The organism is Micromonospora sp. DT227, assembly GCF_049841835.1.
Classification (GTDB): domain Bacteria; phylum Actinomycetota; class Actinomycetes; order Mycobacteriales; family Micromonosporaceae; genus Micromonospora.
On the sequence record NZ_JBNCLA010000006.1, the window covers coordinates 1 to 115,343 of the forward strand.

The following is a 115,343-nucleotide window of genomic DNA, read 5'->3' on the forward strand; positions in this document are numbered from 1 at the left end:
AGGCGTTGCCGGCCGGTGGCGGGATGCTGGCGGTCGCCGCCCCCGAGGCCGAGGTGGCCGCGTCGATCGCGGACCACCCGGAGGTCGGGATCGCGGCGGTCAACGGACCGACGGCGGTCGTGGTGTCGGGACCGCTCGACGCGCTCGACGCGCTCACGCGCCACTGGCAGGAGCGCGGCGTACGCACCCGGCGGCTGACCGTCAGCCACGCGTTCCACAGCCCGCTGATGGAACCCATGCTGGCCGAGTTCCGCTCGGTCCTCGACGGGTTGACGTTCGCCGCGCCGCTGCTGCCGGTCGTGTCCAACGTGACAGGCGCGCTGGCGGCGGGCGACGACCTGCGCACGCCGGACTACTGGGTGCGGCACGTGCGGGAGGCGGTGCGGTTCGCCGACGGCGTGACCGCGCTGCGCGACGCCGGAACGGACACGTTCCTGGAGATCGGCCCGCGCAGTGTGCTCACCGCGCTGATCCCCGACCAGACCGACGGCGTACGGGCGGTCGCCGCCCACCGCCACGACCGCGACGAGCGGGACGCGCTGCTGGCCGCGCTTGCCGAACTGCACGTGCACGGGGTGCCCGTCGACTGGACGCCCTGGTTCGCCGGCACCGGCGCGACCCGCGTCGACCTGCCCACGTACGCGTTCCAACGGCAACGGTTCTGGCCCGACACGCCCGCCCGGACCGACGGGCCGGACGCCGAGTTCTGGGCCGCCGTCGAGCACGGCGACCCGGCCGCGCTCGCCGCGCACCTCGGCGACGACACCGCCGCCGACGCGCTCAGCGCCGCGCTGCCGGTCCTGGCCGACTGGCGTCGGGCGCGGACCCGGGGCACCGGCTCGGCGTACCGGATCGGGTGGGAGCCGGTGCGCCCCGCCGCCGCGTCCGGACTGACCGGCCGGTGGCTGGTCACCACCGTCGGCGGCGGCGCCGACGCGGGCGTCGCGAAGACGCTCGCCGCGGCCGGCGCCCAGGTGGACACGCTCACCGTCCCCGCCGGCATCGACCGGCCCGAGCTGGGGGAGCGGCTGCGGCGGCTCAGCGACCAGGGCTGGACCGGCGTGCTCTGCGTCCTGCCCCGCCAGGACCGGCCGACCCCCGACCAGCCGGCCGTCCCGACCGGCACCGCCGCGCTGCTCACGCTCGTCCAGGCGCTCACCGACACCGGCCTGCCCGGCCGGGTGTGGGCGCTCAGCCGGGCCGCGCTGCCCGTGACCCCCGGTGACCGGGGTGGCGACGTCCGCGCCGCAGCCGCCTGGGGCCTCGGCCGGGTCGTGGCGCTGGAACGGCCCGACCGGTGGGGCGGCCTGATCGACCTGCCCGGCCGCGCCGACCGCACCACCCGCGCCGCGCTCGTCGCGGTGCTCGCCGACGGCGGCCACGACCAGGTGGCCGTACGCCGCACCGGCGTCCTCGCCCGACGCCTCCTCCCGGCGGCGCCACCGGCCGGCGGCGGCTGGCAGCCGCGCGGCACCGTGCTGGTCACCGGCGGCACCGGCGCACTCGGCCGGCACGTCGCCCGATGGCTGCTGGCCAACGGCGCCGACGAGGTGGTGCTGGCCTCCCGGCGCGGCCCGGACGCCCCGGGCGCCGCCGACCTGGCCGCCACGCTCGGCGCGGTACGGGTGGTCGCCTGCGACGTCAGCGACCCGGTCGCCGTCACCGACCTGGTCGACGACCTGCCGGAACTGACCGCCGTCGTGCACACCGCCGGCGTCGCCGGCGACCCCGCCGCCGTGACCGACCTGACCACCGACGCCCTGGCCGGCACCCTGTCCGGCAAGGCGCTCGGCGCGATCCACCTGGACGCCGCCTGCCAGGGCCGCGACCTGGACGCGTTCGTGGTGTTCTCCTCCGTCGCCGGCGTGTGGGGCGGCGGCGGGCAGGCCGGCTACGCCGCCGGCAACGCCCTGCTCGACGCGCTGGTCGCGGCCCGCCGCGCCGCCGGCCGGCCGGCCACCGCGCTCGCCTACGGGCCGTGGGCCGCCGACGGCATGGCCGCCGGCGAGACCGCGGACGGGCTGCGCCGGCGCGGACTCGACCCGCTGCCGCCCGCCGCCGCCGTCGCCGCGCTGGGCCGCTGGGTCAACGCCGCCGAGCCGGCCCCGGTGATCGCCGGCGTGGACTGGTCCCGGTTCGTCGCCGCGTACACCGCGGCGCGGCCCAGCCACCTGTTCGACCGGGTCGCCCCGGCCGTCGCCGTCGACCGGACGCAGCCGGAAACCGCCGACGGCGGCCTCCGCGCCCGGCTGGCCACGCTGCCGGCCGCCGGGCAGGAGACGCTCCTGCTCGACCTGGTACGCGCCGAGGCCGCCGCGGTGCTCGGGCACACCTCCACCGACCAGGTGCCCGCCGGTCGGGCGTTCCGCGAACTCGGCTTCGACTCGCTGGCCGCCGTGCAACTGCGCGACCGGCTGGGCCGGGCCACCGGCGCCACGCTGCCCTCGACAGTGGTCTTCGACCACCCGTCGGCGGCCGAGCTGGCGCGCTTCCTGCGTACCGAGATGGTGGCCGGCGCGGACGCCCCGGCCGAGGCCGCCCGGGTGATCCGGCCGGCCGCCGACGAACCGATCGCCATCGTCTCGATGGCCTGCCGCTTCCCCGGCGGGGTGTCCTCCCCGCAGGAACTGTGGCGGCTGCTCGCCGACGGCGGGGACGCGGTCACGCCGATGCCCACCGACCGGGGCTGGGACCTCGACGGGCTGTTCGACAGCGACCCGGAACGCGTCGGCACCAGCTACACCCGCAGCGGCGGCTTCCTGGCCGACGTGGCCGGCTTCGACGCCGCGTTCTTCGGCATCAACCCGCGCGAGGCGCTCGCCATGGACCCGCAGCAGCGGCTGCTGCTGCACACCACCTGGGAGGCGTTCGAGCACGCCGGCCTGGACCCGCAGCGGGTACGCGGCTCCGCCACCGGCGTGTTCATGGGCACCAACGGGCAGGACTACGCCACGTTGCTGCTCGGCGCCCGGTCCGAGGTGGAGGGCTACCAGGCCACCGGCAACGGCGCGTCAGTGGTCTCCGGCCGGCTGGCGTACGCGTTCGGCCTGCACGGACCCGCCGTCACCGTCGACACGGCCTGCTCGTCGTCGCTGGTGGCGCTGCACCTGGCCGCGCAGGCGCTGCGCTCCGGCGAGTGCGACCTGGCCCTGGCCGGCGGCGTCACCGTGATGTCCACGCCCGGCGCGTTCCTGGAGTTCTCCCGGCAGCGTGGGCTCGCCGAGGACGGCCGGGTCAAGGCGTTCGCCGCCGCCGCGGACGGCACCGGCTGGGGCGAGGGCGTCGGCGTGCTGCTGCTGCAACGTCTCTCCGACGCCGAACGCGACGGCCGGCGGATCCTCGCCGTGGTCCGCGGCAGCGCGGTCAACCAGGACGGCGCGTCCAACGGACTGACCGCCCCGAACGGGCCGGCCCAGCAGCGCGTCATCCGGGCCGCCCTGGCCAACGCCGGTCTGGCCCCGGCCGACATCGACGCGATCGAGGCGCACGGCACCGGCACCACGCTCGGCGACCCGATCGAGGCGCAGGCGCTCGCCGCCGCGTACGGGCCGGGCCGGCCGGCCGACCGGCCGCTCTGGCTCGGCTCGGTCAAGTCGAACCTGGGCCACACCCAGGCCGCCGCCGGCGCGGCCAGCCTGATCAAGATGGTGCTGGCGCTGCGCCACGCGACGCTCCCGGCCACGCTGCACGTCGACGCGCCCACCCCGCACGTGGACTGGGCGTCCGGCCCGCTGGCGCTGCTCACCGAGGCCCGCCCGTGGACGCCCGGTGACGCGCCGCGCCGGGCCGGCGTCTCGTCGTTCGGCATCAGCGGCACCAACGCCCACGTGATCCTGGAGGAGGCGCCGACCACCGGCGCCGCCGACGGCACGGAACCGGTCGACGACCGCCCCGCCACCGTGGCGGCGGGCCACGCCACCGGCGACACCGGGCCGGAGCGGGTGGACGTGGCGCTGCCGTGGCCGGTCAGCGCCGCGACCAGCGCCGGCCTGCGGGACCAGGCCGACCGGCTGGCCCGGCGGCTCGCCGACCCGACCGACCCGCTGGTCGCGGCCCACCCGGGCACGACCGCGTGGGCGCTGGTGGAGGGCCGGGCGCACCTGGCCCACCGGGCCGTCGTGGTCGCCGCCGACCCGGCGACCCGGCTGGCCGCGCTGACCGCGCTCGCCGCCGGCGACACCCACCCGGCGCTCGTCCCGGCCGCGCCCGCACGGACCGGCCGGACCGCGATCCTCTTCTCCGGGCAGGGCGCGCAACGCGCCGGCACGGGCCGGGAGCTGTACGCGGCGTTCCCGGAGTTCGCCGCCGCGCTGGACGAGGTGTGCGCGCACCTCGACCCGCTGCTGCCGCAGCCGCTCAAGCCGGTGCTGTTCGACGCCGGTGACCTGCTGGACCAGACCCGGTTCACCCAGGCCGGCCTGTTCGCCGTCGAGGTGGCGCTGTTCCGCCTCGTCGAGTCGTTCGGGATCGTGCCGGACGCCGTCGGTGGCCACTCGGTCGGCGAGATCGTCGCCGCCCACGTGGCGGGTGTGCTGTCCCTGACCGACGCGTGCACGCTCGTCGCCGCGCGCGGCCGGCTCATGCAGGCGCTGCCGGCCGGCGGCGGGATGCTGGCGGTCGCCGCCCCCGAGGCCGAGGTGGCCGCGTCGGTCGCCGGGCACCCGGAGGTCGGGATCGCGGCGGTCAACGGCCCGTCGTCGGTGGTGGTGTCCGGCCCGACCGACGCGCTGGACGAGATCGAGCGCGCCTGGCGGGACCGGGGTGTCCGCACCCGCCGGCTCACCGTGAGCCACGCGTTCCACAGCCCGCTGATGGCGCCGATGCTGGCCGAGTTCCGGACCGTGCTCGACGGGTTGAGCTTCGCCGCGCCGCTGCTGCCGGTGGTGTCCAACCTGACCGGCGCGCTCGCCGCGGGCGACGACCTGCGGACGCCTGACTACTGGGTACGGCACGTACGCGAGGCGGTCCGGTACGCCGACGGGATCGCCGCGCTGCGGGACACCGGCGTGGACACGTTCCTGGAACTCGGGCCCGCCGCGGTGCTGACCCCGATGAACGCCGACCTGCTGCCCGACGACACCTCCGCGGTCGCCGCGCTGCGCGCCGGCGTACCGGAGGTCACCAGCCTGCTCACCGCGGTCGCCACCGGCTACGCGGCCGGGCGGGACCCGCACTGGCCGGCGTTGCTGACGCCGCTGGCCGGCCCCCGCCCCGCCGCCCGGGACCTGCCCGAGCTGCCCACGTACGCGTTCCAGCCGCAGCGGTACTGGCCCACGCTGACCACCCCGGTCGGCGGCGCGGCGGCGGACGACGGCGAGTTCTGGCGGGCGGTCGGCGACGGCGACCTCGACCGGCTCGGCATCGACACCGGGCAGCCGCTGCGCGACGTGCTGCCACAGCTCGACGCGTGGCGACGCCGGCGCCGCCAGGACGGCGTGCTGGCCGGCTGGCGCTACCGGGTCACCTGGCACCGGCGCCCGTTGACCGGCGGCGAGCCGGGCCGCTGGCTGCTTGTCGCGCCGCCCCGCGAAACCGCCGACACGGTCGCCGACGCGCTGCGGGCCGGCGGCGCCGACGTACGGCTGCTCACCGTCGACCCGGCCACCGTGGACCGGGACGGCCTCGCCGACGCCCTGGCCCGGGCCGAGGCCGACCACCGGCCCACCGCGCTGCTGTCGCTGCTCGCGCTCGACGAGGCCCCGCACCCCGGGCAGGACGCCCTGCCGGCCGGGCTCGCGGCCAACCTGCTGCTGCTCCAGGCGCACGTCGCCCGCGACGGCGGCGCACCGCTGTGGCTCGCCACCGCCGGGGCCGCCGCCACCGACGACGAACCCGCCACCCGGCCGTGGCAGGCCACCACCTGGGGCCTCGGTCTGGCCGCCGCGCTGGAACACCCCCGGCACGTCGGCGGGCTCGTCGACCTGCCCGGCACGGTGACCGCCGACGCCGCCGCCGGGCTGCTGGCCGCGCTGACCAACCGGGAGGGGGAGGACCAGGTCGCGGTGCGCGGGTCCGGTCCACTGGTCCGCCGGCTGGTCCGGGCCACCGGCCCGGGCACGGGTACGGGCGGCGGCTGGACGCCGCAGGGCAGCGTCCTGCTCACCGGCGGCGCCGGACCGGTCGCCCGGCACACCACCGCCTGGCTCGACCGGGCCGGCGCGTCGGTGGTGCCGCTGGACGAGACGGCCGGCGGCAAGCTGGCCGACCGGATGGCGCAGCTCGCCGCCGACGGGCGGCCGGTGACCGGGCTGGTGCACGTGCCGGCCGACACCGGCACCGCGCCACTTGTCGACCTCACCCTGGCCGACCTCGCCGCCGACCTGACCGCCACCGTCGGTGACCTGCCCCGGTACGCCGACGAGGTGGAACAGCGCGCGCTCGGCGCGCTGGTGGTCTGCTCGTCCACCTCCGGCGTGTGGGGCTCCGGCGGGCGCTACGGGCAGGCGGCCGGCGACGCGCTGCTGCACGTCCTCGCCGCCGGTTGGCAGCACGCCGGGCTGCCGGTGACGTCGGTGGCGTTCGGGCCCTGGGCGGACGGCCTCACCGACACCGACCTGGCCCACCTGGGCCGCAGCGGTCTGCCCGGCATGGACCCGGAGTTGGCCGTCGCCGCGCTCCGTCAGGCGGTCGTCGACGGTGACCGACTGGTCGTCGCCGACGTGCGGTGGGACCGGTTCGTGCCGGCCGTCGCGGCGGTCCGGGACCGGCCGCTCCTCGCCGACCTGCCCGAGGCCGCCGAGGCGCTGCACGGCCTGCACGCCGAGCAGCCCGCGGACGACGCCGCCGCGGCGGCGCTGCGGGAACGGCTCCGTCCGCTCGGTGACGCGGAACGGGACGCGATCCTGGTCGACCTCGTCGCCGGCCAGGCCGCGGCGGTGCTCGGTCTCCCGGACGCCGCCGACCTCGGCCCCGGCCGGGCGTTCCGCGAGGTCGGATTCGACTCGATGACCGCGGTCGAGCTGCGGAACCGGCTGCGCGCCGCGACCGGGGCCACGCTGCCGGGCAGTGTGGTCTTCGACTATCCGACCCCGCTGGCGCTCGCCCGGCACCTGCGGACGCTGCTGGCGCCCGACGGCGCCGCCGCCACCACCGGCCTGCTCGCCGAACTGGAGAAGGTGGACGACCTGTTCACCGCCGGCACGCCGGACCCGCTGACCCGGCAGAAGCTGCTGGTGCAGATGCAGGCGTTCATCGCCCGCTGGGGCGACGAGCGCGCGGGCACGCCGGAGGCGCCGGTGACCGACACGCTCGACGCGGCCAGCGACGCCGAACTGTTCGATTTCATCCACCGCGAGCTGGGCGGGCCGGGCGGCGAATTCTGAACGAATTCGCGCACCATTGTGGGCGCCCCGGCCCCGCCGGTCGCGGAGGCTTTGCGGACGCCGCCGCGACCGGTCCGGCCGGGTCGGTCGCGGCGGCGTACCGGCCCAGCCTGCGCACCTCGCGGCGGCGTCCCTGCTAGGGGCGACCCTAGGGGCGGGCTAGGGGTTGTGACGCGTCTGGCCAGGCAATTACCTTCCTCACCGTAAGTGAGACCTGGTGGGCGCCGGTCAACGCAATTCGTGATCGCGCCGAACGGTATTGGGTCGCCTGTTGTTCCGGCCCGAAAAGGTGGCGCTGATGGCGACTGAGGACACCCTCCGGGAATATCTGAAATGGATGACCGCCGACCTGCACCAGACGCGGCGGAAGCTCGGCGAGCTGGAGGCCGCGAACCGCGAGCCCATCGCCGTCGTCGGCATCGGCTGCCGGTTCCCCGGCGGGGTGCGCTCCCCGGAGGACCTGTGGCGGTTGGTCGACAGCGGCACCGACGCGGTCTCGGCGTTCCCCACCGACCGTGGCTGGGACCTGGAGCGGCTCATCCACCCGGACCCCGACCACCCCGGCACCTCCTACGTCGGTGAGGGCGGCTTCCTGGACTCGGCCACCGAGTTCGACGCCGGCTTCTTCGGCATCTCACCCCGCGAGGCGCTGGGCATGGACCCGCAGCAGCGGCTGCTGCTGGAGACGTCGTGGGAGGCGTTCGAGCACGCCGGCATCGACCCGGCGACGCTGCGCGGCCACCAGGTCGGCGTGTTCGCCAGCACCACCGGCCAGGACTACGCGGCGCTGCTCCAGACACCCCCGCCCGGCGTCGAGGGGTACGTGCTCACCGGCACCGCCGCCAGCGTCGTCTCCGGCCGCATCTCGTACGTGCTGGGCATCGAGGGACCGGCCGTCTCCGTCGACACCGCGTGTTCGTCGTCGCTTGTCGCGATGCACCTCGCCGGCCAGGCGCTGCGCCAGGGCGAGTGCACGCTCGCGCTCGCCGGTGGCGCCACCGTCATGTCCACCCCGGCCGCGTTCGTCGGGTTCAGCCGCCAGCGCGGGCTGGCCGCCGACGGCCGGGTCAAGGCGTTCGCCGCCGCCGCCGACGGGACCGCCTGGGGCGAGGGCGTCGGCGTGCTGCTGCTGGAGCGGCTCTCCGACGCCCGCCGCAACGGCCATCCCGTCCTCGCCGTGATCCGGGGCAGCGCGGTCAACCAGGACGGCGCGTCCAACGGGCTCACCGCCCCCAACGGCCCGTCCCAGCAGCGGGTGGTGCTCCAGGCGCTGGCCAGCGCCCGGCTCGCCCCGGAGCAGGTCGACGCCGTGGAGGCGCACGGCACCGGCACCAACCTCGGTGACCCGATCGAGGCCACCGCGCTGCTCGCCACGTACGGGCAGGGCCGGCCGGCCGACCGGCCGCTGCGGCTCGGGTCGGTGAAGTCGAACATCGGCCACACCCAGGCCGCCGCCGGCGTCGCCGGTGTGATCAAGATGGTCATGGCGCTGCGGCACGACCGGCTGCCGGCCACGCTGCACGTGGACGCGCCCACCCCGCACGTCGACTGGTCCGCCGGCGCGGTGTCGCTGCTGAGCGAGCCGCTGCCCTGGCCGCCGGGGGAGCAGCCCCGCCGGGCCGGTGTCTCCTCGTTCGGGATGAGCGGCACCAACGCCCACGTGATCGTCGAGGAGGCCCCACCGCCGCCGGCACCGGCCACCGCCACCCCGGCGACCCCGGACCCCGAGCCCGCCGCCGCCACGCCGCACGCCGCCGCCACCTCCACGGACGTCGCACTGGTGACCGGCCCCGCGCCGGTGGTGGCCGCCGGCCTGGTGCCGGTGCTGCTCTCCGCGCGCGACGCCGCCGGACTGGCCGCCCAGGCCGCCCGCTGGGCCGACTGGCTCGCCACCGACGACGCCCCCGTCACCGACATCGGCTGGTCGTCGGTCACCACCCGGGGCGCGCTCGACCACCGGGCCGTGGTCCTCGCGCCGGACCGCGACGCGCTGCGCGACGCGCTGCGTGCCCTGGCCGCCGGTGACACCGCGTCCGGCCTGGTCACCGGCACCGGCCCGCGCGGCGGGCAGGTGGCGTTCCTGTTCAGCGGGCAGGGCGCGCAGCGCGCCGGGATGGGCCGGGAACTGGCCGCCGCGTTCCCCGCCTACGCCGACGCGCTCACCGAGGTCTGCCGCGAACTCGACAGGCACCTGCCCCGCCCGCTCGGGCCGATCCTCGCCGCCGAACCCGGCACCGCCGACGCCGCGCTGCTCGACCGGACCGAGTACACCCAGGCCGCGCTCTTCGCCGTCGAGGTGGCGCTGTGCCGGCTGCTGGACTCCTGGGGCGTACGGCCGGACCTGCTCGCCGGCCACTCCATCGGCGAGGTGGTCGCCGCGCACGTGGCCGGCGTGTTCAGCCTCGCCGACGCCGCCACGCTGGTCGCCGCGCGCGGCCGGCTCATGCAGGAGCTGCCGGCCGGCGGCGCGATGCTCTCCGTGGCCGCCGCGCCCGCCGACGTCGAGGCGCTCCTCACCGACCTCGACGGGCCGATCGGCGTCGCCGCCGTCAACGGACCCGCCGCCGTCGTGGTCTCCGGCGCCGCCGACGCGATCGCCGACGTCGAGCGCCGCGCCGCCACCCAGGGCGTACGCACCAAGCGCCTCACCGTCAGCCACGCGTTCCACAGCCCGCTGATGGAGCCGATGCTCGCCGCGTTCGCCGCCGTGGTCGAACGGCTGGAGCGGCACGCGCCGACGCTGCCGATCGTGTCCAACCTGACCGGCGAGCCGGTCGACCCGGACGAGATCCGCACCCCCGCGTACTGGGTGCGGCACGTCCGGGAGACGGTCCGCTTCGCCGACGGCGTGACCCGGCTGCGCGCGCTCGGCGCCGGCACGTTCCTGGAGGTCGGGCCGAGCGGCGTGCTGACCGCGCTGACCCGGGAGCTGACCGGCCCGGACGCCACCGCCGTGGCGCTGCTGCGCCGCGACCGCCCGGAACCGGAGGCACTGCTCACCGCGCTCGCCGAACTGCACGTCGCCGGCGTCCCGGTCGGCTGGCGGGCGCTGTTCGCCGGGACCGACCCGCACCGGGTCCGGCTGCCCGGGTACGCGTTCCACCGCCAGCGGTTCTGGCCCGAGCCACCGGCCGCCGCGCCCGCCGTCGAGGAAAGCGGCGCGGACGCCGAGTTCTGGGCCGCCGTGGAACGCGCCGACGTCGACGCGCTGCGCGACCAGCTCGGCGCCGCCGCCGGCCCCGACCCGGTGGAGACGCTGCGACCCGCGCTGCCGGTGCTCTCCGCCTGGCGTCGCGGCCGGCACGACCGGTCCGTGGTGGACGGCTGGTCGTACCAGGTGCGGTGGCAACCGGTAGCGGTCGCCGAGGGGGACCGGCCGACGGGCCGCTGGCTGGTGCTGCTGCCCGCGGACGCCCGGGAGCGCGAGGAGAGCAGCGCAGCGGAGCCCCGCAGTCGCGACCAGAAGGGCGGCACCGCTCCCGGCTGGGCCGACGACCTGCCCGCGCTCGTCGACGACGCGACAGTGCTGCGCCTCGGCGCCGACGACCTGGACCGCCCGGCGCTCGCCGCCCGGCTGCGCGCCGCGCTCGGTGACGCGCCGGTGGCCGGCGTGCTGCACCTGGTCGCCGGCCAGGACCGGCTGCTGCCCGAGCACCCCGGCGTCAGCGTCGCCGCCGCCACCACGCTGGTGCTGCTCCAGGCGCTGACCGACCTCGACCTTCCCGCGCCCGTCTGGTGCCTGACCAGCGGCGCGGTCAAGGCCGGACCCGCCGATCGGCTCACCGACCCGGTGCAGAACCTGGTCTGGGGCCTCGGCCGGGCCGCCGCCGTGGAACAGCCGCACCGGTGGGGCGGCCTGATCGACCTGCCGGCCACGCCCGACGACGCGGTCCGCCGCCGCCTCGCCGCCGTGCTCGCCGGCGGCAGCGGCGAGGACCAGGTCGCGGTCCGCGCCGGTGGCGTCTGGGGCCGGCGGCTCGTCCCCGCCCCCGCGCCGGAGCAGCCGACCGGCGACCGCTGGACCGACGCGACCGTCCTGGTCACCGGCGGCACCGGCGCGCTCGGCGGACACGTCACCCGCTGGCTGCTGGAGCGCGGCGCCCGGCGGGTCGTGCTGGCCGGCCGGCGCGGCGCCGACACCCCCGGCCTGGCCCCGCTGCTCGCCGAGCACGGCGCCGACGGCCGGGTCACCGCCGCCGCCTGCGACATGACCGACCGTACGGCGGTCGCCGCGCTGCTCGACTCGCTGCCCGACCTGACCGCGGTGGTGCACGCCGCCGGCACCGACCAGCTCACCCCGCTGACCGGCACCACGCTCGACGAGTTCGCGCACGTCGTCGCCGGCAAGGTGCTCGGCGCGCTGCACCTCGACGAGTGCCTCGCTGACCGGCCGCTGGCCGCGTTCCTGCTCTTCTCCTCCGTCTCCGGCACCTGGGGCAGCGCCGGCCAGTGCGCGTACGGCGCGGGCAACTCGCTACTCGACGCGCTCGCCGTGCACCGCCGCGACCGAGGGCTCACCGCCACCGCCGTCGCGTGGACCGCGTGGGGCGGCGCCGACGGCATGGCCGCGAAGAACACCGCCACCGAGCAGCTGCACCGGATGGGCCTGCCCACCATCGACCCGGCGCGGGCCCTGGTGGCGCTGGACCGGGCGCTGGACCGGCCCACCGCCGGCGTCACGGTCGCCGACGTCGACTGGAGCCGCTTCCACCCGGCGTTCACGCTCACCCGGCCCAGCCCGCTGCTGTCCGACCTGCCGCAGGTCCGCGCGTTGGCCGAGGCCGAGGCGGCCCGGGACGCCGCCGCACCGGCCGGCGTCACCGAGGCGCTGCGCCACCTGGCCGGCCGGCCCGAGGCCGAGCAGGAGCGGGAGCTGCTGCGGCTGGTCGACGAGCAGACCGCCCGGGTCCTCGGCCACGCCACCGCCGACGACCTGCGCGGCCGACCGTTCAAGGACCTCGGCTTCGACTCGCTGACCGCGGTGGACCTGCGGACCCGGCTGAACGAGGCCACCGGCCTGCGGCTGCCGTCCACGCTGGTCTTCGACCATCCCACCCCGGCCGAGCTGGCCCGGCACCTGCGGGTCACCGCGTTCGGCGCGGACGCCACCGCGCCGGCCGCGCCGACCGTCACCGCCGGCACGGACGAGCCGATCGCAGTGGTCGGCATGGCCTGCCGTTACCCGGGCGGCGTGGACGGCCCGGAGGAGCTGTGGCGCCTCGTCGCCGACGGCGTCGACGCGATCGGCGGCTTCCCCACCGACCGGGGCTGGGCGGTGCCGGCGCCGGACAGCGGCTACACGCCGGCCGGCGGGTTCCTGCCCGAGGCGACCGGCTTCGACCCGGCGTTCTTCGGCATCTCGCCCCGCGAGGCGCTCGCCATGGATCCGCAGCAGCGGCTCACCCTGGAGGCCGCCTGGGAGGTGCTGGAACGGGCCGGCGTGGACCCGACCGGCCTGTCCGGCAGCCGTACCGGGGTGTTCGTCGGCGCGTCCACCTCCGGCTACGGCACCGGGCTGACCGAGGTGCCGGAGGGCACCGAGGGCTACCTGATGACCGGTGGGGCGCACAGCGTCATCTCCGGGCGGGTCGCGTACACGCTCGGCCTGGAAGGGCCGGCCGTCACCGTGGACACCGCCTGCTCGTCGTCGCTTGTCGCGCTGCACCTGGCCGGGGAGTCGCTGCGCCGGGGCGAGTGCGACCTGGCGCTGGCCGGCGGCGTCGCCGTGATGGCCACCCCGGACACGTTCGCCGAGTTCTCCCGCCAGGGCGGGCTGGCCGGCGACGGGCGGTGCAAGTCGTTCGCCGCCGCCGCCGACGGCACCGGCTGGTCCGAGGGTGTCGGCATGCTGCTCGTGGAACGGCTCTCCGACGCCCGCCAGCACGGCCACCGGGTGCTCGCGCTGGTCCGCGGCTCGGCCGTCAACTCCGACGGCGCGTCGAACGGGCTGACCGCGCCGAACGGCCCGTCGCAGCAGCGGGTCATCCGGGCGGCGTTGGCGGACGCGGGTCTGTCCACGTCGGACGTGGATGTGGTGGAGGCGCACGGCACCGGCACCACGCTGGGTGACCCGATCGAGGCGCAGGCGCTGCTGGCCACGTACGGGCAGGACCGCGAGCAGCCGCTGCTGCTCGGCTCGATCAAGTCGAACATGGGGCACGCGCAGGCCGCCGCCGGCGTCGCCGGCGTGATCAAGATGATCCTCGCGATGCGCCATGCGACCGTGCCGGCCACGCTGCACGTGGACGAGCCGTCGCCGCACATCGACTGGTCGGCCGGCGCGGTGGACCTCGTCACGTCGGCGCGTCCCTGGCCGGTCGTGGACCGGCCGCGTCGGGCGGCGGTGTCGTCGTTCGGTATCTCCGGCACCAACGCCCACGTGGTCATCGAGGCGCCCGACGCGCACGTGGTCACCGGGCAACCAGACGCGCCCGCGTCGGGGCTGGTCCGGACCGACGCGGTGCTCTGGCCGCTGTCCGCCCGCTCGACCGCCGCACTGACCAGCCAGGCGGAACGCCTCGCCCGGCACGTCCGCGCACACCCGGACCAGCCGCCCGCGGCGGTGGCCTGGTCCCTCGCGACCACCCGCGCCGCGCTCGACCAGCGCGCCGCGATCGTGGGCGCCGACCGCGACGACCTGCTGGCCGGCCTGGACGCCCTCGCCTCCGGTGCGCCGGCGGCGAATGTCGTGACCGGCGCCAGCGTCGATCACGGTCCGGGTCCGGTGTTCGTGTTTCCGGGTCAGGGTGGTCAGTCGGTGCGGATGGTGGCCGGTCTGGTGGGCCGGTGTGCGCCGTTCGACGCGCGGTTGGCGGAGTGTCAGCGGGCGTTCGCGCCGTTCCTGGACGTGGACCTGGTGTCGGTGCTGACCGGTGACGACGACGCCTGGCTCGACCGGGTGGAGATCCTGCAACCGGTCCTGTTCGCGGTGGGTGTGTCTCTCGCGGAGGTGTGGCGGGCTGCCGGGGTTGAGCCGTCGTTGGTGATCGGGCATTCGCAGGGCGAGATGGCCGCCGCCTGTGTGGCCGGGGTGTTGTCGCTCGACGACGCGGCGAAGGCCGTCATTCTGCGGGCGCGGTCGCTGGCCACTCTCGCGGGTTCCGGCGGGATGTTGGCGGTGGATCTGCCCGCCGATGAGGTGGAGGCGCGGATCGAGGGCGTGCCCGGCACGGTGGTGGCGGTGCTCAACGGTCCCGGTCACGTGGTGGTGTCCGGGCCGCCCGAGACTCTTGCCGAGTTGCGCCAGCGGTGGCAGGCCGAGGGGGTGCGGGCGAAGCCGGTGCCGTTCAACTACGCCTCGCACAACCCGGGCGTGGAGCAGATCCGCGAGCGGATGCTGACCGACCTGGCCGGCCTGTCGCCGCAGCCGGGTCAGGTCCGGATGGTGTCGACGGTGACCGGGGACTGGGCCGTTCCGGAGAGCATGGACGGCGGCTACTGGTACACGAACCTGCGGCAGCCGGTGCGCTTCGAGCAGGCGGTACGCACCGCGCTCGCCGCCGGGCACACCACGTTCGTGGAAGTGTCGGCGCATCCGGTGTTGACCATGCCGGTGACGGCGATCCTCGACGAGGCCGACACCACCGGCCACACCCTGTCCACCCTGCGCCGTGGTGACGACGACCCGACCCGGCTGCTGACCAGCCTGGCCACCGCCCACACCGTCGGCCTGCCCGTCGACCTGAGCGCCGTCCTCACCCGAACCGACACCGTCGACCTGCCCACCTACCCGTTCGCGCGGGACCGGTACTGGCTGGCGCGCGGCGGCTCCGGACCGGTCGGGCTGCCCGCCGCCGGCCTCGACGCGGTCGACCACCCGCTGCTGCACGCCGTGGCCGACCTGCCCGGCGACGAGGGCCTGCTGTTCACCGGCCGGCTCACCCTGGCCACCCACCCCTGGCTGGCCGACCACGCCGTGCTCGGCACCGTCCTGCTCCCCGGCACCGCAGTGGTCGAGCTGGCGTCCTGGAGCGGACGCGCCGTCGACACCGCCCACGTCACCGAACTGGTCCTGGAAGCGCCGCTCGTCGTCCCGCCCACCGGCGGCGTCGACCTGCGGGTCCGCGTCGGCGCCGTCGACGACGACGGCTGCCGGCCGGTCACCATCCACTCCCACCTCGACGACGACACCCCGGGCGCCGGCCGCACCTGGCAGCGGCACGCCACCGGCCTGCTCGCCCCCACCCGCCCGGTCACCGTCGCCGCCGGCGGTGCCTGGCCGCCCGCCGACGCCGAACCGATCCCCCTCGACGCGCTCTACCCGCACCTCACCACGCAGGGCTACGGCTACGGCCCGACGTTCCAGGCGCTGCGCGCCGCCTGGCGCAGCGGCGACGACCTCCTCGCCGAGGTGGCACTCGACACCGACGCCCCCGCCGACCCGTTCACGCTGCACCCGGCGCTGCTAGACGCCGCGCTGCACACCATCGGCGCCGACGCGCTGCACCGCGCCACCACGACCGCGCCGGCCGGAGACGCCGCGACCACGCCGACCGCGGCGCCCGGGTTGCCGTTCTCCTGGACCGGGCTCGCGATCCAGCCCACCCGGGCCCGGGAACTGCGGGTCCGGCTCACCCCCACCGACGGCGCGGTCGCCGCCACCGTCACCGACACCGGCGGCGTGCCGGTCGCCTCCCTCGACGCGCTCGTGCTGCGCCCGATCAGCGCCGACCAGCTCGACACCGCCCGCCGCGCGGCCGCCCGGTCCCTGCACCGCCTCGACTGGATCAGCCCCGAACCGGGCGACCGCCGGCCGTCCCGCCTCGCCGTGCTCGGCGACGCCGACGAGTGGCCCGGCGTCGAGGCGTACCCGGACCTGGACGGGCTGGTCGCGGCCGTGACCGGCGGCGCGGCCCGGCCCGACGCGGTCGTCGCCACCGTCACCGGGCAGCGCGCCGACGAACCCGACCCGGCCCGTGCCGCGCACCTGCTCACCCACGAGACGCTGGCGCTGGCGCAGGACTGGCTCACCCGCGAACCGCTCGCCGACATCCCGCTGGTCGTGGTCACCCGCAACGCGGTCCGCGCCGAGTCCGGCGACCGCCCGACCGACCTGCCGGCCGCCGCCGCGTGGGGCCTGATCCGCTCCGCGCAGTCCGAGAACCCGGGCCGGTTCGTGCTGCTCGACCTCGACGACGACCCCCGTTCCCCGGTGGCGCTGCCGGCCGCGCTCGGCACCGGCGAACCGCAGCTCGCGCTGCGCGCCGGCCAGATCCGGGTACCCCGGCTGGTTCGCCTCGGCCCGCCGCCGGAGCGGCCCGAACCGGAGCTGTCCGCCGGCACCGTGCTGGTCACCGGCGCCACCGGCGCGCTCGGCCGCCTCGTCGCCCGGCACCTGGTCACCCGGCACGGCGTGCCGCGCCTGCTGCTGGCCAGCCGCAGCGGCCCGGACGCGCCCGGCGCGGCCGACCTGGTCGCCGAGCTGACCGCGCTCGGCGCCGCCGCGCAGGTCGTCGCCGTCGACGTCAGCGACCGGGACGCGCTCGCCGTGCTGCTCGACGAGATCCCCGCCGACCGGCCGCTGGTCGGCGTGGTGCACGCCGCCGGCATCCTCGACGACGGCGTGCTGCCCGCGCTCACGCCGGCCCGGTTCGACACCGTCCTCACGCCCAAGGTGGACGCCGCCTGGCACCTGCACGAGCTGACCGAGAAGCTGGACCTCGCCGCGTTCGTGCTGTTCTCCTCCTCCGCCGGCCTGTTCGGCGGGCCCGGCCAGGCCAACCACGCTGCCGCGAACGCCTTCCTCGACGGGCTCGCCCACCACCGCCGGGCGCGCGGCCTCGCCGTCACGTCCATGGCCTGGGGGCCGTGGGCCAACCCGGCCGAGCCCGGCGGCCCGCAGGGCCACGTCGACGAGCAGCGGATGAGCCGGGCCGGCTTCCGGCCGCTCGGCCCGGACGAGGGCATGGCGCTGTTCAGCGAGGGACTGCGCCACGACGAACCGGCGATCGCACCGGTCAGCCTGGACCACGCGGTGCTCGGCCGGCTCGGCCCGGCGCTGCCCCGGCTGCTGCACGGCCTGGTCCGTACCACCGCCGGCGCCGGACCGGCCGCGGCCCCGGCCGGCGACGCGGCGGCGGCGCTGCGCGACACGCTCGCGGCCACCGCCGAGGCGGACCGCGACCGGGTGCTCTCCGACCTGGTCCGTACGCACGCGGCGGCGGTGCTCGGCTACGCCTCGATCCGCGACGTGGACGAGGAGAAGGGCTTCGTCGAGCTGGGCTTCGACTCGCTGACCGCGGTCGAGTTCCGCAACCGGCTCAGCGCCGCCACCGGGCTGCGTCTGCCGTCCACGCTGATCTACGACCGGCCCACCACCGCCGCGATGGTCACGCACCTGCGCGGCGCGCTGCTCGCCGAGCGGAGCACCTCCGCGCTGACCGTGCTCGGCGAGCTGAACAAGCTGGAGACCGCGATGCGTGCCATCGCCGACGACGACACCGACCGCGCCGCCGTCGCCGTCCGGCTGCGCGAACTGCTGTCGCTCTGGACGTACGCCGACGGCGGCGCCGACGACCCCGCCGCGGGTGACGGCAACCTCAGCTCCGCCAGCGCCGAGGAACTGTTCCACCTCCTCGACGACGAACTCGGAACCGCCTGAGATGCCCCGGACCTCTGATCCCGATACGGAGCGCCCCGATGCCCACTGAGGCAGAGTTCCTCGACTACCTCCGCCGCGCCACCACCGACCTGCGCGAGGCGCGGCGGCGCGTCCGCGAGGTGGAGGCCAAGGACCGCGAGCCGATGGCCATCGTGGGCATGGCCTGCCGCTACCCGGGCGGCGTGCACGGCCCGGACGAGCTGTGGCAGCTCGTCGCCGACGGCCGCGACGGGGTGGGTGACTTCCCGACCGACCGGGGCTGGGACCTGGAGCGGCTCTTCTCCGTCGACCCGGACAACCCGGGCACGTCGTACACCGACAAGGGTGGCTTCCTCTACGAGGCCACCGAGTTCGACCCGGCGTTCTTCGGCATCTCGCCGCGCGAGGCGCTCGCCATGGACCCGCAGCAGCGGCTGCTGCTGGAGAGCACCTGGGAGGCGTTCGAGTCCGCCGGGCTGGACGCGCACCGGCTGCGCGGCAGCCGGACCGGCGTGTTCGCCGGCGTGATGTACCACGACTACGCGTCCCGGGTGCTGGACCTGCCGGAGGGCGTGGAGGGCTACCTCGGCACCGGCAACTCCGGCAGCGTGGTGTCCGGGCGGGTCGCGTACACGTTCGGGCTGGAGGGCCCGGCCGTCACCATCGACACCGCGTGCTCGTCGTCGCTGGTCGCGGTGCACCTCGCCGTGCAGGCGCTGCGTCAGCGCGACTGCGACCTGGCCCTCGCCGGTGGCGTCACCGTGCTCTCCACCCCCGGCGTGTTCGCCGAGTTCTCCCGCCAGCGCGGTCTGGCCGCCGACGGGCGGTGCAAGTCGTTCGCCGCCGCCGCCGACGGCACCGGCTGGGCCGAGGGCGTCGGCATGCTGCTGCTGCAACGCCTCTCCGACGCGCAACGCGACGGCCGCCGCATCCACGGCATCATCCGGGGCAGCGCGGTCAACCAGGACGGCGCCAGCAGCGGCCTCACCACCCCCAACGGCCCCAGCCAGGAACGCGTCATCCGGCAGGCCCTCGCCAACGCGCGGCTGTCCCCGGCCGACGTGGACGTGGTCGAGGCGCACGGCACCGGCACCACGCTCGGCGACCCGATCGAGGCGCAGGCGCTGCTCGCCACGTACGGGCAGGACCGCGACGGGCGCGACCCGCTCTGGCTCGGCTCGGTCAAGTCGAACCTGGGCCACACCCAGGCCGCGGCCGGCGCCGCCGGCATCATCAAGATGGTCCAGGCGATGCGGCACGGCGTGCTGCCCCGCACACTGCACGTGGACGAGCCGTCCCCGCACATCGACTGGTCGGCCGGCGCGGTCACCCTGCTCACCGAGGCGCGGCCCTGGCCGGAGTCGGACCGGCCGCGCCGGGCGGCGGTGTCGTCGTTCGGCATCAGCGGCACCAACGCGCACGTCATCGTCGAGCAGCCGCCGGCCGTCGACGAGCCCGAGCCCACCCCCGGCACGCCGCCGCCGCTGGCGCCGGTGCTGCTCTCCGCCCGCGACCCCGAGGCGCTCGCCGCGCAGGCCCGCCGCTGGGCCGACCACGTGACCGCCGACGCCCGGCCGGTCGACTGGGCCGCCGCCGCCCGCCGTCGCGCCAACCTGGACGCGCGGGCCGTCGTGCTCGCCGCCGACCGCGACGAGCTGCTCGACGGGCTGCGCGCGCTGGCCGACGGTGAACCCACGCCGACCGTGGTCACCGGCGCCGCCGCGCCACGCGGCCGGGTCGCGTTCCTCTTCTCCGGGCAGGGCGCGCAACGCGCCGGCATGGGCCGCGACCTGTACGACGCGTTCCCGGTCTTCGCCGCCGCGCTGGACGAGGTGTGCGCGCAGCTCGACCCGCTGCTGCCGCAGCCGCTCAAGCCGGTGCTGTTCGACGACGGCGACCTGCTGGACCAGACCCAGTTCACCCAGGCCGGCCTGTTCGCCGTCGAGGTGGCGCTGCACCGCCTGGCCCGCTCGTTCGGCCTCACCCCGGACTACCTCGTCGGCCACTCGATCGGTGAGCTGGCCGCCGCGCACGTCGCCGGCGTGCTGTCGCTGGCCCACGCCGCCCGGCTGGTCGCCGCGCGCGGCCGGCTCATGCAGGCGCTGCCTGCCGGCGGCGCGATGCTCGCCGTGGCCGCCGGCGAGGCCGACGTGACCGCGTCGCTGGCCGACGTGACCGGACGGGCCGGCATCGCCGCCGTCAACGGGCCCGCGGCGGTGGTGGTCTCCGGCGACGTCGAGGCGATCGACGCGCTCGCCGCGCACTGGGCCGACCGGGGTACGCCCACCCACCGGCTGCGGGTCAGCCACGCGTTCCACAGTGCCCTGATGGAACCGATGCTCGCCGAGTTCGCCTCGGTCGCCGCCGGCCTCGACTACGCCCCGCCGACCGTGCCGATCGTGTCGAACCTGACCGGCCGCATCGCCGAAGTCGACGAGATCACCACCGCCGACTACTGGGTGCGGCACGTCCGCGAGGCGGTTCGCTTCGCCGACGCGGTGGACCGGCTCGCCGAGGCCGGCGTCGGCACGTACGTCGAACTCGGGCCCAGCGGTGTGCTCACCGCGATGGCCGAGGGCGCCCTCGCCGACCCGGCGGCCGTGCTGGTGCCGCTGGTGCGCAAGGACCGCGCCGAACCCCGCGCCGTGCTGGAGGCGCTGGCCCGGCTGCACACCGCCGGCCTGACCGTCGACTGGGACGCCCTGCTCGCCGACGCCGGCGCCCGCCCGGTCGACCTGCCCACGTACGCGTTCCACCACGAGCGGTACTGGCTGGAGCCGGTCGGCCGGCTCGCCGACGTCTCCGGCGCCGGTCTCGGCGCGGCCGGGCATCCGCTGCTCGGCGCCGCCGTCTCCGTGGCCGGCGAGGACATGGTGCTGCTCACCGGCCGGCTCTCCGCCGGCACCCACAGCTGGCTGGTCGACCACCAGGTCGGCGACGTGGTGGTGCTGCCCGGCGCGGCGCTCGTCGAGCTGGTGGTCCGGGCCGGTGACGAGGTCGGCGTGTCCCGGCTGCGTGAGCTGGCCATCGCCGCGCCGCTGGTGCTGCCCGCCGCCGGTGGCGTCCGGGTGCAGGTGCGGGTCGGCCCGGCCGACGAGGCGGGCGCCCGCGCGGTGACCGTGCACGCCCAGGCCGAGGACGACCCGGAGGCCGGCTGGGTGCGGCACGCCGAGGGCGTGCTCGAACCGGCCGTCACCGACGAGCCCGGCCTGCCGGCCTGGCCGCCGACCACCGCCACCGAGGTCGACCTGACCGGTTGGTACGACACGCTGGCCGAACACGGCCTGGCGTACGGGCCGGCGTTCCGGGGCCTGCGCCGGGCCTGGACCGGCGACGGCGAGGTGTACGCCGAGGTCGCGCTCCCCGAGGACGTCACCGGCACCGGCTTCGCGGTGCACCCGGCGCTGCTGGACGCCGCGCTGCACCCGATCGGCCTGCTGCTCGTCGCCGACGGCGGGGGGCCCCGGGTGCCGTTCGCGTTCGAGGGCGTGCAGGTGCACGCCGTCGGCGCCACCGCGCTGCGGGTGCGGCTCGCCCGCGACGGCGCTGCGGTGCGCCTGGTCGCCGCCGACGACGCCGGTGCGCCGGTCGTGTCGGTGGACTCCCTGGTCCTGCGCGAGATGACCGGCCTGACCGCGCCCGGCGCGGCGGCCCGCTCCCTGTTCGAGGTGTCCTGGCAGCCGGAGCCGGTGCCGGCCGGCGACGACCTCGCCGGCTGGGCGGTGCTCGGCGCGTCCGTCGACGGGCTGTCGTCGTATCCGGATGTGTCGTCGGTGGTCGACGCGGGGGAGGGGTTGCCGCGCACGCTGGTGTTGCCGGTGGCGGGGTCGTCCGACGTGGATGTGCCCGATGCGGTGCGGGTGGTGGCGTCGGATGTGTTGGCGGTGGTGCAGGCGTGGTTGGCGGCGGAGTCGTTGGCCGAGTCGCGGTTGGTGGTGGTGACCCGGGGTGCGGTGGTGGCTGCGGGTGGGGATCGGGTGACCGATCTGGCGGGCGCGGCGGTGTGGGGGTTGTTGCGGTCGGCGCAGTCGGAGCATCCGGAGCGGATCGTGGTGGCCGATCTGGATCGGGACGTCGACGGCGAGGCGCTGTCGGTGCTGGCCGGTGTGCTGGATGACCTGCCGGCGACGGGTGGGCAGGTGGCGGTACGCGGCGACGTCGTGTTGACGCCGCGCCTGGTCCGGGCCGCGCTCCCGGCGACGGAGACGGCGTCCGCCCCGGTGGCCGGCGCCGCGACGGCCGGTGACCCCGACCGTGGCCGGGGTGTCGGTGCCGGGACGGTGCTGGTGATCGGCGGCACCGGCTCGCTCGGTGCTCTGGTGGCGACGCATCTGGTCACCGGGCACGGGGTGCGGTCGCTGGTGCTGGTGTCGCGGCAGGGTCCGGCCGCGTCGGGTGCGGACGCGCTTGTCGAGCGGTTGACCGGGCTGGGTGCGTCGGTGTCGGTGGTGGCGTGTGATGTGACCGATCGGGATCAGGTCGTGCGTCTGGTGGCGGGTGTGGCGGGTCGGCTCGCCGGGGTGGTGCACACCGCGGGGGTGCTGGACGACGGGGTGGTGTCGTCGATCAGCGCGGAGCGGTTGGCGAACGTGCTCGCGCCGAAGGCCACGGCGGCGTGGTGGCTGCACGAGGCCACCCGGCATCTCGACCTGGACCTGTTCGTGCTGTTCTCGTCCGTCGCCGGGGTGCTCGGCTCACCCGGCCAGGCCGCGTACGCCGCCGCGAACGGGGTGCTCGACGCGCTCGCCACGCAGCGCCGGCAGGACGGACTTCCGGCGGTCAGCCTGGCCTGGGGCATGTGGGACACCGACGGCATGGCCGCCGCCCAGTCCGACGTCGACCGGGCCCGCTCCACCCGCGCCGGCCTCGGCGCGATGAGCCCCGAGGTCGGCCTGGAACTGTTCGACACCGCGCTCACCGCCGGGCGGGCCACTCTCGTGCCGGCCGTCATCGACGTACCCGCGATGCGGGCCCAGATCGTCGGCGGCCGGGTGCCGTCGCTGCTGCGGGCGCTGCTCGGCCCGGTCACCACCCGCCGCCAGGCCGGCCGGGGCAACTGGGCCGACCGCCTCGCCGGCCTCGACCCGCAGGACGCCCGCGACCAGATCGACGCGCTGATCCGTGGCCTGGTGGCCCAGGTGCTCGGGCACGGCGGCGCGGACGCGGTGCCGACCGACCGGGCGTTCCGGGAACTGGGCTTCGACTCGCTGACCGCGGTGGACCTGCGCAACCGGGTCAACGCGGCCACCGGACTGCGGCTGCCGTCCACGCTGGTGTTCGACTACCCGACGCCGCAGATCCTGGCCGGCCAGGTGTACGCCGAACTGGCCGGCGCCCGCACCGACACCACCGGCGCCCCGGAGGCGGCCACCACCACCGGCCTGGACGAGCCGGTGGCGATCGTCGGCATGGCGTGCCGCTATCCCGGTGGGGTGGAGAACCCGGAGCAGCTCTGGGAGTTGCTGGCCGCCGGTGGCGACGGCATCTCCGAGTTCCCCGCCGACCGGGGCTGGGACCTGGAGTCGCTGTTCGACAGCGACCCGGACCACAGCGGCACCTCCTACACCCGACACGGCGGCTTCCTCTACGGCGCGCCCGATTTCGACCCCGGCTTCTTCGGCATCAGCCCGCGTGAGGCCCTGGCCATGGACCCGCAGCAGCGGCTGCTGCTGGAGACGTCGTGGGAGGCGTTCGAGTCCGCCGGCCTCGACCCGGCCGGGCTGCGCGGCTCCCGTACCGGCGTGTTCGCCGGCGTCATGTACCACGACTACGCGTCCCGCCTGATGGAGCTGCCCGCCGAGGTCGAGGGCTACATCGGCACCGGCACCTCGGCCAGCGTGCTCTCCGGCCGCGTCGCCTACTCGTTCGGCCTGGAAGGCCCCGCCGTCACCGTGGACACCGCGTGTTCGTCGTCGCTGGTGGCGTTGCACCTGGCGGTGCAGGCGCTGCGGTCCGGGGAGTGTGACCTGGCCCTGGCCGGCGGCGTGACGGTGATGGCCACACCGGGCACGTTCATCGAGTTCTCCCGCCAGCGTGGCCTGTCCCCGGACGGCCGCTGCAAGTCGTTCGCCGCGTCCGCCGACGGCACCGGCTGGGGCGAGGGCACCGGCGTGCTGCTGGTGCAACGACTCGCCGACGCGCAACGCGAGGGCCGCCGCGTCCTGGCCGTCGTGCGGGGCAGCGCGGTGAACCAGGACGGCGCGTCGAACGGCCTGACCGCGCCGAACGGTCCGTCGCAGCAGCGGGTGATCCGGCAGGCTCTCGCGAACGCGCGGCTTACCACGTCGGACGTGGACGCCGTCGAGGCGCACGGCACCGGCACCACGCTGGGTGATCCGATCGAGGCGCAGGCGCTGCTGGCCACGTACGGGCAGGACCGGGAGACGCCGTTGCTGCTCGGCTCGGTGAAGTCGAACATCGGGCACACGCAGGCGGCGGCCGGGGTCGCCGGGATCATCAAGATGGTCCTCGCGATGCGGCACGGCATCGTCCCGCCGACGCTGCACGTGGACGAACCGTCGCCGCACGTCGACTGGACCGCCGGCGCGATCACCCTGGCCACCGCCCCGACGCCGTGGCCCGACCGGGACCGGCCCCGCCGCGCGGCGGTGTCGTCGTTCGGGATCTCCGGCACCAACGCCCACGTCATCCTGGAACACGCCCCCGCGACCGCCGCCCCGGCCGAGTTCCGGCCCGGCGCCGCCGTCGACGCCGGCGTGATCCCGTTCGCGCTCTCCGCCGCCGACCGGGCCGCGCTGCCCGACCAGGCGGTCCGGCTGCGCGCCCACCTCGCCGCGTACCCCGAGTTCGCGCCCGCCGAGGTGGCCCACGCGCTGACCAGCAGCCGGGCGACCTTCCCGCACCGCGCCGTCGTGCTCGGCCGGGACGCCGACGAACTGACCCGCGGCCTCACCGCGCTGGCCGACGGCGAAACCGTGCCCACCGTGGTCACCGGCACCGCGCTACGCAACCCGGCGCCCGTCTTCGTCTTCTCCGGCCACGGCGGCCACTGGCCCGGCATGGCCGTCGACCTGCTGGACACCTCGCCCGTCTTCGCCGCGTCCATCGCCGAGTGCGAAGCCGTCCTCACGCCCTGGGTCGACTGGTCGCTGACCGACGTGCTGCGCGGCGCCGACGGCGCGCCCCCGCTTGTCGCCTCCGGCGTCGTCCAGCCCGCGCTCTGGGCCGTCATGGTCTCGCTGGCCCGCCTCTGGCGCTCCCTCGGCGTCCGGCCCGGCGCCGTGGTCGGGCACTCCCAGGGCGAGATCGCCGCCGCCTGCGTGGCCGGCGCGCTCTCCCTCGAGGACGCCGCCCGGATCGTGGCGCTGCGCAGCCAGGTGCTCGCCGACATCGCCGGCAAGGGCGGCATGGCCTCCGTCGGCCTGCCCGCCGAGCGGGTCGAACGGATGCTCGACCGCTGGCCCGGCCGGCTCTGCCTGGCGGTGGTCAACGGACCCGGCTCGGTGGTGGTCGCCGGTGACCCGGACGCGCTCGCCGAGCTGGTCGCCGCCTGCGCCGCCGACGACGTGCGGGTCCGCCCGCTCGACGTCGACTACGCCTCCCACTCGCCGCACGTCGAGCCGGTCGCCGACCGGCTCCTGGCCAGCCTGGCCGGGATCACCGCCCGCCCGGCCGAGGTGCCGTTCTACTCCGCGCTCACCGGCCAGCCCACCGACACCACCACGCTCGACGCCGACTACTGGTACCGCAACCTGCGCCAGACGGTGAACTTCGAGCAGGCCGTGCGGACCCTGCTCGCCGACGGGCACCAGGTGTTCCTGGAGGTCGGCCCGCACCCGGTGCTCAGCTTCGGGATGCAGGAGACCATCGACGCCGCCGAGCACGACGCCGCCGTGGTGAACACGCTGCGCCGCGACGCCGGCGGCTGGCCGCGCGTGCTCACCGCGCTCGCCGAGCTGCACACCCACGGCGTCGGCGTGGACTGGGCCGCGGTCTGCGGCGTCAGCGCCGCCGCGCCCGTGCCGCTGCCCACGTACGCGTTCCACCGGCAGCGCTACTGGCCCGAGTCGCCGGTCCGCATCGGCCCGGTCGCGACCGTCGAGGACCAGGCCGACCGGCAGTTCTGGGACGCCGTCGAACGCGCCGACGCGGACGCGCTCGCCGCCACCCTCGACGTCGACGGCGGTGCTGCCCGGGCGCTCGGCGAGGCGCTGCCGCTGCTCACCGAGTGGCGGCAACGCCGCCGCGACGAGTCCACCGTGGACGCCTGGCGGTACCGGGTGCGCTGGACGCCGCTCACCGCCGCGACATCGGCCCGGCTCACCGGCACCTGGCTGCTCGTCGCCCCCGCCGCGTACGCCGGTGACCCGCTCGTCGGTCAGGTCGTCGCCGCCCTCGGCGAGGCCGGGGCCGGCGTCGTGCCGGTCACCGTCGACGACCCGGACCGGGCGGCCCTCGCCGGGCAGCTCGCCGGGCTCGACACCGACGCGCTCACCGGCGTGCTGTCCCTGCTCGCGCTGGACGAGACCGGCCACCCGGACCGCCCGGTCGTGCCCGCCGGGCTCGCCGGCACGCTCGCGCTCGTACAGGCGCTCGGCGACGTCGGCTGCGCCGCGCCGCTGTGGTGCGCCACCCGGGGCGCGGTCACCACCGGCCGCGCCGACCCGCTCGACCACCCCGCGCAGGCCCTGGTCTGGGGCCTCGGCCGGGTCGCCGCGCTGGAACACCCGGACCGCTGGGGCGGCCTGGTCGACCTGCCGGCCGTCCTGGACCGCCGCGCCCGGGGCCGGCTCGCCGTCGTGCTGGCCGGCGTCGGACACGAGGACCAGCTCGCGGTCCGCCCCTCCGGGCTGTTCGGCCGCCGGCTCGCCCGCGCCGGCGGCGACACCCCGCCCGGGACCACCGGCTGGCGACCCGCCGGCACGGTCCTGGTCACCGGCGGCCTCGGCTCGCTCGGCGCACACGTGGCCCGCTGGCTGGCCACCGACGGCGCGGACCATCTCGTGCTCACCGGCCGGCAGGGCCCGGCCACCCCCGGCGCCGCCGAGCTGGAGGCGGAGCTGACCGCGCTCGGCGCCCGCGTCACGGTGGCCGCCTGCGACGTCGCCGACCCCGACTCGCTGCGCGACCTCGTCGACCGGCTCGCCGGGCAGGACGTCCGCGTCGACGCGGTCTTCCACGCCGCCGGCGTCGCCCACGCCGGCCCGCTCGACGGCACCGACCTGGCCGCGCTCGCCGACGGCCTGCACGCCAAGGTGGCCGGCGCGGTCAACCTCGACCGGACGTTCGGCGACGACGTCGCCGCGTTCGTGCTCTTCTCCTCCGGCGCGGGCGTCTGGGGCGGCGGCCTCCAGGGCGGCTACGCCGCCGGCAACGCGTTCCTCGACGCGCTCGCCGAGGACCGCCGCCGACGCGGCCGGCCCGCCACGGCCGTCGCCTGGGGCGCCTGGGACGGCGGCGGCATGATGGACACCGAGGGCACCGCCGACCAGATGTTCCGCTCCGGCGTCCGGCCGATGCGCCCCGACCTGGCCGTCGCCGTGCTCGCCCGGGCGCTCGCCACCGACGAGATCACCCTCGCCGTCGCGGACATCGCCTGGGACCGGTTCCACCAGACGTACGCGCTGGCCCGCCCGCGCCCGCTGATCGAGGACCTGCCCGAGGTGGCCCGCCTGCTCGCCGCCACCCGCGGCGACGACGAGCCGGCCGAGGCGTCCCCGCTGCGCGGCCGGCTCGCCGGCCTGGCCGAACCGGACCGCCGTCGCGCCCTGCTCGAACTGGTGCGGAGCAACGCCGCCGCCGTGCTCGGCCACGCCTCCGCCGAGGCGGTCGGCGCGGACCGGCCGTTCCGCGACATCGGCTTCGACTCGCTCAGCGCGGTCGAGATGCGCAACCGGATCGCCGAGGCGGTCGGGCTGCGGCTGCCCGCCACGCTGGTCTTCGACCGGCCCACCCCGGCGCTGCTCGCCGGCTGGCTCGCCGACCGGATCCTCGGCGTCACCGACGCGGCACCCGCGCCCACCCGGGCCGTCGCCGCACTCGACGAACCGATCGCCGTGGTGGCGATGAGCTGCCGCTACCCGGGCGGCGTGGACAGCCCCGAGGAGTTCTGGCGGCTGGTCGCCGAAGGCCGCGACGCGATCGGCCCGTTCCCCGCCGACCGGGGCTGGGACCTCGACGCCATCTACGACCCCGACCCGGACACGCCCGGCACCTCGTACGCCCGGGAGGGCGGCTTCGTCACCGACGTCGGCGGCTTCGACGCCGGCCTGTTCGGCATCTCGCCCCGCGAGGCGCTGGTGATGGACCCGCAACAGCGGCTGCTGCTGGAAACCGGCTGGGAGCTGTTCGAACGCGCCGGCCTGGCCCCGGCCGACATGCGGGAGAGCAGCACCGGCGTGTTCGTCGGCACCAACGGGCAGGACTACGCCACGCTGCTGATGGCCGCCCGCGCCGACACCGAGGGCTACCAGGCCACCGGCAACGCCGCCGCCGTGGTCTCCGGCCGGCTGTCCTACACGTTCGGGTTGCAGGGCCCCGCCGTCACCGTGGACACCGCCTGCTCGTCGTCGCTCGTCGCGCTACACCTCGCGGTGCAGGCGCTGCGCGCCGGCGAGTGCGACCTCGCGATGGCCGGCGGCGTCACCGTGATGGCCACCCCCGGGCCGTTCCTGGAGTTCGCCCGGCAACGCGGCCTCGCCGCCGACGGCCGGTGCAAGTCGTTCGCCGGCTCGGCCGACGGCACCGGCTGGGGCGAGGGTGCCGGCCTGGTGCTGCTGCAACGACTCTCCGACGCCCGCCGCGACGGCCGCCGGGTGCTGGCCGTGGTGCGCGGCTCCGCCGTCAACCAGGACGGCGCGAGCAACGGCCTGACCGCCCCGAACGGTCCCGCCCAGCAGCGGGTCATCCGGCAGGCCCTGGCGAACGCCGGGCTCACCCCGGCCGACGTGGACGCGGTCGACGGGCACGGCACCGGCACCCGCCTCGGCGACCCGATCGAGGCGCAGGCGCTGCTCGCCACGTACGGGCAGGACCGCCCCGCCGACCGTCCGCTGCTGCTCGGCTCCGTCAAGTCGAACATCGGCCACACCCAGGCCGCGGCCGGCGTCTCCGGCGTGATCAAGATGGTGCTGGCGCTCCAGCACGGCCAGCTCCCGCCCACGCTGCACGTGGACGAGCCCACCCCGCACGTCGACTGGTCCGACGGCGGCGTGGCGCTGCTCACCGAGGCCCGGCCCTGGCCGGAGACGGACCGGCCGCGCCGCGCGGCGGTGTCCGCGTTCGGCGTCAGCGGCACCAACGCCCACGTCGTCCTGGAAGCGGCCCCGCCCGCCGACGACACCCCGACCGAGCCGGACCACGCCGCGCCCCGGCCGGCGCTGCCGCTGCTGCCCTGGCCGCTCTCCGCCGCCGACGACGAGAGCCTGCGCGCGCAGGCCGCCCGCCTGGCCGCGACGGACCTCGACGACGAGGCCGCCGCGGTGGCGCGGACACTCGCCACCGCCCGCTCCCACCTGCGGCACCGCGCGGTGCTGCTGGCCGCCGACCCGGACACCCGGTCGGCCGCGCTGCGCGCGTTGGCGGCGGGGGAGAGCCACCCCGCCGTGCGGCGGGACGTGGCCACCCCCGGCACGCTCGCCATGCTCTTCTCCGGTCAGGGCGCGCAGCACGCCGGCATGGGCCGCGAGCTGTACCAGGCGTTGCCCGCGTTCGCCGAGACGCTCGACGAGGTCTGCCAGCACCTCGACGCGTACCTGCCCCGCCCGCTGAAGAGCGTGCTGTTCGCGCCCGACGGCAGCGCCGAGGCCGCGCTGCTCGACCAGACCGCGTTCACCCAGGCCGGGCTGTTCGCCGTCGAGGTGGCGCTGCACCGGCAGCTCGCCGACTGGGGCGTCCGCCCCGACCTGGTCGCCGGGCACTCCGTCGGTGAGATCACCGCCGCGCACGTCGCCGGCGTGCTGTCGCTGCCGGCCGCCTGCACGCTCGTCGGCCAGCGCGGCCGGCTCATGCAGGCGCTGCCGGCCGGCGGCGGGATGCTCGCCGTCGCCGCCGGGGAGGCCGAGGTGACCGACGCGCTCGCCGGGCACGCCGACCGGGCCGCCGTCGCCGCCGTCAACGGACCGGCCGCCGTCGTGGTCGCCGGCGCCGACGAGGCGCTGTCCGCGCTCGCCGACCACTTCACCACCCTCGGCGTACGCACCAAGCGGCTCACCGTCAGCCACGCGTTCCACAGCCCGCTGATGGAGCCGATGCTGGCCGAGTTCGCCACCGTCGCCGCCGGCCTGGACTACGCCGCGCCGGTCGTGCCGCTGGTGTCCAACCTGACCGGTCGCGTCGTCGACGCCGACCTGATCCGTACCCCCGACTACTGGGTGCGGCACGTGCGGGAGGCGGTGCGCTTCGGCGACACCGTCACCCACCTGCGCGACCTCGGCGTCGGCACGCTGCTGGAGGTGGGCCCGGACACGGTGCTCACCGCGCTCGCCGCCGACCTGCTGCCGGACGGCGGGCCGCTGGTCACCGGCGTGCAACGTCCCGGCCGGGACGAGGTCGCCACGCTGCTCGGCGCGCTGGCCCGGCTGCACTGCCACGGCACGCCGGTGGACTGGGCGGCGCTGCTGCCCGACGCCGACCCGGTCGCGCTGCCCACCTACCCGTTCCGCCACCAGCGCTTCTGGCCGGTCGCCGACGGCGAGCTGGTCGGCGTCGCCGCCCCGGCCGCCGCCGACCCCACCGACGACGCGTTCTGGCAGGTCGTCACCGCCGGCGACGGCGACGCCCTGGCGGCCCGCTTCGGCGTGGACCCGGACCGGCCGCTGCGCGACCAGCTCCCCACGCTCGCCGACTGGCACCAGCGGCGTCGCGCCGACGCGGTCGCCGACGGCTGGCGCTACCGGATCACCTGGCCCCGGCGGCAGCTCACCGCCGGCCCCGCCACCGGGGACTGGCTGCTCGTCGTGCCCGCCGACGCCACGGACAGCCCGGCGGAGCGGATCGCCGAGCTGCTCGCGGCGCACGGCGGCACGGTGCGCACGCTCACCGTCGACCCGGCCACCGTCACCCGCGCCGACCTGGCCGGTGACCTGCCGGACGGGCCCGGCCGGATCGTGTCGCTGCTGGCGCTGGACGAGCGCCCGCACCCGGCGTACCCGGGGGTGCCGGCCGGTCTCACCGGCAACCTCGCGCTGGTCCAGGCCGTCACCGACGTCGCGCCGACCGGGCCGCTGTGGCTGCTCACCCGGCAGGCGGTCAGCACCGGCACCGGTGACCCGCTCGCCCGGCCGGAGCAGGCCACCACCTGGGGCCTCGGGCTGGTCACCGCGCTGGAACACCCGGCGCACGCCGGTGGCCTGCTCGACCTGCCGGCCGACCTCGACGCCGCCACCGGGGAGCACCTGCTGCGGGCGCTGACCAACACCGACGGCGAGGACCAGCTCGCGGTCCGCCCGGCCGGCGTGCACCTGCGCCGACTCGTCCGGGCGCCCCGCCCGGCCCGGCCGGACGCCCCGACCTGGACGGCACCGGACACCGTGCTCATCACCGGCGGCACCGGCGCCATCGGCCGGTACGCCGCCGGCTGGCTCGCCCGGCACGGCGCCCGCACGCTGATCCTGGTCAGCCGGCGCGGCCCGGACGCGCCCGGCGTCGCCGAGACGGTGGCCGAGCTGGCCGCCCTCGGCGCGCAGGCCCGGGTGCTCGCCTGCGACCTGGCCGACCGCGCCGCCGTCGCCGCGCTCGTCGACGGGCTGCGCGCCGACGGCGAGACGGTCCGCGCGGTGGTGCACGCCGCCGGCGTCGGCCGCCTCAACCCGGTGCGCGCGGTCACCACCGACGAACTCGCCGACGTGGTCTCCGGCAAGACCGCCGGCGCGCGCCACCTCGACGAGCTGCTCGACCCGGCGGCGCTGGAACTGGTCGTCTACTTCTCCTCCATCGCCGCCGCGTGGGGCGTCGGCGACCACGGCGCGTACGCCGCCGCCAACGCGTTCCTGGACGCCTGGGCGCAGTCCCGCCCGGCCGGGCCGGCGCGGGTGGTGTCGGTCAACTGGGGACCGTGGGCCGGCGGCGGCATGGTCGACGCCGACCACGCCACCGCGATGAGTCGGCGCGGCGTCACGCTGCTCGACCGGGAACCGGCGATGGCCGCGCTGCGCGCCGCGATCTCCGGCGACGACCCGGTGCTCACCGTCGCCGACGTGGACTGGGCGCGCTTCGCCCCGGTCTTCGCCGCCGCCCGGCCCCGACCGCTGATCGGCGACCTGCCCGAGGTGGCGGCCCCGTCCGCCGGCGCCGACCCGGCCGACACCGGCGGCGCGGAGACGCTCGCGGAGCTGCGCAAGCGCCTCGCCGACCTGACCGCCGCCGAGCAGAACCGGCTGCTGGTCGACCTGATCCGCACCGCCGCCGCCGAGGTGATCGGCCACGACAGCCCGTACGCCCTGGAGGCCGATCGGCCGTTCCGGGACCTCGGGTTCGACTCGCTGACCGCGGTGGAGCTGCGCGGCCGGCTGGCCCGGCTCACCGGCCTCGCGCCGGCCAGCTCGGTGGTGTTCGACTACCCCACCCCGCAGGCGCTCGCCGAGCACCTGCGCGCCCAGCTCGTCGACGAGTCCTCGGAGCGGGAACTGCCCACCGTGGAGGAACTGGACCGGCTGGAGGAGGCGCTCACCCTGCGGGAGCGCGACGACCTCGGCCGGGTGCGGATCACCATGCGGCTGCACCGGCTGCTGGAGCGGCTCGGCGCCGACGAGCCGGCGGAACCGGGCGAGGACGTGGCCGACCGGCTGCGGACGGCCAGCAACCAGGAGCTCTTCGACCTTCTCGACCGCGATCTCGGGTTGTCCTGAGGCACGCGTGGCACACCAGGGAGCGGAATCGACCATGGCGGACACGGCAGTGGGCACCACCGGACCGGCCGGGGACGAGGCACGGCTCCGGGAGTATCTGACCCGGGTCGTCACCGAGTTGCACCAGACCCGCCAGCGGCTGCGCGAGGTCACCGCCGAGGAGTCCGAGCCGGTGGCGGTGGTGGCGATGAGCTGCCGCTACCCCGGCGGGATCAGCTCGCCGGAGGAGCTGTGGCGGTTCGTCGCGGACGGCGGCGACGCCATCGGCGACTTCCCCGCCGACCGGGGCTGGAACCTCGACCTGCTGCACCACCCCGACCCGGAGAACGCCGGCACCTCCTACACCGCGGCCGGCGGCTTCCTGGCCGACGCCGGGCAGTTCGACGCCGCGCTGTTCGGCGTCTCGCCCCGCGAGGCGGTCGCCATGGACCCGCAGCAGCGGCTGCTGCTGGAGGTCACCTGGGAGCTGTTCGAACGCGCCGGCCTGGCCCCGCTGTCGCTGCGCGGCAGCCGCACCGGCGTCTTCGTCGGCACGTCCGGCCAGGACTACGCCGCCGTGCTGCACCGCGCGCCGAACGCCGAGGGGTACGTGCTCACCGGCACCGCCGCCAGCGTGGTCTCCGGCCGGCTCGCCTACACGTTCGGGCTGGAGGGCCCGGCGATCACGGTGGACACCGCCTGCTCGTCCTCGTCCGTCGCGGTGCACCTCGCCTGTCAGGCGCTGCGGGAACGCGAGTGCGGGCTCGCGGTGGCCGGCGGCGCCACCGTGATGGCCACGCCCGGCCCGTTCGTGGAGTTCTCCCGGCAGCGCGGGCTGGCCGCCGACGGCCGGTGCAAGTCGTTCGCCGCCGCCGCCGACGGCACCGGCTGGGCCGAGGGCGTCGGCGTGCTGCTGCTGGAACGGCTCAGCGACGCCCGCCGCAACGGCCACCCGGTGCTGGCCGTCATCCGCAGCTCGGCGGTCAACCAGGACGGCGCGAGCAACGGCCTCACCGCCCCCAACGGCCCGTCCCAGCAGCGCGTCATCCGGGCCGCGCTGGCCGGCGCGAAGCTCACCCCCGACCTGGTCGACGTGGTGGAGGCGCACGGCACCGGCACCACGCTGGGTGACCCGATCGAGGCGCAGGCGCTGCTCGCCACGTACGGGCAGGACCGGCCCGCCGACCGGCCGCTGCTGCTCGGCTCGATCAAGTCGAACCTCGGGCACGCGCAGGCCGCCGCCGGCATCGCCGGGATCATCAAGATGATCCACGCCATGCGGCACGGGATCGTCCCGGCCACGCTGCACGTCGACGAACCCACCCCGCACGTCGACTGGACCGCCGGCGCGGTCCGGCTGGTCACCGAGCCGACGCCGTGGCCGGCCGTGGACCGGCCCCGCCGGGCCGCCGTCTCCTCGTTCGGCATGAGCGGCACCAACACCCACATCGTGCTGGAACAACCCGCCGAGGAACCGGCGGCCCCGGCCACGCCGGCCGACCGGACCGGACCGGTGCTGCTCACCGGCCGCACCCGTACCGCGCTGCGCCAGCAGGCCGAACGCTGGTCCCGGCGGCTCGCCGCCGAGCCGGGCCTCGCGCCCGCCGACGTGGCCTGGACGTCGGTGGTGTCCCGCTCGCCGCTGGAGCACCGCGCCGTGGTGCTCGCCGCCGACCGGGACGAGCTGACCGCCGCGCTGGACGCGCTCGCCGACGACCGGTCCGCCCCGCCGCTGGTCACCGGCGCCGCCGGCCAGCCCGGCGAGGTCGCGTTCGTCTTCCCCGGCCAGGGCTCGCAGTGGATCGGCATGGCCGCCGGGCTGCTCGACACCGCGCCGGTGTTCGCGGCGAAGCTCACCGCCTGCGCCGAGGCGCTGCGCCCGTACGTCGACTGGTCGCTGCTCGACGTGCTGCGCGGCGCGCCGGACGCGCCGTCGCTGGACCGGGTGGACGTGGTGCAGCCGGCGCTGTTCGCGGTCGGCGTGTCCCTGGCCGCGCTGTGGCAGTCCTACGGCGTGCAGCCGTCCGCGGTGATCGGCCACTCGCAGGGCGAGATCGCCGCCGCGTACGTCGCCGGCGGCCTGACCCTGGACGACGCCGCCGCCGTGGTGGCGCTGCGCAGCCGGGTCATCGCGGAGCTGGCCGGCGACGGCGGCATGGTGTCCGTGGCGACCACCGCCGACGAGGCGACCGAGACGATCACCCGCTGGGCCGGGCGGATCTCCCTCGCGGCGGTCAACGGCCCGACCGCGGTGGTGGTCTCCGGCGACGTCGCCGCGCTGGACGAGCTGGTCGCCCACTACGAGGCCCGGGACGTCCGGGTACGCCGGGTGCCGGTGGACTACGCCTCGCACTCCGCGCACGTCGAGCCACTCCGCGACCAGCTCCTGGCCCGGCTCGCCGAGGTGACCCCGCGCAGTGGCACGGTCCGGTTCCGCTCCACCGTCACCGGCGACTGGCTGGACACCGCCGGCCTCGACGCCGACTACTGGTACCGCAACCTGCGCCAGACGGTCCACTTCGACGACGCGGTCCGCCGCCTCGTCGACGCCGGCTACCGCACGTTCGTCGAGGTCAGCGCGCACCCGGTGCTCACCATGGCGGTGCAGGACAGCGCCGAGGCCGCCGGCGGTCCGGACGCCGCCACCGTCACCGGCACGCTGCGCCGGGACGAGGGCGGCCTGGACCGGTTCCACCGGTCCGTCGCGGCGCTGCACGTCGCCGGCACGACGGTGGACTGGCAGCCCGCGTTCGCCGGCCGGCCCGGTCGCCTGGTCGACCTGCCCACCTACCCGTTCCAGCGGCAGCACTACTGGGTGCCCGCCGACGAGCCGGCCGTCCCGGCCGCCGGCGCCGCCCTGCTCGACCACCGGTTCTGGGACGCCGTCGACCGCGCCGACCTGGACGCGCTGCGCGACACCCTGGCCGTCGACGACGCCGAGGCGGCCGAGTCGCTGCGGACGCTGCTGCCCGTGCTCGCCGGCTGGCGACGCCGGCAGCAACAGCACGACCAGCTCGACGGCTGGCGCTACCGGATCGAGTGGCAGGCCGCGCCCGAACCGGCCACCGCCGCGCTCGGCGGCACCTGGCTGCTGGCGGTGCCGACCGGCCTCGATGACGACCCGGCGGTGGCCGCCGTCCGCGCCGCGCTCACCGCCGCCGGCGCCGACGTGCGCCCGCTGACCGTGGCACCCGACGCCGACCGGCCCGCGCTCGCCGCCGCGCTCACCGACGCCGCGCGGGTCGACGCCACGGATGCCGACGCCACGGATGCCGACGCCACGGATGCCGACGCCACGGATGTCGACCTCACCGACGCCGACGCCGACGCCGGCCGCGACGGCCGCGTCGACGTCGGCGGGGTGGTCTCGCTGCTGTCCTGGGCACCCGGCATCGACCCGGACCCGCTCCTGCCCGGCCTGGCCGCCACGCTCGCGCTCACCCAGGCGCTCGGCGACACCGGCCTGGCCGCGCCGCTGTGGCTGGTGACCCGCAACGCGGTGGCCGCCACCGCGTACGACCGGGGCACCGACCCGGCCCAGGGCGCGGTCTGGGGGCTGGGCCGGGTGGCCGGCGTGGAGGCCCCGCACCGCTGGGGCGGCCTCGTCGACCTGCCCGCCGAGCCCGACGCGCGCGCCGCCGGCCGGCTCGCCGCACTGCTCGCCGAGCCGGCCGGCGAGGACCAGCTCGCCGTGCGCGGCCCCGGCGTCCTGCGCCGCCGCCTGGTCCGCGCGCCGATCGGCGACCGCCCCCCGGTACGCCACTTCACGCCCACCGGAACCGTGCTGGTCACCGGCGGCACCGGCGGGCTCGGCGCGCGCGCCGCCCGCTGGCTCGCCGACGCCGGCACCGCACACGTGGTGCTGGTCAGCCGGCGCGGCCCGGACGCGCCCGGTGCGGCCGAGCTGGCCGCCGAGCTGCGCGAGCGGGGCGCCCGCGTCACGGTCGCCGCCTGCGACCTCGCCGACCGGGCCGCCGTCGCCGCGCTTGTCGACCGGCTGCGCGCCGAGGGTCCACCGATCCGCGCCGTCCTGCACACCGCCGGCCTGCCGCAGACCACCCCGCTGGACGCCGTCACCGCCGCCGAGCTGGCCGAGGTGACCGCCGGCAAGGTGGCCGGCGCGGCCCACCTGCACGACCTGCTCGCCGACGACGAGCTGGACGCGTTCGTCGTCTACTCGTCCATCGCCGCCACCTGGGGCAGCGCCGGGCAGGCCGGCTACGCGGCCGGCAACGCCTACCTGGACACGCTGGCGCAGCGGCGACGCGCCGACGGGCTGGCCGGCACCGCCATCGCCTGGGGTTCGTGGGGCGAGGGCGGCATGCACGTGGCCGACTCCGACCGGGCGCTGCGCCGCCGGGGCGTACCGCCGATGGACGCCGACGTCGCGATGAGCGCGCTGCGGCAGGCCCTCGACCACGACGACGTGACGCTCACGGTCGCCGACGTGGACTGGTCCCGGTTCGCGCCCGCGTACGCGTCCGCCCGGCGTCGGCCGCTGCTGGAGGGCGTACCGGAGGCGAAGGCCGCGCTCGACGGCGGCGCGCCGGCCGACGGCGACGCCGACGACGGACCGGCGGCGACGCTGCGGGCCCGGCTCGCCGGCCTGGACCCCGCCCGCCGCGAGGAGGCGCTGGCCGACCTGGTCCGGGAACTCGCCGCCGACGTGCTCGGCCACGCCGACGCCGCCGCGATTCCGGCCACCACCGCGTTCCGGGACCTCGGCTTCGACTCGCTGACCGCGGTGGAGCTGCGCAACCGGCTGGTCACCGCCACCGGCCAGCCGCTGCCCACCACGCTTGTCTTCGACCATCCCACGCCGGTGGCGCTGGCCCGGCTGCTGCGGGACACGCTGCTCGGCGCCGATCCGGCGCCCGCCGGGACCCCGGTCACCACCGTCGCGTCCGGCGAGGAGCCGGTGGCCGTGGTGGCGATGGCCTGCCGCTTCCCCGGCGGGGTCAGCGACCCGGACGCGTTGTGGCGGATCGTCGCCGACGGCGTGGACACGGTCGGCGACTTCCCCACCGACCGGGGTTGGGACCCGGACACGCTCGTCGACCCGGCGGCGGCGTCGGCCGGCACCACCTACACCGACCAGGGCGCGTTCGTGGCCGACGCCGGCCACTTCGACCCGGTGTTCTTCGGTATCTCGCCGCGCGAGGCCGCCGCCATGGACCCGCAGCAGCGGCTGCTGCTGGAGGCGAGCTGGGAGGCGATCGAGCGGGCCGGCGTGGTGCCGGAATCGCTGCGCGGCTCCCGGACCGGCGTGTTCGCCGGCACCAACGGGCAGGACTACCGCGCGTTGGTGCTGGTCGCCCCGGACGAGAGCTTCGGCGGCACCGACAACGCGGCAAGCGTGGTGTCCGGCCGGGTGTCGTACGCGCTGGGCCTGGAAGGACCGGCCGTGTCAGTGGACACCGGCTGCTCGTCGTCGCTCGTCGCGTTCCACCTGGCCGTGCAGGCGCTGCGCCGCGGCGAGTGCGACCTGGCGCTCACCGGCGGCGTGACAGTGATGGCGACACCCGGACTGTTCGTCGAGTTCTCCCGCCAGCGTGGACTGGCCGCCGACGGCCGGGTCAAGGCGTTCGCCGCCGGCGCCGACGGCACCGGCTGGGGCGAGGGCGTCGGCGTGCTGCTGCTGGAACGGCTCTCCGAGGCCCGCCGCAACGGTCACCCGGTGCTCGCCGTGGTGCGCGGCAGCGCGATCAACCAGGACGGCGCGTCGAACGGCCTGACCGCGCCGAACGGCCCGTCGCAGCAGCGGGTCATCCGGGCGGCGTTGGCGGACGCGGGACTGTCCACGTCGGACGTGGACGTGGTGGAGGCGCACGGCACCGGCACCACGCTGGGTGACCCGATCGAGGCGCAGGCGCTGCTCGCCACGTACGGGCAGGACCGGGCCGAGCCGCTGCTGCTCGGGTCGATCAAGTCGAACATCGGGCACACCCAGGCCGCGGCCGGCGTCGCCGGGATCATCAAGATGATCCTCGCGATGCGGCACGGCGTGGTGCCGCCGACGCTGCACGTGGACGAGCCGTCGCCGCACATCGACTGGTCGGCCGGCGCGGTGGAGCTGGTGACCGAGGCACGGGAGTGGCCGGCGGTGGACCGGCCGCGTCGGGCGGCGGTGTCGTCGTTCGGCATCTCCGGCACCAACGCCCACGTCGTCATCGAACAGGCCGACGAGCCCGACGCGCGGCCGGCGCCCGCCGCCCCGGGCCTGGTGGACGCCGACGTCCGGCTGTGGCCGGTGTCGGCCCGTACCCGGGCCGGCGTCGCCGCGCAGGCCGCCCGGCTCGCCGCCCACCTGCGCGCCGGCGGGCAGCTCGACCCGGCGGCGGTGGCCTGGTCCCTCGCCACCACCCGCTCGACGTTCGAGCACCGCGCCGCCGTGGTCGGCGCCACCGGCGACGAGCTGCTGACGGCGCTGGACGCGCTCGCGTCGGGCGCCCCGACGGGAAACGTGGTGTCGGGTTCGGTCGTCGAGCACGGTCCGGGTCCGGTGTTCGTGTTTCCGGGTCAGGGTGGTCAGTCGGTGCGGATGGCGGCCGGTCTGGTGGGCCGGTGTGCGCCGTTCGACGCGCGTCTTGCCGAGTGTCAGCGGGCGTTCGCGCCGTTCCTGGACGTGGATCTCGTGTCGGTGTTGACCGGTGACGACGACGCCTGGCTGGACCGGGTCGAGGTCTTGCAGCCGGTCCTGTTCGCGGTCGGTGTGTGTCTGGCCGAGGTGTGGCGGGCCGCCGGGGTTGAGCCGTCGTTGGTGATCGGTCATTCGCAGGGCGAGATGGCCGCCGCCTGTGTGGCCGGGGTGTTGTCGCTCGACGACGCGGCGAAGGCGGTGATCCTGCGGGCGCGGGCCCTGTCCACTCTCGCGGGTTCCGGCGGGATGTTGGCGGTGGACCTGCCCGCCGATGAGGTGCAGGCGCGGATCGAGGGTGTCGCGGGCACGGTGGTGGCGGTGCTCAACGGGCCGGGGCATGTGGTGGTGTCCGGGCCGCCCGAGACGCTCGCCGAGCTGCGTCAGCGCTGGGAGGGCGAGGGGGTGCGGGCGAAGCCGGTGCCGTTCAACTACGCCTCCCACAACCCGGCCGTGGAGCAGATCCGCGAGCGGATGCTCACCGACCTGGCGGGGCTGGACCCGCAGCCGGGTCAGGTCCGGATGGTGTCGACGGTGACCGGGGACTGGGCCGACCCCGAGAGCATGGACGGCGACTACTGGTACACGAATCTGCGGCAGCCGGTGCGGTTCGAGCAGGCGGTGCGGACCGCGCTCGGGGCTGGGCATCGCACGTTCGTGGAGGTGTCGGCGCATCCGGTGTTGAGCATGCCGGTGACCGCGATCCTCGACGACGCCGACACGGCGGGGCACACGTTGTCCACGCTGCGCCGGGGTGACGACGATCCGACCCGGCTGCTGACCAGCCTCGCGGTCGCGCACACCCTCGGCCTGCCCGTCGACCTGACCCGCGTCCTCGCCCCCGCGACCACCGTCGACCTGCCCACGTACGCGTTCGACCGGAAGCGGTACTGGCTCACCACCACCGCCCGACCCACCCACGACGTCGCCTCCGCCGGCCTCCAGGACGCCGGGCACCCGCTGCTCAGCGCCGCGCTGCCGGTCGCCGACGACCGGACCGTGGTGCTCACCGGACGGCTGTCCACGCGTACCCACCCGTGGCTCGCCGACCACGTCGTCGGCCGGACCGTCGTCGTCCCCGGCACCGCGCTCGCCGACATGGTGATCCGGGCCGGCGACGAGGTCGACGCCGGTCAGGTCGGCGACCTCACGCTGATCAGCCCGCTCGTGCTGCCCGCCACCGGCGCCGTCCAGGTGCAGGTACGCGTCGGCGCGCCCGGCGACGCCGGCGAACGGGCCGTCACGCTGCACTCCCGTCCCGCCGACGACGGCGACGCCGACTGGACCCGGCACGCCGAGGGTCTGCTGCTGCCGCAGCTTTCCGAACCCGAACCCGGGCCGGGGGAGTGGCCGCCGGCCGGCGCCGTCGAGGTCGACGCGGACCTGGACGCCTGGTACGCCCGCACCGCCGAGGCCGGCCTCACCTACGGGCCCGCGTTCCGCTGCCTGCACCGCGTCTGGCGGCACGGCGACGAGGTGTACGCCGAGGTGGCGCTGCCCGAGGCGCAGGCCGCCGACGCGTCCCGGTTCGGCCTGCACCCGGCGCTGTTCGACGCGGCCCTGCACGCCACCGGCCCCACCGCGCTGCTCGGCACGCCCGCCGAGGCCGGCAGCGGCTGGCTGCCGTTCACGCTCCGCGCGGTCACGCTGCACGCCCACGGGGCCACCCGGCTGCGGGTGACGATCCGCTCGCTCGGCCCGGACACGGTCGCCGTCACGCTCGCCGACCCGGCCGGCCGACCGGTCGCCACCGTCGGGTCGCTGACGTTCCGCCCGGTCGCCGCCGGCCAGGACGACGCCGCCGCCGCGCTGCGCCGCACCGCCGTGTTCCACCTGGACTGGACGCCGCTACCGGCCACCGACACCCCGGCCCCGACCCGCTGGGCGCTGCTCACCGACGACCGCACCGACCCGGCCGGCGCCGGCCTCGCCGACCCGGTCGGCGGCGATCAGGTCGGCGCGCCCGGCGGCGACCCCGCCGGGCTGGCCGGAGCGCTGACCGGAGCCGGTCACCGGGTGACCGTCCACCCCGACCTGGACGCGCTGCTCGCCGCCGTGGACGGCGACGACGACGTACCGGAGATCGTGGTCGACCTGCGCGGCGGCCCCGGCCCGGACCCGGAGCGGGTGGACGCGGACGCCCACTCCGCCGCCCGCGACACGCTCGCGCTGGTGCACCGGTGGCTGACCGAACCCCGCCTGGAGGCCGCCCGCCTGGTGCTCGCCACCCGGGGCGCGGTCGCCGCCGCGCCGGGCGAGGCCCCCCGCGACCCGGCCCGCGCCGCGGTGTGGGGGCTGGTCCGCTCCGCCCAGTCCGAACACCCCGGCCGGTTCACGCTGCTCGACCTGGACGACGCCGCCGCCACGCTCGACGCGGTGCCCGCCGCGCTCGCGTCCGGCGAACCGCAGCTCGCGCTCCGCGACGGCGCTGCCCTTACCCCCCGACTGGCCCGGGCCCGGGACACCGGCGTGCTGACGCCACCCGGCGACCGGCAGCCGTGGCGGCTCGACGTCACCGAGAAGGGCACGCTGGAGAACCTGGCGTTGCTGCCGGTGCCGGTCGAGGCCGGCGCGGTGCCGGCCGGGCACGTCGCGGTCGAGATGCGCGCGTCCGGCCTCAACTTCCGGGACGTGGTGCTGGCGCTCGGCATGGTCCCCGGCCAGGAGGTGCTCGGCAGCGAGGGCGCCGGCGTGGTCCGCGAGGTCGGCCCGGGCGTCACCGACCTGAAGCCCGGCGACCGGGTGATGGGCATCTTCGCCGGCTCGTTCGCCACCGTCGCGGTCACCGACCACCGCATGGTCACCCGCATCCCGGACGGCTGGTCGTACGCGGAGGCGGCCGGCGTGCCGGTGGTCTTCCTGACCGCCTGGTACGGGCTGGTCGAGCTGGGCCGGCTCACCGCCGGCGAGTCGGTGCTGGTGCACGCCGCCACCGGCGGCGTCGGCATGGCCGCCGTGCAGATCGCCCGGCACCTCGGCGCCGAGGTCTACGGCACGGCCAGTCCCGGCAAGTGGCCGGTGCTGCGCGCCACCGGCCTCGACGACGCGCACATCGCCTCCTCCCGCTCCCTGGACTTCGTCGACGAGTTCCGGGCCCGCCGCGCCGGGCTGGGCGTCGACGTGGTGCTCAACTCGCTCGCCGGCGCGTACGTGGACGCGTCGCTGCGGATGCTCGACAGCGGCGGCCGGTTCGTCGAGATGGGCAAGACCGACCCGCGTGATCCGGCCCGGGTCGCCGCCGACCACCCCGGCGTCAGCTATCAGGGCTTCGACCTGATGGCGGCCGGCCCGGCCGTCGTCGGGCGGATGCTGGCGGAGCTGATGGCGTTGTTCGCCGCCGGCACGCTGCGCCCGCTGCCGCGCCGCACCTGGGACGTCCGGCGCGCGCCCGAGGCGTTCCGCTTCCTCAGCCAGGCCCGGCACGTCGGCAAGCTCACGCTGACCATCCCGCCGACGCCCCGGCTCGACGGCACCGTCCTGGTCTCCGGCGCCACCGGCACGCTCGGCGCGCTGCTCTGCCGGCACCTGGTCGCCGCACACGGCGCCCGGCACCTGCTGCTGGTCAGCCGGCGCGGCCCGGACGCCGAGGGCGCCGACGAGCTGCTCGCCGACCTCAAGGCCGGCGGCGCGGAGGTGCAGCTCGTCGCCGCCGACCTGGCCGACCCGGAGGCGGTCGACGACGTGCTGTCCCTGGTGGACAAGCGGCACCCGCTGCGCGCCGTGGTGCACACCGCCGGCGTCGTCGACGACGCCACCGTCGAGAAGCTCACCCCGGAGCGGCTCGCCGCGGTGCTGCGCCCCAAGGTCGACGCGGCCTGGAACCTGCACCGCGCCACCCGCGACCACGAGCTGACCGCGTTCGTGCTCTACTCCGCCGCCGCCGGCCTGATGGGCGGTCCGGGCCAGGGCAACTACGCGGCCGGCAACGCGTTCCTCGACGCCCTCGCCGAGCACCGGCGCGCGTCCGGCCTGCCGGCGGTCTCCCTGGTCTGGGGCCTGTGGGCCACCGCCAGCGGGATCACCGGCCACCTGGGCGCGGTCGACCGGCGGCGGCTGGAACGCAGCGGCCTGGTGGCGCTCACCGACCACGAGGCGCTGGCGTTGTTCGACGCCACCTGGCGTTCCGAACGACCCACGCTGATGCCCGCGAAGATCAGCACGCAGGGCACCGGCGGCCCGGTCCACCCGCTGCTCACCGCGCTGGTCCGCGTCGGCACGCGCCGCGGCGCGGTCACCGAGGCGGCCGGCGGTCCGGCGTACGCGGAGACGCTGCGCGGCCTGTCCGGCGAGAAACGCGAACGGGCGCTGCGGGACCTGGTGCTGGCGCACGTCGCCGTGGTGCTCGGCGTCGGCGACCCGGCCGGGGTGGAACCGGACCGCGCGTTCCGGGAACTCGGTTTCGACTCGCTCACCGCGGTCGAGCTGCGCAACCGGCTCGGCGCGGCCACCGGGCTGCGGCTGCCGGCCACGCTGGTCTTCGACAACCCGACGCCGGCCGCGCTCGCCGCCCACCTGGCCACCCGGATCGCCGTGCCCGACGGCGCGACCGACGCCTCCGGCGGTGTCGGCCGGGACCTCGACCGGCTGGAGGCGGCGCTGGCCGGGCTCGACCCGGACGACGAGGCGTTCCGCGGCATCACCGAGCGGCTGCACAGCCTGCTGGACCGGTTGACCGCGCGGGAGACGACCGCCGACGACGGCGACCTGGAGTCGGCCACCACCGAGAACATCTTCGACCTGATCGACCGCGAGCTGGAGACGTCTTGACCGCCGGCCGCGACGACATCGGTACGCCGAGTGAGGGTAGGACCACGGTGAACAGCGAGGACGAGAAGTACGTCGAGTACCTGAAGCGTACGACCTCGGAGCTGCGGCGCACCCGGCGGCGGCTGCGGGCGTTGGAGGCCCGTGACACCGAGCCGGTCGCGGTGGTGGCGATGACCTGCCGCTACCCGGGCGGCGTCGGCTCGCCCGAGCAGCTCTGGGAGCTGGTCCGCGACGGCCGCGACGGGATCGGCCCGTTCCCCGCCGACCGGGGCTGGGACCTCGACCGGCTGTTCCACAGCGACCCGGACCACCCGGGCACCAGCTACGTGCGGGAGGGCGGCTTCGTCTACGACGCCGGGGACTTCGACGCCGACCTGTTCGGCATCAGCCCCCGCGAGGCGGTCGCCATGGACCCGCAGCAGCGGCTGCTGCTGGAGGCGAGCTGGGAGGCGTTCGAACGGGCCGGGCTGCCGCTGCCGGCGGTGCGGGGCAGCCGCACCGGCGTGTTCGTCGGCGCCGCCGCGCACGGCTACGACGCGATCCTCGCCCAGGCCGGGCAGGACGCCGAGGGCCACTCGCTCACCGGCAACTCGACGAGCATCGTCTCCGGCCGGATCGCGTACACGCTCGGCCTGGAAGGGCCGGCGGTCACCATCGACACCGCCTGCTCCTCGTCGTCGGTGGCGATCCACCTGGCCGTGCAGGGCCTGCGCAACGGCGACTGCGAACTGGCGCTGGCCGGCGGCGTCACCGTGATGCCCACCCCGGCGGTGTTCGTCGGCTTCAGCCGCCAGCGCGGCCTGGCCGCCGACGGCCGGTGCAAGCCGTTCGCCGCCGCCGCCGACGGCACCGGCTGGTCCGAGGGCGTCGGCATGCTGCTGCTGGCCCGCCTCTCCGACGCGCAGAAGCACGGCTACCCGGTGCTCGCGGTGATCCGGGGCAGCGCGGTCAACCAGGACGGCGCGTCCAACGGGCTGAGCGCCCCGCACGGCCCGTCCCAGGTGCGCGTCATCCGGCAGGCGCTGGCCAACGCCCGGCTCACCCCCGAGCAGGTCGACGTGGTGGAGGCGCACGGCACCGGCACCACGCTCGGTGACCCGATCGAGGCGCAGGCGCTGCTCGCCACGTACGGGCAGGACCGGGAGACGCCGCTGCTGCTCGGCTCCGTGAAGTCGAACCTGGGCCACACCCAGGCCGCCGCCGGGGTGGCCGGCGTGATCAAGATGGTGCTGGCCGTCCGGCACGGCGTCGTCCCGCCCACGCTGCACGTCGACGCGCCCTCGCCGCACATCGACTGGACCGCCGGCGCGGTCACGCTCGCCACCGAGGCGATGCCGTGGCCGGCCACCGACCGGCCGCGCCGCGCCGCGGTGTCCTCGTTCGGCGTCTCCGGCACCAACGCGCACACCATCATCGAGCAGGCGCCCGAGCCGGAACCGGCCGAGGACGAGCCGACCGCGACCCCGACCACCCGGCCGGTGGCGCCGGTGCTGCTCTCCGCCCGGTCCGCCGACGCGCTCGCCGCCCAGGCCGGTCGCTGGGCGGCCTGGCTCGCCGCCGCACCCGACACGCGCCCGCTCGACGTCGCGTACGCCTCGGTGGTGTCCCGGTCCGTGCTCGACCACCGGGCGGTGGTCGCCGCCGCCGGCCCGGACGACCTGCTCGCCGCGTTGCGCGCGCTCGCCGCCGGCGAGCCGGCCGGCACCGTGCACACCGGAACCGGCACGCCCCGCGGCCAGCTCGCGGTGCTCTTCTCCGGGCAGGGCGCGCAGCGCGCCGGCATGGGCCGCGAGCTGTACGCGCAGTTCCCGGTGTTCGCCGCCGCGCTCGACGAGGTGTGCTCCTATCTGAACCGGGCGCTGCCCCGGCCGTTGAAGGAGGTGCTGTTCGACGACGGCGACCTGCTGGACCAGACCCAGTTCACCCAGGCCGGCCTGTTCGCGGTCGAGGTGGCGCTGTTCCGCCTCGTCGAGTCGTTCGGGCTGACGCCCGACCTGGTCGGCGGCCACTCCATCGGCGAGGTCACCGCCGCGCACGTGGCCGGCGTGCTGACGCTGGAGCACGCCGCCGCGCTGGTCGCCGCGCGGGGCCGGCTCATGCAGGCGCTGCCGGCCGGCGGCGCGATGCTCGCCGTGGCCGCGCCCGAGGCCGACGTCCGCGCCACGCTGACCGACCCGGACGAGCCGGTCGACGTCGCCGCCGTCAACGGCCCGGCCGCCGTGGTGCTCTCCGGCACGGCGGACGCCGTGGACCGGCTGGCGGGGCTCTGGCGGGACCGGGGCGTCCGCACCCGCCGGCTGACCGTCAGCCACGCGTTCCACAGCCCGCTGATGGAGCCGGTGCTGGCGCGCTTCCGGGCGGTGCTGGAGCGGCTGACGTTCGCCGCGCCGACGCTGCCGGTGGTGTCCAACGTGACAGGCGAGCTGGCCGACCCGGACGAGATCCGCACCGCCGACTACTGGGTGCGGCACGTCCGGGAGGCGGTCCGCCACGCCGACGGCGTGCACGCGCTGCGCGCCGCCGGCGCCGACACGTTCCTGGAACTCGGCCCCCGCGCCGTGCTCACCCCGCTGACCGCCGACATCCTGCCCGGCGAGCCGGTCCGTGCCGTCGCCGCGCAACGCGGCGACCGTCCCGAGGTCGAGGCGCTGCTGGCCGCGCTGGCCGAGCTGCACGTGCACGGCCACCCGGTCACCTGGACCGACTGGTTCGCCGGTACCGGCGCCCACCGGGTCGACCTGCCCACGTACGCGTTCCAGCGGGAGCGCTACTGGGCCGGTGACGGCACGGTCCGGCCGGACACCCGCCCGGACAGCGCGGACGGCGGATTCTGGGCCGCCGTGGAACGCGGCGACCTGCCGGCCGTGGCGTCCGAACTGGCCGTCCAGGACGACCCGGACGCGGTGGCCGCGCTCGGCCCGGCCGTGCCGGTGCTGTCGTCGTGGCGGCGTGCCCGGCAGCGCGACGCGGTGCTCGACGGCTGGTCGTACCGGGTCGAGTGGGAGGCGGTCCGTCCCGCGCCCGCCCCGACGCTGACCGGCCGCTGGCTGGTCGTCGCCGTCGACGACCCGGCGCCCTGGGCGGCGCCGCTCGCGGTGGCCGGCGCCGACGTCGACGTGCTCACCGTGCCCGCCGACACCGACCGTGGCGACCTGGCCGACCTGCTGCGCGGCCACGACGAGGCGGGCTGGCGGGGCGTGCTCTGCGTGCTGCCCGGCCCGGACGCGCCGCGACCCGACGCGCCCGCCGTGCCGGCCGGGACCGCGCTGCTGCTCACGCTGGTGCAGGCGCTCGCCGACACCGGCCGGGCCGGCCGGCTCTGGTGCGTCACCCGGGGCGCCGTCTCGGTGGGCGGCGGCGAACCGCTCACCGACCCGTACGCGGCGGCGGCCTGGGGCCTCGGCCGGACGGTCGCGCTGGAACAACCCGACCGCTGGGGCGGCCTCGTCGACCTGCCCGCCGACGCCACGCCGGAGCGGGTCGACGCCGACGCGCTGCGCGCGGTGCTCGCCGACGGCGGCCACGACGAGGTGGCCGTCCGGCCGCACGGCACGTTCGGCCGCCGGCTCGTCCCCGCCGCCGTCCCCGCCGGCCCCGGCTGGCGGCCGACCGGCACGGTGCTGGTCACCGGCGGCACCGGCGCGCTCGGCCGGCAGGTCACCCGCTGGCTGCTCGCCGCCGGCGCGACCGAGGTGGTGCTCGCGTCCCGGCGCGGCCCCGACGCGCCCGGCGCCGCCGACCTGGCCGCCGAGCTGCCCGGCGCCCGGGTGGTGCGCTGCGACGTCACCGACCCCGCCGCCGTCACCGCGCTGGTCGCCGACCTGCCCGCGCTGACCGCCGTGGTGCACACCGCCGGCGTCGTCGACGACGGCATCCTCGACGGCCTCGACCTGACCCGCCTGGCGGCCGTGCTGGACGGCAAGGTCCGCGCCGCCCGGGTGCTGCACGACGCCACCGCCGACCGCCGGCTCGACGCGTTCGTGTTGTTCTCCTCGCTGGCCGGCGTGATCGGCAGCGCCGGGCAGGGCAACTACGCGGCGGCCAACGCCTTCCTGGACGCGTTCGCCGCCTGGCGCCGCGACCTCGGGCTGCCGGCCACCGCGATCGCCTGGGGCGCCTGGTCCGCCGACGGCATGGCCGCCGCCAGCGCCGAGCTGACCGCGCGGCTGACCCGGGGCGGCGTCAACCCGCTGCCGGCCGAGCCGGCCGCCGCCGCGCTGGGCCGGATCGTCGGCGCCGCCGCGCCGGCCGTCACCGTCGCCGACGTCGACTGGGGACGCCTCGCCGCCGTACGCGGCCGGCCCGCACCGCTGCTCGCCGGCCTGCCCGGCGTGCCCACCGGACCCGCCGTGGTCGCCCCGGCGGTGGTGGTCGGCCGGTCCCTGCCGCAGCTCACCGAACTGGTCCGCACCCAGGCCGCGCTGGTGCTCGGCCACCCGGCCGGCCGGCCGCTGCCCGATCGCACGTTCCGCGACCTGGGCTTCGACTCGCTCACCGCGGTCGAGCTGCGCAACCGGCTCGCCGCCGAGACCGGCATGACGTTGCCCGCCACGCTGGTCTTCGACCACCCCACGGTCGCCGAACTCGCCGCTCACCTGCACGGCCGGGCCGACGACCACACCGGCGGCGCGGTCGTCGCCGCCGACGTCGACAGGCACCGCGAACCCGTCGCCATCGTGGCGATGAGCTGCCGCTTCCCCGGCGGTGTGGCCAGCCCCGAGCAGCTCTGGGACCTGGTCGCCGGTGGCACCGACGCGCTCTCGCCGATGCCCGAGGAACGCGGCTGGAACGTCGCCGAGCTGTACCACCCCGACCCCGAGCACCTCGGCACCAGCTACGTGCGGGAGGGCGGCTTCGTCGACTCCGCCGGCGAGTTCGACCCGGCGTTCTTCGGCATCAGCCCCCGTGAGGCGCTGGCCATGGACCCGCAGCAGCGGTTGCTGCTGGAGGCGAGCTGGGAGGCGTTCGAACGGGCCCGGTTCGACCCGGCCGCGCTGCGCGGCAGCCGCACCGGCGTCTACGTCGGCACCAACGGACAGGACTACGGCTCGCTGCTGCTGGCCTCCGGGGACGGCGACGAGAACTACCTCGCCACCGGCGTCTCCGCCAGCGTCATCTCCGGCCGGCTCGCGTACACCTTCGGGTTGCACGGCCCGGCTGTCACTGTCGACACCGCCTGCTCGGCGTCGCTTGTCGCGCTGCACCTCGCCGCGCAGGCGTTGCAGGCGGGGGAGTGCGACCTCGCGCTCGCCGGCGGCGCCACGGTGATGGCCACGCCCGGCATCTTCGTCGGTTTCTCCCGGCAGCGCGGCCTGGCCGCCGACGGCCGGTGCAAGCCGTTCGCGGGCGCCGCCGACGGCACCGGCTGGGGTGAGGGCGTCGGCCTGCTGGTGCTCCAGCGGCTCTCCGACGCCCGCCGCGACGGCAACCCGGTCCTCGCCGTGGTACGCGGCAGCGCGGTCAACTCCGACGGCGCGTCCAACGGGCTCACCGCCCCCAACGGGCCGGCCCAGCAGCGGGTCATCCGGCAGGCCCTGGCGAACGCCGGGCTCGCCCCCGACCAGGTCGACGCCGTCGAGGCGCACGGCACCGGCACCACGCTCGGCGACCCGATCGAGGCGCAGGCGCTGATCGCCACCTACGGTCAGGCCCGCGACGCCGACCGGCCGCTCTGGCTCGGCTCGGTCAAGTCGAACCTGGGCCACACCCAGGCCGCCGCCGGTGTGGCCGGCGTGATCAAGATGGTGCTGGCGCTGCGCCACGGCGTGCTGCCGCCCACCCTGCACGTCGACGAGCCCACCCCGCACGTCGACTGGTCCGCCGGCACGGTCGCGCTGCTCACCGAGGCCCGCCCCTGGCCGGACGGCGACCGGCCCCGCCGGGCCGGCGTCTCCTCGTTCGGCATCAGCGGCACCAACGTGCACACCATCCTGGAGCAGGCGCCGCCGGAGGAGACCGCGTCGGACGACGACGCCGCGCCGGCCGGGGAGCTGCCCTGGGCGCTGTCCGGGCGGAGCGCCGCCGCGCTCGCCGCCCGCGCCCGCGACCTGCGGGCGCACCTCGACGCCGTGCCGGACGCCGCGCTGCCCGACCTGGCCTGGTCGCTGGCCACCACCCGCAGCGCCCACGAGCACCGCGCGGTGGTGCTCGCCGCCGGCCGCGACGACCTGACCGCCGCGCTGGGCGCGCTCGCCGACGGCCGTCCCGCGCCGGACTCCGTGACCCGCGCCCCCGGTACGCCGGGCGACGTGGTCTTCGTCTTCCCCGGTCAGGGTTCGCAGTGGACCGGCATGGCCGCCGAGCTGCTCGACACCGCCCCGGTGTTCGCCGAGACGTTCGCCGCCTGCGCGGCGGCGCTGCGCCCGCACGTCGACTGGTCGTTGACCGACGTGGTGCGCGGCGTGCCCGGCGCGCCGTCGCTGGAGCGGGTGGACGTGGTGCAGCCGGCGCTGTTCGCGGTCGGCGTGTCCCTGGCCGCGCTGTGGCGCTCCTACGGCGTCCACCCGTCGGCCGTGGTCGGCCACTCCCAGGGCGAGATCGCCGCCGCGTACGTCGCCGGTGGGCTCAGCCTGGACGACGCCGCCGCCGTGGTGGCGCTGCGCAGCCGGATCATCGCCGGCATCGCCGGTGACGGCGGCATGGTCTCGGTCGCCACCACCGCCGACGAGGTCACCGCGACGATCAGCCGCTGGGACGGCCGGGTCTCGCTCGCCGCGATCAACGGCCCGACCGCCGTGGTGGTCTCCGGCGACTCCGCCGCGCTCGACGAGCTGGTCGCCCACTACCAGGGGCGGGACGTGCGGGTGCGCCGGGTGCCGGTGGACTACGCCTCCCACTCGGCGCACGTCGAACCGCTGCGCGAGCGGCTGCGCGAGCTGCTCGCCGGCCTGCGCCCGCGTACCGGCGAGATCCGGTTCCGGTCCACCGTGACCGGCGAGTGGACGGACACCGCCGGCCTGGACGCCGACTACTGGTACCGCAACCTGCGGCAGACGGTCGGCTTCGACGCCGCCGTCCGCGACCTCGCCGCCACCGGCCACCAGACGTTCGTCGAGGTCAGCGCGCACCCGGTGCTCACCATGGCGATGCAGGAGAGCGTCGAGTCGGCCGCCGCCGACCCGGCCGCGGTCACCGTGACCGGCACGCTGCGCCGCGACGAGGGCGGCCTGGCCCGCTTCCACCGCGCGGTCGCCGAGGTGTACGCCGGTGGCGCCGCCGTCGACTGGCGGCCCGCGTTCGCCGGCCGCCCCACCCGCCGGCTCGACCTGCCCACGTACCCGTTCCAGCGGCAGCTCTACTGGCCGCGCCCGGCCGCCGCCGCGACCACCGGGACCACGGCCGGCACGGTCGAGGTGGACGAGGTCGACGCCCGGTTCTGGGCGGCCGTCGAGACCGAGGACCCGGCCGTGGTCGGCGCCGAGCTGGCCGACGTCGCCGAGGTGTCCGAGGACGCCCTCACCGCGCTGCTGCCCGCGCTCGCCGCCTGGCGTCGCCGCCACCGCGACCAGGCCACCATCGACTCATGGCGCTACCGCGACGGGTGGCTTCCGGTCGCCCCCGACGGCTCGGCCGCGCCGACCCTCACCGGCGCCTGGTGGCTGGTCACCGCCGCCGGGGCCGACGCGGATGCCCCCGCCGACGCCGCGGTCGGCTTCGTCGCGGACGCGTTGCGTCGGCACGGCGCCACCGTCGTCGAGATCGCGCTGACCGGCGCGCCCGACCGGGACGCGCTCACCGACCGGCTGCGCGACACGCACCGGGACACGCCGCCCGCCGGTGTGGTGTCGCTCCTGCCGCTCGACGAGACGCCGCTGCCCGGCCACCCGCACGTGCCGGCCGGGTTCGCCGGCACCGTCACGCTCACCCAGGCGCTCGGCGACGCCGGCGTCCGCGCGCCGCTGTGGACGCTCACCCGGGGCGCGGTCGCCACCGGCCCCGGCGACCCGCTGACCCACCCGACGCAGCAGCTCGCCTGGGGCTTCGGCCGGATCGCCGCGCTGGAACACCCGGACCGCTGGGGCGGCCTGATCGACCTGCCCGACAGCCCTGACGACCGCAGCGCCGTCCGGCTCGCCCGCGTCCTCGCCGGCGCCGACGGGGAGGACCAGGTCGCGCTGCGCCCCACCGGCGCGTACGGGCGGCGGCTGCGGCGCGCCCCGCTCGGCGACACCCCCGCCCCGCGCGACTGGCGCCCCACCGGCACCGCGCTGGTCACCGGCGGCACCGGCGCGCTCGGCGGGCACGTGGCCCGCTGGCTCGCCGCCAACGGCGTCGACCACCTGGTGCTGCTGAGCCGGCGCGGCCGGTCCGGCGACGGCGTCGCCGCGCTGGAGGCCGAGCTGACCGCGTCGGGCACCCGGGTCACGGTGGCGGCCTGCGACGCCGCCGACCGGGACGCGCTCGCCGCCGTGCTGGCCGACGTGCCCGCCGAGCATCCCCTCCGCACCGTCGTGCACACCGCCGCCGTGCTCGACGACGCGGTGATCGGCGCGCTCACCCTCGACCAGCTCGACCACGCGCTCGCCGCCAAGGTCACCGCCGCGGTCAACCTGCACGAGCTGACCCGCGACCTCGACCTCGACGCGTTCGTGCTGTTCTCCGCGATGGCCGGCACGGTCGGCAGCTCCGGCGTCGGCAACTACGCCCCCGGCAACGCCTACCTCAACGCGCTCGCCGAACACCGCCGCGACCTCGGCCTGCCGGCCACCTCCATCGCCTGGGGCGCCTGGGGCGGCGGCGGCATGGCCGACGGCGAGTTCGGCCGGATGCTGCACCGGCACGGCGCGCCCGAGATGTCGCCCCGGCTCGCGATCGCCGCGCTGCACCAGGCGCTCGCCCACGACGAGACGTTCCTGACCATCTCCAACATCGCCTGGGACCGGTTCCGGGTCGCGCTCACCGCCACCCGCCCGGCCCCGCTGATCGCCGAGATCCCCGAGGTGCGGCGGCTCGCCGCCGAACGGGAACCGGAGGAGACCACCGAGGTCGAGCCGGTCGGCGCGTTCGCCCGGATGGCGTCCGCGCAGCGCCGGCAGGCGCTGCTCGACCTGGTCCGCGACCAGGCGGCCACGGTCCTGAAGTACGACGGCGGCCAGGCCGTCGACCCGCACCACGCGTTCCGGGACCTCGGCTTCGACTCGGTCACCGCGGTCGAGCTGCGCAACCGGCTCGGCACCGCCACCGGGCTGCGCCTGCCGGTCACGCTGGTCTTCGACTACCCGACCGCCACCGTGCTGGCCCGCCACCTCGACGAGGAGCTGGGCGGCGGCGCCGAGGCCGAGGCGGTCGCCGGCCCCGCGCCGCTGGCCGACGACGAGCCGATCGCGGTCGTCGCCATGTCCTGCCGGTTCCCGGGCGGCGTCACCGACCCGGAGCGGTTCTGGCAGTTGCTGCACGCCGGCCGGGACGCCGTCTCGGACCTGCCCGGCGACCGCGGCTGGGACGTCGACCGGCTCTACGACCCCGACCCCTACTCCGCCGGCACCTCCTACGTCCGCACCGGCGCGTTCCTCTACGACGTGGCCGACTTCGACGCCGGGTTCTTCGGCATCTCACCGCGTGAGGCCGTGGCCATGGACCCGCAGCAGCGCCTGCTGCTGGAGACGTCGTGGGAGGCCATCGAGCGGGCAGGGGTTGACCCGGGTGGTTTGCGGGGTTCACGAACAGGGGTGTTCGTCGGCACGAACGGACAGGACTATGGGGCCCTGTTGATGGTGTCCGCGGACGAGGTCGAAGGGTTCGCGAGCACCGGGAACGCGGCGAGCGTGGTCTCGGGGCGGGTGGCGTACGTGTTGGGGTTGGAAGGACCTGCGGTCTCGGTGGACACGGCGTGTTCGTCGTCGCTGGTCGCGCTGCACCTGGCGGCGGCCGCGCTGCAACGCGGCGAGTGCGACCTGGCGCTCGCCGGTGGCGTGACCGTCATGTCGACCCCGGGGCTGTTCGTCGAGTTCTCCCGCCAGCGCGGCCTCGCCGCCGACGGGCGGTGCAAGGCGTTCGCCGCCGCCGCCGACGGCACCGGATGGGGGGAGGGCGTGGGGATGCTCCTGGTCGAACGGCTCTCCGACGCCCGCCGCAACGGGCATCCGGTGCTCGCCGTGCTGCGTGGCAGCGCGGTCAACCAGGACGGCGCGTCCAACGGGCTGACGGCCCCGAACGGCCCGTCGCAGCAGCGGGTGATCCGGGCGGCGCTGGCCGCCGCGCGGCTGTCCCCGGCCGACGTGGACGTGGTGGAGGCGCACGGCACCGGCACCACGCTGGGTGACCCGATCGAGGCGCAGGCGCTCATCGCCACCTACGGGCAGGGCCGCGCCGACGTCGAACCGCTGCTGCTCGGCTCGGTGAAGTCGAACATCGGCCACACCCAGGCCGCCGCCGGCGTCGCCGGCGTGATCAAGATGATCCTGGCCATGCGGGCCGGGGTGGTCCCGATGACGTTGCACGTGGACGCGCCCTCGCCACACATCGACTGGTCGGCCGGCGCGGTGGAGCTGGTCACCGAGAACCGGCCCTGGCCGGGCAGCGGGTCCGGCCGTCGGGCGGCGGTGTCCTCGTTCGGCATCTCCGGCACCAACGCGCACGTCATCCTCGAACTGCCCGACGAGCCGTCCACCGAGGCGGACGCCGTCCGGCCCGGCCTGCTGGACGCCGCCGTCACCGCCTGGCCGGTGTCGGCGCGGACCCGCGACGGGCTCGCCCGGCAGGCCCAGCGGCTGTCCCGGCACCTGCGCGCCGACCCGGCCGACCCCGCCGTGGTGGCCTGGTCGCTGGCCACCACCCGGTCGGCGTTCGACCAGCGGGCCGTGGTGCTCGGCTCGTCGGCCGAGGAACTGCTGTCCGGTCTGGACGCGCTCGCGTCCGGCGCGCCCGCCGGCAACCTGGTGGCCGGCGCGGTCGCCGGGCACGGTGCCGGTCCGGTGTTCGTGTTCCCGGGTCAGGGCGCGCAGTCGGCGCGGATGGCGGCGGGTCTGGTCGGTCGGTGCGTGCCGTTCGACGCGGCGTTGGCCGAGTGTCAGGTGGCCCTCTCTCCTTACCTCGACGTCGATCTGGTGTCGGTGTTGACCGGTGACGACGAGTCGTGGTTGGACCGGGTCGAGGTGGTGCAGCCGGTGCTGTGGGCGGTGGGTGTCGCCCTGGCTGCCGTGTGGCGGCACGTCGGGGTCGTGCCGCAGGCGGTGGTCGGTCACTCGCAGGGTGAGATCGGCGCCGCGTGTGTGGCGGGGATCCTGTCCCTGGACGACGCGGCGAAGACGGTGGCGTTGCGGTCCCGGGCGCTGTCCGCGTTGCGCGGCACCGGCACGATGGCGTCGGTCGACCTGTCCGCCGACGAGGTGACCGCCCGGCTGGGTGGCTTCGCCGGTGTCGGGGTGGCGGCGGTCAACGGCCCGGCGACGGTGGTGGTGTCGGGTCCGCCGCAGGCGGTCGCGGATCTGGTCGAGTCGTGTCAGGCCGACGGCATCCGGGCCCGGCTGATCCCGGTCGACTACGCCTCGCACTCCGCCGCTGTGGAGGACGTCGCGCAGCAGCTCCGCACCGACCTGGCCGGCGTGACGCCGCAGCCCGGTCACACCCGGCTGGTGTCCACGTTGACCGGGGAGTGGGTGGACCCGGCGACGATGACGGCCGACTACTGGTACGACAACCTGCGGCAGACCGTCCGGTTCGACACCGCCGTGCGTACGGCGGTCGGGGCGGGTCACACGACGTTCGTGGAGATCAGTCCGCATCCGGTGCTGACCATGCCGGTGACGGCGATCCTGGACGACCTCGGCACCGCCGGGCACACGTTGTCCACGCTGCGGCGGGGTGAGGACGACCCGACCCGGCTGCTGACCAACCTGGCCACCGCGTACAGCGTCGGCCTGCCCGTCGACCTGACCAGCGTGCTCGCCGGCACGGACACCGTCGCGCTGCCCACCTACGCGTTCGACCGGGCCCGCTACTGGCCCCGCGCCAGCCTCGACGCGCCCGCCGCCGGGGAGAGCCCGACCGGCGCCGACGCCGCCTTCTGGGCCGCCGTCGACAACGAGGACCTCGCGGCGCTCGCCGACCTCACCGCCGCCGACGCCGCCGAATCCCTCGACCGCCTCGGGGCGGCCCTGCCGCTGCTCGCCGACTGGCGCCGCCGGCAACGCGACCGGTCCACGCTCGACGACCTGCGCTACCGCGCCGTCTGGCAGCCGTACGGCGGAATTCCGGTCGGCTACCTCACCGGCGTCTGGTGGGTCGTCGCCGACGAGGCCGGCACCACCGAGGCGGAGACGGCGGTGGCCGAACTGACCCGGCGCGGCGCGGACGCCCGGCTCGTGCTGCTGCCCGCCGACGACACCGACCGCGCCGCCGTCGCCGCCCGGCTCACCGCCGCCGGCCCCGACCCGGCCGACCGGGTGCTCTCCCTGCTCGCGCTCGCCGACGGCCCGGTCGACGCCACCGAGCCGGTGCCGCCGTTCCTGGCCCGCTCGCTGGCGCTGATCCAGGCGCTCGGGGACCTCGACGTGGCCGCGCCGCTGTGGTGCGTCACCCGGGGCGCCGCCGGCACCACCCGCGACGGCGGCGCCGGCCGGCCCGAACAGGCCCTGCTCTGGGGTCTCGGCCGGGTCGTCGCGCTGGAACACCCGGAACGCTGGGGCGGCCTGGTCGACGTGCCGGCCACGCTCGACGACCACGGCTGGGACCTGCTCTGCGCCGCGCTCACCGGCCCCGACGGGGAGGACCAGCTCGCCGTCGACGGCGTCACGCTGCTGGTCCGCCGGCTCGTCCGGGCGCCCGGCGGCGGCGTCGACCCCGCACCCGACCACGCCGGCACCACGCTGGTCACCGGCGGCACCGGCGCGCTCGGCGGGCAGGTGGCCCGCTGGCTCGCCGACCGGGGCGCGACGCACCTGATGCTGGTCAGCCGCCGCGGCGCCGACGCGCCCGGCGCCGCCGACCTGGTCCGGGACCTCACCGACCGGGGTGCCCGGGTCACGGTCGCCGCCTGCGACGTGGCCGACCGGGCCGCGCTCGCCAAGCTCCTCGACGAGGTGCCCGCCGACGCGCCGCTGACCGGTGTCGTGCACACCGCCGGCATCCTCGACGACGGGGTCCTCGACGGCCTCACCGCCGACCGGATCGCCGACGTGCTGCGACCCAAGGTGCTCGGCGCGCTGCACCTGCACGAGCTGACCGCCGAGAAGGACCTGCGCGCCTTCGTGCTGTTCTCCGCGCTGCCCGGCCAGCTCGGCGTCGCCGGGCAGGGCAGCTACGCCGCCGCGAACGCCTACCTCGACGCGTTGGCCGAGCAGCGGCACCGGCGGGGCCTGCCGGCCACCTCCGTCGCCTGGGGACCCTGGGCCACCGGCGGCATGGCCGACGCCGACCCCGCCGTGGCCGAACGCCGGCGGCGCAGCGGCGTCGCCCGGCTCGACAGCGACCTCGCGCTCGCCGCGCTCGCCGGCTGCCTCGCCCGCCGCGAACCGGTCACCGTGGTCGCCGGCATCGACTGGGCCCGGTACGTGCCCGGTTTCACCGCGGTCCGGCCCAGCCCGCTGCTCACCGGCATCCCGGAGGCGCTCCGCGCCACCGCCGAGCGCGCCGACGACGCCGGCCCCACCGCCGAGTCGCTCGCCGCCCTGCTCGCCGGGCAGAGCGAGGCGGAACGCCGCAAGACGCTGCTCGACCTCGTCCGGGGCCAGGCGGCGGCGGTGCTCGGACACGCCTCGGACGCCGCCGTCGAACCCGACCGGGCGTTCCGGGACCTCGGCTTCGACTCGCTGACCGCGGTGGAGCTGCGCAACCGGCTCACCGCCGCCACCGGCGTCCGGCTGCCCGCCACGGTGGTGTTCGACTACCCGACCGCCGCGCTGCTCGCCGACTACGTCCGCGCCGCCGTCGTGGACGGGGGAGTGGCCGCCGCCGCGCCGGTCTTCGGCGAACTGGAGCGGCTGGAGGCGGCGCTGTCCGGCGCCGCCCCCGACCGGGGCGCGCGGCTGCGGATCACCGAACGGCTCCGGACGCTGCTGGCCTCGCTCAACGAGGTGGACGCCCCGGCGGACGGCGACGGCGTCGCCGGCAAGCTCCAGGACGCCACCCCGGACGAGGTCTTCGACTTCATCGACCGCGAGCTGGGGGTGTCCTGACGTGACCACTGCCGGCTCGGGGCAACACAGGGAATGGGCGGACCATGGCTGACGAGGCGAAGCTTCTCGACTACCTCAAGCGGGTCACCGCCGACCTGCACCAGGTGCGGCAGCGGCTGCGCGAGGTGGAGGCCGGCGAGCAGGAGCCGGTCGCGATCGTCGGCATGAGCTGCCGCTTCCCCGGCGGTATCCGCACCCCGGAGCAGCTGTGGGAGGTGGTGGCGTCCGGCCGGGACGTGATGACCGAGTTCCCCACCGACCGGGGCTGGGACCTCGACGCGCTGCACGCCGGCGACCCCGAGGACGCCGGCACCTCGTACGCGCGCCACGGCGGCTTCGTCACCGACCTGGCCGACTTCGACAGCGGCTTCTTCGCCATCTCGCCGCGCGAGGCGCTCGCCATGGACCCCCAGCAGCGGTGGCTGCTGGAGACCACCTGGGAGGTCTTCGAGCGGGCCGGCATCGACCCGCACACGCTGCGCGGCAGCCGCACCGGCGTGTTCGCCGGCAGCACCGGCCAGGACTACGGCACGGTGCTGATGACCGCCGCCGCGCAGGGCCTGGAAGGGCACCTGATGACCGGCAACGCCGGCAGCGTGGTGTCCGGCCGGATCGCCTACACGTTCGGCCTGGAAGGGCCCGCGGTCACCGTCGACACCGCCTGCTCGTCGTCGCTGGTGGCGATGCACCTGGCCGGGCAGGCGCTGCGGCAGCGGGAGTGCACGCTCGCCGTCGTCGCCGGCGTCACCGCCATGTGTACGCCGGGCGCCTTCGTCGAGTTCTCCCGCCAGCGCGGACTGGCCGCCGACGGCCGGTGCAAGGCGTTCGCCGCCGCCGCCGACGGCACCGGCTGGTCCGAGGGCGTCGGTGTGCTGCTGCTGGAACGCGTCTCCGACGCCCGCCGCAACGGCCACCCGATCCTCGCCGTGCTGCGCGGCAGCGCGGTCAACCAGGACGGCGCGTCGAACGGGCTCAGCGCCCCGAACGGCCCGTCCCAGCAGCGGGTGATCCAGCAGGCCCTGGCCAACGCCGGGCTCGCCGCCGGCGGCGTGGACGTGGTGGAGGCGCACGGCACCGGCACCCGGCTCGGCGACCCGATCGAGGCGCAGGCGCTGCTGGCCACGTACGGGCAGGACCGGGGCGACGCCGCGCCGCTGCTGCTCGGCTCCGTCAAGTCGAACCTGGGGCACACGCAGGCGGCGGCCGGCGTCGCCGGGGTGATCAAGATGGTGCAGGCGATGCGGCACGGGCTCGTCCCGCCCACGCTGCACGTGGACGCGCCGACGCCGCAGGTCGACTGGGACACCGGCGCGGTCGAGCTGGTCACCGAGGCCACCCCGTGGCCGGCGGTGGACCGGCCCCGCCGCTCGGCGATCTCCTCGTTCGGCGTGTCCGGCACCAACGCGCACACCATCCTCGAACAGGCGCCGCCGGACGAGCCCGCCCCGGCCGACGACGCGCCGACACGTACCCGCCCGGTCGTACCGGTGCTGGTGTCCGCCCGCGACGACGCCGCGCTCGCCGACCAGGCCGGCCGCTGGGCCGCGCGGCTGGCCGCCGACCCGGCGTCGACCGCGCTCGACGTGGCGTTCTCGTCGGCGACCGCGCGGGCGGCGCTGGACCGGCGGGCCGTGCTGGCCGCCACCGACCGCGACGACCTGCTCGCCGGCCTGCGGGCACTCGCGGCCGGAACGCCGACGGCCACCACGGCGACCGGCGCGGCCACCGACCGGCAGGGCCTGGCGGTGCTGTTCTCCGGGCAGGGCGCGCAGCGTGCCGGCATGGGTCGGGAGCTGTCCGGGGCGTTCCCGGTGTTCGCGTCCGCGTTGGACGAGGTGTGCGGGCACCTGGACCCGTTGCTGCCGCAGCCGTTGCAGCCGGTGCTGTTCGGTGACGCCGATCTGTTGGATCAGACGCAGTTCACGCAGGCGGGTCTGTTCGCGGTCGAGGTGGCGCTGTTCCGCCTGGTCGAGTCGTTCGGGGTGACCCCGGACTTCGTGGGTGGGCACTCGATCGGTGAGGTGACCGCCGCGTACGTGGCGGGAGTGTTGTCGCTGCCGGACGCGTGTGCGCTGGTGGCGGCGCGGGGCCGCCTCATGCAGGCGTTGCCGGCCGGCGGCGGGATGTTGGCGGTCGCGGCGCCCGAGGCCGAGGTCGCCGCGTCGATCGCGGCGCACACGGAGGTCGGGATCGCGGCGGTGAACGGCCCGTCGTCGACGGTGGTGTCCGGTCCGGTCGACGCGCTGGACGAGATCGAGGGCGCCTGGCGGGACCGGGGTGTGCGGGTTCGCCGGTTGACGGTGTCGCACGCGTTCCACAGCCCGCTGATGGAGCCGATGCTGGCCGAGTTCCGCACCGTGCTGGACGGGTTGACGTTCGCCGCGCCGCTGCTGCCGGTCGTGTCCAACGTGACCGGCGCACTGGCCGACCCGACCGAGATCACCAGTGTCGACTACTGGGTGCGGCACGTGCGGGAGGCGGTCCGTTACGCCGACGGGATCGCTGCGTTGCGGGCCGCCGGGGCGGACACGTTCCTGGAGGTCGGTCCGCAGAGTGTGCTCACCGCGCTGACCGCCGAGATCCTGCCGGACGACGACACGGTGGTCGCGACCGCCGTGCAGCGCCGGGACCGGGACGAGACGGCCGCGTTGCTGGCCGGCCTGGCGGAGCTGCACGTGCACGGCGTGCGCGTCGACTGGACGCCATGGTTCGCCGGCACCGGCGCGACCCGCGTCGACCTGCCCACCTACGCGTTCCAGCGCCAGCGCTACTGGCCGGAGGCCGGCGGCGGCTGGACCGGCGACGTCACCGCGGTCGGCCTGCGCCCCGCCCGGCACCCGCTGCTCGGCGCCGCCGTCGGCGTCGCTCACGCCGAGGGCTTCCTGTTCACCGGCCGGCTGTCCCGGCGTACCCACCCGTGGATCGCCGACCACGTCGTCTTCGACACCGTGCTGCTGCCCGGCACCGGCTTCGTCGAGCTGGCCCTCCAGGCCGGCGCGCACGTCGGCGCCGACCACGTCCGCGAACTGACCCTCGAAGCGCCGCTGATCCTGCCCGAGACCGGCGGCGTCGACATCCAGCTCTGGATCGGCCCGGCCGACGAGACCGGCTGCCGGTCCGTGTCGCTGCACTCCGCGCCCGACCACGACCGGCCCGGCGACGAGCCGACCGACCGGGACACCGCCGACGGCGACCCGCGCACCTGGACCCGCAACGCCAGCGGCGTGCTCGCCGACCGGCCGGCGCAACCCGGCGTACCCGGCTGGTCCGACCTGGCCGCGTGGCCGCCGCCGGACGCCACCGAGGTGCCCACCGACCAGCTCTATCCGCACCTGGCCGCGCAGGGCTACGACTACGGCCCGTCGTTCATCGCGCTGCGCACCGCCTGGCGGCGCGGCGACGACCTCTTCGCCGACCTGACGCTGCCCGAGACACCGGCCGCCGAGGCGGGCGGCTACGGCGTGCACCCGGCGCTGCTCGACGCCGCGCTGCACACGCTCGGCCTCACCAGCGCCGCCGGGGAACCCGCCGGCCCCGGCCTGCCCCCCGGCCACGGCCGGCTGCCGTTCTCCTGGAACGACATCGCGCTGCACGCCGCCGGTGCCGCCGCCGCCCGGGTCCGGGTCCGGCACACCGGCCCGGACAGCGTCTCGCTGCTCCTCGCCGGCGTCGACGGCGCCCCCATCGCCTCGGTCGGCTCACTGGTCCTGCGGCCGGTCACCGCCGACCAGCTCCGCACCGCCGGCGGCGGCGGACCCGAGTCGCTGTACCGGATCGACTGGACCCCGCTGCCGCTGCCCACCGGACCGGCCGCCGGCACGTGGGCGGTGCTCGACACCGACGCCGCGCTCGCCGACGCGGTGGCCGCCACCGGGACGGCCGTCACCGCGTACCCCGATCTCGCGGCCCTGACCGACGCGCTCGACGACGGCGCCGACGCGCCCGGCGTGCTTGTCGCGTCGTTCCTCGACCCGCGCGGCGAGCGCGACGTGCCCCGCTGGGTCGCCGAGGTGACCCACCGGGCGCTCGACGTGCTCCAGCGGTTCCTCGCCGACGACCGCTACGAGGCGACCCGGCTGGTCGTGCTCACCCGCGGCGCGGTCGCCACCGAGCCGGACGCCGACCTCACCGACCTGGCCGGCGCCGCCGTCATCGGCCTGGTGCGCTCCGCCCAGTCCGAGAACCCGGGCCGGTTCGTGCTGGTCGACGTGGACGACCCGGCGACCGCCGCCGCCGCGCTGGTGGCGGCGCTGGACACCGACGAACCGCAGCTCGCCATCCGCGCCGGCGTCGCGGCCGGCGCCCGGCTCGCCCGGGTGCCCGCGCCCGCCGAGCCGGCCGACCCGGCGTTCGACGCCGACGGCACCGTGCTGATCACCGGCGCCACCGGCACGCTCGGCCAGCTCATGAGCCGGCACCTGGTGACCCGGCACGGCGTGCGGCACCTGGTGCTCACCAGCCGGCGTGGCCGGGACGCCGCCGGCATCCCGGAACTCTGCGACGAGCTGACCGCGCTCGGCGCCACCGTCACGGTCGCCGCCTGCGACGTCGCCGACCGCGACGCGGTCGCCGCGCTGCTCGCCGACCTCCCCGCCGACCACCCGCTCACCGCCGTGGTCCACGCCGCCGGGGTACGCGACGACGGCGTCATCTCCTCGCTCACCCCCGACCGGGTCGACGGCGTGCTGCGCCCCAAGGTCGACGCCGCCTGGCACCTGCACGAGCTGACCGCCGACCTCGACCTCACCGCGTTCGTCTCGTACTCCTCGCTCGCGGCCACCGCCGGCGGCCCCGGCCAGGGCAACTACGCCGCCGCCAACGCGTTCCTCGACGGGCTGGCCCACCACCGCCGCGCCCGTGGCCTCGCCGCGCTCACCCTCGCGTGGGGCCTCTGGGCCGACCGCAGCGGCATGACCACCGAACTGGACGACGTCCACCTCAACCGCATCTCCCGCTCCGGCGTGTCCGCGATGGAGGCGGAGGAGGGGCTGGCGCTCTTCGACGCCGCCTGCCGCGTCCCGGCCGCCGCGCTGGTGCCCGCCCGCCTCGACCTGGCCGCCATGCGGGCCCAGTTCGCCGGCGCCGTCCCGCCGCTGTACCGGGCGCTGATCCGCGCCGGTCGGGGCGCCGCCGCCGCGCCGGCCACCGGGGCGTCGCTGGTGCAGCAGCTCGCCGCGCTCGACGACGCCGACCGGCGGGCCGCGCTGCTGGAGATCGTCCGGGGGCAGGCCGCCGCCGTGCTCGGCTACCCCGACCCGGCCGCCGTCGACCCGCGCCGCGCGTTCAGCGACCTCGGCTTCGACTCGCTCACCGCCGTCGAGATGCGCAACCGGCTCGGCAACGCGTTCGGCCTGCGGCTGCCCGCCACGCTGGTCTTCGACTACCCGAGCCCGCAGGAACTCGCCGCCCACCTGGACACCGAGATCGCGGGAGTCCCGGTCCCGGCCCGCCCGGCGACCGCCCCGGTCACCGTCGGCGACGACGAGCCGCTGGCCATCATCGGCATGGCCTGCCGGCTGCCCGGCGGCGTGTCCACCCCGGACGACCTGTGGCGGCTCGTCGCCGACGGCGTCGACGCGATCACCGACCTGCCCGGCAACCGGGGCTGGGACCTGGACACGCTCTACAGCCCCGACCCGGACGCCGCCGGCACGTTCTACGCCCGCGGCGGCGGCTTCCTCGCCGACGTCGACCGGTTCGACCCCGGCTTCTTCGGCATCAGCCCGCGCGAGGCGCTCGCCATGGACCCGCAGCAGCGGCTGCTGCTGGAGACCACCTGGGAGACGTTCGAGTCCGCCGGCATCGACCCGACCGGGGTACGCGGCAGCAGCACCGGCGTGTTCGTCGGCACCAGCGGCCAGGACTACGGCTCGCTGCTCGCGTTCGCCCCGGAGGAGACCTCCGGGTACGCGCTCACCGGCATGACCAGCAGTGTCATCTCCGGCCGGGTCGCCTACACGTACGGGCTGGAGGGGCCGGCCGTCTCGCTGGACACCGCCTGCTCGTCGTCGCTCGTCGCGCTGCACTGGGCCGGGCAGGCGCTGCGCCGCGGCGAGTGCGACATGGCGCTGGCCGGCGGCGTCATCGTGATGGCCACCCCGACCGCGTTCGTGGAGTTCTCCCGCCAGCGCGGACTGGCCGCCGACGGCCGGTGCAAGTCGTTCGCCGCGTCCGCCGACGGCACCGGCTGGGCCGAGGGCGTCGGCCTGCTGCTGGTGCAGCGCCTCTCCGACGCCCGCCGGCAGGGCCGGCACGTGCTCGCGGTGGTACGCGGCAGCGCGGTCAACTCCGACGGCGCGTCCAACGGGCTGACCGCCCCGAACGGCCCGTCGCAGCAGCGGGTGATCCGGGCGGCGCTGGCCGCCGCGCGGCTGTCCCCGGCCGACGTGGACGTGGTGGAGGCGCACGGCACCGGCACCACGCTGGGTGACCCGATCGAGGCGCAGGCGCTGCTGGCCACGTACGGGCGGGACCGGCCCGCCGACCGGCCGCTGCTGCTCGGCTCGATCAAGTCGAACATCGGCCACGCCCAGGCCGCCGCCGGCGTCGCCGGTGTGATCAAGATGGTGCAGGCCATGCGGCACGGCACCGTGCCCCGCACGCTGCACGTGGACGAGCCGTCCCCGCACATCGACTGGGACGCCGGCGCGGTGGAACTGGCCACCGAGGCGCGGCCCTGGCCGGCGGGCGACCGCCCGCGCCGGGCGGCGGTGTCGTCGTTCGGCATCTCCGGCACCAACGCACACGTCATCGTGGAACAGGGCGACGAACCGGCCGCCCCGGCCGCCACCGGCGCCGGCCTGCTGGACACCGCCGCGACGGTGTGGGCGGTCTCCGCACGGTCCCGCGCCGCGCTGGGCGGGCAGGCCGCCCGCCTGGCCGAGCACGTCCGCGCGCGGGGCGACGTGGACACCGCGGCGGTGGCCTGGTCGCTGGTCGCCACCCGGTCGGCGTTCGACCAGCGGGCCGCCGTGGTCGGCTCGTCGGTCGAGGAGCTGCTGTCCGGTCTGGACGCGCTCGCGTCCGGCGCGCCCGCCGGCAACCTGGTGGCCGGCGTGGTCGCCGGGCACGGTGCCGGTCCGGTGTTCGTGTTCCCGGGTCAGGGCGCGCAGTCGGCGCGGATGGCTTCCGGTCTGGTCGGTCGGTGCGTGCCGTTCGACGCGGCGTTGGCCGAGTGTCAGGTGGCCCTCTCTCCTTACCTTGACGTCGATCTGGTGTCGGTGTTGACCGGTGACGACGAGTCGTGGTTGGACCGGGTCGAGGTGGTGCAGCCGGTCCTGTGGGCGGTGGGTATCGCCCTGGCCGCGGTGTGGCGGCACGTGGGTGTCAACCCGCAGGCGGTGGTCGGTCACTCGCAGGGTGAGATCGGCGCGGCGTGTGTGGCGGGAATCCTGTCCCTGGACGATGCCGCGAAGACGGTGGCGTTGCGGTCGCGGGCGTTGTCGGTGCTGCGCGGCACCGGCACGATGGCGTCGGTCGACCTGTCCGCCGACGAGGTCACCGCGCGACTGGCGGGAGCGGCCCCGGGCGACGGCGTCACGCCGGACGACGGTCCGTTCCCCGGCGTGGGGATCGCGGCCGTCAACGGCCCGGCGACGGTGGTGGTGTCCGGTCCGCCGCAGGCGGTCGCGGACCTGGTCGAGTCGTGTCAGGCCGACGGCATCCGGGCCCGGCTGATCCCGGTGGACTACGCGTCGCACTCGGCGGCTGTGGAGGAGGTCGCGCAGCAGCTCCGCACGGAGCTGGCCGGCGTGGCGCCGCAGGCCGGTCACACGCGTCTGGTGTCGACGTTGACCGGGGAGTGGGTGGACCCGGCGACGATGACGGCCGACTACTGGTACGACAACCTGCGGCAGACCGTCCGGTTCGACACCGCGGTGCGTACCGCGGTCGGGGCGGGACACACGACGTTCGTGGAGATCAGCCCGCATCCGGTGCTGACCATGCCGGTGACCGCGATCCTGGACGACCTCGGCACCGCCGGGCACACGCTGTCCACGCTGCGGCGGGGCGAGGACGACCGGACCCGACTGTTGACCAACCTGGCCACCGCGTACAGCGTCGGCCTGTCCGTCGACCTGACCAGCGTGCTCGCCGGCACGGACACCGTCGCGCTGCCCACCTACGCGTTCGAGCAGCAGCGGTTCTGGCTCGACCCGCCCGCCCACCGGGCCCAGGACGTCGCCTCCGCCGGCCTCCAGGACGCCGGTCATCCGCTGCTCAGCGCCGCCGTCACGTTCCCCGACAGCGAACGGCTGGTCTTCACCGGGCGGCTGTCCGTCCGCACCCACCCGTGGCTCGGCGAGCACCGCGTGATGAACGCGATCCTGCTGCCCGGCACCGCGTTCGTCGAACTGGCCGCGCACGCCGGCGACCAGGCCGGCGCGCCGGTGGTCGAGGAACTCACCCTGCTCGCCCCGCTCGTGCTGCCGGAACTCGGGTCGCTCCAGATCCAGCTCACCGTCGGCGAGCGCGACGAGACCGGCCGCCGTCCGGTGCAGCTGCACTCCCGCCCGTACCGGGACGGCTCCGACGAGATCCTCGCCGACGTGGCCTGGACCTGCCACGCCACCGGCCTGCTCGCCCCGCGCGGCGCCGAGCCGCCCGCGTTCGACCTCGGTGTGTGGCCGCCGCCCGGCGCCACAGCGGTCGCCTCCGACTCCTTCTACGCCGGCCTCGAAGCCACCGTCTTCGGCTACGGCCCGGTCTTCCGCGGCCTGCGCGCCGCCTGGACCCGGGGCGACGAGGTCTTCGCCGAGGTGGCGCTCCCCGCCGACCACCACGCCGAGGCCGGCCGGTTCGGGCTCCACCCGGCGCTGCTCGACGGCGCGCTCCAGGCCATGTCCATCGGCGGGTTCCTCGGCCGGATGGGTGACGGCGCCGACGCCAGCGTGCCCCGGCTGCCCTTCGCCTGGACCGGTGTCACGCTGCTCGCCGCCGGTGCCACCGCGCTGCGGGTCCGCGTCGCCGCGGCCGGCGACGTCGGCGTCACGTTCCAGGTCGCCGACGCCACCGGCGCCCCGGTCCTGTACGCCGAATCGCTGATCATGCGTCGGGTCACCGGCGACGCGCTCGGCGCGGCCCGCTCCGGCCGGCACGAGTCACTGTTCCAGGTGGACTGGCCGGTGCTGCCGGTGACCGCCGGACCGTCGCCGGCCGCCACCGGATGGGTGGTGCTCGGCGACGACCTCGCGCTCAACGCCGCCGCCGAGGCCGCCGGCGCCCGGGTCCGGCCCGACCTCGCCCCGGAATCCTTCGCCGAGCTGCTCGCCGGTGGGGAACCCGCCCCCGGGACGCTGATCGTGCCGGTCGGCGGCACCGGCGACGGCGCCGGCCCCGAACTGGCCGCGCAGGCCCGCGCCACCACCCACCGCCTGCTCGGCACGCTCCAGACCTGGCTCGCCGACGACCGGTTCGCCGACACCCGCCTGGTGCTTGTCACCCGCGGCGCCGTCGCCACCGGCGACCCGGCCGAGGTCGACCTGCGGTCGGCGCCCGCCTGGGGACTCGTCCGCACCGCCCAGCTCGAACACCCCGACCGGATCCACCTCGTCGACCTGGACGCCGACCCGGCCGGCGCCACGCTGCTCGCCGCCGCGATCGGCACCGGCGAACCGCAGCTCGCCGTGCACGCCGGCCAGGTACGCGCGCCGCGTCTGGCCCGCGTACCGGCCGGGCTGGAGCCCCGGCCCGGCGGCGTCGACCCGGACGGCACCGTGCTGATCACCGGCGGCACCGGCGTGCTGGGCCGGCTGCTGGCCCGCCACCTCGCCACCACCCACGGCATGCGGCACCTGCTGCTCGCCGGGCGGCGCGGCGCGACCGCCGACGGCATCGACGACCTGGTCACCGAGCTGGCCGACGTCGGCACCGAGGTCACGGTCGCCGCCTGCGACGCCGCCGACCCGGACGCGCTCGCCGCGCTGCTCGACGGCATCCCCGCCGCGCATCCGCTCACCGCCGTGGTGCACGCCGCCGGCGTGCTCGACGACGGCGTGCTGGAGTCGCTCACCCCCGACCGCATCGACGCGGTCAGCATCCCCAAGATCGACGCGGCGTGGCACCTGCACCGGCTCGCCGCCGGCCGTGACCTCGGCGCGTTCGTGCTGTTCTCGTCCGCCGCCGCCACGCTCGGCAGCGCCGGCCAGGCCAACTACGGCGCGGCCAACGCGTTCCTCGACGCGCTCGCCGCGCACCGGCGGGCCCAGGGCCTGCCCGGCATCTCGCTCGCCTGGGGCCTCTGGGAGCAGGCCAGCGGCATGACCGGTCACCTCGCCGACGCCGACGTGCGGCGGATGACCGAGCAGGGCGCCGCCGGGCTGGCCACCGAGCAGGCGCTGCACCTGTTCGACGCCGCCTGGCGGCTGGACACCGCCGCCGTCGTACCGATGCGGTTGGACGTGGCGGCGCTGCGCGGCCAGGCCGAGTCCGGCGTGCTCGCGCCGCTGCTGCGCGGCCTGGTCCGGGTGCCGCTACGCCGTTCGGTCGACGCGGGCGGCGCCGGCACCGGCGGCGTGCCGCTCGCCCAGCGGCTCGCCGGCCTGGCCGACCCGGAACGGCGCAAGGTGCTGCTCGACGTGGTCCGGGCGAACGTGGCCGCCGTGCTCGGCCACGCCGGGCCGGAAGCCGTCGACCCCGGCCGCCTCTTCACCGACCTGGGCTTCGACTCGCTGACCGCGGTCGACCTGCGCAACCGGCTCAACACGCTGTCCGGGCTGCGGCTGCCCGCCACGCTGGTCTTCGACTACCCGACGCCGCACGCCCTCGCCGAGAAGCTGGCCGGCGAGATCGCCGCCGACGCGGCGCCCTCCACCCAGCCGCTGTTCCAGGGCATCGACGCGGTCGAGTCGCTGCTCACCACGCTGGCGCTCGACCCGGCGACCCGGGACCGGTTCGCCACCCGGATGCGTGACCTGCTCGCCAAGGCCACCGACCTCGCCGGCCCGGCCGAGGAACCGGAGCGGCCCGACCTCGACGCGGCCAGCGACGACGAGATCTTCGACTTCATCAGCAAAGAGTTTGGAATCTCCTGACATGACCACCGCGGATCAAGGCAGGGACGCGATGAGCGACGACGACAAGCTGCGGTACTTCCTCAAGCGGGTGACCGCCGACCTGCACGACACGAAGCGCAAGCTGCAGACCGTCGAGGCGCGGGACACCGAACCGCTCGCCATCGTGTCGATGAGCTGCCGGTTCCCCGGCGGCGTCCGGTCCCCGGAGGACCTGTGGGACCTGGTCGCCGACGGGCGCGACGCGCTCACCGAGTTCCCCGACGACCGGGGCTGGGACCTCGACGGGCTGTACGACCCCGACCCGGACAAGCCCGGCAAGAGCTACACCCGGGTCGGCGGGTTCCTCGACCGCGCCGGTGACTTCGACCCGGCCCTGTTCGGCATCTCGCCCCGCGAGGCGCTCGCCATGGACCCGCAGCAGCGGCTGCTGCTGGAGACGTCCTGGGAGGCGATCGAGCGGGCCGGCATCGACCCGCTGTCGCTGCGCGGCAGCGCCACCGGCGTCTTCGTCGGGCTGAGCACGTCCAACTACGGGATGGGCCTGCCGTACGTGCCGGACGGCGTGGACATGTACCTCGGCACCGGCAACACCACGAGCGTCGCCTCCGGCCGGATCTCGTTCACGCTCGGCCTCAACGGTCCCGCCGTCACCGTCGACACCGCCTGCTCGTCGTCGCTCGTCGCGCTGCACCTGGCCGGGCAGGCGCTGCGCCGCGGCGAGTGCGACCTGGCGGTCGCCGGTGGCGTCACCGTGATGGCCACCCCGGGCGTGTTCATCGTCTTCTCCCGCCAGCGCGGCATGTCCGTCGACGGCCGGTGCCGCGCGTTCGCGGCCGGCGCCGACGGCACCGGCTGGGGCGAGGGCGGCGGCGTGGTCGTGGTGGAGCGGCTCGCCGACGCCGAACGCAACGGCCACCCGATCCTCGCCGTGATTCGCGGCAGCGCGCTCAACCAGGACGGCGCGTCCAACGGCCTGACCGCCCCGAACGGCCCCTCCCAGCAGCGGGTCATCCGGGCCGCGCTGGCCGACGCCCGGCTCGGCGTGGCCGACGTCGACCTGGTGGAGGCGCACGGCACCGGCACCACGCTCGGCGACCCGATCGAGGCACAGGCGCTGCTCGCCACGTACGGGCAGGACCGGCCCGCGGACCGGCCGCTCTGGCTGGGCTCGGTGAAGTCGAACATCGGCCACACGCAGAGCGCCGCCGGCGTGGCCGGACTGGTCAAGATGGTGATGGCGCTGCGGCACGGCACGCTGCCGGCGACGCTGCACGTGGACGAGCCGTCCCCGCACGTCGACTGGGACTCCGGCGCGGTGGAGCTGATCACCGAGAACCGGCAGTGGCCGGACCTGGGCCGGCCCCGCCGTGGCGGCGTCTCCTCGTTCGGGGTCAGCGGCACCAACGCGCACGTCATCGTCGAGGAGTACCGCCCCTCCGTCGCCGAGCCGGCCGAGGCGCCCGCCGCCGACGCCCCCGCGCCGCGCCGCGCCGGCCTGCTCGCCGCCGGCCCCACCGCCTGGCCGGTGTCGGCCCGGACCCGGGGCGCGCTCGCCGGGCAGGCCGCCCGACTGGCCGCGCACCTGCGCGCCCACCCCGCCGACCCGGCTGCGGTGGCGTGGTCGCTCGCGACCACCCGGTCCACGCTCGACCAGCGCGCCGTCGTCGTCGGCGCGGACCCCGCCGACCTGCTCGCCGGCCTGGACGCGCTGGCCGCCGGCCTGCCGGCCGGCAACCTGGTCACCGGTACGGCGTCCGCCGCCGGCGCCGGCCCGGTCTTCGTCTTCCCCGGCCAGGGCGCCCAGTCCGCCGGGATGGCCGCCGGCCTGGTCGGCCGGTGCGCGCCGTTCGACACCGCGCTGGCCGAGTGCCAGACGGCGCTGGCCCCCCACCTGGACGTCGATCTCGTGTCGGTGCTGACCGGCGACGACGAGTCCTGGCTGGACCGCGTCGAGGTGGTGCAGCCGGTGCTGTGGGCGGTCGGTGTGGCGCTCGCCGCCGTCTGGCGCGCGGCCGGCGTCACGCCCGACGCGGTGATCGGTCACTCGCAGGGCGAGATCGGCGCGGCGTGCGTCGCCGGGATCCTGTCCCTGGACGACGCCGCGAAGACGGTGGCGTTGCGGTCCCGGGCGCTGTCCGCGTTGCGGGGCACCGGGACGATGGCGTCGGTCGACCTGTCCGCCGACGAGGTGACCGCCCGGCTGGGTGGCTTCGACGGTGTCGGGGTGGCGGCGGTCAACGGCCCGGCGACGGTGGTGGTGTCCGGTCCGCCGCGGGCGGTCGCCGATCTGGTGGACGCCTGTCAGGCCGACGGCATCCGGGCCCGGTTGATCCCGGTGGACTACGCCTCGCACTCCGCCGCCGTGGAGGACGTGGCGCAGCAGTTGCGTGCCGACCTGGCCGGCGTGACGCCGCAGGCCGGTCACACGCGTCTGGTGTCGACGTTGACCGGGGAGTGGGTGGACCCGGCGACGATGACGGCCGACTACTGGTACGACAACCTGCGCCGTACGGTCCGGTTCGACACGGCGGTGCGCGCCGCCGTCGAGGCGGGTCACACGACGTTCGTGGAGATCTCGCCGCATCCGGTGCTGACGATGCCGGTGACGGCGATCCTGGACGACCTCGGCACCGCCGGGCACACGTTGTCCACGCTGCGGCGGGGCGAGGACGACCCGACCCGGCTGCTGACCAACCTGGCCACCGCGCACAGCATCGGTCTGCCCGTCGACCTGTCCACCGTGCTCGCCGAGACGGACACCGTCGCGCTGCCCACCTACGCGTTCGACCACCAGCGGCTCTGGCTCGACGGCAGCGGCGGCCCCGAGCGGGAGGACCAGACGGCCGACCACGGCACCCCGGACGACAGCGGCTTCTGGGCCGCCGTCGAACGCGACGACCTGCCCGGCCTCGCCGAGGTGCTCGCCGGCGACGACCTCCCCGCCGGGCAGGCGCTCGACGCGCTCGCCCCGGCGCTGCCGGTGCTGCACCGCTGGCGTCGGCAGCAGCGTCGCCAGTCCGACATCGACAGTTGGCGCTACCAGGACACCTGGAAGCCGCTCACCGGCATCACCAACCGCGGCATGGCCGGCACCTGGCTGGTCGTGCTGCCCACCGGCGACATCGTCGAACCCTGGCAGGAGGCGTGCGTCGACGCGTTCGCCGCCGCCGGCGCCGCCGTCGTCCCGCTGCCGGTCAGCACCACCGACGTCGACCGGGACCTGCTCGGCAAGCTGCTGCGCGAGGCGCTCACCACCGGCGCGGACGGCACGCTCACCGAGGTGACCGGCGTGGTGTCGCTGCTCGCGTTCGACGAACTCGTCCACCCGATGCACCCGTCCGTGCCCGGCGGCTTCGCCGCCACCGTCGCGCTGGTCCAGGCCCTCGGCGACATCGGCCTGGCCGCCCCGATGTGGGCGGTCACGTCCGGCGCCGTCTCGGTCGGCCGCGCCGAACTGCTCCGCTCGCCCGGCCAGGCGATGATCTGGGGCTTCGGCCGGGTCGCCGCGCTGGAACACCCGCAGCGTTGGGGCGGACTCGTCGACCTGCCGGAGGCGGTCGACGAGCGCAGCGCCGGCCTGCTGGTCGCGGCGCTCACCGCCGCCGGCGAGGAGGACCAGATCGCGGTACGCCCCGGCGGACTGCTCGGCCGGCGGCTCACCCGCGTCCCGCTCGGCGACAGCCGGCCCGCGCACCCGTGGCAGCCCTCCGGCACCGCGCTGGTCACCGGCGGCACCGGCGCGCTCGGCGGGCACGCCGCCCGCTGGCTCGCCCGCAGCGGGGTGGAGAACATCGTGGTGGCCAGCCGGCGCGGCATGGACGCCCCCGGCGCCGCCGAACTCGTCGCCGACCTCACCGCGCTCGGCGCCACCGCCAGCGTGGTCACCTGCGACGCCGCCGACCGGGACGCGTTGGCCGCGCTGATCGACGGCATTCCCGCCGACCGGCCGCTGAGGGCCGTGGTGCACGCCAGCGCGGTGCTCGACGACGCCCTGATCAACGACCTGCGCATCGACCAGATCGAGCGGGTCCTCGCGGCCAAGGTCGACGTCGCGTACCACCTGCACGAGCTGACCCTCGACCTCGACCTCGGCGCGTTCGTGCTGTTCTCCTCGTTCGCCGGTTCGGTGGGCAGCTCCGGCGTCGGCAACTACGCCCCGAGCAACGCGTTCCTCGACGCGCTCGCCCAGCACCGGCGCGGACTCGGCCTGCCCGGCACGTCCATCGCCTGGGGCGCCTGGGCCGGCGGCGGTATGGCCGACGGCCCGTTCGGCGAGCTGCTGCACCGGCACGGCGTACCCGAGATGCCGCCGGAGGCCGCGATCGCCGCGCTGCACCAGGCCGTCGACCACGGCGAGGCGTTCCTCACCGTCGCCGACATCGCCTGGGAACGGTTCTCCGTCGCGTTCACCGCCACCCGGCCCGGCCCGCTGATCAGCGACCTGCCGGACGTCCGCCGGCTGCGCACGGTCGAGCGGACCACCGGCGGCGAGGTGCCCGACGGCCCGGAGTCGCTGCGCGACCGGCTCGCCGGGCTGCCCGCCGGCGACCGGATGGCGGTGCTGCTCGCGCTGGTCCGCAGCCAGGTCGCGGCCGTGCTCAACTACCCGTCCGGGGAGTCGGTGGACGAGCACCGCGCGTTCCGCGAACTGGGCTTCGACTCGGTCACCGCGGTCGAGCTGCGCAACCGGCTCGGCCTGGCGAGCGGGGTGGCGCTGCCGGTCACCCTGGTCTTCGACTACCCGACGCCGACCACGCTGGCCGAGTACCTCTACGCCGAGGTGGCCCAGGACGACGTGGTCACCCCGACCGCGCTGCTGGACGACCTCGACCGGATCGCCGACGGGCTCGACGTGGTGGCCCGTGACGAGGCCGCCCGGGTCCGGGCCACGGTCCGCCTCCAGGCCATGCTCACCCGGCTCGGCCAGGGCAGCGGCGGCGACGACGACCTCGGCCGTCATCTCGGCGACGCCAGCGACGACGAGCTGTTCGCCATGGTGGACCGCGACCTCGGTCTCTCCTGACCCGCACCGGCTCACTCCCGTCCCCTGCGAGGAAGCGGCTACCGATGGCCAATGAAGACAAGCTCCGCGACTACCTCAAGCGGGTCATGGCGGACCTGCACGACACCCGCCGCCGGCTCAGCGAGGCCCAGTCCCAGGAACTGGAGCCGGTGGCGATCGTCGCGATGAGCTGCCGGCTGCCCGGTGGCGTCCGCGACCCGCAGGACCTGTGGGAGTTGCTGACCGACGGCCGGGACGCGGTCGCCCCGTTCCCCGACGACCGGGGCTGGGACCTCGACCGGCTCTACCATCCCGACCCCGACCACCCCGGCACCTCGTACGCCCGCGAGGGCGGCTTCCTCGACGGGGCCGGGGACTTCGACGCCGCGTTCTTCGGCATCAGCCCCCGCGAGGCGCTCACCATGGACCCGCAGCAGCGGCTGCTGCTGGAGACCGCGTGGGAGGCCGTCGAGTCCGCCGGCATCGACCCCGCCACGCTGCGCGGCAGCCGCACCGGGGTGTTCGTCGGCACCAACGGGCAGGACTACGGCACGCTGCTGATGATGTCGCCCGACGGCGACGAGGGCCACTCGATGACCGGCGGGGCGGCGGCGGTCGCCTCCGGCCGGGTGTCGTACACGCTCGGCCTGGAGGGCCCGGCCGTCTCCATCGACACCGCCTGCTCGTCCTCGCTGGTCGCGCTGCACCTGGCCGCGCAGGCGCTGCGGGCGGGGGAGTGCGAGCTGGCGCTCGCCGGTGGCGTCACCGTGATGGCCACCCCCGGCCTCTACATCGGGTCGAGCCGGCAGCGCGCGCTTTCCCCGGACGGTCGGTGCCGCTCCTTCGCCGCCGCCGCCGACGGCGCCGGGTTCTCCGAGGGCGTCGGCTGGCTGTTGGTGGAGCGGCTCTCCGACGCCCGCCGCAACGGGCACCCGGTGCTCGCGGTGCTGCGCGGCAGCGCGGTCAACCAGGACGGCGCGTCGAACGGGCTGACCGCCCCGAACGGGCCCGCCCAGCAGCGCGTGATCAGCCAGGCGCTCACCGCCGCCCGGCTGGCCACCGCCGACGTGGACCTCATCGAGGCGCACGGCACCGGCACCAACCTGGGTGACCCGATCGAGGCGCAGGCGCTGCTGGCCACGTACGGGCAGGACCGCGGCGACGCCGGGCCGGCGCTGCTCGGCTCGGTGAAGTCGAACATCGGGCACGCCCAGGCCGCCGCCGGCGTGGCCGGGGTGATCAAGGTGGTGCTGGCCATCCGGCACGGACTGGTGCCGGCGACGCTGCACGTCGACGAGCCGTCCCCGCACATCGACTGGTCGTCCGGCGCGCTGGAGCTGGTGACGTCGGCGCGGCCGTGGCCGGAACGCGACCGGCCCCGCCGGGCGGCGGTGTCGTCGTTCGGCATCTCCGGCACCAACGCGCACGTCATCGTGGAGCAGGCGCCGGAGGCGCCCGCGCCGCCCGCCGCCGTCCCCACCCCGGGACTGCTCGCCGCCGACGTCACCGCCTGGCCGGTCTCCGCCCGGACCCGGGGCGGCCTCGCCGGGCAGGCCGGCCGGCTGGCCGCGCACCTGCGCGCGCACCCGGCCGACCCGGCGACGGTGGCCTGGTCGTTGGCCACCACCCGGTCGGCGTTCGACAAGCGGGCCGTGGTGCTCGGGTCGTCGGCCGAGGAGCTGCTGTCCGGTCTGGACGCGCTCGCGGCGGGTACGCCGTCGCCGACCGTCGTGACCGGCACCGCGGAGCGGCCCGCCGGCCCGGTGTTCGTGTTCCCGGGTCAGGGCGCGCAGTCGGCGCGGATGGCGGCGGGTCTGGTGGGCCGGTGCGTGCCGTTCGACGCGGCGTTGGCCGAGTGTCAGGTGGCCCTCTCTCCTTACCTCGACGTCGATCTGGTGTCGGTGTTGACCGGTGACGACGAGTCGTGGTTGGACCGGGTCGAGGTGGTGCAGCCGGTGCTGTGGGCGGTGGGTGTCGCCCTGGCTGCCGTGTGGCGGCACGTGGGTGTCAACCCGCAGGCCGTGGTCGGGCACTCGCAGGGCGAGATCGGCGCGGCGTGTGTGGCGGGGATCCTGTCCCTGGATGACGCCGCGAAGACGGTGGCGTTGCGGTCGCGGGCGCTGTCGGTGCTGCGCGGCACCGGCACGATGGCATCGGTCGACCTGTCCGCCGACGACGTCACCGCACGGCTGGCCGGAAGCGCGACGGCGTCCGTCGGCGCGGGATCGACCCGCGACAAGACCGGCGGCCCGGCCGCGAACGGGTCACGCTTCGCGGGCGTGGGAATCGCGGCGGTCAACGGCCCGGCGACCGTGGTGGTCTCCGGTCCGCCGCAGGCCGTCGCCGATCTGGTCGAGTCGTGTCAGGCCGACGGCATTCGGGCCCGGTTGATCCCGGTCGACTACGCCTCGCACTCCGCCGCCGTGGAGGGCGTCGCCCAGCAGCTCCGCACCGACCTGGCGGACGTGACGCCGCAGCCCGGTCACACCCGGCTGGTGTCCACGTTGACCGGGGACTGGGTGGACCCGGCGACGATGACGGCCGACTACTGGTACGACAACCTGCGGCAGACCGTGCGGTTCGACACCGCGGTGCGTACCGCGATCGAGGCCGGTCACACGACGTTCGTGGAGATCAGCCCGCATCCGGTGCTGACCATGCCGGTGACCGCGATCCTGGACGACCTCGGCACCGCCGGGCACACGCTGTCCACGCTGCGGCGGGGCGAGGACGACCCGACCCGGCTGCTGACCAACCTGGCCACCGCGTACAGCATCGGTCTGCCCGTCGACCTGACCACGGTCCTCGCCGGCACGGACACCGTCGCGCTGCCCACCTACGCGTTCGACCACCAGCGGTACTGGCCCGCCCCGCCCCGCTTCGTCACCGACCGCGACGGCGAACCCGACCCCGACCGCTGGCACTACCGGGTCACCTGGACTCCGCTGCCCGACCTGCCGCTGACCCGGCTCACCGGCGCCTGGCTGGTCCCGGTACCCGCCGACCTGGCCGACGACCCGCTCGTCACCGGCGTGCTCGGCGCGCTCGGCAACGTCGGCGCCGACGCCGTACCCGTGCCCGTCGACCCGGCCGACGATCCGGCCGCGCTCGCCGACCGGCTGCGCGCCGCGCTGCCCGCCGACGGGCCTGCCGCCGTGCTCTCCCTGCTCGGCCTCGACGGACGCGCCCACCCCGAGCACCCGGCCACCACGCTCGGCGTCACCGGCACCGCCCACCTGGTCCAGGCGCTCGGCGCGCTCGGCGTCGAGGCGCCGCTCTGGTGCGCCACCCGCCGCGCCGTCACCACCGGCGACACCGATCCCGCCCCCGACCCGGCCGCCGCCGCCGTCTGGGGCCTCGGCCGGGCCGTCGCGCTGGAACACCCGGCCCGCTGGCGCGGCCTGGTCGACCTGCCCGACCGGCTCGACGCCACCACCGCCGCGCTGCTCGGCGCGGTGCTCGGCGCCGACGGGCCCGAGGACCAGATCGCCGTCCGCGACACCGGCGCCCACGCCCGCCGGCTCACCCGCGACACCGACCTCGCCGACGACACCGTCCGGCTCCGCGACACCGTGCTGATCACCGGCGGCACCGGTGGCCTCGGCGGGCACCTGGCCCGCTGGGCCGCCCGCGCCGGCGCCGCGCACGTGCTGCTGGCCAGCCGCCGCGGCCCCGACGCTCCCGGCGCCGGCGACCTCGCCGCCGAGCTGACCGACCTCGGGGTACGCGTCACCGTGGCCCGCTGCGACGTCACCGACCGCGACCAGCTCGCCGCGCTCCTCGCCGACCTGCCCGACGACGCGCCGCTGCGGGCCGTGCTGCACACCGCCGCCGTGCTCGACGACGGCATCGTGGACACCGTCACCCCGGCCCGCCTGCACACCGTCGCCGCGCCCAAGAGCGCCGCCGCCGACCACCTCGACGCGCTCACCCGCGACCACGAGCTGGACGCGTTCGTGCTCTTCTCCTCCGTCGCCGGCACCACCGGCAACGCCGGCCAGGGCGCGTACGGCGCGGCCAACGCCCACCTCGACGCGCTCGCCCACCGGCGTCGCGCCGACGGGCTGCCGGCGCTCTCCGTGGCGTGGGGCGCCTGGGCCGGCGCCGGCCTGCCCGCCGACAACGAACGCGCCCAGCAGCGGCTGCGCCGCGGCGGCATGGTCGCCATGGACCCGGAGCTGGCCGTCGCGGCGCTGGCCCGGGCGCTGGGCCGCGACGAACCCACAGTGGTCGTCGCCGACGTCGACTGGGGCCGCTTCGCGCCCGCGTTCGCGCTGGTCCGGCCCAGCCCGCTGCTCGGCGACCTGCCCGAGGTCCGGGACGCGCTGCGCCCGGCGGAGACGCCGACCACGCCCGAACCGGTCGACCAGCCCGGCTCGGCGCTGGCCCGGCAGCTCGCCGGCCGCACCGCCGCCGAACGTACCGAGACGCTGCGCGACCTGGTCCGCCAGTGCGCCGCCACCGCGCTCGGCTACGGCGCCGCCGACGACGTGCCGGTCACCCGCCCGTTCCGCGACCTCGGCCTCGACTCGCTGACCGCGGTGGACCTGCGCAACCTGCTCGCCACCGCGACCGAGCTGCGGCTGCCCGCCACGCTCGCGTTCGACTACCCGAACCCGGCGGTGCTCGCCGGGCACCTCGACGAGCTGCTCACCGGCGCCGGCGCGCCGGTCGACGGGCCGGCCGCCGTGGCCACCCCCGACGAGCCGCTGGCCGTGGTGGCGATGAGCTGCCGCTTCCCCGGCGGCGCGGACGACCCGGAACGGCTGTGGCAACTGCTCGCCGCCGGCGGCGACGCCATCGGCGACTTCCCCACCGACCGGGGCTGGGACCTCGACCGGCTCTTCGACACCGACCCGGCCGTCGAGGGCACCAGCTACGCCCGCCAGGGCGGCTTCCTGCCCGACGTCGCCGACTTCGACCCCGGCTTCTTCGGCATCAGCCCGCGCGAGGCGCTCGCCATGGACCCGCAGCAGCGGCTGCTGTTGGAGACCTCGTGGGAGGCGATCGAACGCGCCGGCATCGACCCGCGGACGCTGCGCGGCACCCCCACCGGCGTCTTCGTCGGCACCAACTACCAGGACTACCGCAACCTCATGCTCACCGCGGAGGGCGCCGAGGGGCACCTGATGACCGGCAACGCCGGCAGCGTGCTGTCCGGCCGGGTGTCGTACACGCTCGGGCTGGAAGGGCCGGCCGTGTCCGTCGACACCGCCTGCTCCTCGTCGCTCGTCGCGCTGCACTGGGCCGGCCAGGCGCTGCGCGCCGCCGAGTGTTCCCTGGCGCTGGTCGCCGGCGTCACCGTGATGTCCACCCCCGGCGTGTTCGTCGGCTTCAGCCGGCAACGCGGACTGTCCCCGGACAGCCGGGTCAAGGCGTTCGCGGCCGGCGCCGACGGCACGAGCTGGGGGGAGGGCGTCGGCGTGCTGCTCGTCGAGCGGCTCTCCGACGCCCGCCGCAACGGCCACCCGGTGCTCGCCGTGGTGCGGGGCAGCGCGGTCAACCAGGACGGCGCGTCCAACGGGCTCACCGCCCCCAACGGGCCGGCCCAGCAGCGGGTCATCCGCGCGGCGCTGGCCAACGCCCGGCTCGACGCGGGCGACGTGGACGCGGTCGAGGCGCACGGCACCGGCACCCGGCTCGGCGACCCGATCGAGGCGCAGGCGCTGCTCGCCACGTACGGGCAGGGCCGCCCCGAGGACCGGCCGCTGCTGCTCGGCTCGATCAAGTCGAACATCGGCCACACCCAGGCCGCCGCCGGTGTCGCCGGCGTGATCAAGATGATCCTCGCGCTGCGCCACGGCTACCTGCCGCCGACGCTGCACGTCGACGCGCCCAGCGACCAGGTGGACTGGACGACCGGCTCGGTGGACCTGCTGACCGAGGGGCGGCCCTGGCCGCTGACCGGCCGGCCGCGCCGCGCCGCCGTCTCCTCGTTCGGCATCAGCGGCACCAACGCCCACACCATCCTGGAGCAGGCCCCCGAGCCGCCGGTGCCGACCGGTGAGCCGGCGGAGCCGCCGGTGGTGCCGGTGCTGCTGTCCGCGCGTACCGCCGCGTCGCTGGCCGCGCAGGCCACGCCGTGGGCCGAACGGCTCGCCGGGCCGACCGCGCCCCCGCTTGTCGACGTCGGCTGGTCCTCGGCGGTGTCCCGGGCCGCGCTGGACCACCGCGCGGTGGTGCTCGCCACCGACCGGCGGGCGCTGCGCGCCGGGCTCCGCGCGCTGGCCACCGGCGACGACTCGCCCGCGCTGGTCACCGGCGCGGTGACCGGCCGGCCCCGGGTGGCGTACCTGTTCTCCGGGCAGGGCGCGCAACGCCCCGGCATGGGCCGCGAGCTGGCCGCCGCGTACCCGGTGTTCGCCGACGCGCTGACCGAGGCGTGCGCCGCGCTCGACCCGCACCTGTCCCGGCCGTTGCGCCCGCTGCTCGACGCCGACCCTGGCACCGACATCGCGGCGTTGCTGGACCGCACCGAGTTCACCCAGCCGGCGCTGTTCGCCGTCGAGGTGGCGCTGTTCCGGCTGCTCACCGCGTGGGGCCTGCGCCCGGACGCGGTGGCCGGGCACTCCATCGGCGAGTTCGCCGCCGCCCATGCCGCCGGCGTGCTCACCCTCGCCGACGCCGCCGAACTGGTCGCCGCCCGGGGGCGGCTCATGCAGGCGCTGCCCGCCGGCGGCGCCATGCTCGCGGTCGCCGCGAGCGAGGACGACGTCCGCGCCACGCTCGCCGACGGGCTCGCGCTCGCCGCGGTCAACGGCCCCGCCGCCGTCGTGGTCGCCGGCCCCACCGACGCCGTCGACCGGGCCGCCGCCGACTGGACCGCCCGGGGGGTACGCACCCGACGGCTCACCGTCAGCCACGCGTTCCACAGCCCGCTGATGGAACCGGTGCTCGACGAGTTGGCCGCGCTCGCCGCCCGGCTGCCGCACCACCCGCCGACCGTGCCGCTGATCTCCACCGTCACCGGCGCGCCGGTCGACGTGGCCGGCATCGGCGCGCCCGGCTACTGGGCCCGGCACGCCCGCGACACCGTCCGCTTCGCCGACGCGGTCACCGCGCTGCGCGAGCACGGCTGCACCGCGTACCTCGAGGTCGGCCCGGACGCGGTGCTCACCGCGCCGGCCCAGGGCGTGCTGGCCGCCCACGGGCCGGTCCCGCCGGTGCTGCCCACGCTGCGCCGGGACCGGCCGGAACCGCTCACCCTGCTGCGCGCGGTCGCCGCGTTGCACGTGCACGGCGTGGGCGTGGACTGGCCCGCGCTCCACGCCGACGCCGACCCGCAGCCGGCCGACCTGCCCACCCACGTGTTCGACAGGCAGCGTTACTGGCCGCAGCCGCCGGCCTGGTTGACCGCGCCGCCCGCCGAGGACACCGCCGTGGAACGCCGGTTCTGGGCGGCCGTCGAGGCCGAGGACCTGGACGGCCTGCTCACCGAGCTGGACGTGGCCCCGGACCAGCCGTTCGACGCGGTGCTGCCGGCGCTGTCGGCGTGGCGGCGACGCGGCCGGGAACGGTCGGTGGTGGACGGCAGCCGCTACCGGGTGCGCTGGGAGCCGGTCGACGCCACCACCGGGCCCGCGCCGGACGGTCCGGGCCGCTGGCTGGTGCTGCTGCCCGCCGACCGGGCCGCCGAACCGGACCTGGTCACGCTGGCCGGCGTGCTCGGCCCGGCGGCCACCACCGCGCCGGTGGACACCGCCGCCGACGCCGACGAACTGGCCGCCCGGCTGACCGACCTGGTCACCGCCGCCACCGCTGACGGGCCCGTGCACATCCTGTCGCTGCTCGGGCTGGACGAGACGCCGCACGCCGAGCACCCGACGCTGCCGCGCGGCCTGGCCGCCACCGTCGGACTGCTCCAGGCGCTCACCGACCTGGACGCGCCGGCCCGGCTCTGGTGCGCCACCCGGGGCGCGGTCGACGTCGGCGACACCCCGCCCAGCCCCCGGCAGGCGGCGCTGTGGGGCCTCGGCCGGGTCGCCGCGCTGGAACAGCCCGCCCGCTGGGCCGGCCTGGTCGACCTGCCCGCCACCGTGGACGACGACACCGCCCGCCGGCTCGCCACACTGCTGACCACCACCGCCGAGGACCAGCTCGCGGTACGCGCCGACGGGACGTACGCCCGGCGGCTCGCCAGCGCGCCCACCGACGGTGACCCGACGCCGTGGCAGCCGCGCGACACCGTCCTGATCACCGGCGGCACCGGCGCGCTCGGCGGGCACGTGGCCCGCTGGGTGGCCGACGCCGGCGCCGAACGCATCGTGCTGACCAGCCGGCGCGGCGTCGACACGCCGGGCGCGGCGGACCTGCTGGCCGAGCTGACCGCGTCCGGCGTCGACTGCCGGGTCGCCCGCGCCGACGCCGCCGACCGGACCGCCATGGCCGCGCTGCTCGCCGACCTGCGCGCCGACGGGCCGCCGCTGCGCGCGGTGGTGCACGCCGCCGGCGTCAGCGAGGTGGTGCCGCTGGCCGAGACCACGCTGGAGGACCTGGCGTACGTCATCGGCCCGAAACTGGCCGGCGCGGAGCTGCTCGACGAGCTGCTCGACGGCGTCGAACTGGACGCGTTCGTGCTCTTCTCCTCCATCGCCGCCACCTGGGGCAGCGGCGGGCAGGGCGGATACGCCGCCGGCAACGCCGCGCTGGACGCGTTCGCCGAGCGCCGGCGGGCGCACGGGCTGCCCGCCACGTCGGTGGCCTGGGGGCCGTGGACCGAGTCCGGCATGTTCGACGACGACGCGCCGGAGCAACTGCGCCGCCGCGGCCTGCGGGTGCTGCCGCCCGAACCGGCGATGGCCGGGCTGCGGCACGCGCTCGCCGCCGACGACACCTGCGTCACCGTCGCCGACGTCGACTGGGCCACGTTCCACCCGCTGTTCACCTCGCTGCGGCCCAGCCCGCTGCTGGCCGACCTGCCGGCCGTGCGGGCGCTCGCCACCGCCGCCGCCGAGCCGCCGCCGGCGACGACGACCGGGCCGGCGGGCCGGGACCGGCTCGCCGAACTGCGCGCGCTGCCCGCCGACGACCGCCGGGACGCGCTGCTGGACCTGGTACGCACCGACGCGGCGAAGGTGCTCGGCCACCCCTCGGTCGACGCGGTCGAGCCGGAACGGGGCTTCCTCGACCTCGGGTTCGACTCGCTGACCGCGGTGGAGCTGCGCAACCTGCTCACCGCCGCGACCGGGTGGGAGCTGCCCACCACCGTGGTGTTCGACTACCCGACCCCGGCCGGGCTGGCCGCGTACCTCGACGACGAGCTGTTCCCCGGCGGCGACGAGCCGGCCGGCGGCGCCGACGAGGAGACGGTCCGGCGGGTCCTCGCGGCCATCCCGCTGGACCGGCTGCGCCAGGCCGGCCTGCTCGACCAGTTGCTGCGCCTCGGCCACGACACCACCGCGCCGGCCGCCGACCCGGCCCCGGACGTGCCGGCGGCCGAGATCCACGACCTCGACGTCGCCGGACTGGTCCGGATGGCGCTCGAAGGATCCGACTCGTGACCCGGCCGGCCGCAGGGAGGGCCCGATGAGCGTCTCGCTGGACGAGGTGGTCGGCGCGCTGCGCGCGTCGCTGCTGGACAACCAGAAACTCAAGCAGCAGAACCAGCAGCTCGCCGACCGGCTCACCGAACCGGTGGCGATCATCGGGATGAGCTGCCGTTTCCCCGGCGGGGTGCGCTCGCCCGAGCAGCTCTGGGAGCTGGTCGACGCCGGCCGCGACGCGATGGCGCCGTTCCCCGCCGACCGGGGCTGGGACCTCGACGCGCTCTACGACACCGACCCGGCCAGCCGGGGCACCTCCTACGTCCGCGACGGCGGTTTCCTGCCCGACGCCGGCGACTTCGACCCGGCGTTCTTCGGCATCAGCCCGCGCGAGGCCCTCGCCATGGACCCGCAGCAGCGGCTGCTGCTGGAGACCGCGTGGGAGGCGTTCGAGTCGGCCGGCGTCGACCCCACCGCGCTGCGCGGCGCGCCCACCGGCGTGTACGCGGCCACCAGCAGCCAGGGCGACTACGCGGCGCTGCTCACCGGCGTCGGCGGCGGCGTCGAGGGCTACCTCGGCACCGGCAGCGCGGCGGCGGTGGCCAGCGGCCGGATCGCGTACGCGCTGGGCCTGGAGGGCCCGGCGATCACCGTCGACACCGCCTGCTCGTCGTCGCTCGTCGCGCTGCACCTGGCCTGCCAGGCGCTGCGGCTGGGGGAGTGCACGCTGGCGCTGGCCGGCGGCGTGTCCGTGATGGCCACCCCCACCGTCTTCGTGGAGTTCTCCCGGCAGCGCGGCCTGTCCACCGACGGCCGGTGCAAGTCGTTCGCCGCCGCCGCCGACGGCACCGGCTGGTCCGAGGGCGTCGGCATGCTGCTCGTCGAACGGCTCTCCGACGCCCGCCGCCACGGCCACCCGGTGCTCGCCGTGGTGCGCGGCACCGCGGTCAACCAGGACGGCGCCAGCAGCGGCCTCACCGCGCCCAACGGTCCCGCCCAGCGGAAGGTGATCCGGGCCGCGCTGGCCAACGCCGGGCTCACCGCCGCCGAGGTGGACGTGGTGGAGGCGCACGGCACCGGCACCACGCTCGGTGACCCGATCGAGGCGCAGGCGCTGCTGGCGACCTATGGGCAGGACCGGGCCACGCCGCTGCTGCTCGGCTCCGTCAAGTCGAACATCGGCCACACCCAGGCCGCCGCCGGCGTCGCCGGCATCATCAAGATGGTGCTGGCCATGCGGCACGGCCGGCTCCCGGCCACGCTGCACGTCGACCGGCCCACCCCGCACGTCGACTGGACGGCCGGCGCGGTGGAACTGCTGACCGACGCGCGGCAGTGGCCGGCGACCGGTCAGCCGCGCCGGGCCGGCGTCTCCGCGTTCGGCGTCAGCGGCACCAACGCCCACGCCGTCATCGAACAGGTCGAGGACCCGCCGACCCCGCCGGCCGGACGTCCCGCCCCGCCGGCGCCCTGGGTGGTCTCCGCGCGCTCCGGGCCGGCGCTCGCCGGGCAGGCCCGCCGGCTGCTGGAGCACCTCGACGCCCACCCCGACCTGCGCCCGGCCGACGTCGCGTACGCGCTGCTCACCACGCGGGCGGCGCTGCCGCACCGGGCCGCGGTCACCGGCGACGACCCGGCGGCGCTGCGCGCCGGGCTGCGCGCGGTCGCCGAGGACCGGCCCGCGCCCGGCGTGGTCCGCGGCGTGGCCCGGACCGCCGGCAAGCTCGCCGTCCTCTTTCCGGGGCAGGGCGGCCAGCGGCCCGGCATGGGCGCCGAGCTGCACCGCCGGTTCCCGGTCTTCGCCGCCGCGTTCGACGAGGTGGCCGCCGAACTCGACAGGCACCTGAGCCGGCCGCTGCGCGAGGTGGCGTTCGCCGCGCCGGACACCCCCGAGGCGGCGCTGCTGGACCGCACCGAGTGGACCCAGCCCGCGCTCTTCGCCTACCAGGTGGCCGCGTACCGGCTGGTCACCGCGCTCGGCCTGCGCCCGGCGCACCTGCTCGGCCACTCCGTCGGCGAGCTGGCCGCCGCGCACGTCGCCGGCGTGCTGTCGCTGCCTGACGCGGCCACGCTGGTGGCCGCCCGGGCCCGGCTCATGCAGGCGCTGCCGGCCGGCGGCGCGATGCTCGCGGTCCGCGCGTCCGCCGCCGAGGTGACGCCGCTGCTCGACGCGCGGGTGGCGCTGGCCGCGGTGAACGGCCCCGAGTCGGTGGTGCTCTCCGGCGACGAGGACGCGGTGCTCGCGGCCGGGGAACGGCTCGCCGCCCAGGGCCGCCGGACCCGCCGGCTGCGGGTCGGCCACGCGTTCCACTCGGCCCGGATGGACGACATGCTGGCCGAGTTCCGGGTGGTCGCCGAGAAACTCACCTGGCAGCCGCCGAGCGTGCCGCTGGTCTCCGACCGCACCGGCGAGCCGCTCACCGACGCGCAGGCCACCGACCCGGGCTACTGGGTCGAGCACGTCCGCGACACGGTGCGGTTCTCGTCGGCGGTGGCCACGCTCGCCGCCGCCGGGACCGGCACCTTCCTGGACCTGGGCCCGGACGCCGCGCTGACCGCGCTGGCCCGCGAGTGCCTGCCCGACGCCGAGCCGGCCGCGTTCGTGCCGGTCGCCCGGCGCGAGCTGTCCGAACCGGCCGGCCTGCTCGCCGCGCTCGCCGCCGTGGACCTGCGCGGCGCCGGCGTACGCTGGCCCGCGCTGTTCGCCGGCACCGACGCGACCCGGGTCGACCTGCCCACGTACGCGTTCGCGCACGAGCGGTTCTGGCCCGACCCGATCCGGCTCGACCTGGGCCCGCGCCCCGCCGACCCGGCCGACGGCGAGTTCTGGTCCACCGCCGAGGACGGCGACCCGGCCGCGCTGGCCGCCCTGCTCGGTCTCGACGACGACGCCGCCGGCCCGCTCGGCGACCTGCTGCCGGCGCTGACCGGCTACCGGGACCGTCGCCGCCGGACGGCCACCCTGGACGGACTGCGCTACCGGACCGGCTGGACCCCGGTCGACCCGCCGACCGGCGCCGCGCCGGCCGGCCCGTGCCTGGTCGTCGGCCCACCCGGCGACCTGCTCGACGCCGTGACCGACGCGGTACGCGCCGAGGGCCTGGACCCGGTGCCCGTACCGGCGCCGCCCGGCGTCGACCCGGTCGCCGCGCTGCGCGACCGCCTCGGCACGGTCACCCCGGTCCGGGTGATCTCGCTGCTGCCCGCCGTCGCCGCCGGTCACGCGTCGGCGGACACCGGATCGCCGGCGGCCGGACCGGGGCCGGGAACCGGCGCGGCCGGAGCGACGGCCACCGCCGGCGCGGACGTCCTCGCCGGCACCGTCGCGCTGGTGCGGGCGCTCACCGACGCCGGGGTCACCGCGCCGCTGTGGTGCGTCACCCGGGGCGCGGTCGCCGTCGACGCCGACGACCCGGCGCCCGACCCGGCGGTCGCCACCGTCTGGGGCCTCGGCCGGGTGCTGGCGTTGGAACACCCCCGGCTCTGGGGCGGCCTGCTGGACCTGCCCGCCGAACCGGCCGGCCCGGACGCCGCCCGGCTCGCCCGCGTGGTGGCCGGGGACGGCGTCGAGGACCAGCTCGCGATCCGCGCCGGTAACCTGCGCGCCCGCCGGCTGGAACGCGCGCCGGCCGGCGTCGACCGCCCGTGGCGGCCGGACGGCGCGGTGCTGGTGCACGGCGACGCCCCGGTCCGCCGCCCGTACCTGCTGCGCCGACTCGCCGAGGCGGGCGCGACCCACCTGCTGCTGGCCGGTCCACCCCGGCCGGCCGACACCGACCGGGCCGGTGACGGGCGGACCACGGCGGACGGCGCCGAGCAGATCACGGACGGCGTCGAGCGGACCACCGTCGACGGCGTCGAGCGGACCACGGTGCACGGCGTCGAGGTGACCACCGTGGCCGGCCCGGACGCGCTGTCCGCCGCGTTGGCGCGACTGGCCGCGGCCGGCACGCCGGTGCGTACCGTGCTGCACGTGGCCGACGCCGGCGGGGCCGGCGAGCCGGTCGCGGCGGCCGATCCGGACCGGTTGGCCGAAACCGTCGGCGCGCACCTGGCCGCGGTGACCCGGCTCGACGCCGCCTGCGCCGACCACCCGGTCGACAAGTTCCTGATCTTCGTCTCCACGGCCGCCACCTGGGGCAGCGGCGGCGCCGCGGTCACCGCCGCGACCGGCGCCGGCCTGGCCGCCCTCGCCGCCCGCCGCCGCGCCGCCGGTCGACCGGCCACCGTGCTGGCGTGGGCGCCGTGGCACGGCGAGGTCGCCGACCCGGAGCAGCTCCGCCGCCGGGGCATCCGCCCGCTGGACCCCGACGTGGCCCTCGACGCGCTGGACCGGGCCGTCGCCGCCGGCGGCGACGAGGTCGCCGTCGCGGACGTCGACTGGCCGGCGTTCGTGCCCGCGTTCACCGCGGTCCGGCCCGCTCCGCTGCTGCGCGGCGTGCCGGACGCGGTGACCGAACCGACCGCCCCGGCCACCGGGACCGGCTCCGACCCGGCGACCGCGCTGCGGGACCGGCTGGCCGCCGTGCCCGCCGCCGACCGGCACCGGATCCTGCTGGACCTGGTCCGGGCGCAGGCCGCCACCGTCCTCGGACACGCCGGGCCGGGCGCGGTCGAGGAGGACCGGGACTTCCTGGAGTTGGGCTTCGACTCGCTCACCGCGCTGGAACTGCGCGACGCGCTGCGCCAGGAGACCGGCGCGGAGCTGTCCGCCACCCTGCTCTTCGACCACCCCACCCCGGTCGCGCTGGCCGGCCACCTGCTCGGCGCGATCCTCGGCGGGCCGGCCGCCGACGCGCCCGCCGACGCGGCGTCACCGGAGGGCGCGGGCGGCCTGCTCGGCGGGCTGTTCCGGCAGCCCAAGGCGCGCGCCGACGCGGCCGGGTACGCCGAGCTGCTGGTCAAGCTCGCCCAGTTCCGGCCCAGCTTCCGCACCCCGGAGGAGCTGACCCGACCGGCGGCCGTCATGCGGCTGGCCGACGGGCCGGCCACGCCGGTGGTCTGCTGCTGCACCATGTCGCTGCTCTCCGGCGCGCACGAGTACGCCCGCGTCGCCGCCGGAATGCGCGGCCGGCGGGACGTGTGGGCGCTGCCCAACCCCGGCTTCGGCGTCGGCGAGGAGCTGCCCGCCGACCTCGACGCGCTGCTGCGGGTGCACGCGGACACCGTGCTGCGCGCGGTCGGATCCGGCGACTTCGTGCTGGCCGGCCACTCCGGCGGCGCGATGGTGGCCAACCTGCTCGCCGCCGAGCTGGAGCGGCAGGGCCGTGCCCCGGCCGCCGTGGTGCTGATGGACACCTACCCGGCCGGCAGCGAGGTGCTCGGCGGCTGGACCTCGCAACTGCTCGACGGGATGGTCGAGCGGGACAGCGCGTACACCCCGATGGACGACCACCGGGCCACCGCGTGGGCCGGCTACCTGCCGCTGTTCCTGGACTGGAACCCCACGCCGATGGCCGCGCCGACGCTGCTCGTACGCGCCGGCGAGCCGCTGGGGGAGTGGACCGGGGAACCCGACGGGTGGAAGTCGGTGTGGCCGTACCCGCACGAGACGCGGGACGCGGCCGGCGACCACTTCACCATGGTCGGCGAACGCGGCCCGGAACTCGCCGCCACCGTCGACGCGTGGCTCACCGAGCGGGGGCTGTGAGGCCGCCCCTTGGCTGCCCCTAACGCCCCCTATCGCGGTGGCGGACAACTGTCTTACCAGGAACCAGGACGGGAGCATGACGACGTGGACGAGGCAGTGGTGGTCGACGGGCTGGTCAAGAAGTACCGGCCCGACATGCCGCCGGCGGTGGACGGACTGAGTTTCTCGGTCGCCGCGGGCGAGGTCTTCGGTCTGCTCGGGCCGAACGGCGCGGGAAAGACCACGACGATCGGGGTGCTGACGACCCGGGTGCGGGCCACCTCCGGTCGTGCCCTGGTCTGCGGCGCGGACGTGTCCCGCGCGCCGGCCGTGGCCCGGCAACTGCTCGCGGTGGTGCCGCAGCGGGTCAACCTGGACCGGTCGCTCACCGTCCGGCAGAACCTGTTGTTCCACTCCGCGTACCACCGGGTGTCCCGGGCCCGCCGGGTGAAGCGGGCCGACGAGCTGCTGGAACAGATGGGCCTGAAGGACTTCGCGAAGGCCCGCACCGACTTCCTCTCCGGCGGCCTGGCCCAACGCACCATGATCGCCCGGGCGTTGATGCACGCCCCCCGGGTGCTCTTCCTCGACGAGCCGTCCGCCGGTCTCGACCCGCAGTCCCGGCTGTTCGTGCACGAGCGGATCGCCGACCTGAAGCGGTCCGGGGTCACCGTCGTGGTGACCACGCACGACATGGAGGAGGCGGAGAAGCTCTGCGACCGGGTCGGCATCGTCGACCACGGCAAGCTGCTCACCCTGGACACGCCGACCGCGCTGACCCGGACGCTGCCCGGCAGCAGCACGCTGACGCTCGTGGTCGCGCCCGGCGCCCCGGCCGAGGCGGTGCAGACCGCGCTGACCGACGTGCCGGACGTGGAACGCGTCGAGCGGCTGCGCGCGGGCGGCGCGGCGGAGCTGCCGATGTTCCCCGGCATGCCCCCGATGCCGACGCCGGAGGACCCGGACGCGCCGCTGTCGTTCCGGGTCTACACCGCCGGTGCGCCGGCCAACGCCGTGCCGATGGCGTTGAAGGTCCTCACCGACCTCGGCTGCGAGGTCCGTGACCTCAGCGTCGGCCAGCCCAGCCTGGAGGACGTCTTCATCCACCTGACCGGAAGGGACCTTCGGTGACCGTCACCGCCCCCGCCGCGCCGGCGCCGCCGGCCGTCACCGCACCCCCGCCGGTACGCCTGCGCGACCAGCTCACCACGTTCCGGGCGGTGCTCTGGCGCGACGTCTTCGTCACCAGCCGGGAGCTGGGCGGATTCCTGGCCCAGGTCTTCCTCCAGCCGCTGTTCATGCTGTTGATCTTCGGCAAGGTGCTCAAGGATCTCGGCTACGCCAGCGACGACTTCGCCAACGTGCTGCTGCCCGGCGTCATCGCGCTCAACGCGTTCCTGATCGGGCTGGAGAACACCGCGCTGCCGATGGTGATGGACTTCTCCTTCACCCGGGAGATCGAGGACCGGCTGCTGTCGCCGATGGCGATCCCGCTCGTCGCGTTCGAGAAGATCGTCTTCGGCGCGATCCGGGGCCTGGTCGCCGGGCTGGTGCTCATCCCGGTCGGCATGCTGATCCTCGGCGTCACCTGGCCGCTGTCCACGCTGCTGCCGGTGATCGGCGTGCTGGCCGCCGGCGCGCTGGTCGGCGCCGCCCTGGGCCTGACGTTCGGCACCCTGGTCCCGCCGCACCGCATCCAGATCATGTTCACGGTCACGCTGACGCCGCTGATGTTCACCGGCGCCACCCAGTTCCCGCTGCGCGCGCTGGACTCGCTGCCCTGGTTCCAGGTGGTCTGCGCGCTCAACCCGCTCACCTACGTCAGCGAGGCCACCCGGTCGCTCGTCGCGCCGCCCGGCGTCGAGTCGGTGCCGCTCTGGCTGGACCTGGTCGTGCTCGCCGGGGTGTTCGTGGTCTTCACCGCCGTCGGCATCCGCGGCTTCATGCGCCGGGCGATGGACTAGGGGCCGGCCGCGATGAACCCCGACGACGCCCCGCTGCTGCTGGTCAGCTCCGGCAGCGCGGGGCTGTTCAACCCGCTGCTCACGCTGGCCGGTGAGCTGAAGCGCCGGGCTGCCCGACCGGTCCGGTTCGCCTGCACCGACGAGCGGCGGGCCGAGATCGAGGCGCTGCCCGGCGACGGCGACGTGCGGTTCGTCTCGCTCGGCCCGCCCCGGGTGGAGGTCCGCCCGGAGCACTGGGACGACGAGACGCACCGCCGGATGTCCACCGGCTCCCGGGTGGTGAACTTCGCCAGCTACGTCGACGCGTCCACCGACTTCGACCACCTGCACGAGCTGTACGAGCGCTGCCTGGCGGTCATCGACGAGGTGCGGCCGGCGCGGGCGGTGGTGGACTCGTTCGCCTCGTTCGGCCTGGACGCGGCCATCACCCGCGGGGTGCCGTTCGTCATCAGCGTCACGGTGCCGCCGTCGAACTTCCTCCAGGACAGTCTGCCGCCGGCGTACCCGATGTCGCTGTCCGGGCTGCCACTGGCGATGAACCCCAGCCAGCGGGCGGCGAACGACCGCTACCGGGCCGCGCTGGTGGCCACGCTCACCGAGCCGGAGCGGCTCGCCCGCAGCACCGCCGCCGCGGCACGGCGCGCGGACGCCGGCATCAGCAACGTCGAGCTGCGCCCCTCCCAGTACGCCGAGGCGGCGGAGGCGCTGCTCGCCTACACGGTGTTCGGGCTGGAGTACCCGTTCGACACCGCGCCGGCGAACCTGCGCATGGTGGGCTCGATGGTGCCCCGGGAGATCGTGCCGAGCCCGGACGGCGCCGAGCTGCGGGCCTGGCTCGACGCCCACGAGTCGGTGGTCTACGTCGGCTTCGGCACCATCATGCGCCCGACCGCCGCACAGGTGGCCGCGCTGGTCGAGGTGGCCGCCCGGCTCGGGCCGGAGCACCGGGTGCTGTGGAAGCTGCCCGCCGCCCGGCACGCGTTGCTGCCGCCGGCCGACGAACTGCCACCCAACCTGCGCGTCGAGTCGTGGCTGCCGTCGCAGGTGGAGGTGCTGGCGCACCCGCACGTGCGGGTGTTCTTCAACCACGCCGCGGCGAACGCGATCCACGAGGCGGCCTGGTTCGGGGTGCCGCAGCTGGTGATGCCGTTCTGGTTCGACTGCTACGACGGGGCGGTGCGGGTGGTCGACGCCGGCGTGGCGCTGGCGGTCGAGCACGAGGACCCGCTCGACGTCGACGACGTCGTCGGGAAGCTGCGCCGGCTGCTGGCCGAGCCGTCCTTCCGCGACCGCGCCGCCCGCTGGCGTGACTGCCTGCGCCGCGCCGGCGGGGTGACCGCCGCCGCCGACCTCGTCCTGAGCGGATAAGGAAGGGCCCCTTCTTAACGCATTCGGTAGAGGCGGGGCCCCTTGTTAACACCAGGTGTTAACAAGGGGCCCCGCCTTACACCGACGGTCGGGTCAGGACGCGGCGGGCTGGATCTCCTCGCCCAACGGCTCGGCGAAGGCCACCAGCCGGGCCGGCAGGTCCGAGCGGCGCTTGACGTCGAGCTTGCGGTAGACCCGGGTCAGGTGCTGCTCCACGGTGCTCACCGTGATGAACAGCTTGCTGGAGATCTGCCGGTTGGTGTGGCCCTGCGCGGCGAGCGCCGCCACCCGGCGTTCGGCCTCGCTGAGCCCGTCCTCCGGCTCCGGCGCCTCGGCCGGCGGGCCCGCCGGAACGCTGCCCGGCTCGCGCCGGACCAGCCGCTGCGCCAGCACCGAGGCGCCGCAGTCCTGCGCCAACTGGTACGCCCGGCGGACCAGCAGCCGCGCCTGCGCCGAGTCGCCGGCCCGTTGCAGCGTTTGCCCGGTGTCCCCGAGCGCCCGGACCAGCTCCAGCCGGTCGCCGCAGCCCTGCAACAGGTTCACCGCCTCGGAGAGCAGCTTGCGGCGGTGGTCCGGCGCGGTGGTGCCGGCGAGCAGCCGCAGCGCCCGCCCCCGGGTGCGGTCGTCCACCCCGTGCGGCACCCGCAACTGTTCCTGGAGCAACTGGGTGGCGTGCGCCTTGTTGCCCACCGCGAGCTGCACCCGGGCCAGCTCCAGCCGCCAAGGCACCAGCCCGGCCACGTCCACGCCCCAGGCGCGCATGAGCTCGCCGCTCCGGCGCAGGTCGGTGGTGGCCGCGTGGGCCCGGCCGAGCGCCAGGTGGTGGCGGGCCCGGGCGGCCAGGTAGTGCAGCCCGAGCGGTGTGCGGAAGGCGCCGGCCGGCACGCTCTGCGCCAGCCAGCGATCCGCCTCGGCGTGCCGCCCGGACTCGGTGGCGCAGGCGATCAGCGTGGCCAGCGGGCCGGCCGCGGCGACGCCCCAGGCGGCCACCGGCAGGTCGTCGAGCGCGGCCCGGGCCTGCTGGTCGGCCACGGTCAGGTCGCCCAGCCGCAGCGCCGCCTCGGCGCGCAGCGCCCGCAGCACCGCCCGCCAGAGCGGGGCGTGCCGCACGGCCGGCCGCTCCAGCAGCGCCGCCGTCCAGGCGGCCACCCGGTCGGCGCGCCCGGCCCAGAGCAGCGCCAGCAGCGGCGCGGCCAACATGGGGAGCATGCCGTCGTCGCCGTGGTGGCGGTGCAGCAGTTGTTCGGCGCCGGCCACCGCGTCGTGGTCGCCGGTGGGTGTCAGCGCCGCGCCGACGAGGCCCAGCGCCTGCGCCGGTGAGGAGCCGCCGGCCAGCAGCGCGGTCCGCGGCGCACCGGCCGCTTCCCGTACGGCGGCCAGGTGCTCCGGGTGGGAGAGCCCCAGCAGCAGGTGCATCGTCCGGCGACGGCCCGTCGCGTGGGCCTGCTCGTCGTCCCCGGCGCAGCCGGCGATCGCCTCGTCGGCCTCCTCGACCCGCCCCTGCCACAGCAGGTACGGCGCGGCGGACAGGGCGGCGTCGGCCGGCCAGCCACCCGCCCGGGCGGCGTCGACCAGTTGGTCGAGTTGCCCGTTGACGGCCAGCGGGTTGATCTGCCAGCGCGCGCTGACCTGCATGGCGGTGATGGCGACCCGCTGTTCGTCGTCCACCTCGGCGCGTCCGACCAGGCGCAGGCAGCCGGCGGCCACGTCGGGCCGGCCGGCGGCGAGCGCCTGGGCGGCGGCGTCGTGCAGCACGGGCACGGTCCACCCGGCCTCCGCCCATCCGGCGGCGACCAGGTGCTCGGCCACGCCGCCCGGCTCGACGCCGTGTTCGTGCAGCACCTCGGCGGCCCGCTGGTGCAGGTCGCGTCGTTCGTCGACGGACATGTCGGCCAGGATGGACCGTCGGATCCTGGGGTGCCGCAGCCGATCCTGGTCCAGCAGGCCGGTGGTGCGCAGCACGCTGACCATCGGGGTGACCGACTCCGGCACCACGTCGAGCAGGTGGCCGAGCAGGTCCACCGGGCCGCCCGGCCGGTCCAGCACCGCCATCGCCTGTGCCACCCGGCGTACGCCCGGCTCGTGCCGGTACAGGCAGCCGAGCACCGCCTGGTCGAACGCGTCGCCGAGGGCGGCGTCCACGGTCGGTTCCTCGTCCGTCGCCGGGCGGGGGTGTTCCTCGATGAGCGCCCGGGTGAGCAGCGGGTTGCCGCCGGTCATCCGCAGGCAGCGCTCGGCGGCCTCGCGGGCCGCCGGCTCGACGTCGTCGTCGACCAGCCGGGCGATCGCCTCCACGGTCAGCGGCGGCAGGGTGATCCGGGTGAAGTGGGGCTGGCTGAACAGTTCGGCCCGGAAGTGCGGGTGCGACGGGCGCAACGTGCGGGCCTCCGCGAGCACCACCATGATAGGGGTGTGCCGCAGCCGGCGGGCGACGTAGAGGAGGCAGTGCAGCGACGCCGGGTCGGCGTGGTGCACGTCGTCGACGGTCAGCACGAGCGGCGCCGACTCGGCCAGTTCGAGCAGCGTGCTGAACAGGCCGTGCAGCACCGGCGCCCACACCTGGTCGGCGGCGTCGTCGCCGCCGTGTCCGGGCTCCGGCGGGGCGGCCGGGGAGTTGCGCAGCAGGCGCTCCACCCGTACCCCGGTCTCGGGGTCGAGCCGCGCCCCCTGGAGGAGTTGCCCCAGCACCCCCAGGTGCAGTCCGCGCTCGGCGCGCGACGCGGTCGCGCTGAGCACCCGGCCACCGGCGGTGGCCGCCCAGTCGCCGAACGATTCCAGCACGCTCGTCTTGCCGCTGCCCACCGCGCCGGTGACGAGCGAGACGTGTCCCCTCCGCTGCCGTTCGCAGTTCTGGAAGGTCTCGCGCAGCAGGGTGAGCTGTTCTTCTCGCTGTACCAGCACGTGTGTCGTCAGCCCTTCTCGTCGGCGGCGCCGCGACGGGGTCACCGCCGCCGGCAGGCCGCTCCGCCCGGTGTCGTCGACGACCCCTTCACCACACCTGTCGCAGACGCGAAACAGGGGTGAAGCGCACCGGGTCGCCGGCCGGGTGGACCCTGGAATCCTCCCCACCGGAGCGCGTCGTCGGACGACCGTTCCGGCTCCAGGCGAGTCTGGCATCGGCCCTGGCGTGCGACAACGGTCCCGGGACCCCACCGTTTCGGCGGTAAACCTGCGGTGTCGATGGGGCGTTAGGGGTTGCGTGGCCGTCCGGAAGGGGGGCGTCGCCCGACCGGATGACGGTGGGGTTTCGCCACGATGGACATCGGGTGACGGCCGATCGCGCAGCTCGGATCATACGTCGGCAGGACACCACAGACCGAGTGGTCGGCCGCGATCGGCCGGTCGGTGGTACGGGGTGGCCGGTCGGGCTCAGCGGTCGAGCCGCAGCCGGGCGGCCAGTTCGCTGCGGGAGTTGACGTCCAGCTTGCGGTAGATCCGGGTCAGCCGCTGCTCGATGGCGCTGACGGTGAGGAACATCCGCTCGGCGATCTCCCGGTTGGTGTGCCCCTGCGCGGCCAGCGCGGCGACCCGGGACTCCGCGTCGCTGAGGCCGGTGAGCAGGATCCCGGCGTCGGAAGCCGGATCGGGCGCGGTGGTCCGGCCGGCCGAGGTGGCCCGGCCGGCCGCGGTCGGCCGCAGCACCGGGATCCCGCACTCCTCGGCGAGGACCCGCGCGGCGCGGGCCGTGGTGCGCGCCTCACGCAGGTCGCCGGCCTGCTGCTGGGCCTGGCCGAGGTCGCCGAGGGCGCGCGCCAGTTCGACCCGGTCCCCGCACTGGCGCAGCAGTCGTACCGCGCACCGCAGGTGCCGGATCCGCTCCGCGCCCTCCTCGACGGTGCCGAGCACCCGCAACGCGGCGCCCCGGTAGCGCAGGTCGGTCGGGCGGAGCCGGTCCAGCTCTTCCCGGACCACCTTCTCGGCCTGCTGCCGGCGGCCCATCCGCAACAGCGCCCGCGCCGATTCGGTCCGCCAGGGGACCAGCGGCGCCTGGTCGAGCCGCCACGAGGTCATCAGCTGCCCGCACAACTGGAAGTCGGCCAGGGCCGCCTCGGGGCTGCCCGCGGCGAGGGCGTGCACACCCCGGGCGTGCAGGTAGTGCAGGCCGAACGGGGTCTCGAACAGTGTCGGCGGCACCGGCGTACGCAGGCAGGCCGCCGCCTCGTCCCACTCCTCGAGGCAGGTCAGCGTCCACAGCCGGATGGCCAGCGGCGCGCCGATGACGACGCCCCACCCCTTCGGGGACAGCCGGTTGAGCGCCGACTCGGCGAGCTCACGCGCCCGGCGCAGGTCGCCGCGTCGGCCGGCCACGGTGGCGGCGACGGCGGTGAGCAGGGCACGCGGCGTCCGGTGCCGGCGGGCGGAGGCGATCCGGTCCAGCCGGTCGCACCACTCGCCGGCCAGGTCGAGCCGGTCGGCGTAGATCATGGCGATCACCGCGCAGACGGCGCTCCACATGTTCGGCTCGTCGTCCAGGCCGAGCGTCCCGAGCGTGCGTTCGGCGTTCTCCAGCGCGCCGAGGTCGCCCCGACCCAGCACGGTGTCGAGCAGGAGAACACCGCGCAGCCGGTGTCGGACCCGGGCGAGGGCGAGCGGGTCCCGGGTGGTGCCGGCCGGTGCGGCGACGCCGTCGAGCGGGACCCCGGGATAGAGCGTGGCCATCCAGCCCTTGATGATCATCAGGTCGGCGGCCGAGCGCGCGTCCACACCGTCGGCGCGTTCACCGAGGTGGTGGATGAGTTCCATGGCCCGGCCGATCTGGCCGTGCCAGAGCAGGTACTGGATCGGACCGGCGGCCTGTCGGGTGTCCAGGTGGCCGGCGCGTACGGCGGTGGCGATGCCGAGCAGGTGGGGGACCGCGCCCTGCGGGTCCAGCCGCCACTCGGCGCGGGCCAGGGCGGAGCGGATCCGGGCCCGCAGGCACTCGTCGGCGCAGTCCCGGTTGGCGCGGCGCAGGTAGCGCCGGCCGGTGTCCACGTCGCCGTCGGCCAGCGCCTGTTCGCCGGCGTCGAGCAGGGTCTGCGCCATCCACGGCTCGGCCAGCTCGTCGGCGGTGAGCAGGTGCGGAGCGATCCGCGGTGGCGGGGCGCCGTCGTCGTGCAGCAGTTGGGCGGCGGCGCGGTGCAACCGGGCGCGTTCCTCCCCGGTCATGCCGTCGAGCACCGCCCGGCGTACCGCCGGGTGTCGGAGGCCGTCGGCGTCGACGAGACCGGCGCTGGTGGTCGCGTCGACGGCGTGCAGGTTCAGCTCGGAGGGGAGGTCGACCAGGTGGGGCAGGAACGGGCCGTGCAACGGCTCCTCGGTCACCGCCAGCGCGCGGGCGGTCTTGAGCACCAGGTGCTCGCAGCGGTAGAGGCAGCTCAGCACCGCCTCCCGGAACGCCTCGCCGGGTGTCGGCGTCTCGGCGCCGGCCTGGTGGTCGTCGGCCAGCGCGTGCACCAGCAGCGGGTTGCCGCCGCTGATCCGGTACGCCTCGTCGGCGATCCGCCGGGCCACCGGCGCGCCCAGCCGGTCGGCCAGGATCCGGTGTGTCCCGTCCGCGGTGAGCAGCGGCAGTCGGACCCGGTGCAGCCGGGCCGGCTGGAGCAGTTCGGCGTAGGCGGTGGGCTGCCAGGGCCGGGTGCGCGGCGCCTCGGTCAGCACGATCAGCACCGGCAGGCCGGTGACCCGACGGGTCAGGTGGTCGAGGCACCGCAGCGAGGGCGCGTCGGCGTGCTGGACGTCGTCGACCGCGACCACGGCGGGCGCCCGCGCGACGAGTTCCAGCAGTTCGCCGCCGATCGCGGCGGTGAGCGGGGCGAGCGCCTCCTCGTCGGCGGTCTCGCCCCAGCGCAGCACGGCCTGGTCCAGCAGCCGGCCGACGCGGTCGCGGTCGGCGTCGTCCACGGTGGCCCGTCGGACGAGTTGCCGCACCACCTCCAGCGGCACGGTGCGTTCGCTGCGCGACGCGCTGGCGCTGAGGAACGTGACCCCGGCCTCGGCGCACCGTCGGGCGAAGCCCTGCAGGAGCGTGGTCTTGCCGGCGCCGACCGGCCCGGTGATCAGCGTGATCGGGCCGGGGGTGAGGGCGGGTCCGCCGGGGTGGCGCAGGCCGGCGAGCCGACCGGTCAGGACGTCGAGATGCCGGTCCCGTTCGGCAATCGTCATCGGGCGGGCCTCCGCCCGGCCGCGGCCCCCGGGCGGGCCGTGCGCCGTGGTCTCCGGTGACACCCGTTGCAGTCAGAGACCCACAAATCCTTGACCCATTCCAATTGGCGAATACCGACAACGATGGTACGACGTGGGCGTTTCATCGAACGTCGCGCCTGGTCTAGCGCGTCGAAAATCCGCCGTCACCTGCGGTCCCGCAATTTGGGCGGATCGACGCGGTCCGCCTCTATCGATCCCGATTCATGGAGTGGAGTATGTCAGCCCGGCAATTGGGCGGCAAGTCGAAGGATGTAAAGGATGAGCAAACATGGCATCGCCGCGTCGAGGGTCGACGAGGGCGACCCGGGCGGTCCGACAGCGGAAAGTCATCCGGTTCTTCCGGAACGTGACGCAGGAGGTCCGACAGGGCGGTTGGTAACGTTTTCCACCCTTGCCGCTAATGCGCGTGGAGAACGGACAGCCGACCTCGGGGGGTGGCCGCGGCGGCCGGTCGACCGGCTCCGGCCGTCGGCACGGCGGCCCGGGTCGCGCACGGGCTCCCGCCACGCGGCGTGAGAGCGTTCTCGCTGTTCACCTGTTGCCGGACGGGCGAGCGCGCCCGCCGGGGCGCGACGGGCGGCGGCTCGATGCCGGCCGGCCGGCCCGCATGCCGCGGGCCGGCGTCGTCGCCGGTCGCTCCGGCCGGTGCGTCCGGCCCGGGTTGCCGGCGCTTTGACCGTTTCTCGCCCCGGTGGTTGCCGATTCCGGCAACCGTCGTCGCACTTTCGACCCTCGCCCAACTTGCCCGTTTCAGTCCGTCTGGAAGCCCTTTGCCGCAACTTGTTGTTAAACAAGAAATTCGCGGCGCATCGGTCCACGGAACGACGGTGGTAAAGAAAGCGGCCCCGTCGGTAACTGCCCCGGAATGAAATAGGAATCGTTATTTCCCGGTCCTGGTGGATGGCGCGGTGGAGTGCCGGGTGCGATTCGACGGCCCGATTCCGTTCACACCCGCGGACGCCGCACACCGTCGACAGATCAACGCGAATGACTTTCATCCGGGGCGCTCCGCCCACCCCCCACCTGCCGCTCCGGGCCGGTGACACCGCGACCGGACGCGTCGTCGCCCATGCGGGGTAGGGGTTGTCCGCCGCCCGTCCGCCGCCTAATTTCGGACTGTCCGCCATGGTCGGCGGATGACAATCCGCCGCACGACGGGGGGATCGGCCACGGGCCGCGCGCCCGGGACGTGAAGGGTTCGCGCGTGATCTGCCAACCACCGCCGAGATACCGGGCCCCGGTTCGATGACGCTCCTGCCCGGGCTGCTCGGGTCCGGGGCGGACCGTTGCGACGCGCTCCGGGTCGCCGGCCGGACGCTCTCCGCCGAGGCGCTGCTGGGCTGCGCGAACGCGGTCACCGGCCGGATCCTGGGCGCCCGGGCGGTCGCGGTCGAGGCTGGCCCGAGCCTGGAGACCATGGTCGGGATCGTCGGCGCCGTCCAGGCCGGCGTGCCGGTGGTGCCGTTGCCGCCCGGCGTCGAGGCGGACGAGCGGCACCGCATCCTGCGCGAGTCCCGCGCCGACGTGTTGCTCGGCCCCACCACCACCGCCGACACCACCCTGCCGATCGTCCCGGTGGACCTGCGGGACCGGTCCTGGGCCACGCACCCGGACCCGCTGCCGGCCAGCGACGCGGTGATCCTCTACACCGGCGGCGTCGGCGGGCTCTCCCGCGGCGTCCGCATCTCGCACCGGGCCATCGCGGCCGACCTGGACCTGCTCGCCGCCGCCTGGCGGTGGAGCGCCGAGGACGTGCTCGTCCAGGGCGCGCCGCTGTTCCGGGCGTACGGGCTGGTGGTCGGGCTGCTCGGCGCGCTCCGGGTGGGCAGCCGTTTCGTCCACCTCGACCGGCACGCCACCGCCGGCCCGGCCGGCACCATCTACCTGGCGCTGCCCGGGCAGTGGGCGCGCATCGCCCGGGACGCGCCCCGGGCCCGGACGCTGTCCCGGGCGCGCATGCTGATCTCCGGCGACGCCCCGCTGGCGCCCGCCGTGGGCGAGCGGCTGCGGCTGCTGACCTCCCATCATCCGGTGGAGGGGTACGGCACCACGGAGACGCTGATCGTGCTCACCGGGCCGGCCGGCGCCCCGGTCACCACGCTGCCCGGCGTGCAGACCCGGGTGCTGGACCACGCCGGCCGGCCGGTGGCCGCCGACGGTGACGCGGTCGGTGAGCTGAGCGTCCGGAGCCCGACGATGTTCAGCGGGTACGCCGACCGGCCCGGGTCGGCGCCACCGGTCGACGGCTGGCACCCCACCGGCGACCTGGCCACCGTGGACCCGGCCGGACGGCACCGCATCCTCGGCCCGGAGGGCATCGGCGTGGTGCGCTGCGGCGGCCGGCCGGTGCCGACCCGGCAGGTCGAGGAGGTGCTGCTCACCCACCCCGGCGTGCACGACGTGGCGGTGGTCGGCGCGCCGCACCGCACGCTCGGCGAGCAGGTCGTCGCGTACGTCGTCGCGGCGGCCGGGCTCACCGCCCAGACGCTCATCGACCACGTCGGCCGGCTGCTCTCGGCCGCGGCCCGGCCCCGCCGGGTGCACTTCGTCGACGAGCTGCCCCGCGGCGCGCAGGGCCGGGTCCGCAAGTCGCTGCTGATCCGGCGGAGCGGACAGCACCCCGTACGCGACCCCTGACCACCGGCCGCGGGTCGGACGGACCGGCGGACACGCCCTACCATCCGGGGCGTGATCGAGCGGATCCTGCCGCCGGCCGTGGTGGTGGAGGAGTGCTTCACCGACCCGGTCGGGCTGCGCCTGCACCCGGCCGAGGAGCACGTCGTCGCGAACTCGGTGGCGAAGCGCCGTCAGGAGTTCACCACCGTCCGGCACTGCGCCCGCCGGGCGCTGGCCCGGCTGGGCCTGCCGCCGGCGGCGATCCTGCCCGGCGGCCGGGGCGCGCCCGGCTGGCCGGCCGGCGTCGTCGGCAGCATGACCCACTGCGACGGCTACCGCGGCGCCGCCCTCGCCCGCGCCGCGACGGTCGACAGCGTCGGCGTGGACGCCGAACCGCACGCGCCGCTGCCCGACGGGGTGCTGGACGCGATCGCGCTGCCCGCCGAACGCACCCGGACCGCCGCGCTCACCGCCGCCCACCCCGGGACCTGCTGGGACCGGCTGCTGTTCAGCGCGAAGGAGTCGGTCTACAAGGCCTGGTTCCCGCTGACCGGCCGCTGGCTGGACTTCGCCGAGGCGGACATCACGGTCGACCCGGCCGGCACGTTCACCGCCCGGCTGCTGGTGCCCGGCCCGCGACTCGGCGGCGTGGAGCTGACCGCGTTCGACGGCCGGTTCCTGGTGGAGCGGGGCCTGGTGCTCACCGCCGTCACCGTCCCGGCGGCACCGCGACGCTAGGTCAGCCGGCTCTTCTGCACCTTGCCCATGGCGTTGCGGGGCAGCGCGTCGACCAGCCGCACCTGCCGGGGCCGCTTGTGCGCGGAGAGTTGCCGGGCCACGAAGTCGATCAGCTCGGCCTCGCCCAGCCCGTCCCCGACCACGTACGCGGTGACCTGCTGGCCCAGATCCGGGTGCGGGGTGCCGACCACCGCCGCCTCCCGGACCCCGGGATGCGCCAGCAACGCGTCCTCCACCTCACCCGCGCCGATCCGGTACCCACCGCTCTTGATCAGGTCGGTGGCGGCCCGGCCGACGATCCGGTGGGCGCCGTCCGGGCCGACCGTCGCCACGTCACCGGTACGGAACCAACCGTCCGCGGTCCGGGCCGCCGCGTCGGCGTCCGGCCGGTTGAGGTAACCGTCGAAGAGCGTGTCGCCGCGAACCTGGAGTTCGCCCATGGTCTCCCCGTCGGCGGGCAGCGGCGTGCCCCGCTCGTCGACCACCCGGGTGCGCACGCCGGGCAGCGGCACCCCCACCGTGCCCGGCCGTCGGGGCCCGTCCGCCCGGGCGCTCACCGTGATCAGGGTCTCGGTCATCCCGTACCGCTCGACCGGGCGGTGGCCGGTCAGCTCGGTGAGCGCGGTGAAGACCGGCTCGGGGAGCGCGGCGCTGCCGGACACGAGCAGCCGGGCGCCACGCAGCGCCCGCGCCGCCGCCGGCTCCGCCGCGATCCGCGACCAGATCGTGGGTACGCCGAAGTAGAGCGAGCCGGCGGCGGCCGCGTACCGGTCGGGGCGGGGCCGGCCGACGTGGTGCAGCCGGCCGCCGATCCGCAGCGGGCCGAGCACGCCGAGCACCAGCCCGTGCACGTGGAACAGCGGCAGGCCGTGCGCCAGCACGTCGTCCGGCGTCCAGGCCCAGGCGTCGGCGAGCCCGTCCAGGCAGGCGGCGACCGCGCGGCGGGACAGCACCGCGCCCTTCGGCGCGCCCGTGGTGCCGCTGGTGTAGAGGATCAGCGCGGTGGTCGCCGCGTCCGGCTCGGGATGCCGGGTGTCCGAGCGGCGGGTCAGGTCCACCGGCAGGGCCGGCGGCCCGGCGGGACCGTCGACGGCCGGCGTCCCGGGCGTCGTCAGCAGCACCTCGGCGGCGGAGTCGCGCAGCACGTGGTCGCGCTCCACCGGCCCGGCGTCCGGCGGCACCGGCACCACCGCCGCGCCGGCCAGCAGCCCGCCGACCACGCCGACCACGGTCTCCAGGCTCGACGTGGCGGGCACCGCGACCCGGCGGACCCCGTGCAGGTCGTCGGCGACCGCGGCGGCCGCCCGGCGCAACTCCACCCAGGACAGTGCCCGGTCGTCGACCCGGATCGCGTCCGGTCGCTCGTCGGTGGACCGGTCGAGCCAGCTCAGCAGCGGCACGGGCGCCCCTCTCGCGATTCGCCGCCGGCGGCGGCGCACCGACCGTAACCGGGCCGCCCCGGGGCCGGCCACCCCCTGCCGCCACCGGGTCCGTCGACACGCCGGGTGACCGTCCGACACCCCTGGCGGCGGGCCGTACACCCCCGATTCATCGGCCGATGGGTTGAACCGCGTCTCGGTTGCCCGGATGATGGGCGGCGTCGGCCCGCCGCGCGGGTCGCCCCCGCCCTCACCGACGCCGCGACTCGCCGGCGGCACCCGTACGCGACGGAGGATCCCGCCAGATGCCGGTCATCGAAGTCGAGCACCTGCACAAGAGGTACGGCGACAAGGTGGCGGTCGACGACGTCTCGTTCAGCGTGGAGCAGGGCGAGATCTTCGGGGTGCTCGGCCGCAACGGCGCCGGCAAGACCACCACGGTGGAGTGCGTGCAGGGCCTGCGTCGCGCCGACGGCGGCACGGTGCGGGTGCTCGGGCTCGACCCGATCCGGGACCGCACCGAGGTGCGCCAGCGGGTCGGCGCCCAGCTCCAGGAGAGCCAGCTCCCCGACAAGCTGCGGGTACGGGAGGCGCTCGACCTCTACCGGTCCTTCTACCGCAACCGCGCCGACATCGACGAGCTGTTGGCCGACCTCGGGCTGGCCGAGCAGCGCAACACCGCGTTCCACAAGCTCTCCGGTGGCCAGAAGCAGCGCCTGTCGGTGGCGCTGGCGCTGGTCGGCCGCCCCGAGATCGCCATCCTCGACGAGCTGACCACCGGGCTGGACCCGAAGGGCCGGCGCGACACCTGGGACCTGGTCGAGCGGATCCGCGACCGCGGCGTGACGGTCGTGCTGGTCACCCACTTCATGGCCGAGGCCGAGCGGCTCTGCGACCGGCTCGCGCTCATCGACGCCGGGCGGGTGGTCGCCATCGACACGCCGGCCGGGCTGATGTCCCGGGTGGATGCCGAGCACCGGGTGCACTTCCGCCCGCTCGACCACCTCGACGACGCGCTGCTGTCCGCGCTGCCCGAGGTCAGCTCCGTGCGCCGGAACGGCGACGAGGTCACCGTCACCGGCCCCGAGGAGGTGCTCCAGGCGGTGCTGTCGGCGCTGACCGAGCGCAAGATCCGCTACGCCGGCCTCCGGGTCGAGCAGCCCACGCTGGACGACGCGTTCGTCTCCCTCACCGGCCACCCGGCCACCCCGCCGGCGCTCGACGGAAGGTCATCGTGAACGCCCTGTCCAAGCTCGTCGCCGTCGAGGCCAAGCTGTTCCTGCGGGAGCCGGTCTCGCTGTTCTTCGTCTTCGCGCTGCCGCTCGGCCTGATGCTGGTGTTCGGCCTGCCGCAACGTGGGGCCCCCCAGGCGGCGACCCCCGGGCAGCACGGCGAGCAGACGTTCCTGCCGTCCATCGCGCTCTCCCTGACGATCGGGATGCTGGCGCTGTTCACGCTGCCGATGGCGCTGGGCATCTACCGGGAACGCAAGGTGCTGCGCCGGCTGGCCACCACCCCGGTCAGCCCGGCGTTGCTGCTCATCGCCCAGGTGGTGGTCAACCTGGCCATGGGCGTGGCCGGCGCGGTGGTCACCGCGGTCGGCGTACGTTTCCTGCTGGACCAGCCCGCGCCGGCCAACGTGCCCGGTTTCGTGCTGGCCTTCCTGCTCGGGGTGGCCTGCCTGTTCGCGATCGGCCTGCTCATCGCCGCGCTCGCCCCGTCGGCGCGGTCGGCGCAGTCCATCGGGCCGACGCTGTTCTTCCCGCTGCTGTTCCTGGCCGGGGCCTGGCTGCCCCGCGACCAGATGCCCACCGTGCTGGCCCGCATCGGGGAATACTCGCCGCTGGGCGCCACCGTGGACACCCTCTCCGCCGCCTGGGCCGGGCAGAGCCCGTCCGTGTCGCAGCTGCTCGTGCTGGCCGGCACCGCCATCCTGGGCTGCCTGCTCGCCACCCGCCTGTTCCGCTGGGAGTAGGGCCCGCCGGCCCCCGCTAGGGGGCGGCTAAGGGTACGTCGGCGGTGTGATCTGGATTACGTTCGAGTCGCACGGGAGATCGCCGCACGGTCCGCTCCGGCGGAACCGGCGGCGATCCGCCCCGCGCTCGTGCGCGGTGCCCGCGGCGCGCGCACGGCGAGGCGGAACACGAACGACGGAGGTCGTGCCATGACAGCTTCTTCCGATCCCGCCCCGGCCGTCCGGACGGCGACGTCCTTCGTCAACGGTGACGACCGGACCGCCTGGCCGCTGACGGCCCACCAGATAGGCACGGACGCCACCGGCATCGTCGAGGCGGTGCTGGAGGGCGGGCCGGCGACGTTGCCGGTCGAGCTGCGCAACCACCGGGTGTCCCCGGTGGAATCCAAGATCAAGGTACGGCACTACGGGGGCTACGAGCACTTCGAGCGGGATCCGGCCGGCGTCGTCGACGGCACGCCTGCGGTCTTCCGCTGGACCGGCCGAACCCGTATCGCGGAGTGAACGAGAGGCGGTAACGCGATGGGCGTCGGGGATCCGCGCAACGGTGCGCACCTGACGGTGACCGACGTCGCCACGGTGACCGCGTTCTACGCGGCGGTCTTCGAGGCGGTGCCGGTGCAGCGGGAGTGTCTGCTGGACGGTCGCGTCCTGCACGCCGAACTGGTGGTCGACGGCCACCGGCTGACGGTCAGCGAGTGGTCCGACGGCCCGGGCGACCCGGGCGGTCCGGGTGGCCCGCTGCCGCTCGCGCCGGCCGATCCGCACCAGCTCGTGCAGCGGGCGCTGGCAGCCGGCGCGACGCTCGAACCCACAGGTGGCGGCCCGCCGGTGGGCGTGGTGTTCCGGGACCCGGCCGGCCTGCGCTGGGCGGTGCCCGCCCCCTAGGTGCCCGACGACGACGAACGGCCCCGCCCGACGGGCGGGGCCGTTCGTCGTGTCCGCGAGGATCAGCGCCGCAGCGTCGACCCGAGGCCGCCGCCGCTGCGCCGCCGGTGCTGCCAGTAGAAGTCCCGCCGGGCGCCCTGCGGGAAGCCGGGCTGCCACGGCTTGACCGGGCCGGCGGTGTGGATGATCGACGAGTCGGTGAGCTTGCCGCCGAACTCCGGCTCCCGTCGCCAGGCCATCAGGTCGTTCCACCGCCACGGCAGCCGCAGCCAGTTGGCGTGCACCGCGAAGTTGAGCGCGTCCTGGTCCGGGTAGCGGGACTCGTGCGCGTGCCGACGCAGGTAGTCCAGCGACACCTCGCTCACCTCGCACTCCTTCCAGCGCGGCACGTCGATCAGCAGCACACCGGAGTTGAAGTAGAGCGCGTGCGGGTCGAGGTGGTCGTAACTCGACAGGCCGGGGATGCCGCCCATGTCCAGCAGCCGGCGGTTGAACGGGTCACGCACCCCGCCGAGCGGCACCCCGCCCATGTCCAGCTCGAACAGCGGCTTGAGGCTGTTCAGGCACATCGTGTCGCAGTCCAGGTAGAGCAGCCGGTGCACGTCCGCCGGCAGCGCCGCGGGGACCAGCAGCCGCAGGTACATCGCCGGTGACAGGTACGCCATCAGCGGGTCGCTGCCCTTCGACAGGTTCACCTGCGCGGCGTCCACCCGGAGGAACTCCACGGTGGCGTTGGGCCCGGCGATGCGGGTGAGCGTGTTCCGGGCGCTCGCCGGCACGTCGTCGGCGGCCACCAGCCAGTACCGGAGCGTCTCGCCCGGGTTCGACTCGGCGACTGTCGACATGACGACCGCGGCGTGCGCCGCGTACGCGTTGTCAAAGGTCAGGGTGAGGTCCACGGGTGCTCTCCTTCGCGGCGGTGCGTGAGCGCAACGTCGAGAAAAGTAGCCGTGGAATTGTCGGCCCGGCAAGGAATGCGCATTCGCTCAGGGGGTTCGGCAAAACAACCCCTGAATTCGCCCCTCAATTCCACCCGGTCCGGGTCAGCGGGTGAGACCGATCATGGCCGCGATCCGGGCGACGTCGGCCGCCGCCGGGTCGCACCGGGCTATCTCGGCGACGAGGGTACGCGCGACCGGCCGGCAACGGACCTCGGCGGGAGCGATCCGGTCGGCTTCGACCAGCACCCGGGCGGCAGCGGTGAGATCGCCGGTGCAGAGGTGGGCGCGCGCGGCGTCGACGAGGTGGGCGGCGCGATGCTCGACCGGCAGCCGAGACCATCCGCCGGCACGGATCGCGCTCTCGTGCCGAGCCACCGCTTCGGTGCTATCGCCGATTTCGAGGGCGGTCAGGAAGCGGGCCAGCAGCACGGTGGTGGGATTGAACGCGGTGTGGTGCGGGTCTTCGTCGGTGGCGCAGCGGTCGGCGAGTGCGGCGGCGCGGTCGGTCAGGTCGTCGGCGTGCCGGCGGTCGCCGCAGCCGGCGGCGGCGAGGCCGGCCTGAAGCAGCAGCGTTCCGCGTACCGCATCGTGGGTCGTGGTGTCGGCGGCGGCACGGGCGGCGGTGAGCGCGAGGCGGTGCCGACCCAGCGCGCGCAGTGCCTGGGTGACGGCGATGGTGGCGGTGGCGGCGTGGGTGGGGTTGCCGGCGGCGGTGACGGCGCGGTCCGCGGCGAGCCAGGCGAGGTCCGGTTCGCCGAGCTTGACCAGCACCGAAGCGGTGATCCGGTAGGCGGGTACCAGCAGGTCGCGGTGGCCGTGGGTGGCGTCGAGCAGGGAGGGCAGGACGCGCAGCAGTTGGGCGTAGTGGGCATGCTGGTAGGTGAGCCAGGCATGGGCGACGTGCGGTTCGACCTGGTCCGCCGGCACCGGCGTGGGGGGACGGCGGTGATAGCGGGCGAGGGCGGCGCGCACCGCCTCGACCCCGTCCAGCCGGGTTTCCGCCGCCGACGGTGGCCGGTGGGGGCCGAGCAGGACCGCCGGGTCCAGGCGGAGCACCTCGGCGATCTCCTGGATCACCGAGTAGCGGTCCAGCGCGCGTACGCCGCGTTCGACCTTGTCGACCCAGCTCTTCGACTTGCCGAGCCGGTCGGCGAGCATCTGTTGGGTCATCCGGCGGCGGACCCGCCAGCGGGCCACGCGGCGTCCGATCGGCATCTCGTCGGTGTCGAGCAGCCGCCGGCCGGTCACCGGTCGCGCTCCGCCGGCGGGTGACCAGCCAGGGTGGACGCTCCGCAGCGCGGGCACCATCGGGACTTCACCCGGAAGGCGAGCAGCCCGAGCAGGAACCCGGGCACCAGCCCACCGAACACGACCGACACGACCACGGAGACCATCTGCGCTCACCTTCTGTGTCGTAGGTTCCACCTACAGTGAACGGGCTGCGCTGATGGTCGGTAGCCCGACCGGCCACCGGGCATGTGGAACGTGTGGAACACCGACATGGTGGGAGGCCAGCGAATGGCGCGGTCACCGAAGCAGCCCAACGAGAAACTGCGAGCGGCGATCAGGGAGTGCGAGTGGTCCTACGACGCCTGCGCCGCTGCGGTGCGTGCCGTCGCCCGTGAGGACGGTCAGCCTCTGTTCTCCTGCGACCGATCCCACGTCGGGCACTGGGTTGCCGGCGTGAAGCCCAGTGCCGGCAGTGCCCGATATCTAGCCGAGGCGATCTCCCGCCGGCTCGGTCGAGTGGTCCGGCCAACCTGTCTCGAACTGCTCAAGAGCGGTAGCCTTGAGTCCGAGGTGGGCGGCCTGGACTGGCGCGGACATGCGCCGGTCATCGATCTTCTCACGGTCGGGAGGGCCGACGTGGAGCGACGAGCGTTCGGGCGCACCGCGCTCTACTCATTGGCGGCGTTGGCCGTCCCCCTCGACTCCTGGCAGGAGATCGCGGACCGTGGGCGACGGGCGCAGGGCGGAGGCATCGCCGTGGGTCGCGGTGAGATCGACGCCGTACGGGACATGCTGACCGTGTTCAGCACGGCGGACGAGCGGTTCGGGGGAGGGCATGCGCGCCTCGCCGTGGTGCAATACCTCCTTTCCGACGTGGCTGACTATCTCCGCGGTGGCTTCTCCTCCGACGGCGACCGTCGGGCCATGTTCAGCGCTGCTGCCGAGTTGACCTACCTGGCCGGCTGGAAGGCTTTCGACACGTCACTTCACGGGCTCGCCCAGCGCTACTACGTGCAGTCGCTGCGCCTGGCGAATGAGGCGGACGATCGGGCGCTCGCCAGTTTCACCCTGCGGGCGATGGCACATCAGGCCGTCGACCTCGGCCACGCACAGGAAGCCCTGCAACTGGCCACCTCGTCCCTGGAATGGTCGAAGGGCCGGGCAACGCCGGCGGCAACGGCGCTCTTCACGATCCTCACCGCGCGAGGGCACGGCGCGACGGGCGACAAGGTCCGCACGTCAGCGGCGATCACCGCAGCCGAGGCATCGCTCGCGGCCGCCTCACCCGACGACGAGCCGGCATGGATCAGGACCAGCGGATTCACCGAGACATCCCTCGCCAGCCAGGCCGGCCAGGCCCTCCGGGATCTCGGCGATCTCCCGGCGGCCGAAGCCCAACTGAGCCGGTCGATCGCCACCCGGAACACCACGGCGTACCGGCGCACCCACGCACTCACCCTGGCCAACCTCGCCGACGTGCAGTGCGCCCGGGGTCGGCTACGGGAGGCGACCGAGAACTGGCAGCACACCCTGGACGCGGTGACCGGCGTCCGATCCGGTCGAGCCCGCACCGCCGTGACGAACATCCGAACCCGCCTCAGCAGCTTCGGGCCCCGCCTTCCCGCGTACGCGAGGAAGCTCGATCAGCGGGCTGCCGCGTTCCTCCGCGCCGAGGCCCCCGCCCACTGACGTACGGCGCTGCCGCGAGGCAGCCTGCACCGGGTCGATGCCCCTGACATCCGAGGGCCACCGGTTAAATGCACCCATGTCCGTCGATGCCCGAACCGGCCGTCCCCCGCTGGCGCGCACCGTCGCGACGGCGCAGGTGGCGCTGGTGGTCGCGTTCCTCGCCGCGCTCTGGCTGGGCCGGATGGGGTCGGCCGACGCGGGCCCGGCCGAGCTGCACCGGCGCGTACGACCCGAAGGATCTGGTGCCGTTCGGCATGCACGGTTGGAACCCGTTCATGTGGCTCTACGGCCTCACCGCGTTGCGCTATCTCGCCGGGTTGGCCAGCCCGCTGTTGGCCGGCTACGGCGTGGTGCTGCTGGCCCGGGACCGGCGGTCGCTGCCGCGCGGGCTGCGGGCGCTGCTGCTGGCCGGCGTGGTGGCCGGCGTCGTGCTGACCGTGCTGCGCTTCACGCCGGTCGGGGCGGACATGCAGGCGTGGTGGCTCGACTGAGCGGCGCCGGCGCGACGACAACTGCACCCGGAGCGGGCTCAGCGCGACGACGACCGCACCCGGAGCGAATCGCGCGTCGTCACAGCGTCTCGACGAGGCGGAAGCGCTCCAGCACGGCGGGCGTGTCGTCGTCGATCGTGAACGTGGGGTCGCCGAGCCACCCCCGGTAGTCGTCGCCGTGCCAGTAGTCCTCGTGGCCGGCGCGCCAGGCGGCGACCGACGTGTAGCCCTCGCCCTCGTCCCGCGCGTGGTCGAGGTCCACGTCGCCGATCCGGGCGACGCGGACCTCGACCAGCTCGATCACGGCCACCGGCCGGCCGGCGGAGTCGATCACCGCGAACCGACTGCCGACGGTCGGCAGCGGCTCGCCCTCGATCTCGTTGTCCTGGAGCAGCCCGGTGGTGCTGGTCTTGGTGCCGTTCAGCACGGCGGCGACCAGTTGGTCACGCAGCGGGCCGGGGAAGGCGAACTCGTACGGGGGCAGCTCGGCGGTCATGGCCCGCAGCGTAGCCGCGCCGCGGGTCGGCGGCGACGCGGTTTCGGCGCAGGCCCGACGGGGTCAGGTCGGGTCGGCCGGGAGCCGCCGGTCGAGCCAGTCGAGCAGCGCGGCCTCGTAGCGCGGGCTGACGGCGGCCAGCTCGTCGCGCCCGTCGAGGGTGGGCGCGTGGTCGCAACCGGGCAGCCGGGTCACGGTCAGGTCGGCGTCGCGGGCCGCCCGTCGCCACACCGCGATGCTCTCCTCGATCGGCACCCACCCGTCGGTCTCGCCGTAGCAGAGCAGCACCGGGCCGGTCAGCCGGGCGAACACCGGTGCCGGGTCGAAATCCATGTCGGTCCAGGTGCCCGGCCGCTCGGACAGTTCGCGGGGGAGGAACGCCAGCGGGAACCAGGGCCGCGACAGCGCGGCCGTCAGCGCCGCCTGCGCGGTCGGGCGCGGCACGTCGCCGCGTTGGAACCCCTCGGCGACCTCGCGCAACCGGGTCAGCTCGGCCACGTCGGCCGGCCCGTAGCCGTGCCGGCGTAGCTGCTCGGCGGTGCCGTAGCGCATCTGCACGGCCGGGCTGACCCCGCTGCACGAGACCAGGATCAGGAGGTCGACGGGGTGCGCGGCGGCGGTGACCCCCGCCGCCCAGGCCCCCTGGCTGAAGCCCCACAGCCCGACCGGCGCGGGGCCGACGTGCCGGCGCAGCACGGTCACCGCGGCGGCGGCGTCCTCGGCCTGGTCGGCGAGCGGCACGTCGCGGCCGTCGACGCGGGGGCGGCGGTCGTACCGCAGCACCGCGACGCCGGCCGGCGGCAGCAGCCGGGCGAGGTGCCGGTAGAGGAAGTGGGACCGCTGGTCGGCGTGCGAGCCGTGCAGCACCACCAACCCGCCCCGGACCGGGCCGGCCGGCAGGTCGAGCGTCGCCGGCCGGCCCGACGCGCCGATGGTCGTCTCCACGCCGGCAGTCAACCACGCCGCGCCGGTGCCGGCCGTCCCGTGCCGCCGGGTGCGTCGCGCATCCGCCTGCGTACGCTGGCGGGGTACGCCGCGCCGACCGTGGAGAGCACGATGACCAGCACCACGACCCGTACCGCAGGACCCGCCGACGTGCCCGCCCTGGTCGACCTGATCGAGTCGGCCTACCGGGGAGACCGGGCCCGGGCCGGGTGGACCCACGAGGCGGACCTGCTCGACGGCCAGCGCACCGACCCGGAGATGGTGGCCGCCGCGGTGACCGGCCCGGCCGGCGTGGTGCTGCTGGCGGAGCGGGACGGCGCGCCGGTCGCCTGCTGCCAGCTGGAGCGCCGGGACGACCACGCGTACTTCGGCATGTTCGCGGTCGCGCCCGGTCACCAGGGCGGCGGGTTGGGTCGGGAGCTGCTGGCCGAGGCCGAGCGGTACGCCCGGGAGCGCTGGCACGCCGGTGAGCTGCGGATGACCGTGATCGTGCAGCGCGACGACCTGATCGCCTGGTACGAGCGGCGCGGCTACACCCGTAGCGGCGAGTTGAGCCCGTTCCCCTACGGCGACGAGCGCTTCGGTGTGCCGCGTCGCCCGGACCTGGCGTTCGAGACGCTGCGCAAGAAGCTCGGCTGACTCAGCCCGGCGGCCGGTCCACGCGGGCGGCCAGCTTCCTCGGCGCCCGTAGGCAGTAGCTCTCGGTGAGCAGCTCGGCGACCTCGGTCCAGTCCGTCGTGTCGTCGAGCGTCATCCCGACCACGTCGGCGCCCCAGCCCGGCGCGAAGAACGGCGGACCGGCGGCGAGCAGCCCGGCGATCTCGTCGCCGGGCGCCCGGAACGTCAGCACGCAGAGCGGCTCCTCGGTCGCGGTGGCCCGCGCGACGGCGGCCGGGTGGTCGGGGCCGACGGTGTACGCGTGGGCGAACGTGCGGGTGCGGATCCGCCAGCGCAGGCCCACCCAGGCGGGCTCCTCGTGGGTCTCCGGCAAACCGAGGCAGACCGGTCGCAGGCGGTCGAGGTGGTCGGGTGGGACGTCTCCGGGGGCGGTCACGCGCGCAGGTTAACCACCCCCACCGACAACCCGGACGGCCGGCGCGGCGTCCTTGCCGCCGCCGGTGGGGCCGTCGATTGTCGTAGGCGGGGAGTAGAACACCGATGAGTCTCGACGCGATCCGTGGTCATAGCTGCTGCACCTGCGGACAAAGGATGAGGATATGAGCATAGTTCGAGTGCTTGTCGGCACGCGCAAGGGCGCGTTCCTGCTGACGTCGGACGAGCGGCGCCGCGACTGGACGGTCGACGGCCCGCACTTCGGCGGCTGGGAGATCTACCATCTGACCGGCTCCCCGGTCGCTCCGGACCGGCTCTACGCGTCCCAGTCCGGCGGCTGGTTCGGGCAGCTCATCCAGCGCTCGGACGACGGCGGCCGGAGCTGGGCCCCGGTCGGCAACGACTTCGCCTACGCCGGGGACGTCGGCGAGCACCTCTGGTATGACGGCACGCCCAGGCCGTGGGAGTTCAAGCGGATCTGGCATCTCGAACCGTCCCGTCACGACCCCGACACGGTGTACGCGGGCGCGGAGGACGCCGCGCTCTACGTCTCCACCGACGGCGGCGAGAAGTGGACCGAGCTGACCGCGCTGCGCCAGCACCCGAGCGGTCCCGGCTGGCAGCCCGGCGCGGGCGGGATGTGCCTGCACACGATCATCCTGGACCCGGTCCACCGGGACCGGATCTACGTGGCGATCTCGGCGGCGGGGGCGTTCCGCAGCGACGACGGCGGCGCGAGCTGGCTGCCGATCAACAAGGGGCTGCGGTCGGCGGAGATCCCCGACCAGGATTCGGAGACCGGCCACTGCGTGCACCGGCTGGCCCAGCATCCGTCCCGGCCCGACACCCTGTTCATGCAGAAGCACTGGGACGTGATGCGCACCGACGACGCCGGTGGGAGCTGGCGCGAGATCAGCGGCAACCTGCCGTCGGATTTCGGCTTCCCGATCGCGGTGCACGCGCACGAGCCCGAGACGATCTACGTGGTGCCGATCACCAGCGACTCGCTGCACTACCCGCCGGACGGCCGGCTTCGGGTCTACCGCAGCCGCACCGGCGGCGAGCACTGGGAGCCGCTGACCGAGGGCCTGCCGCAGTCGCACTGCTACGTCAACGTGCTGCGGGACGCGATGGCGGTCGACACGCTCGACGAGTGCGGGATCTACTTCGGCACCTCCGGCGGGCAGGTCTACCACTCGGCGGACGCCGGCGACAGTTGGGCGCCGATCGTGCGCGACCTGCCGCCGGTGCTCTCCGTCGAGGTGCAGGTGCTGCCGTGATCCGGGTCGTGCTGCCGGCCCACCTGAAGAACCTGGCGCACGTCAGCGGCGAGGTGCGCGTCGAGGTGGCCGGCCCGCCCACGCAGCGCGAGGTGCTCGACGCGCTGGAGGCCGCGTACCCGATGCTGCGGGGCACGATCCGCGACCGGCACAGCGGCGCGCGCCGCCCGTTCGTCCGCTTCTACGCCTGCGAACGGGACCTGTCCCACGAGCCGCCGGACGCGCCGCTGCCCGAGGAGGTGGTCGTCGGCAAGGAGCCGTTCATCGTGCTCGGCGCGATGGCCGGGGGCTGAGTCGCCGCGTCCGGGAACCGGGTCCGGGGCGGCCACGTCTGAGGGTCCATGACTGGTGGCAGATCCCGAACCGTCGGCTGGATGACGGTCGTCGCGCTGACCCTCGCCGGCTGCACCGCCGCACCGTCGGCCGCGCCGCCGCCCCGGGACCGGGGCGGGTCGGCCGGCGGGCTGCGGTTGGTCGCGTTCGACTCCTGCGAGCAGGCGTTGCGGCAGCTCCGGGCCGCGGCGCGGGCGGTGGTCGGGCCGTGGGGCGTCGGACCGGACGGGGACGTCGTGCCGCTTCCCGCCGCCGAGCGGGTCGACGGACCGGCCGCCGCGAAGGACGCGGCGAGCGCGCCCACGGCCGGCTTCTCCGGCACCACCTTGCACGAGGCCGGCGTGGACGAGCCGGACCTGGTCAAGACCGACGGCCGGCGGATCGTCACGGTGACCCGGGGCGTGCTGTCCGTGGTGGATCCGGTGAGCCGCCGGCTGA

Annotated in this window: 32 protein-coding genes and 1 pseudogene (1 of these 33 running past the window's edge); 24 read left to right on the top strand and 9 right to left on the bottom strand. The window is 76.2% G+C overall.

Going from position 1 to position 115,343, the window contains the following annotated elements:
• The 12 genes and pseudogenes from ACLQ2W_RS21050 to ACLQ2W_RS21105 all read left to right on the top strand — a co-directional run.
• Nucleotides 1–7,322: SDR family oxidoreductase (locus tag ACLQ2W_RS21050; protein WP_425787885.1), on the top strand; the 7,322-nt coding region annotated here is incomplete at its 5' end.
• A 298-nt stretch (nt 7,323–7,620) separates the two neighbouring features.
• Entirely contained in the window at nt 7,621–17,922 is a 10,302-nt protein-coding gene (locus tag ACLQ2W_RS21055) for a type I polyketide synthase (protein ID WP_425787886.1), read from the top strand.
• Nucleotides 17,923–17,960: 38 nt separating this feature from the next.
• Nucleotides 17,961–32,708, top strand: a complete 14,748-nt coding sequence (locus ACLQ2W_RS21060; RefSeq protein WP_425787887.1) for a type I polyketide synthase — start codon at nt 17,961–17,963, stop codon at nt 32,706–32,708.
• Between the two features lie 49 nt (nt 32,709–32,757).
• Nucleotides 32,758–44,091 (top strand): type I polyketide synthase, encoded by an 11,334-nt coding sequence (locus ACLQ2W_RS21065; RefSeq protein WP_425788480.1) that lies wholly within the window; start codon nt 32,758–32,760, stop codon nt 44,089–44,091.
• A complete protein-coding gene (locus ACLQ2W_RS21070; protein ID WP_425787888.1) occupies nt 44,088–58,205 on the top strand; it encodes a type I polyketide synthase in 14,118 nt (4,705 codons plus the stop codon). The genes ACLQ2W_RS21065 and ACLQ2W_RS21070 overlap by 4 nt, the downstream gene beginning before the upstream one ends.
• 44 nt (nt 58,206–58,249) lie before the next feature.
• On the top strand, nt 58,250–69,238 hold the full coding sequence (locus ACLQ2W_RS21075; protein ID WP_425787889.1) for an SDR family NAD(P)-dependent oxidoreductase: 10,989 nt from the start codon (nt 58,250–58,252) through the stop codon (nt 69,236–69,238).
• 31 nt (nt 69,239–69,269) lie between these two features.
• Entirely contained in the window at nt 69,270–74,243 is a 4,974-nt protein-coding gene (locus ACLQ2W_RS21080; protein WP_425787890.1) for a type I polyketide synthase, read from the top strand.
• Between the two features lie 44 nt (nt 74,244–74,287).
• On the top strand, nt 74,288–83,722 hold the full coding sequence (locus ACLQ2W_RS21085) for a type I polyketide synthase (RefSeq protein WP_425787891.1): 9,435 nt from the start codon (nt 74,288–74,290) through the stop codon (nt 83,720–83,722).
• A 25-nt stretch (nt 83,723–83,747) separates the two neighbouring features.
• A pseudogene (locus tag ACLQ2W_RS21090) lies at nt 83,748–89,354 on the top strand (type I polyketide synthase); the annotation flags it as partial.
• Nucleotides 89,355–89,438: 84 nt separating this feature from the next.
• Nucleotides 89,439–90,464 (top strand): ABC transporter ATP-binding protein, encoded by a 1,026-nt coding sequence (locus tag ACLQ2W_RS21095; RefSeq protein ID WP_281940984.1) that lies wholly within the window; start codon nt 89,439–89,441, stop codon nt 90,462–90,464.
• Nucleotides 90,461–91,297 carry an ABC transporter permease gene (locus ACLQ2W_RS21100; RefSeq protein WP_405089296.1) on the top strand — a complete coding sequence of 279 codons (837 nt, stop codon included), beginning with the start codon at nt 90,461–90,463 and terminating at the stop codon, nt 91,295–91,297. The genes ACLQ2W_RS21095 and ACLQ2W_RS21100 overlap by 4 nt, the downstream gene beginning before the upstream one ends.
• A gap of 12 nt (nt 91,298–91,309) precedes the next feature.
• Nucleotides 91,310–92,665, top strand: coding sequence for a glycosyltransferase (locus ACLQ2W_RS21105; RefSeq protein WP_425787892.1), 1,356 nt, complete (start codon nt 91,310–91,312; stop codon nt 92,663–92,665).
• Nucleotides 92,666–92,758: 93 nt separating this feature from the next.
• Here ACLQ2W_RS21105 and ACLQ2W_RS21110 read toward each other — a convergent pair whose 3' ends face one another.
• Nucleotides 92,759–95,566 carry an AAA family ATPase gene (locus ACLQ2W_RS21110; RefSeq protein WP_425787893.1) on the bottom strand — a complete coding sequence of 936 codons (2,808 nt, stop codon included), beginning with the start codon at nt 95,564–95,566 and terminating at the stop codon, nt 92,759–92,761.
• 468 nt (nt 95,567–96,034) lie between these two features.
• Entirely contained in the window at nt 96,035–98,809 is a 2,775-nt protein-coding gene (locus ACLQ2W_RS21115; RefSeq protein WP_425787894.1) for an AAA family ATPase, read from the bottom strand.
• Between the two features lie 1,287 nt (nt 98,810–100,096).
• On the opposite strand from ACLQ2W_RS21115, the gene ACLQ2W_RS21120 reads away from it, so the two are divergent.
• Nucleotides 100,097–101,488 (top strand): AMP-binding protein, encoded by a 1,392-nt coding sequence (locus tag ACLQ2W_RS21120; RefSeq protein ID WP_425787895.1) that lies wholly within the window; start codon nt 100,097–100,099, stop codon nt 101,486–101,488.
• Nucleotides 101,489–101,539: 51 nt separating this feature from the next.
• Entirely contained in the window at nt 101,540–102,205 is a 666-nt protein-coding gene (locus tag ACLQ2W_RS21125) for a 4'-phosphopantetheinyl transferase family protein (RefSeq protein WP_425787896.1), read from the top strand.
• Here ACLQ2W_RS21125 and ACLQ2W_RS21130 read toward each other — a convergent pair.
• Nucleotides 102,202–103,605 (bottom strand): acyl-CoA synthetase, encoded by a 1,404-nt coding sequence (locus ACLQ2W_RS21130; RefSeq protein WP_425787897.1) that lies wholly within the window; start codon nt 103,603–103,605, stop codon nt 102,202–102,204. The two genes, ACLQ2W_RS21125 and ACLQ2W_RS21130, sit on opposite strands and share 4 nt — an antisense overlap.
• A 284-nt stretch (nt 103,606–103,889) precedes the next feature.
• Here ACLQ2W_RS21130 and ACLQ2W_RS21135 point away from each other — a divergent pair, with 284 nt between their 5' ends.
• The 4 genes from ACLQ2W_RS21135 (at nt 103,890) to ACLQ2W_RS21150 (ending at nt 106,447) form a co-directional block, all read left to right on the top strand.
• A complete protein-coding gene (locus tag ACLQ2W_RS21135; RefSeq protein WP_425787898.1) occupies nt 103,890–104,822 on the top strand; it encodes an ATP-binding cassette domain-containing protein in 933 nt (310 codons plus the stop codon).
• Entirely contained in the window at nt 104,819–105,559 is a 741-nt protein-coding gene (locus ACLQ2W_RS21140) for an ABC transporter permease (protein ID WP_425787899.1), read from the top strand. The genes ACLQ2W_RS21135 and ACLQ2W_RS21140 overlap by 4 nt, the downstream gene beginning before the upstream one ends.
• Before the next feature lie 189 nt (nt 105,560–105,748).
• Nucleotides 105,749–106,063 carry a DUF5988 family protein gene (locus ACLQ2W_RS21145; protein WP_233219587.1) on the top strand — a complete coding sequence of 105 codons (315 nt, stop codon included), beginning with the start codon at nt 105,749–105,751 and terminating at the stop codon, nt 106,061–106,063.
• A gap of 18 nt (nt 106,064–106,081) precedes the next feature.
• The gene (locus ACLQ2W_RS21150) at nt 106,082–106,447 is read left to right on the top strand and encodes a VOC family protein (protein WP_281941005.1); all 366 of its coding nucleotides are present in this window, start codon (nt 106,082–106,084) and stop codon (nt 106,445–106,447) included.
• A gap of 62 nt (nt 106,448–106,509) precedes the next feature.
• Here ACLQ2W_RS21150 and ACLQ2W_RS21155 read toward each other — a convergent pair whose 3' ends face one another.
• The 3 genes from ACLQ2W_RS21155 to ACLQ2W_RS21165 all read right to left on the bottom strand — a co-directional run bounded on the left by ACLQ2W_RS21155 (nt 106,510) and on the right by ACLQ2W_RS21165 (nt 108,782).
• Nucleotides 106,510–107,346, bottom strand: a complete 837-nt coding sequence (locus ACLQ2W_RS21155) for a glycosyltransferase family 8 protein (protein ID WP_425787900.1) — start codon at nt 107,344–107,346, stop codon at nt 106,510–106,512.
• Between the two features lie 144 nt (nt 107,347–107,490).
• Nucleotides 107,491–108,636: a helix-turn-helix domain-containing protein gene (locus ACLQ2W_RS21160; RefSeq protein WP_425787901.1), complete on the bottom strand. Its 1,146-nt coding sequence runs from the start codon at nt 108,634–108,636 to the stop codon at nt 107,491–107,493.
• Nucleotides 108,633–108,782, bottom strand: coding sequence for a hypothetical protein (locus tag ACLQ2W_RS21165; RefSeq protein WP_405089308.1), 150 nt, complete (start codon nt 108,780–108,782; stop codon nt 108,633–108,635). Before ACLQ2W_RS21165 ends, ACLQ2W_RS21160 begins: the two co-directional genes overlap by 4 nt.
• 91 nt (nt 108,783–108,873) lie before the next feature.
• Here ACLQ2W_RS21165 and ACLQ2W_RS21170 point away from each other — a divergent pair, with 91 nt between their 5' ends.
• A complete protein-coding gene (locus tag ACLQ2W_RS21170) occupies nt 108,874–110,307 on the top strand; it encodes a Tat pathway signal protein (RefSeq protein WP_425787902.1) in 1,434 nt (477 codons plus the stop codon).
• A 242-nt stretch (nt 110,308–110,549) separates the two neighbouring features.
• The gene (locus ACLQ2W_RS21175) at nt 110,550–110,798 is read left to right on the top strand and encodes a hypothetical protein (protein WP_425787904.1); all 249 of its coding nucleotides are present in this window, start codon (nt 110,550–110,552) and stop codon (nt 110,796–110,798) included.
• 79 nt (nt 110,799–110,877) lie between these two features.
• On the opposite strand, the gene ACLQ2W_RS21180 is transcribed toward ACLQ2W_RS21175, so the two are convergent.
• Nucleotides 110,878–111,294: an ASCH domain-containing protein gene (locus tag ACLQ2W_RS21180; protein WP_425787906.1), complete on the bottom strand. Its 417-nt coding sequence runs from the start codon at nt 111,292–111,294 to the stop codon at nt 110,878–110,880.
• A gap of 63 nt (nt 111,295–111,357) precedes the next feature.
• Nucleotides 111,358–112,239 (bottom strand): alpha/beta hydrolase family protein, encoded by an 882-nt coding sequence (locus tag ACLQ2W_RS21185; RefSeq protein WP_425787908.1) that lies wholly within the window; start codon nt 112,237–112,239, stop codon nt 111,358–111,360.
• A 111-nt stretch (nt 112,240–112,350) separates the two neighbouring features.
• On the opposite strand from ACLQ2W_RS21185, the gene ACLQ2W_RS21190 reads away from it, so the two are divergent.
• Nucleotides 112,351–112,878 (top strand): GNAT family N-acetyltransferase, encoded by a 528-nt coding sequence (locus tag ACLQ2W_RS21190; protein WP_425787910.1) that lies wholly within the window; start codon nt 112,351–112,353, stop codon nt 112,876–112,878.
• A gap of 1 nt (nt 112,879) precedes the next feature.
• Here ACLQ2W_RS21190 and ACLQ2W_RS21195 read toward each other — a convergent pair whose 3' ends face one another.
• Complete coding sequence (locus ACLQ2W_RS21195; protein WP_425787912.1) at nt 112,880–113,293, bottom strand: MmcQ/YjbR family DNA-binding protein; 414 nt, start codon at nt 113,291–113,293, stop codon at nt 112,880–112,882.
• A 163-nt stretch (nt 113,294–113,456) separates the two neighbouring features.
• Between ACLQ2W_RS21195 and ACLQ2W_RS21200 the strand changes: the two genes are divergently transcribed.
• The 3 genes from ACLQ2W_RS21200 to ACLQ2W_RS21210 form a co-directional block, all read left to right on the top strand.
• The gene (locus ACLQ2W_RS21200; RefSeq protein WP_425787914.1) at nt 113,457–114,572 is read left to right on the top strand and encodes a WD40/YVTN/BNR-like repeat-containing protein; all 1,116 of its coding nucleotides are present in this window, start codon (nt 113,457–113,459) and stop codon (nt 114,570–114,572) included.
• Complete coding sequence (locus ACLQ2W_RS21205; RefSeq protein WP_405089316.1) at nt 114,569–114,865, top strand: MoaD/ThiS family protein; 297 nt, start codon at nt 114,569–114,571, stop codon at nt 114,863–114,865. The genes ACLQ2W_RS21200 and ACLQ2W_RS21205 overlap by 4 nt, the downstream gene beginning before the upstream one ends.
• Nucleotides 114,866–114,946: 81 nt before the next feature.
• Nucleotides 114,947–115,343, top strand: partial view of a beta-propeller domain-containing protein gene (locus tag ACLQ2W_RS21210; RefSeq protein ID WP_425787916.1) — the start only. It continues 1,520 nt past the right edge of the window; the window shows 397 of its 1,917 coding nt (coding positions 1–397); it begins with the start codon at nt 114,947–114,949; its stop codon lies beyond the right edge, outside the window.

What these genes read in the sequence shown, in the direction of transcription:
- ACLQ2W_RS21150 (WP_281941005.1), top strand. Translation starts at nt 106,082, where the DNA reads ATGGGCGTCGGGGATCCGCGCAACGGTGCGCACCTGACGGTGACCGAC.
- ACLQ2W_RS21165 (WP_405089308.1), bottom strand. Translation starts at nt 108,782, where the DNA reads ATGGTCTCCGTGGTCGTGTCGGTCGTGTTCGGTGGGCTGGTGCCCGGG.
- ACLQ2W_RS21115 (WP_425787894.1), bottom strand. Translation starts at nt 98,809, where the DNA reads ATGACGATTGCCGAACGGGACCGGCATCTCGACGTCCTGACCGGTCGG.
- ACLQ2W_RS21080 (WP_425787890.1), top strand. Translation starts at nt 69,270, where the DNA reads ATGAGCGACGACGACAAGCTGCGGTACTTCCTCAAGCGGGTGACCGCC.
- ACLQ2W_RS21200 (WP_425787914.1), top strand. Translation starts at nt 113,457, where the DNA reads ATGAGCATAGTTCGAGTGCTTGTCGGCACGCGCAAGGGCGCGTTCCTG.
- ACLQ2W_RS21190 (WP_425787910.1), top strand. Translation starts at nt 112,351, where the DNA reads ATGACCAGCACCACGACCCGTACCGCAGGACCCGCCGACGTGCCCGCC.
- ACLQ2W_RS21180 (WP_425787906.1), bottom strand. Translation starts at nt 111,294, where the DNA reads ATGACCGCCGAGCTGCCCCCGTACGAGTTCGCCTTCCCCGGCCCGCTG.
- ACLQ2W_RS21145 (WP_233219587.1), top strand. Translation starts at nt 105,749, where the DNA reads ATGACAGCTTCTTCCGATCCCGCCCCGGCCGTCCGGACGGCGACGTCC.
- ACLQ2W_RS21060 (WP_425787887.1), top strand. Translation starts at nt 17,961, where the DNA reads ATGCCCACTGAGGCAGAGTTCCTCGACTACCTCCGCCGCGCCACCACC.
- ACLQ2W_RS21120 (WP_425787895.1), top strand. Translation starts at nt 100,097, where the DNA reads ATGACGCTCCTGCCCGGGCTGCTCGGGTCCGGGGCGGACCGTTGCGAC.
- ACLQ2W_RS21105 (WP_425787892.1), top strand. Translation starts at nt 91,310, where the DNA reads ATGAACCCCGACGACGCCCCGCTGCTGCTGGTCAGCTCCGGCAGCGCG.
- ACLQ2W_RS21085 (WP_425787891.1), top strand. Translation starts at nt 74,288, where the DNA reads ATGGCCAATGAAGACAAGCTCCGCGACTACCTCAAGCGGGTCATGGCG.
- ACLQ2W_RS21075 (WP_425787889.1), top strand. Translation starts at nt 58,250, where the DNA reads ATGGCTGACGAGGCGAAGCTTCTCGACTACCTCAAGCGGGTCACCGCC.
- ACLQ2W_RS21135 (WP_425787898.1), top strand. Translation starts at nt 103,890, where the DNA reads ATGCCGGTCATCGAAGTCGAGCACCTGCACAAGAGGTACGGCGACAAG.
- ACLQ2W_RS21055 (WP_425787886.1), top strand. Translation starts at nt 7,621, where the DNA reads ATGGCGACTGAGGACACCCTCCGGGAATATCTGAAATGGATGACCGCC.